The organism is Nesterenkonia sp. AY15 (genome assembly GCF_022565855.1).
GTDB lineage: Bacteria > Actinomycetota > Actinomycetes > Actinomycetales > Micrococcaceae > Nesterenkonia.
Genome location: NZ_JAJOYV010000001.1, coordinates 226076 through 339229, shown reverse-complemented (window position 1 = coordinate 339229; position 113154 = coordinate 226076). Strand labels below are relative to the sequence as shown.

Here is a 113154-nt window from a genome sequence, read left to right as displayed (position 1 = left end):
GGTTCGTTGAAGCGCAACAGCATTCGTACGACCGGCAATGGCGCACCTTCCTCGTTGGCCATGGTCGTTTCCTCCGCATCCTCGGACCGCGCTTGGCCAAGATAGAAGAAGTCGGTCCCATCGGCGTCGTCCCTCTTCACGAAGACGTGGAGATCCACGGAATTTTCCACGATCGCACGCACTTCTCTACTCGCCAATGAGCGTCGGCTCCGGGTGAACCATCGCATGACACTTGGGTCGAGCAACTCGTCCTCGTAGGCGACACTCGCCTCGACGTCATGGCCCTTGTGTAATGTCACAAAGATCGGGCACTGACCTGAGGTGACATCGGTGCGGTAGCCGTACATCGTTGATGCGTTGCTGCGATCCCAGCCCAGCAGTCTGGCCGCGTCTCGGCGGGAGTACCGCATTCCGGGCGTGAATGGGCGATCCGGCAAATATGCCTGATTAACGTGAGCGGCAGTCTTGAGAATGTCGTTCACTTTGTCCGCGAAGTTGGAATCGCGTTGGTATGCCTTGGCAACCGCAGGAACGAGTCGCAGGGCTCCAGCCGGCGTGCGCTCCGCGACGGGCGCCTCGTAGCGTGCTCGATCCCCCTGGTTGTAACCTTCTAGCATGAAGGTTGCCTGGGCACTCTGCAGCACGTCCGGCCCGGATGGGAGCTTCTGACCTTCCAGTACCTCGCGCAGTTCAGTGTCGGTTACATCAGTCCTCGACAAGAGCTCGCGCAGCAAGAGTGCCTCATGCGGCCGCTTAGCGGGCAAGACCTCATGGGATAGGAGACTTAGTGCACGCGACTGAGTTGAAGAAAGTCCAGATGGCATCTTGAGTGTCTTGGCCACGAGCGCCGGGAAGTGCTCTAGACGAGTGGCTAACACCAGGGGATCCACCGAGTCGTGTTCGACGAAGTCCCAAAGTCTAGGTACGCGACCTAGACGCTGCTGGAGCAGCTCAATTTCCCCCCGCAAATGACGCAGGTGATCCATCTTCGCGTCGGCGATTGCCCGAAGCACTCGCTCCCGAGCGATCTCATCGAACCGGACACTGGACATTCCGGGCAAGACGCCGTCTTCCTCCGCGGCGTTCAAGTTCTTGCGCAATGACTCCTTGTTCATCGACTTGTCCCCAAAAAGCGCGATGGGAATGAGGTAGTTGTTCGCGTAATTACCAATGAAATCAATGACCGTGAGATGGTCTTTTCCCGGCGCTTTGCGCAGCCCACGCCCGAGTTGCTGCACGAAAATGATGGCCGACTGCGTTTGACGCAACATGACGACTTGGTTGATTGACGGGATATCGACACCTTCGTTGAAGATGTCCACCGACAGCACGTAATCGAGCTCTCCGAGTTCCAACAGCTTCACTGTATTCTCGCGGTCTTCGACCGAGTCTTCCCCGGTCAATGCCGCTGTTCGCAAATTACGCCCATTGATGGATCGCTGGTTCAACTCAGCTGCTAGTGCATGTGCCTCATCCTTGCGACTACAGAACATGAGGCCTCGAGTCGGAACGCCTTGCTGGGAGTACTTGTTAATCGCGTCGACGATATGCGATGTCCGCACTGCTCCCGACAGGCGGTGGAGACCCGTCTCGTCAGAAATCGTCGAGCCGTCATCGAAGATCGCGTCCGCCACACCGAAGTAATGGAACGGGCTGAGCATGTCGGCCTCCAACGCATCATGGAGTCGAATCTCGTACGCAACCTTGTAATTGAAGAGCTCATATATATCCGCCCCGTCATTGCGTTCCGGTGTCGCTGTCATGCCCAACGCAAAATCAGGACTGAGGTAGTCGAGAACGCGTCGATAAGACGCCGCCCCGGCGCGATGAACTTCATCAATGAGCAGGTAGTCAAAGTCGGTGGGCGAGAGCTGTCCCAGGACGTCTTGTCTGGCGAGGGACTGGACGGTGGCGAACACGTAGCGTCGATCGAGTTGTTTAACGGACCCGGCGAGCTTTCCATAATCATCGCTAGGTCCACCCAGTACGCGTTTGAATTCAGACATCGCCTTGTCCAGAATTTGCTCACGGTGCGCGACAAATAGCAGGCGCCGGGGAGAAGCGGAACGCGCATCAAGTGCGGACAGAATGGTCTTTCCGGTCCCGGTGGCGGAAATGACGAGTGCTCGTTGGTGCCCCGCCACACGGATTGCTTCGATGGCCTCCAGCGCCTCGGATTGCATGGCGTTCGGCTGGATTTTCGCTCGGCCAACTTCGATGGGATCGCTATCTGTCGGTTCCTCGTCTGCAAGCGAGTCGATACGGGAGGTATACCGAGCTTGCACCTGAAGGGCGTCGAATTTCTGACGGTATGCCTCGATCCACCCGGAACTAAGGGGTCTCGTCGAAGCGAACTCATTGGCTACAAGGACAGAAAGCTGGGCGGCCAGCTCACTGTCCGGTCCTGCGGACACCTTCATGTTCCACTCGTGATTGCGGGTCAAGGCGGATTCCGTAAGGTTCGCGCTTCCCACGAGGGCTGTCACGCTCTTGTGGTGCTCGAAGACGTAACCCTTGGGATGGAAGGCCCGAGAACTGTGAAGTCCCACTTCAACATCGATTCCGAGCTCGCGCAGATGCAGGAGGTCCTCGAAAGTATTGGGTGCGTTGAAGTTAAGATAATTCGAGGTGACGATGCGCCCCTGCCCGTCAAAATCGAGCAAGTCTTGTTTGAGCATCGCCAACGCGCCGGGCGTGACGAAGGCGACTGAGAAAAAGAATGAGCGGCTCAGGCGAAGCTGCTCGCGAATGGTCCGCAGGACGGTGCTTCCCGTTTTGCGGTCATTCAGAACCAACTCAGGTGAGTATCTCCCCAGTCCGGTGCCCTCGGCGCAAATGAACCCCCGACTGACGTCGCGCGCTAGTTGATTCTCCGCGTAGAACAGATCGGGGCGAGCGCTCATGAGGTGAGGGTTCCTCGGATGATCTCGATCGCTGGGATGTCAGCGGGCGCCCACCTGAGGACTCCGAGGTCACTCGGGCTGAGCCAGATCACGTCAGCGTGTTCTGTCAGCCGCGGCGTGCCCGACGTGAGCTCGCAGAAGAAAGTGGTCAGAGTGACGACTCCGAAGTCGTACTCATATGTTGTCGTGGTGACCTTCTCCCCCACCTCAACAGTGCACTCAAGTTCTTCGGCAATCTCGCGCTGGAGGGCTCCGCGTGGGCTTTCGCCCGGCTCGATCTTCCCGCCGGGGAACTCCCACATGTCAGGCAAGCTGCCTTCGGGGCCTCGCTGAGCGCAGAGTATTTTTCCGCTATCGACGATCACTGCGCCTACAACGTTGATTTCCTTTTTCACGCGCCCCCTTAAGTAACATCTAGACAGTCAGTCTCCTGATCATCCTATTTAAGTCTCTCGGTTCATCCCCCGAAGTGTTGCCGAGCCGCGTAGATGTACTGCCTCAGCGCTTCCTCCTCCGGGAGATCCGTCCCTGGCACGGTGACCCCGTGCTCCACATAGAAGAACGACGCTTCGATCTGCTGCGGCGGCACCCCGTAGAGCCGGTGAAAGGCCAACCGGTAGACCGCCAGCTGGATCTGCTTCTCGCGAAGGTCTTTGCCGGTGGGCACCATGCCGGTCTTCCAGTCGACCAGGTCCCAGCTGCACTGCTGCATCTGAGCATTCCGGTCCTCCGCTGACTTCAGCTCCCAGCGCTCGAAGTCGGCAGCGGTGAGGTCCTGGCCGGCGTCATCCTTGCCGAAGATGGCGTCGATCCGACCGCGGACCACGACACCGTCCAGGGATGTCTCGACCGGGATCTCCGCTGCGTATAGGCGTCGCTGCGCCCATTCGGTCTGGGTGAAGCGTTCCTTGACAGTGGAGAGGTCGAAGGTGTCGTCCAAGTCCTCATCGCCGCGGTGCGGCTCTTCGATCCCGGGCAGCCGGCTGCGGGTCTCGTAGAATTCCTCGATCCATTCGTGCATCACGGTTCCACGGCGTGCCGCCTGGGAGGGCTTCACCGGCACGGGACGCCGGGCGAACTCGGCCATAGACTCGGCGTTGCGGGCCATGCCCACCACGCTGGAGACGCTGATGTGCGCCGGGAAATGAGGTTTTCCGGTGCCGCGCTGCTGCTCGCGCGCACGGTCCACGACCCATTCGGCCTCTTGTTCCCACGGAGTCAGCGGCAGCGCCGCCGCACCAGCTTCTGCCGACGTCGCGCGAGACTGCGCGCGGTCGGTGATGGCTTGTTCCACCAGTTGGGCGGCACGGGTCAGCGCGGCCCGGCGACCGAGCTGCACCTTCGGCGACTCCACCGTATTGATCTGGGGCAGCGTGCCCTGTTCTCCTTCTGACACCTGCCGGCGGTAGCGGCCGATCGGCAACGGCGCCAGCGGGTCGTAGGGCCACTTGGAACCGAACAGGTCGTTGCCCACCGGGTTGTCCTTCATATCGGCGATCTCCGCCCACTCCAACGCCGCCGAGGCGTCGCCGAAGCCATCGGCCACTTCGCGGATCTCCCCGAGGAACTCCGAGGGCTCCTTGCCGGCGGAGGTGCCGTAGAAGCAGGCGCCGGTGCACAGCAGCAGCTTCTTCGCCCGCGTCACCGCGACATAGGCCAGGCGTCGTTCCTCTTCCCGGCTGAAGTCCTTCACGTCCTCGGTGAAGACCCGGTTGTCTGAAGTGAACTGCTTCCAGCTGCCCACCCCGGCCGACACCGCCCAAGAACGCAGATCAGGCTGCTCGGACTCCCACTGCGGGATGCTGCGTCGATCTCCGCGCAGCCGGGCCGGCAGCATGCCGTTGCTGCCGGTCCAGCGGTCGGCCTTCGCGCTGGGGAATTTGTCTTCGCGCAGCCCGGCCACGGCGACCACGTCCCATTCGAGGCCCTTGGAAGCGTGGATGGTCATCAGCTGGATCGCGCCGGGGGTCGGTTCGACATCGGCCTGTTCCAGGCCGCGTTCCTTCTCCTCGGCGGCGTCCAGCCAGTCCAGGAAGCTGCGCAGGTCCGGAGTGGTCTCGGTGGCCGCGTAGCTCTCGGCCTGGTCGATCAGCGCGTCGAGCTGGCGGGCGGCGTAGTGCTGCTCCTCCCACGGCCGGGCCGCAACTTCGATGTCGAGGCCGGTGTCGCTGACGATGCGCTGGATCAGCACGCCCAGGTCCAGGGTGGCCCACTGGCGCAGCCGGCGGATCTGTTCCTTGGCCAGCAGCAGCCGGCGGTGCCCCTCGGCGGACAGGCCGAGTTGCTCGGCATGGTCCGGGGAGTCCTTGAGCCGTTCCAACGCTTCGACCAGTGAGGCGCGTTCGTCCATCTCGAGTTCGGTGGACTCGTACCGGTCCTCGGCGTCGGTCACCCCCTCCCCCGACTGTGCGCTGCCCTCGTGACGCTCGGAGATCGGCGCGCGCAGCCGCAGCCCCTCGAGGTCGCGGGCTGAGTGCTGCAGCTGCAGCAGGTCGCGGGGCCCGATCCGGTAGCGGGCTCCGGCGAGGATCCGGATCAGCGCGTCGGAGCGGCCGGGGTCGGCGATGACCCGCAGGTAGGCGAGTACTTCGGCCACCTCCGAGGTGCTCAGCAGCCCGGAGAGTCCGACCAGCTCGTAGTCCAGTCCTGCGAGGCGCAGCTGTTCGGCGATGGTCTCCAGCTGGGCCCGGGTCCGGGCCAGCACGGCACAGCTCGGGGCCTCCCGATGCGGGTCGCGCTGCGGGTCGGGCTGAAGCGCGGCGCTGAGCTGTTCGGTGATCGCCTGGGACTCCTCGATGTCTGAGGTGTACCAGCCGTAGCGCACGGTGGCTGTGTGGGCGCCGTCAGGTGGGCTCAGCGGTTTGAGCTGCCCGCGCAGGTGCGCGTTGTGCGCGCGCCATGGCTTGTCCAGGGAGTCTGCAGCGTCTGGGGCGAAGGGAGTCACCAGCCGGTTGGCGACATCGAGGATCCGCTCTCCGTTGCGCCAGGCGATGGTGAGCTGCAGCAGTGCTGCGGGCCGGCGCTGGCCTGAGGCAGGGTCCACCGCGGGGAAGGACTGGGGGAAGTCGAAGAGCTGCCCGGCGGAGGCGCCGCGGAACCCGTAGATGGACTGGTTGGGGTCTCCCACGGCGGTGACCGCGTGACCCATCCCGCCGCCGGAGCCGCTGGTGCCGTAGAGGCTGCTGAAGAGTGCGAGCTGCGCGTAAGAGGTGTCCTGGAACTCATCGAGGAGCACCACCTTGTACTTCTCCCGCTCTGCCTCCCCGGCGCTGGGGACGTCCTGGGCGATCTGCGCGGCGAAGCGCAGCAGGTCCCCGTAGTCCATGAGCCCCTCGGTGAGCTTCTTCTCCTGGTAGCGGCGGACCAGCTCGGCCATCTCGCGGCGCACCCGCAGTGCGCGGACCAATGAGGTCTGGTCCTTGCTCAAGGCCGCGCCGGCTTCCTGCCAGGCGTCCACCCGGGCCAGTTCGACGTCGAGGTGCGCTTCCACCGCGTCCGGGGACTGCAGATGCTCGGCGCAGTCCCCCGCCAGACGCATCACATATCCGGCGAGGCTCCCGGCCGACTGTTCGGCCTCCACCAGCACCTCGGCGCGGTCATAGGCGCTGACCAGCCGGTGCACCAGCTGCCAGGCCTTGGCCTCCCCGATGAGCTGGGTCTCCGGTTCCAGTCCGATCTGCAGACCGTATTCGGTCACCAGCGTGTTCGCATAGGAGTGATAGGTGGAGACCGCCGGGGCGAGCAGCTCGGAGATGTCCGCGTGTTCCACGGTGTCGGAGACCTCCACGGGCACCACATCGGCCGGGGAGATCAGCTCCGCCTCGAGCAGCTGCTCGAGCTTCCGGGTGATCCGCTCGCGCAGCTCCCCGGCGGCCTTCTTGGTGAAGGTCACGCCGAGGATCTGGTCCGGGCGCACGATACCGTTGGCGACCAGCCAGACGACCCGGTCCGCCATGGTGGCGGTCTTGCCAGAGCCGGCACCTGCGACGACGAGCATCGGGTCCAAACCGGATTCGATGACGGCCTGCTGTTCGGCGGTGGGGTAATGCCGGTCCTCGGCGGGGGTGTCTCGCTGGAGCGCGTCGGCGATGTCTCGGGCGCTGTAGCGCATGGTCTCCAGGGTCATCATGGCTGGGTCACCTGTTTCGTGTTCTCGCAGAGCGGGCAGAGCGATCCGACCAGGCAGCGCTGTTGATTCGGGGAGTGGTAGGCGGAGAACACGCGGCCGCTCATCACCTGGGCGGCCTGGGTCAGCTGTTCCAGCGGCCAGGTGTCCTCCGGTCCGAGCGGGGGCTGTTCTTGAAGGTCGGTCTTCGACACGGTGGTCCCGACATGCAGCAGCGCGGCACCTCTGCCCGGTGACGGCGCGGGGTTGGGCTGAACGGCTTCCACGTCGGCATCGGGGTCGGGGCGCTTCTCGTCGGCCGTCTCTGGAGTTGGCCCTTCCTCCGCGTCCTGCAGGGCGCGGTCCACCGCCCCAAGAGCGACCAGCAGCTGATAGGAACCGAGCTGCCCGTGGGTGGGGATCTCGATCTGAGCGGGTTTGTGCCGGCCGGTCTTGAGGTCGATGACGAAGAGCTCACCGGCCTCGGTGCGTTCCACGCGGTCGATCACGCCGCGGATCAGCACGGATCGAGTCTGCACCGGACCACCGGTTTCTTCCGTCGGCAGTGGGATCTCCAGGCTGGCTTCGACCTGCAGCTCGCGGGCGATGACCTGGCGGCCTTGGCCTTCGACGTGGCCGAAGTAGCCCGCGAGCTTCTTGAGCATGACCCGGGCGCGGGAGCGATCCTTCTCGGTCTCCCAGCCCTCCTCGCGTCCCAGGCTGTCCCAGCGTGCGTCGAGCTCGGCCGTGAGCACCTCGCGGTCGGTCTCGGCCGGGTGGTGCTCGGCGATCTCGTGGATCAGGGATCCGAGCATCCGGCTGAAATCGGTGGCCTCGACGCCTCCGGCGGCGCCGGTGAACCATTGCAGCGGTGAATCGATGGCGCTCTGCACCGAGGACGGGGAGACCCTCACGGTGTCCTCAGCCTCGAGCAGCGGTGCGGTGGTGCTGAGCTCGGGCAGCCCCCACCAGGTGTTCGGCTCCGCGCCGATGAGTCCGGCCTCAGCGAGGACCGCGAGCGCCCGGGCCGCTGCCCGGCGCTGAGTCTCAGTGGTCTCATCGATGCTGGGCTCGGTGAGAAGGGCGGCATCGTCACTGTGTTTGGGGGAATCCGCGGGGTCGTCGTCGAGCTCGGCCTGGATGCTGATCTCCAGGTGCCGGCGCAGCTCGGCGATCAGCCGGTGGGCGGTGATCGGGCGAGGGATGGCGCCGCTGCGGGCTTCGCGCTCCCCTGGAGGCACCACGAGGTCCAGGAGCATTGAGGGGCTCTCCTCCTGGGCGTGCACGGCCACCGCGTAGAGACGGTTCCTGGCTCGGGAGACCGCGGAGGCGAAGAGCCGGTACTCGTCCTGGAGCACGTTCATCCGTTTGACCAGCAGCGACTGGGCGGAGGCGTCGGCGCGACCTTCGACGACGTCCACCAGATGACCGCTGCCCAGCAGCTGTCCGCGTGGGTTGAGGTTCGGCCAGGCCCCTTCCTGGAGCCCGGTCAGGATGACGGTGTCGAACTCCCGACCTGCCGCGCTGGCCGGGGTCAGGACTTCGATCGCCGCATCGACGGCGGAGGTCTTGGCCAGGGTGTCCATGGGGAGTTCGAGGCGTTCGATGTGGTCCACGAACGCGATCGCGGAGGCCCCGGGGTTCTGGTCGGAGAAACGTTCGGCAGCCTGGAAGAGCGCCATGACCGCATCGAGATCATGGTCGGCGCGGCGTCCCTCGGCGCTGGACCAGCGGGTCAGCCCGGCCCAGTGGCGGCTGACGTCGGCGGCGTTCCAGATCTCCCAGAGCAGCTCCTCGGGTCCGCTGGAGGGCCCGGCGGCGGCGTGCCCGGCGGCGAGCATGACGGCCACCCGCTCCAGTCCGCGGGTCAGGTGTTGGAAGCGCGACTGAGCGCGGACCGCCTCAAAGACCGGGTCGGCCGCATTGTTCGCGGCGGCGACAAGCAGCTCGTCGGAGCTGCGCGGTTCGGCGGGGTCTGCGTCTGCACGCAGCCGGCGGCGCTCCTGGCTGCGCAGCACCTGGCGCAGGCTGCGCAGCGTCATCGAATCGGTCTCGCCATAGCGGCTGGTCAGCAGTGCGAGCACCTCGGGCAGCGCGACGGTGTCCGTCGGAACGGGCAGCGGGTCGGGAGCCTGCTCCGGACCTTGCGCAGGACTGGACTGCACGGTGACCAGGCGCAGCACCCGCAGCAGCGGGGCCACCGCGGACTCCTGGTTGAGGATGACATCGCTCATGGATTGGCGCACCGGGACGCCCTGGGTCTGGAACATCCGCACCAGCCGTTTCAGCAGCGCGCCGTTGCGCGCGATGACGGCGATCTGATCGAAGGGCACCCCATGTCGGTGGTGCCGGTCCAGGACCTCCTGCAGGACGAACTGCTCGGCCAGGTAGTCCCCGGGCACGATCTCCACCGCGCAGGATCCGGCGTCCGCCGGCGCGGGTGCGGGCTGTTCCGTCAGCGGCTGGTCGAGCGTCGGCTGTCCATTGGAGGTTTCCGCAGCGGAGGCCTGTGCAGCAGCACCCTGCGCCGCGTCGGCCCGTTCAGCGGTGGTCTCGCTGAGCAGCTGCAGCCAGCGCTGGCGAGGCTGTTGGGGTCCGGCCGGGGCGATCCGGCGCAGGGCGCGGGCGTAGGCCCGGCCCACCTCGGGGGTGATCCGGTGATTGCCCTCGAGCACCATGACGCTGGGCTCCACCCCTGGCAGACCGCCGTGGGGATCTGGGGTCATCGCCCCGGAGATGCTGCGCCGGACGATGCCCTCGATCTCGGCGTCGGTCTCGGGATTCAGGCTCAACACGCTCTGCGCGGTGACCCGGCGCGGGGCCACGGTCCAGCTGCGCAGCTTGTCCGGCCGTGCGCCGCGAAAGCCCTGGACCGCGGTCTCGGGGCTGGCGAAGGCGAGCACGTCGGCGCCGGCGCCGATCAGACGCAGCAGCCGATACACCGAGGGGGTGGCCTCCTGCAGATCATCGACGATGATGCGGCGCAGTCGCTCTCGTTCGGTCGCGAGGAACTCGGGGTTCTCCTCGAGCAGGTTGCAGGCCTCGTTGATCAATCCCGCGGGGTCGAACGCGTCGGCGTTGGCCCCGGCGTCGAGATCCTCACGGTAGCGCTGGTAGAGCTCCGCGGCGGCCGCCCACTCCGGGCGCCGGCACTGCTCGGCCAGGCCGCGAAGCTGATCGGGAGACACCCCGTACTCGGCGGCGCGGTCGAAGAGCTCACGGATCTCCTTACGGAAACCATCGGTGCCGGCGGCCTCCTCCAACGAGGTCGGCCAGCTGATCGGCGGCAGACCGCTGGCGGGATCCACGGCCAACAGCTCACGGATGATGCTGTCCTGCTCGGCTCCGGAGAGCAGCCGGGGCCGACGCGCGGTGAAGCTGAGGATCTCCCGGCGCCGAGCCTCCCCGAGCAGCCAGAAGGCGTAGGACGCGAAGGATCGGGAGGGCTGCTCCGAGATCGACCCACCCCGGGAACTGGCGTCCCGGGCGGCCCAGGCAGCTTCGACCTGGTCGCGCAGCACCGCAGAGGTGGCGCGGGTGGGTGAGAGCAGCAGCAGCCGGGAGGAGTCCTGTCCGGATTCGAGATGACGCAGCGCAAGCTCCGCCGCCAGCGTCGACTTGCCGCTGCCGGGACCACCGAAACTCAGGATCGGCCCATGTCCGGGGCGTTCGGCGGCGGCGAGCACCTGATGCTGGGACTGATCGAACTCCATGGGGATCATTCAATCAGAGCCCCCGGACATGACACGGCGCAACCCAGCGCGACCACGCACCGGCGGCGCACGGTGATGTCCGCGGTCATGTCCCACCCGCGCGCTACCGTAGTGCCATGGCCGAGACCCCCACCCTCTTCGAGATCACTCCCAGCAGCGAGTCCTGGCACACCCGCCGCCGGGTCGGCTTCGACCTGGAGACCACCTCCCGGGATCCACGTGTAGCGCGGATCGTCTCCGCGGCGCTGGTGATCTTCGACGAAGCAGAGGTCAGCGCCGACACGGCAGCCGGCAGCGGCGCTGAAGCCCGTGCGGTCGAGCCCGCCGGTCCGGGCGCGCAGCGCGTGCGCACTCGGGAATGGCTGGTGGATCCCGGGGTGGAGATCCCGGCCGAGACCACCGCCATCCACGGCATCTCCACCGAATACGCCCAGGCCAACGGGCAGCCGGCGGCTGAGGCGGTCGCCCAGATCACCACCGCGCTGGCGCAGGAGTTCGCCGCCGGCAGCGCCGTGGTGGTGATGAACGCTCCCTATGACTTCACTGTCTTGCAGCAGGAGGCGCTGCGCCATGGGGTGGAGTTCACCGAGCCGGTCGGGGTCATCGACCCGCTGGTGATCGACAAGCAGGTGGACAAGTACCGTCGCGGAAAACGCACGCTGAGCCAGATGTGCCTGCACTATGAGGTCGAGCTCGACGCCGCCCACTCGGCGATCCCGGACGCCTGGGCCGCGGTAGAGGTGGCCTGCGCGCAGGCGCAGCGCTTCCCGCAGCTGCAGATCCCGGCGCCCGAGCTGCACCGGCTCCAGGCCGGATGGAAGGTCGGGCAGTCGGCGGACCTGCAGGAGTATCTGCGCCGCACCCGTCCCGACGCCGTGGTCAGTCCGGCATGGCCGGTGTGAACGCCGAGGCGACCCCCTCCGACGTCACCGATGATGTTGTGGAGGGCGGACCTTCCTGACTCGAAGGGTGGAACGACCGGCGAAAGACTGTAGCGTTCCACCCGTCAGTGCCCAAACGGTGCAGGCACGTGACGGTGCCGGGCGCACAGGTAAGATCCATCCTCATGCGCGCAATGGTGATGGATGAGATCGCAGGGCCCCTGGACGTCCGGGACGTGCCCGACCCCGCCCCACCCGCAGGCGGGGTCGTCGTGGAGGTCCATGCGACCGGCCTGTGTGGCAGCGACTGGCATGCCTGGGTCGGACACGAGAAGCTCACCCTCCCCCATGTGCCCGGTCATGAGCTCGCCGGGGTCATCTCCGCGGTGGACCCTGGGGTGCGGAACTGGCACGTGGGCGACCGCGTGACGGTGCCCTTCGTGTGCGGCTGCGGGGCCTGCGACTGGTGCCGCTCCGGCAACGCCCAGGTGTGTCCCGATCAGCAGCAGCCCGGCTTCACCCACGCAGGCTCCTTTGCCGAACACGTCGCTCTCCACGCCGCCGACACGAACCTGGTGGCCATCCCCGAGGGTGTCTCCTTCGAGGCCGCGGCCGCGCTGGGCTGCCGGTTCGCCACCGCCTACCGGGCGCTGACCGCCCGAGCCGGTGTGCGCGCCGGGGAATGGGTCACCGTGGTGGGCGCCGGAGGTGTGGGGCTGAGCGCGGTGATGATCGCCAAGGCGATCGGCGCCCAGGTGATCGCGGTGGACCGCAGCCCCGAGGCCTTGCAGGCGGCCCGGGACCTTGGCGCCGATCATGGGATCCTCGCCGACGGGCGCGATGTCCCGGCAGCGGTTCGCGAGATCACCGGTGAGGGCAGCGATATCTCCGTGGACGCGGTCGGCAGCGAACAGACCTGCGCGGCGGCGATCCTGAGCCTGCGCCGCCGCGGCCGCCACGTCCAGATCGGTCTGCTGCCCACCGAGACCGGACTCTCCGCGGTCCCGATGGCCCGCGCCATCGCCTGGGAGCTCGACCTGCTGGGAAGCCACGGCATGGCCGCGACCGACTACCCCGGGATGCTGGCCCTGATCGCTGAGGGCACGCTGCGCCCGCAGGACCTCATCGAACGCGTGGTCGGGCTCGAGGAGGCGGCCACCCTGCTGCCCGCGATGCAGCGGTCCGCGACCCCGGGGATGACGATGATCAACCCCAGGCTCGCGTGATCAACGCTGGCCGCCGAGGGTCAAGGCTGACGTCTCACCCTGGGACTTTGAACCTTGAACCTTGAGGCTGACCCCTCAGTGCTTGGCCTGCGCGGCGGCCTTCGCGGCGGAAGGCAGCGCATCCAGGATCCGGCCGATGGCGGCGTCGTCGTGGGCTGAGGACAGGAACCACGCCTCGAACACGCTCGGCGGCAGGTAGACCCCGGCGTCGAGCATCGCGTGGAAGAACGGTCCGTAGCGGAAGGTCTCCTGTGCCTGGGCGTGGGCGTAGTTGTGCACCCCGGTGGCGGAGGTGCCGAAGGCCACCGAGAACAGCGAGCCGACCTTCTGCAGGGAGTGGTCCACCCCGGCGTCGTGCAGCGCAGCCGTGAGTGCGTCGGCCACGACCTGCGCCTTGGAATCCACGTGCGCGTAGACCCCTGCGGTGGCGTGCTCCAGGGTGGCCACCCCGGCGGCCATCGCGACAGGGTTCCCCGACAGCGTGCCGGCGTGATAGACCGGTCCGGTGGGCGCCAGGTGTTCCATGATCTCGCGGCGCCCGGCCAGCGCGGCGGTGGGCAGCCCGCCGCCGATGACCTTGCCGAAGGTGAACAGGTCCGGCTCCCAGCCTTCGGTCCGTCCGGAGGCTCCCCAGTAGCCGGCCTCGGTGATCCGGAATCCGGTCATCACCTCGTCGAAGATCATCAGCGCGCCGTGGCGCTCGGTGATCTCGCGGATGAACGCGTTGAAGCCCTCTTCAGGGACCACCACGCCCATGTTGGCGGGGGTGGCCTCGGTGATCACCGCGGCGATGCGCTCGCCATGTTCGGCGAAGACCGCCTCGAGTCCGGCGCGGTCGTTGTACTCCACCACGATGGTCTCCGAGGCCTGCGCCTCGGTGACCCCCGCGGATCCGGGCAGCCCGAGCGTGGCGACCCCGGAGCCGGCGGCGGCGAGCAGCCCGTCGGAGTGCCCGTGATAGCAGCCGGCGAACTTCACCACGATGTTGCGACCGGTGACCCCGCGGGCCAGCCGGATCGCGGTCATGGTGGCTTCGGTGCCGGTGGAGACCATCCGGATCATCTGCGCGCCGGGGACCCGGCCGCGGACCAGTTCGGCGAGCCGCGCCTCGGAGGGGTGGGAGGTGCCGAAGCCGAGTCCGGCGTCCACCGCGGCGTGCACGGCGGCGATCACCGCAGGATGCCTGTGCCCCAGCAGCGCCGGTCCCCAGGACCCGACGAGGTCCACGTACTCGGTGCCCTCGGCGTCGCGCAGGTAAGGCCCGTCGGCGGAGACCATGAACGCAGGGGTCCCTCCCACCGAGCCGAAGGCGCGGACCGGGGAGTTCACTCCCCCGGGCATGAGCTCGCGGGCGGTGTCGAAGAGTTCCTGGTTCGTGGTCATCGCGGAGGAGGGTCCTTTCAGCTGACCGGCGGGAAGCCGGCGTCGGTGCGGGGTTGGTCGGCAGGGCGGGTCGAGGCTGTGGGCCGACGGGGCTCGATCGGCGGGTGCGCGGGCGCGCTCGGCGGCGTCTGCGCACTGGACGCCGAGGCGCTCCCGCGTGACCCGGCCAGCTCCTCGCGCAGCCATCCGGCCACCTCGGCGGCGTAGTAGGTCAGCACGTTGGTGGCGCCCGCGCGGCGGATCGCGATCAGCGATTCGGTGACCACGGTGCGCCGGTTGATCCAGCCATTGGCGGCGGCGGCCTCGATCATCGCGTACTCCCCGGAGACCTGGTAGGCCGAGACCGGGACGTCGCTGATCGCGGCGGTGTCGGAGAGGATGTCGAGGTAGGCGCTGGCGGGCTTGACCATCACCATGTCCGCGCCTTCGGCGAGATCCAGCTCGACCTCGCGCAGCGCCTCGGTGCGGTTCGGGGCGTCCATCTGGTACTGCTTGCGGTCACCCTTCAGCTGGGAGTCCACGGCCTCGCGGAACGGGCCGTAGAAGCCGGAGGCGTACTTCGCGGCGTAGGCGAGGATCGGCACGTGCTGGTGTCCGGCCTCGTCCAGGGCCTGGCGGATCACCGCGACCTGGCCGTCCATCATGCCCGAGGGTGCGACGACGTCGGCGCCCGCCTCGGCCTGGGCCACGCCCATCTCGGCGTAGACCTCCAGGGTGGCGTCGTTGTCCACCTCACCGGCCTCGTCGACGAGCCCGCAGTGCCCGTGATCGGTGAACTCGTCCAGGCACAGGTCGCTCATCACGACCAGGTCCTCGCCGACCCGGTCCTTCACAGCGCGGATGGAGCGGTTGAGGATGCCTTGCGGGTCCAGGCCGGCGCTGCCCTGGGCGTCGCGGGTGGTGGGGATGCCGAAGAGCATGATCCCGGCCAGGCCGAGGTCGCGGGCCTCTTCGGCGGCGGTGAGCAGGGAGGCTTCGGTGTGCTGCACCACTCCGGGCATGGAGCTGATCGGCACCGGTTCGGTGAGGCCCTCGCGGACGAAGACCGGCAGGATCAGGTCGGCCGGGTGCAGCCGGGTCTCGGCCACCATCCGGCGCATGGCGGGGCTGCGGCGCAGCCGGCGGGGGCGCTGTTCGGGGAAACTCACGTTCGACTCCTGGTGATCAGGGGGATGACGGTCGGTGCGCTCGGGCTGGCGGCGCGTCACTGCGCAGCCGGTCCAGCTCAAGCGTGTCGCCGCCGGTCAGTCTAGTTCTCAGCGACCCAGGGCGGCCATCACAGCGTCGGCGCTCGGCTCAGAGAGAACACTGGCGGCGGGGATGCCGCGGCGAGAGAGGGTCTTGGCGGTGGGCCGGCCGATGGCCAGCAGCCGGACCCGCTCTGGGACCCCGAGGTCCGCGAGTCCGTCGGCGGCCGAGGAGCTGGTGACCAGCAGAACCGTGGGGTCCACGTGGGTCAGCCGGTCGCGGCGCAGGTCCGCGGCGAGCTGATCGAGGTCCAGGAGGTCTTCGCGGGCGGGCTGCGGGAGCAGCCGCCGGTCCGAGTCTCCGGGCGCGAGCGCTCCGTCGACCACCAGGCAGTCGGTCTCATAGGCGCTGACCTGGGTGACCTGCCAGCCGATGGCGCTGAGACCGTCGCGCAGCTGGGACCGGGCCTGGGCCGACTGCGGCAGCAGCAGCTCCGTGTTCGCACCCGGGGCGGGCTCGGGGATCTCCTGGATCATCCCGGCCGCACTCTTCTCCGCCTCAGGCATCCACGGGGAGGTGATGCCGGTCAGCGTGCGCAGCACCCGGGCAGTGCCGGGGCCGACGACGCCGACGCGTCCCTGTGCCGGAACGGTGCCGTCCCAGCCCAGCTTGACCAGGGCTCGGACGGTGTTGGCGCTGGTGAACAGCACCCACGCGAAGTCGCCGTGTGAGAGCCGCTCGAGCGCCGTCGTCAGCTCGGTGGTGTCGGCGGGCAGTCGCTGTTCGGTGACCGGCAGGAACTGGACCTGCAGTCCGGCGGCGCGCAGCCCTGCCTCCAGCGGGCCCGCCTGTGCGGGGTCTCGGGTCAGGGCGATGCGCATGGTGCCAGCTTCTAGGAATCCACGACGTGCTGCAACAGCCCGAAGTCCTCGGCGAGCAGCTGCTCGGCGACATGAGTGCCGAGCTGGATCGCCCGGTCCACCGAAACCCGGCGATCAGCCCCGGCCTCGATCGAGATCTCGGCCCCGGCGCGCTGCACCTTGGTGCCGTCGGGCGCGCAGATCACCGAATCCAGCCGCAGTGTGGCGCCGCCGTCGGGATTGTCGTCGTAGCGGGCGAGCCCGCCGATCGGCGCCGAGCAGCCGGCGTTGAGCTTCGCCAGCAGTCCCCGTTCGGCGGAGGTCTCCAGCCGGGCCGGGATGTCGTCATAGAGCGCCAGCGCCATGCCGAGCGGCGCCGTGGGCTCGGCATCCTCGGCGCGGACCTCCACGGCCAGGGCTCCCTGTCCGGGGGCGGGGAGCATGACCTCGGTGGGGATCAGCTCGGCGATGTGGTGCTCCAGGCCGAGCCGCTTCAGCCCCGCCCCGGCAAGCACGACGGCGTCCAGGTCACCCCGGGCGGCATTCGGTGCCTGCGGTGAGGCCTCGGCCGCAGACCCATGGCCGCGGACCCGGGCCAGCCGGGTGCCGACGTTGCCGCGGATGTCCACGATCTCCAGATCAGGTCGGGCGGCGCGCAGCTGTGCGGCCCGGCGCGGGGAGCCGGTGCCGACCTTCGCGCCCTGCGGCAGCTGGGCCAGCGGGACGTCATCGGCGGAGCACAGCGCATCGCGCACGTCTTCGCGAGAAGGCACCGAGGCGATCGCAAGCCCCTCGAGATCCTTGGCCGGCAGGTCCTTGAGCGAATGCACGGCCACATCACAGGTCTTGTCGAACAGCGCCTGGCGCAGCGCGGAGGCGAACACTCCGGTGCCGCCCATCTGCGCGAGCGGCCCGGTGAGGATGTCACCCTCGGTCTTGACCGTGATGAGCTCATATCCGGCGTCGGCGTGGGAGGCGAGCGCCTCGGCCGCCGTCGTCGTCTGGGTCAGTGCGAGCTTGCTGCCGCGGGTGCCTACGGTGAAGGTGGGCATCTAGCTCCTTGCGACATCTTTGCGGAAGCGGGTGCAGTTGCAGGGACCACAGATGCCGGACCACTTGCCGGGCACGACCTGCTCGCCGAAGCCGACGGGCTCACCGTTGACGCCCTGCAGGTACTCGCTGAGCACGTCGACAAGTCCGGAGACGAACTTCTCCTGAATGCCAGGGGTCGCGGCGCGGTGGTAGGCCAGGCCGAGCTCCGCGGCGGTGTCCTTGGCCTCGGTGTCGAGGTCCCAGAGCACCTCCATGTGATCGGAGACGAAGCCGATGGGCATCACCACCACACCGGCGACGCCGGCCTCGGCGTCTTCGGTGATGGCGTCGTTGATGTCGGGCTCCAGCCACGGGGTCTTCGGGCTGCCGGATCGAGACTGGAAGGTCAGTGAGTGCTCCAGGCCCTCGGCCTCTTCGACGCTGGCCATCAGGTGGCGCGCGACGGCGAGGTGCTCGGCCGAGTAGACGTCGGTGCCGTATTCCTCGATCACCCGGTCCGGGCCCATGGCCTCGGCGTTGCGGCTGGGGATGGAGTGGGTGACGAAGACGATCTTCGGCTTCGCCTCGGCCTTGCCGGCCTGCTCGAGCTGCGCCCGGACATCGGCGATGCCGGCGGCCAGGGCGTCCTTGAACGGGTCGATGAACGCCTTGTCCATGAAGAACTGACGAACCTTCACCACGCTCATCTCCTCGCGCAGCCCGGTCTCATCCAGGGTGAGTGAGAAGTCCTCGCGGTACTGCCCGCAGGAGGAATAGCCGTTGTACGCGGAGGTGACCAGCGCCAGGATCCGACGGTGTCCGGCCGCGTGCATCTCGCGGAAGGTCTCGGTGAAGAAGGGGTTCCAGTTGCGGTTGCCCCAGTAGATCGGGATGTTCAGCTGCCGGGCGGCGACCTCGGCCTCCAGCGCCCCCTTGAGGTCCCGGTTCTGCTGGTTGATCGGGCTGATCCCGCCGTTGGCGCGGTAGTGCGTGGCGACCTCTTCGAGCCGCTCATCCGGGATGCCGCGACCTCGGGTGACGTTGCGCAGGAATGGGAGCACGTCATCCTGACCCTCGGGGCCGCCGAAGGAGGCGAGCAGGATCGCGTCATAGTTGCCCGGCTGGTCCTTGGTGGAACCCTCGGCATAGTCCACCGGAAGCGGAGCCGGCGCCTCGGCGGCGTCGGGGCTGGTCTCGGTGCCCGGGGTGGGCGTGGCCTGGGAGGAGTCCGCCACTGCCGAGGCGGCCTGCGCCTCGGTGGGGTGATCGGAGGTCTCGGTCGGGTGCGCCGGTCCGGCGTTCCCGGCTGATCCGGCGTTCTCGGCCGATTCGGTGTCGTCGGGGGTGATCGTCACAGCAGAACCTCAGCGATCTCCGACGCGGCCTTCAGGCGGCGTCCGGTGTAGAAGGGAATCTCATCGCGTACGTGATAGCGGGTCTCGGACTCGCGCAGCTTGCGCATCATGTCGACCAGATCGGTGAGCTTCGGCGCCTCCAGCGCGAGCAGCCACTCCCAGTCGTTCAGCGCGAAGGCCGAGGTGGTGTTGGCCAGCACCGAGGGGAACTCCTGGCCGAGCATTCCGTGCTCGCGCAGCATCTTCCCGCGCTTGGCCGGGTCCAGCAGGTACCAGTCATAGGAGCGGTTGAACGGGTAGATGACCAGCCAGTCCTCCGGCGGCACCCCGAGGGCATAGGCCGGGACGTGGCTGCGGGCGAACTCGGCGGTGCGGTGCACGCCCATGGCGGAGAACGCGATCCGGGTCTGCGAGAACATCGCGGTGCGGCGGATGCGGCGCACCGCGGCCTGCAGGTCCTCGGCTGAGGGGCCGGTGACCCAGGTGAGGATGTCGGCCTCGTCGCGCATGGCGGAGACGTCGTAGGTGCCGCGGAAGCTGACCTCCTGCTCGGCGAACGCTCCGGCAAGCTGGTCGAACTCGACCTCCACGTCGGCGCCCTGCGGAGCGGGTCCGGTCCGCGCGAAGACGGTGTAGAGGGTGAACCAGTCTTTGCCCGAGGTGTTGACCTCTTCGGGCGTGCGCTGGGCGTTGCTGCCGTAGCTCACAGATGCCTCCATCAGCATTGATCGTCCGTGCGGGACCTCAGGTGACGATGTCCCGCATCCAGCTTATCGCCCGGACTTCCACGGTTTTCTACATGACGTCGAAAAAAGTGACGGACGGCTCAGGAGCGGACGCTGAGGATCGCTGCGGCCGCCGCGCGGGCGTCGGGCACCACCCGGGCCAGTCCGGTGCCGGCGAACCAGGCGCCGATCATGTGGAGCCCCGGCTGCTCCCCCGCTGCCGCCCCGCCGGAGGCATCAGCCAGCCGCTCGCGCAGCGCGGCGATCCGTTCGGCGTGCCCGGCGGAGCTCTGCGGAAGCGCCTTGCGCCAGCGGATCACGCTGGCCTCGAGGATCTGCTCGGGTTCGATCGGCAGCCCGAAGAGCGCACCGACGTCGACGGCGGCGGCCTGCAGCAGCGCCTCGTCGCTGGACTCAGCGCCGAGCGCGTCCTGGTGGGTCTGCCCCACCCGTCCATAGGAGAGGCGCACCACGTGGTGACCGGGTCCGTGGGCGTGGGTGACGGCGGTGTCCGCCCATTCCCATTTGGAGCTGATGTGCGTCATCGCCTTGGCGGCGATGTCCCTCACCTGCGGCGCCACCAGCACCCCGGTGCCGCGCGGGTGGTCGTCGAGCTCGGGGGCGTCGAGGATCATCGAGACCAGGGCGACGCCGCGGCCCGGGTCCGGCGCGCCGGCGGCCTGAGTGCCGTCATCTGGACCTCCGGCCGGGGTCAGTCCGGTCAGGTCCAGTCCACTCAGGTCCACCACTGAAGAGATCAGCTGCACAGCGGCAGGGGCGTCCAGGGCGAGGATCACGTGGTCCGGTCGTGTCCCTCCACTCGCTGCAGTCCCGGCGGCCAGGGCGGCCAGGTCGGTGACCTCCGTGTTGAGCCGGATCTCCGCGCCGAGCTGGAGCAGCTGCGCCTCGAGCGCGCCGACGAGGCGGTTGAGTCCCCCGTGCAGCGAGTTCACCGCCGAGCCGGGAGGGGCCTTGGACTTCACCAGCGCCACCGCGCGGGCCAGCGAGCCCTCGCGCAGCATCGCCTCGAAGAGTCCGGGGGCGGCGTTGTTCATGTCCAGGTCGTCGGGGTCAGCCGAATGCACCCCCGACACGATCGGGGTGACCAGCCGATCCAGCGCGGCCTGGCCCATCCGGTCCCGGACCACCTCGCCGAGGGTGATCTGCCCGGCCCGAGCCTCATGGGCCTCGGCCCAGTTCTCCATGGAAGCAGTGAGATCCTCGGCGGCGCGGCGAGCTTCGGCCTCTCCGAGGATGGCCACCACGTCCGGGGACAGCGGATCGGCCGGGATTCCGAGGATTCCGGTGGCCGGCAGCGGAGCGGCAAGATCAGGCAGCTGCAGCCACGCCGCGGAATGCTGCGGGGCGACCACCTGCTCGTCCAGGCCGAGCTCCTTGAGCAGCCGGGGCACCACGGGTGAGCGGGTCGCGAAGGCCTCAGCTCCGGCGTCGTAGGCGACGCCCCCCATGACGTGGGCGCCGATCGCCCCGCCCAGCCGGTCACCGGCCTCGAAGATCTCCACCGTGGCGCCGGCGCGGGCCAGATCCCAGGCGGCGATCAGCCCGGCGATGCCCCCGCCGACCACGGCGACATGCGGCGGCGAGGCCGAGGCGCTCGACCGTTCGCTCACCGGGGCGCTGACCTGTGCGTTGACGGGTTCACTCAACGAAGCGTTGATCTGGGCGTTCATTCAGGCGGAGCTCAGTCCTCGTAGCCGATCTCGTGGATCAGGCTGACCACGCGGGTGAGCACCTCCGGGTCGGTCTCCGGGGGCACCCCGTGACCCAGGTTGAGCACGTGCCCGGCGGCGCCGGAGCCGGCCGCGATGATCGCACGCACGTGCTTCTCCAGCACGGGCCAGTCGGCGGGCAGCAGCGCCGGGTCGATGTTGCCCTGCAGCGGCGTCTCCGCACCCACCCGACGGGTGGCCTCGGCGAGGTTCAGCCGGTAGTCGACTCCGACGACGTCGGCGCCGGCCACGCGCAGCAGGTCCAGGATCTCCCCGGTGCCGGTGCCGAAGTGGATCAGCGGGGCGGTGACCCGGTGACCCGCAGGCGTGGTGCCGCCGAGGTCCTGGACATGGGTGAAGGCTTCGGCGGAGTGGCTCAGCACGTGGCGGGCATAGTCCTCGCGGCCCAGTGATCCGGCCCAGGAGTCGAAGAGCTGCGCGGCGGAGGCGCCGGCCATCAGCTGGGCGCGCATGAACCGGCCGGAGACCTCTGCGGCCCAGGCGGCGAGGGCGTTCCAGGTGTCGGGGTCAGCGTGCATCATGGTGCGCGGTCCCAGGTGGTCCCGGGAGGGCTTGCCCTCCACCATGTAGGCGGCCAGGGTGAACGGGGCACCGGCGAAGCCGATCAGCGGGGTGGAGCCGAGCTCGGCCACGGTGCGCCTCACGGCCTCGGTGATCGGCGCGAAGGCGGCGTCGTCGAGCGTGGGCAGCGCCTCGACGTCGGCGCGGGTGCGCACCGGGGAGCCCAGCACCGGGCCCACACCGGGCTGGATCTCGACGTCGATCCCGGCCAGGCGCAGCGGGATGACGATGTCGGAGAAGAAGATCGCGGCGTCGACGTCGTGCCGACGCACCGGCTGCAGCGTGATCTCCGAGGCCAGCGCGGGGTCCAGGCAGCTGTCCAGCATCGTGGTGCCCTCGCGCAGCGCCCGGTATTCGGGCAGCGAACGGCCGGCCTGCCGCATGAACCACACCGGGCGGCGGTGCGGACGTGTGATCTCCCCCGCACTGTTACGCCCGCCGCGATACTGATTCAGCAGAGCGGAGTCGGCGGTGAGCCCGGTGAGCAGCGGGTGGTCCTGCGGCAGCTGCGCGGTGGAACCCTGAGAACGAACGGCCGCCCGCGGGATCGCGGTGACGGAGCCGGTGGCCGGGGAGGACGCGGCCATGCCGGCGAAAGATCCAGAAGTCATATGCCACATTCTCCACTTTTCCGCGCCACACTTCGACCCGCTGTAGAATCAATGACGTCGTGGTACTTATTTCACTCGTTGCCACCCACTCGGAGCTGGACCTCGAGACGGTGGGCACTCTCAGCTCAGGAGCGGCCGAACTGGCCGGTTCCGTACACATGCCTGCCGTGACGCTGGCGACGTGCAACCGCATGGAGATCTACGCCGAGTCCACCGGCGGCTCCCATGATGACGTGCAGACGACCCGCGAACAGCTGCTCGACGCTGTCGCCGAGACCTCCGGCCTGGACCGCGAGCTGGTCGGCCGCTCGTTCCGCACCCTGGTGGAGGACGACGCCGTCTCTCACCTCTTCGAGGTCGGCGCCGGTCTGGACTCCGCCGTGATCGGGGAGCGCGAGATCGCCGGCCAGGTGCGCAAGTCCCTGGCCGACGCCCAGCACGCCGGGACCATCTCCGGAAGCCTCACCAAGCTCTTCGAGACCGCGTCGCGGACCGCCAAGGATGTCGGCACCCGCACAGCGCTGGGCTCCCGCGGACGTTCCATCGTCTCGGTGGCCCTGGACATCGCCGGGGACATGCGCGGCGACGGCTCCACGTTCTACCCCGGTGCCAAGATCGTGCTGATCGGCACCGGCGCCTACTCCGGGACATCGCTGGCCCAGCTGGTCGAGCGCGGGGTCACCGACATCGGGGTCTTCTCCGGCTCCGGCCGCGCCGAGGACTTCGTGGCCGAGCGGGTCGGCGGCGCCCGGGCGCTGCAGATGCAGGAACTGCCCGGGGCCTTCCGCAACGCCGATGTGATCATCGGCTGCTCCGGCGGCAACCGGCGGATCACCGCCAAAGAGGTCGAGAACCTGGCCGGACTCTCCGGAGACACCCAGCGGGAGAAGCCGCTGACCGTCATCGATCTCGCACTGTCCCATGACTTCGATCCCGATGTCGCCGAGCTCGACGGAGTGGACCTGATCACCCTGGAATCGGTGAAGATGGCCGCCCCCGGGGAGACCGAGGACTCGGTTCAGGAGGCGCGCGACGTCGTGCGCTCGGCGGTGAACCAGTACCTCACCGAGCGTCGCGAACGCACCGCCGACGACGCCATCGTGGCGCTGCGCCGGCACACCCAGTCGCTGCTGGACGAAGAGATGGACAGAGTCCGCAAGCAGCACGGCTGCACCGGAGCCACCGAAGAGGTGGAGTTCGCGGTGCGCCGGATCGTGCGCAAGATGCTGCACGCACCCACCGTGCGAGCCCGCGAGATGGCCGCCGAGGGGCGCACCGAAGACTATGTGCGCGCGCTCCAGGACCTGCACGGCATCGAGGTCACGGTCCGCCAGGAGACCACGCGCGCCACCCCGGCGAAGCGCCGCCGGGCCGAGGACTTCTCCGCCGCGGAGCTCGCCCAGATGGCCAGCTACCTCACGAAGGTCCCCGTCGGCGGGTTCTGCCAGCACCATCGCCCCGGCGAGTTCGAGATCGAACGCATCGACGCCGTGCGCCACATCCACATCCGCCGCGCCAGCTGAGCCACCTCTCCCCCGCGGCGAAGCTTGACCTCGCTGAGGAACTGCGGGCAGAGCAGCTCGTCCACGCCGCGGAGGTCGACCCGGTCGCGGCGCTCCAGTCTGCAGACGGACTTGACGTGGAAGTGTTCTCACTCCGTGCAGCAGGTCGCATGCGCGTGGTGGTCGGGAGAAGAGATCGTAGACCTGAGGGTCTGTCGCAGGGCTTCAGCCCCACGGTTCGCCACAGGTCTACGATCTCTTCACCCCAGGGAGGGGCTTCCCGATGGTTCAGATCAGTCGAGACCCTGTTCGCTGAGCCAGTCGGCGGCGACGTCGGCGGGATCGGCCTGGTCATCGACGCTCTGGCTGTTCAGTGAGATCAGCTCCTCGCTGGTCAGCGCGGCGTTGACCTCGTCGAGCACCGCGGCGGCGGCCTCGTCGACCCGTTCGGAGACCACCGGGATCACGTTCTGCGGCAGCACCAGCTCCTCGGGGTCCTCGAGCACCACGAGGTTCTCCGACTCGATGATCGGATCGGCGCTGTAGATGTCGGCGACCTCCACGTCCCCGCTCAGCAGCGCGTCCACGGTCAGCGGCCCGCCGGAGTCCTGGACCGTGACCACGCTGATCTCCACGCCGTAGACGTCCTGGAGCCCCTCGGGTCCGTAGGGCCTGGTCTCGAACTCGGAGTTCGCCGCGATGCGCAGATCCTCAATCCCGGCCAGGTCGGACACCTCGGTGAGGTCATTCTCCTGCGCGAACTCGGAGGTGACCACGAAGCTGTCCTGGTCGGTGGCCTCGGCCGGCTCGAGCACGCGCAGACCCTCGGGCAGCGCCTCCCCGAGCGCGGCGGTGATCTCCTCGAGGGTCGCCGCTTCGGCTGCCTCGTCGTAGTACTGCAGGAAGTTGCCCGCATACTCGGGGAAGACGTCGATGGCGCCGGATTCGATCTCCGAGACATAGACCTCCCGCTGACCGATCTCGAACTCGCGCTCGACCTCGATCCCCTCGGCTTCCAGCGCCTGCGCGTAGAGCTCGGCGATGATGGTGTTGGAGTAGTACTGCTGGGATCCGATCACCAGGGCCTCGCCCTGTTCGGCCTCGCCCTCACCATCCTCGGCGAGCGGGTCTCCGCCGCCGCAGCCGGTCAGCGCCAGAGCGGCGATCGTTCCTGTGACCCAAAATCCGGTGGTCCTCATCTGTCGTCCTCTTTCTCTCGGCAGCTCCCACTTCAGCGGCAACTTGTCCTAGGCGAAATCTTCGCAGAAACACCAGCTCACCGGCAGAGGGTGCTCAGTGCGCAGTCACATTCGCGCGATTCTGGTGCGGTGCTTCAGGATTCGAGGCCTCCGGGCGCCCGTTTGCGCGCCGACTCCGGGGGTCTCGGCGGGAGCCGGAGACGCGCTGCGGTCCGGCGAGCCCCGGGACCCGGCGGAGCAGCCGCTGGGTGATACCGAAGGCCGCGTCCACCAGGATGGCGAGCAGGATCACCACCAGGGAGGCGCCGAGCATCACGGAGTAGTCGTAGGTCTGCAGCCCCAGGAACAGCTGACGTCCGAGCCCGCCGGCCCCGACATAGGCCGCGAGCGTCGCGGTGGCGATGATCTGCAGCGCGGCGAGCCGCAGCCCGCTCAGGATCAGCGGCAGGCCCAGCGGGATCTCCACCCGGGTGAGGATCTGCCAGCCGCTCATCCCCTGGGCGCGCGCGGCGTCCACCGTGGCCTGGTTCACCGATTCCACCCCGGCGTAGGCGCCGGCCAGCACCGAGGGCGCGGCGAGGATCACCAGCGCCACCATGGGGGCGGTCAGCCCGATCCCGGTGAACAGCGCCACCAGGGTGAGCAGGCCCAGCGTGGGCAGCGCGCGGGCGGCCCCCGTGGCCACGATCGCGAGTCCGCGACCCTTGCGGGTGTGTCCGATCGCCAGGCCCAGCGGCAGCGCGATCACCGCGGAGATTCCCAGCGCAAGCAGGGTGTAGCCGAGGTGCTCGAGGGAACGCGCCCAGAGCCCGCCGGGCCCGGCCCAGGCCTCGGCGGTGAGCAGCCAGTCCAGGGCCTCGAGGATGTTGGTCATGCGGAGACCTCACGAGCCCGGGCCGGCAGCGGACGACGACGGCGGCTCGGCTGCTGCCACGGCATAAGCATCCGCCCGGCCAGGACCAGCAGCAGGTCACAGATCAGCGCGAGCACCACGGTCATCAGGATCCCGGCCACGATCGAACCGATGATGTTGCGGGCGAATCCGTCGGTGAACAGCGAGCCCAGCGAGCTGACCCCGAGCACGGCGCTGACCGAGACCAGGCTGATCGAGCTCACGCAGACCACACGAACCCCGGCGAGCAGGGCGGGGCCGGCGAGCGGGAGCTCCACGGTGAAGAATCGTCCGACTCCGGAGAACCCGATGGCGGTGGCGGAGGTGCGCACGTCGTCGGTGACCGCGTCCAGCGCCTCCGCGGCGGAGCGCACCATCAGGGCCAGTCCGAAGATGGACAGGGCGATGACCACGTTGAGCGGGTCACGCACCGAGGTGCCGATCAGCGCGGGCAGCAGGATGAACAAGGGCAACGAGGGCACCGCGTAGAGCAGTCCGGTGCCGGTGAGCACCGGCTCGCGCAGCACCCGCACCCGGTTCGCACCCCAGGCCAGCGGGATCGAGAGCACGAAGGCGATGATCACGGCGGGCAGGCTCAGCGCCAGATGCGCCAGCGTGAGCTCCCCGATGCGGGGGAGGTTGTCCAGGACCCAGGTCATGGGTGCTGGACGGGATCGGCTCGGACACCGTCGGGCTGGGCGCCGTTGGGATGGGCGCCGTTGGACTGGCCGCCGCCGGGCTGGGCGCCCCCGGGCTGAACACCATCCGGCTGGGAGTCCACCACACCCAGGGGTCGGCCCTGGGCGTCGGAGATGAGCCAGCCGCCGTCGTCGGCCGTGGCGGCGGTCAGCGATCGCCGGCCCGAGTCCAGGCCCAGGAAGCGCGAGACGAAATCGTCCTGCTGGTTCTGCACCAGCTCCGCTGGGGTGCCTGCGGCGGCGACCTCGCCGCCGGCCTTGAGCACCACGATCTGGTCGCCGAGGGTCAGCGCCTCGTCGATGTCGTGGGTGACGAAGATGATGGTCTTCTTCAGGTCCGCCTGGACCCGGGAGAGCTCGCGCTGCAGCTCGACGCGCACCAGCGGGTCCACGGCGCCGAAGGGCTCGTCCATGAGCAGGATGTTGGGGTCGGCGGCGAGTCCGCGGGCCACCCCGACGCGCTGCTGCTGGCCGCCTGAGAGCTGGCCGGGGTAGCGGGTGCCCAGGGAGGCGTCGAGACCGACGATCTCCATCAGCTCGTAGCCGCGTGCCCGAGAATCGGCCCGGGAGGCGCCGTTGAGCCGCGGCACGGTGGCGATGTTGTCGATGACCCGGCGGTGCGGCAGCAGCCCGGAGTGCTGCATCACGTAGCCGATGCGGCGACGCAGGGCGACCGGCTCGGCGTCGGCCACATCTTCATCGTCGATGAGCACGGCCCCGGAGCTGGGGTCCACCATCCGGTTGACCATGCGCAGCAGCGTGGTCTTCCCGCAGCCGGAGGAGCCCAGCAGCACGGTGGTGGTGTGCGAGGGCACGATGAGGCTGAAGTCCTGGACCGCGGGGGTCCCGTCCGGGTAGGTCTTGGTGACCTGCCGAAATTCGATCATGACGCCTCCATCAATGCCTGTCGGTGGACCTGCGCATGCTCACCCAGACGATTCTCCATCACATCCAGGGCCTGCGGGGAGGAGTCGATGCAGATGAAGCGGCGCCCGGTCTCCACGGCCACCGCACCCAGGGTTCCGGAGCCGGCGAAGAAGTCGAGCACCCAGTCCCCCGGGTTCGAGGAGGCCTGGACCATCCTGCGGATGAGTCCGACCGGCTTCTGCGTGGGATACCCGGTCTTCTCCCTCCCGGTGGGCGAGACGATGGTGTGCCACCAGACGTCGGTGGGCAGCTTGCCCAGCGCGACCTTCTCCGCGGTGACCAGCCCAGGGGCCATATAGGGCTCGCGGTCCACGGCCTCGGCGTTGAAGATGTAGCCCGAGGGGTTCTTCACGTAGACCAGGATGGTGTCGTGCTTGGTGGGCCAGCGCTTCTTGGTCCGCCCACCGTAGTCATAGGCCCAGATGATCTCGTTGAGGAAGGACTCCCGCCCGAAGATCGCATCGCAGAGGACCTTCGCGTAGTGGACCTCGCGGTAGTCCAGGTGCAGGTAGAGCGTGCCCTCATCGGCGAGCAGCCGCCAGGCGTGGAGCAGCCGGGGCTCGAGGAACTCCCAGTAGTCGGTGAAGGAGTCGTCGTACTCGGCCAGCGCGCGGCGGACCGTGTCATAGCTGCGCCCGGCGAAGCCCACCCGGTTGCCCTCGCCGTCGGGGCGCCGGGTGTTGGTGGTCTTGGTGGCCCGCTGGGCCCGCCCCGTGTTGAAGGGCGGGTCCAGGTAGATCACCGTGAAGGCACCGTCAGGCAGGTCCGGCAGGAGCTCGAGGTTCTCGCCCTCGAGCACCTGGGATCCACCGCTGGGGTCGAAGCTGCCGCTGCTCGCCGCAGCCTTCTCCCCGGTACTCACATCGGGGCCGTTCAGCTCTCGCTGGAGGTGGTGTCGCCGCCTGAGCCGGAGCCACCACGACGACGCCGCCGACGCCTTGGCTGCGTGGCCGAGTCTGAGCCCTCAGCCGACGCCGCGGACTCAGCTGGCTGACCCTGCTGGGTCTGCGCGGCTGAGCCGGAGTCCTCGCCGCCGCGGGTGCGGCGACGGTTGCGGCTGCGCGGGGCAGCTGCGCCCTCGGCCGCCGGAGCGGAGTCCGTGGAGGAGCCCCGGTTCGAATCTTCCGTGCGGCTGCCACCGCGGCCGGAGTCCCGGCCGCCGGAGCGTCCGCCGCGTGAAGAGTCGCGATCACCGGAACGACCGCCGCGACCGCCGTCACGGTCGCCGGAGCGTCCGCCGCGACCGGCATCGCGGTCACCGCGTCCGCCGCTGGACCTGCGCTTCTCGGGGCCGCCGAGGTCTTCGAGCTCCTCGGCGTCCAGGCCGGCCTTGGAGCGCTTATGCCGCGGCAGGCGCCCCTTGGTGCCCTTGGGGATGTCGAGGTCCTCGTAGAGGTGCGGCGAGGAGGAGTAGGTCTCGATGGGTTCCGGGATGCCCAGGCCGAGGGCCTTGTCGATGAGCTTCCACTTGGGCATGTCCTCCCAGTCCACGAAGGTCACGGCGATGCCGGTCTTGCCGGCGCGGCCGGTGCGGCCCACGCGGTGCAGGTAGGCCTTCTCGTCATCGGGGGCGGTGAGGTTGATGACGTGGGTGATGTCGGTGACGTCGATGCCGCGGGCGGCGACGTCGGTGGCGACCAGCACGTCGATCTTCTCGTTGCGGAAGGCGCGCAGGGCCTGCTCGCGGGCGCCCTGGCCGAGGTCTCCGTGGATGGCGCCGGCGGCGAAGCCGCGGGACTGCAGCTCCGCGGAGAGCCGGTCGGCCTGGCGCTTGGTCCGGGTGAAGACGATGGTGCGGCCGCGGCCCTCAGCCTGGAGCAGACGGGCGATGACCTCGTCCTTGTCCAGGTGGTGCGCGCGGTAGACCAGCTGCCGGATGTCCTTCTTGGTGATGCCCTCATCCAGCGGATCTGCGGCCGAGATGTGGGTGGGCTTGGTCATGTAGCGGCGGGCCATGGCGACCACGGGGCCGGGCATGGTCGCGGAGAAGAGCATGGTCTGGCGACCGATCTCCGGGACGGCCGAGAGCAGGGTCTCCACGTCGGGGAGGAAGCCGAGGTCCAGCATCTCGTCGGCTTCGTCGAGGACCACGATGTTGACGTTCTTCAGCTTCAGGTGGCGCTGCCGGTGCAGGTCGATCAGTCGGCCGGGGGTGCCGACGACGATCTCGACGCCGCGATCCAGCTCTTCGATCTGCGGCTCGTAGGCGCGGCCGCCGTAGATGGTGGCCACGCGGATGCCGCGGCGGGCGGCGGCGACCTTGATGTCGGAGGCCACCTGCACGGCGAGCTCGCGCGTCGGGGCCACGATCAGCGCCTGGGGCGCTCCGGGGGCCGGAAGGTCGTCATAGCCGGCGTCGTCGGGGCTGGTCACGCGCTGGATGGCGGGGATGCCGAAGCCCAGCGTCTTGCCGGTGCCGGTCTTGGCCTGACCGATGATGTCATAGCCGCCCAGCGCGATCGGCAGGGTCTCCGCCTGGATCGGGAACGGGGTGGTGATCCCCTTGGCGGCGAGGGCCTCGACGATCTCGGGGCGCACATTGAAGTCTGCGAAGGTGAGGCTGGAGGCTTCGACGGCCTCGACGAGCTCGGGGTCAACGGCGGAGATGGTGGCGTCAATCTCGGCGGCTGAGGACTCGGTGGTCTGTTCAGTCATGGGTACTTTCATTAGGCGACTGCGGCTGCGAAGCCCACGGTCTGTTTGGTGTCGGAGCCGATCTCCACATAGCCGATGGACGCGACGGGCACGACGATCTTCTTGCCGCGGCGGTCCTCCAGGCTGAGCAGCGGCTGCGCGCCTTCGATGGCGGCGGCCACGGCCTGCTCGATCTCTTCGGGCTTGGCGTCGGTCTCGATGACGATCTCGCGAGAGACGTGCTGAATGCCGATACGTACTTCCATGCCAACTCCTTGAATCTATGGGCTGCGCCCACTTCGAAGAGTTCCGCAGGTGCCCGTATGCGGGCGCGTGCAGAGAAGCGGGCGGGTTTACCTGCCCCCGAGTCTACCTACCTTGTGCTTTCTGTGCTTTCAGACTCTTTCGGGAAGCCGGAGATTCCGCGCCAAGCCAAACGCGCGGTCAGCTCGGCCGAGACCTCGCGGTCCGGGCGCTCGGAGAGTCGGCTCCAGTGCCGGGCCGCGGAGAGGGCCATGCCGATCAGACCGTGACCGAGCATCGTGGCCTCGGCCATCGGCTGGCCGGTGTCATCGGCGATGACCTCGGCGATCGCGCCGGCCATGCCGTCGTGGAAGCGCTCGAGCCGGTCCTCGACCTCTTCGTCGTTGTCCATCCCCGAGGTGAAGACCAGCCGGTAGGCCTCGTCCTTGCGGGAGATGAACTCGTAGAAGGCCCCCATCGTGGCCTGCACCCGGTCCTTGTTGTTCTCAGCCGTCGACAGCGCCTGGGTGAGCTCATGCTCCAGGGCGCCCAGGTGGGTGTCCAGCAGCCCGAGGAACAGCTCGTGCTTGCCGGGGAAGTGCTGATAGAGCACCGGCTTGGAGACCTGGGCGCTCTCGGCGATGTCATCCATCGAAGCCCCGTGATATCCCTTGGCCACGAAGACCTGCAGCGCGCACTCCAGCAGCTGGGTGCGGCGCTGCTCCCGGGGCAGCCGCTTGGCCCGCACGATGCCGGCGGGGTCTCTGATGCTCTGGCTCATGGGGACAGTCTATTCAGGGGTCGCGCAGAGGCCACCGGCGCCCGGGCCGGGACCCGGGGCTTGCATGCCGTGGGGCGCTCAGCCCTTCTCCGCTCCCGCGTTCGCCCCCTGGGTGAAGTAGCGCTGGAACACGATGAACACCAGCGCCGTCGGGATCGTCATCAGCAGCGCCGCCGCCATGGCGACCGGATACTGGTTGCCGGAGCCCAGCCCACCGGTGGTGAAGCCTGCGACGCCGCGCGTCAGCGTGTACAGGTCCGGGTTGTTGGTGGCCACGATGAAATGCCCCAGCTCGTTCCACGATCCCTGGAAGGACAGGATCGTCAGCGTGATCAGCGCCGGCTTGGCCATCGGCAGCACCACCGACCAGAAGGTCCTGAATGTCCCTGCCCCGTCGATGCGGGCCGCCTCCTCCACCGACTCGGGGATGGTCTCGAAGAACTGCTTCATGATGAAGATGCCCGCCGCGTCGATCATCAGCGGCACGATCAGCGCAGGGTAGGTGTTGTAGATCCCGACATAGTTGAGGATCAGGAACTTCGGGATCAGCAGAACGATCCCGGGCACTGCCATGACCGCGAGCAGACCGGTGAACAGCGCGATCCGACCGGTGAACTTCAGCCGGGCCAGCGCGTAGCCCGCGAGGGAGCAGAAGAACACCCGCCCGACCGTGACGCAGAGCGTGACGATCACACTGTTGGTGAACCAGGTCGGATAGTTGGAGCTGAACAGCGTCTCCCACGCTCCGGTGGTGAAGGGGTCGGGAGTCAGCGACAGGGCGTTGCCGGTCGCATCGGGATCGGTCTTGAAAGAGGTGACCAGCTGGATGATGAAGGGGTAGATGTAGAGGAGTGCGAAGAAGAGCAGCATCCCGTAGAACCAGTACTTCTTCACCCGCGAGGGCCGAGACTCCCCCACCGCTGCGAGCTCGGGAGTGACCGGGACGCCGTCGTCTTTGGGGGGTGCGCTCATGAGCTCTGGGCCTTTCGCTGGGTCTCTTCGACGATTACTCGGGTCGGGCGCCGCCGCTGCCGCCGGACGCCGCGGTCGGCCCGCTTCTGCGCGGAGGCGTCCTTGTCCCGCATGAGCCAGCGCTGGGTCGTGGTCAGGATGAAGATGATCGCGAAGAGGATGAACGCGATGGCCGCGCCCTGGCCCCAGTCGCCATTGGTGAAGGCCGCCTGGTAGGACAGATACGCCGGGGTCAGCGTGGTCTTGGCGGGCCCGCCCTGGGTCATGACATACATCTGGTCGAAGACCTGCCAGGTCCCGATGAAGCCGAGCGTCACCACCAGCAGGATGGTCGGGCGCAGATGCGGCACCGTGACGTTCATGAATCGCTGCCACTTGTTGGCGCCGTCGACCATCGCCGCCTCTTCGACCTCGACGGGCAGGTCCTGCAGGCCGGCGAGGAAGAGCAGCATGAAGGTGCCGGCGGTCGTCCAGATGACCTGCATCATGATCGCGCTCAGCGCCACCGACGGCCCCGAGAACCACTCCCAGAAGGAGAGCCCCATCACAGACGGACTCGTCATCCACGACGGCGGACTCGCGATGCTCCACAGGCCGACCGCGTCACCGAAGATATGGATCAGACCGCGAGAATCCTGGAACCAGTTGGGGCCGTTGACACCGAACCAGCCGAGCACGTTGTTGATCGCCCCGCTGCCGGCGAACAGGAACAGGAACAGCAGCGAGATGGCGACCGAGGACACCACCGAGGGGAAGTAGAAGGCGGTGCGGAAGAACGTCCGGCCCCTGAGGAACCTGTTGTTCAGCAGCACCGCGAGGCTCAGCGCCAACATGGTCTGCAGCGGCACGACGCCCAGGACGTAGTAGAAGGTGTTGCGGAAGGAGATCATCAGGTCCTGGCGGGCCAGTCCCGGATCAGCCAGCAGGGCGTTGTAGTTCTCCGTGCCGATGAAGTTCACATCACCGGAGATCGGGCTGCCGCTGCCGCTCCAATCGCTGAGCGAGACCCACAGCGCCATACCGATCGGGGCGACCAGGAACACGCCCAGCACGATGATCGCCGGGCTGACGAAGAGCCACCCCGCGCCCTGTTGGCGCTGTGGGTCTCGAGACTTCACTGCTCCAGCACCGCCGACGCGTTGGAGTCGAAGCTCTCCATCATCTGCTGCAGGTCCGCGCTGCTGATGCCTTCAAGCTGAGAGTTCAGATCTGCCACCACCTGGGTCATGTCGGGGGCGTTGACCGGGCCGCGGCCGTAGTCGCCGCCGGCGATGAACGGTGCGTCCTCGGGGAACGCCGAGGAGTAGTCCTCGGTGGCCGCCTGGCGTGACGGCATCACGCCGAAGGCCTCGGCGAACTCCAGCTGCTGCTCAGGAGTGGAAAGGTGGTTCACCAGCTCGACCGCCTCGGCCTGCGCCTCGGAGTCGGATGCGACGCCCCAGCACTGGCTGAACAGCAGGGTTCCTGGTCCTTCTGAGCCCTCGGGGAGCTCGGCGACGGTGTAGTCGACGTCCGGGTAGTCATTGCTCATGGCGCCGCGGATCCAGTTTCCCTCGATGGTCATCGCCGCGCGCTCGGTGCCGAAGGCTTCGCCGCCCCAGCCGGCGTCGACGTCACCGGCATAGGCGAAGCTGCCCTCGGCCATGTTCTCCTTCACGTACTCCAGACCTGAGAGCACCTCTTCGCTGGCTCCGGTGGGTTCGGTGGCGTCCTCGTTGAGCCACCAACCGCCGTTGCCGACGACGAAGGCGCCGACCCGATCGACGCCGGGAGAGAAGACCAGACCGGTGGTGTCGCCTTCAGTCAGGGTCTCGGCGACCTCGGCGAGCTCCTCGTAGGTGGTGGGGATGTCCTCATCGGTCAGACCGGCGGCCTCCCACATCTCGGTGTTGATCTGCAGCCCCAGGGTGGAGAAGTCCTTGGGCGCGCACCACTGCGTGTCCTCGTAGGTGAACGCCTCCTGCAGGGCCGGGAAGTAGTCCTCGTTGTCCTCGGCCTCATAGGCGTGGAGGTTCCCGTCCGTGGCCTGCTGCGCGACCTGGGCCGCATCGAGGTAGAAGATGTCCGGCGGGTTGCCGCCGGCGAACCCCTGGGCCAGCTCCTGGTTCATGTCCGCGGCGACGCGGACCTCAACCTCGTTGCCGGACTCCTCGGCCCACTCTGCCGCCGCCTCTTCAACGGCTGCGGTCTCCGCTTCACCCGAGGAGGCGATGAGCATCACCAGGTCGGCTGAGCCCTCGGCGGAGGTGGCCTCCTCGGCGTCGCCACCGGTCTCCTGGTCCTCGAAGCCGTCGCCGCCGCACGCGGTGAGGGCGAGGGCGCTGGCAAGCCCGACGGCGAACGGGACGGCGAAGCGGTTCTTCTGGTTCTTCATGGCGTGCCTTTCGTTGATGTGGTGACGGTGCTGGCACCAACAGTGAGGGTCGGGAGGAACAGGGTGCCCTGGGTGGGAGCGGGAGCTCCGGCGAGCTGGTCGTGGACGATCGTGAGCAGGTGTTCGGCGATGTCGTCCAGCGGCTGGACGAGGGAGGTGATGCCGTGCAGATGGGCGGTCGCTGAGCCGTCGAAGCCGGTGATGCCGAGGTCGCGTCCGGGTTTCCACCCTCGGGCCAGGGCCGCCTGCTGCACCCCGAGGGCGAGGACGTCGGAGGCGCAGACCACTGCGTCCCCGATCGCAAGACCATCCAGCAGGACCTCCGCTGCGGTGATCGCCTCGGTCAGCGACTGCGGGGCAGCTGCCTCGGGGCCGAGGACGACGTCGTGGCGCTCGACGCCGTCGAGCCAGCCGAGCCTGCGGTCGTCGCCGACCGCGGAGCCTGCAGGCCAGCCGAGGAAGCCCACGGTGCGAAAGCCGCACTCGGCCAGGTGCGCCACGGCTGTTCTGGTGCCGGCGGAACCGTCGACGTCGGCCCACCACACCCGGGATGAATCGTCATAGATCCGCCCGAAGGAGGCGTACGGGATTCCTGCCTGCTCCAGCCAGTCGGGGCGCGGGTCCGCGGGGTGGGTGTCGGTGAGCACGAATGCGTCGACGAGGCGCCGCCGAACCATGTCCTGGTAGCCGTCGAGCATCGGAAACGCCTCGCGCGAGGCGAAGGGCACCATATGGCACGCGTGGCGCGGGGCTGAGAGGGTCAGCGCGGTGAGGAAGGGCAGGGCCACATCGCTCGGGATGTCCGTGACGGCGTTCAGCTCTGTGCCCACGGCACCTGCCCGTTGGTGCCGCAGCGTGCGAGCCGCGCTCGAGGGGCGGTAGTTCAGCTCATCGACGACCTTCAGCACCCTCGCAAGGGTGTCCGGACTCACCCGCTCGGGGCTGTTGATCGCATTGCTCACGGTCTGGCGAGAGACGGCGGCCGCGCGCGCCACATCAACGATCGTGGCCCGCGCCGGTTGGTGCGAATTCAGCATCAGCTCACCTTGATTCTTGATCTTCACGTCGATGTGGGTAGCATTAGATCGTTCATTTGAACGTTCATAATGTGTCCCAAGTCATAATGGACCGGCGACGTTCGCCTGTCAAGACGATGCAAAGATCTGGAGCTCTCATGTCCGAACAGCAACCTTGGCTGCACGATCTGGAGATCGCCGTGAACGGCCCGGCGACTGCCCTGAGCGCCGGATCCGGCCGGATGGGTGAGGGGGCCACCGGCTGGATCGTCGATGACCGGCGGATCCTGCGCAGCCTGTATGTCTGCCTCTCGGACGAAGACACGGTGCCGATCGCGGCGTCGAGCTCCGGGCCCACCTCTGACTTCTGGGGCGCAGCTCGGCATCTGGGAGACCCGGGAGCCGACCCGACCGTTGATGTGCATCAGTCGACGCAGGTCGGGCTGCATGAGCTGCTCATCGAGATCACGGTCAGCTCTCGAGCATCGAGCCCGGTGAACACCGGACTGCAGGTGTCGGTGGGTTCCGACGGCATCGACCTCTCAGAGGTCAAGGGCGGTCACACCGACGGCGCGGCACCCGAGATCGTCATGGATGAGCAGATCTGGTGGAGCGATGCGCGCCACCGCACCACCCTGCACCAGAGTCCTGCACCTGCCTCGGTGGAGCGACTGGACGCCAGTCGCTTCCGGCAGACCTGGCCGCTGCAGCTCGGCCCGGGTGAGAGCCGCACCGTGAGCCTGCGCTTCGAGGCGATCCGGACCAGCCGCAGCGCCCACGATGCAGACTCCGGGGTGATGGCCTGTGACTGGGATGATCTCGAGGTCACCGGGGACGACGCCTGGCGCGACCTGGTCCGCACCAACCTCACCGATCTGAAGCACCTGCTGCAGAAGGACCCAGAGGCTCCTGAGGACATCTACGCCGCCGCCGGGACCCCCTGGTACCTGACCCTCTTCGGGCGCGACTCGGTCTGGGCGGCCCGCATGATGCTGCCCTACAGCCCCCGGCTCGCGCGCGGCACGCTCCGGACCCTGGCACGTCGGCAGGCTCGATCAGCCGACCCGGTGACGGCCGCCGAGCCCGGCAAGATGCTGCATGAGGTGCGGCGGGAGATCTATGCCCAGGGCGAGATGGAGCTCCCGACGGTCTATTACGGCACCGTCGACGCGACGCCGCTGTGGATCGTGCTGCTGCACGAGTCCTGGCAGGCGGGACTCGACCTCGGTGAGGTCCGCGAGCTGCTGCCGAATCTGCTGGCGGCTCTGGACTGGCAGGCCGGCGCGGTGGACGCGTCACCTGACGGCTTTCTGCGCTACGTCGATCACAGCGGCAAGGGTCTGAGCAACCAGGGTTGGAAGGACTCCGGTGATTCGATGCGCCGGGCCGATGGATCTATCGCTCCGGCGCCCATCGCCCTGCTGGAGGCACAGGCCTACGCGGTGCAGGCCGCCTATGGAGCAGCCGAGCTTCTGGACGCCCTGGGCGAGCCGGGGGCGCAGGGCTGGCGCGCCTGGGGTGAGTCACTGGCGCAGCGCGTGCGCGAGAACTTCTGGGTCGACCACGACGGCGAGCGCTTCCTGGCGATGGGACTCGACGCGGAGGGAGCCCCCATCGATGGTGTGGGGAGCAACATGGGCCACGCGCTGGGCACCGGGCTTCTCACCAAGCAGGAGGAGGACCTGGTCGTCGAGCGGATCACCCGACCGGACATGCTGCGCCGCTTCGGCATCGGGACGCTCTCGGCCGAGAATCCCGCCTATAACCCGACCGGTTACCACACCGGCTCCGTGTGGGTCCACGACACCGCCATCATCCTGCGCGGAATGGCTCAGGGCGGCTACACCCAGCAGGCTGACCAGGTGTTCGACGCTCTGGTGCGGCTCAGTGCGCGCAGTCGGCATCGTTTCCCGGAGCTGATCGCCGGGGAGCCTGTGGGCCAGGAGCCGGTGCCCTACCCGGCCGCGTGCAGGCCGCAGGCGTGGTCGGCGGCCAGCGCCGCGGTGCTCATGCAGCACGCGCAACGGCGCTGAGACCGACGGGGCATGCGGCTGCCGGGCCGCGCTGACGCGACTGCCGCTCCAAAACCGTTGGGACCGCCTGGGTGCTAGGGGCGGATCGGCGCGATCCCGGTCGCGATCTCGCACAGCGCCTCGACCGTCCCCCAGGGGGTGGTGTTCTCCCCGATCAGATTGGCCTTGCCGGTGCCGTGATAGTCCGAGGAACCGGTGACGAGCAGGTCATGGCGCGCGGCCAGCTCGCGGAGCACCTCGCGGCCCGACTCGGCGTTGTCCCGGTGATAGACCTCCACGCCGGCGAGGCCTGCGGCCACCATCTCCTCGAGCTGCTCGGCGCTGACCGTGCGGCCGCGCGCCGAGGCCATGCCGTGGGCCAGGACCGGGACTCCCCCGGCCGCGCGCACCAGTCGGATCGCGGTCACCGGGTGCATGTTCTCCTGGCTGACGTAATAGGGGGACGCTGAGTGCAGCAGGTGATCGAAGGCCTCCTGCCGATCGGCCACGGCGCCGATCCCGACCAGGGCGTCGGCCAGGTGCGGCCGCCCGACGGTGGCGCCGGCACTGACATGCTGCTCCACCGTCTCCCAGGTCAGCGGGAAATCCACCGAAAGCCGGTCGGCGATCCGTCGAGCACGGTGCAGCCGGCCATCGCGGGCCTTCTCCACGGCAGTGGAGAGTCCCGGGTGCAGCGGGTCGTGGAGGTAGCTGAGCAGATGGACGCTGATCCCGTTCTCGGTCAGCGTGGTGATCTCCATGCCCGGCAGCAGGGTGATCCGGTGCTCGCGCGCAGCCGCGATCGCCTCGTCCCAGCCGGAGGTGGTGTCGTGATCGGTCAGCGCGAGCCCCTGCAGTCCGGCGGCCGCCGCCGCGGCGATCACCGCGGCAGGAGATTCGGTGCCGTCGGAGACATGTGAATGGGTGTGCAGGTCCACGCTCATGCGCTCCAGCCTACCGGCCAGCACCCGTGACGCCGGGCTCGGCGGGCCCACCCGAGAAGGGGTGCCCACCTAGACTGGATCTCATGACCAGTTCAGAGAAGCACGAAGAGTTCGACGTCGTCTCCCCCGCCTCCGCAGCGGGCTTCACCCCCGGGCAGGCGCAGGATCTCGGAGACCGGGTGAACAACCGCTCACAGCGGCCCACCTCCGAGGCTTTCAAGGATTTCATGGCCTCCAGCTGGGCGCCGGCCGAGCCGGTGCAGCACGAGCGTGATGAGGTCGCCACCCACGCCGCCGCACGGCGCAGCGCGGTCTCCGCCCAGTTCCCGAATGAGCGCCTCGTGATCCCCGCGGGCCCACACAAGGTGCGCTCCAATGACACCGACTACCGGTTCCGACCACATTCGGCCTTCGCCCACCTCTCGGGCCTCGGCGTGGACCACGAACCAGGTGCGGTGCTGGTCTTTGAACCTGTGGACGAGGGCACCGGCGATCACGGCTCCCGCCATGAGGTGACGCTCTACTTCAAGCCGATGGCCGGTCGAGACACCCAGGAGTTCTACGCCGACGCACGGCACGGCGAGTTCTGGATCGGTCCCCGGCCCGGATTGGAGGAGTTCTCCCAGCGGCTCGGGCTGCGCACCGCCGACTCCGGCGCCCTGGAGGTGGCCGTGACCAAGGACGCCGGGCCGGTGGAGTTCGGCGGCACTAGGATCCGGCTTCTGCGGGAGGTCGATCTGGACGTGGACGCCCTGGTGGACACCTCACGGATCAACACCACCGTGGACCTGGAGACCTCTGACGCCTACGACGGCGAGCTCGCCGAGGCGCTCTCCGAGCTGCGACTGGTCAAGGACGCCTGGGAGATCGCGCAGATGCGGGTCTCGGTGGAGGCCACGATCGCAGGCTTCCACGACGTCGTCGCCGCCCTGCCTCGTGCGGCCGACCATGCGCGCGGTGAGCGGATCGTGGAGGGAGCGTTCTTCGCCCGCGCTCGCCTGGAGGGCAACGATCTCGGTTACGACACGATCGCTGCCGCCGGAAACAACGCCACCGTGCTGCACTGGATCCGCAACCATGGTGCGGTGCGCCGTGGGGACCTGCTGCTGCTCGATGCCGGGGTGGAAGCGGACTCGCTCTACACCGCTGACATCACCCGCACGCTTCCGGTCACCGGTGAGTTCTCACCCACCCAGCGGAAGATCTATGACGCGGTCCTGGCCGCTGCCGATGCCGCCTTCGCGGTGGTCCGCCCCGGGATCAGGTTCCGTGACATCCACACCGCAGCGGTGCGCGTCCTCGCCGAACACCTCGACGACTGGGGGCTGCTGCCGGTCAGCCTGGAGGAGGCCCTGGACGAGTCGGGTCAGCATCACCGCAGGTGGATGCCGCACGGCACCAGCCACCACCTCGGCCTGGACGTCCATGACTGCGCGCAGGCCAAGCGTGAGCTCTACCTCGACGGAGTGCTGGAACCAGGAATGGTCTTCACCATCGAGCCCGGGCTCTACTTCAAGAATGAGGATCTGGCCGCGCCTGCGGAGTTCCGTGGAATCGGAATTCGGATCGAAGATGATGTGCTGGTCACCGAGGACGGCGCGGAGAGTCTCTCGGCATCACTGCCGCGCACGGCGCAGGAGATTGAAAGCTGGATGCGGGGCATCTGGAATTCGTGAAGACCGCGTTCCTGACGCATGAATAACTGTGATACAGAGGCTATAGAACTGTGATGTAGACGATCTCTGTCAGGCACAAATGAACGCAGAGTCCTGCGTTCCAGGGTTTACTCTGGAATAAGTCGAACCTGACAGGTTCAGAATCCATAGGAGGAACATCATGGGAATTATTGCTTGGCTCGTACTGGGCCTCATCGCCGGCGCCATCGCTCGGGCCATCCTGCCCGGCAGCCAGCCCGGCGGCTGGATCGCCGCACTCATCACGGGTGTGCTCGGCGCAATGCTCGGTGGCTTCATCGCCTCCGCCGTCTTCGACGTGAACGTCAATGACTCGTTCTTCGATCTGCCCACATGGCTCTTCGCCATCGGTGGCGGCATCCTCGTCGCCTTCATCTGGCAGGCCATCACCGGTCGCCGCGGTCGCAAGACCGTCTGAACCACTTCAGCGCGGGACGCGGTTCTTGACTGAACCGACACCGCACTGTCTTGGAGGCAGCTACAGAAGCGCCCCGCACGTCCGAGCTCCACTGGAGCGTCGGATGGACGGGGCGCTTCTGTGTGTCCCGGAGAGTTCCTGGGCGGACTGAGGCGCTGAGCTCAGCTGCGCGGCGAGTCCTCCGGGCGGGTCCGGGGCGTGTCTGTCCCAGCCTGTTCAGGTGTGTGGGGCGGCACGGGGGCATCAGTCTTCTCCGCGGAGTCTGCTGACTGCGGCTCAGCTGAGCCCGTGGGCTCCTCGGCAGGTTCTTCGGTCGCGGGCATGCGCACGCCGTAGCGGGGGCGGCCATCGGGAAGGTCGTTGTACCCGGCGACCGGCTGCTGGGGAGCCGATTCGGCCGCCGTCGTCGCCTGGCCTGGACCCTCCTGGCCTGAACCCGGTGCGTTCTGCCCTGGCTCGGGCTCTCCGGGCACCTGCCGCGCTGATCCCTGCTGCGCGAAGGCCTGCTGCGCCGGCGCCGGCGCCGGCCGGGCCGACGTGGAGGCCGACGGAGCAGGAGCCAGCCGCGCTGAGGACTGTGAGGTCGGATCGTTGTAGGCGTTGAGGCTCATCACCCCGGCCCCGGGGACCAGCTGCCGGGCCCGGTGGGCGGCAGAGAACTCGCAGACCACGTCGAAGGTGGTCGCCACCAGCTGGGAGGAGGAGGCATACTCGCGCTTGCCCTTGCGCATGGCGAAGCCGATGACCCCGATGATCATCCAGATCGCCGTGCCCAGCACCACCGCGAACGCCAGGTTGTAGATGCTGGCCTCCGGGCTGAACAGGTAGATCAGGAGTCCGATGAAGGCGCCGAACATCGCGCCCTGCGCGGCTCCCCCGAGCGCGACGCGCGGGTAGGTGAGCCGGGTGCGGATATGCTCCACCGAACGCAGGTCGTTGCCCACGATCGTCAGCGCCTTCACATCGAAGTCCTCGGCAGCGGTGAGATGATCCACGACCTTCTGCGCATCCTCGTAGGAGCGGTAGCGTCCCAGCAGCTCCCCACGAGGCAGCCCCCCGTTGTTCATTCCGCCTGCATTGGTCCCAGCATTCATCGACATTCCCCCATCATCTCAGGTCGGCCCCTGCGGCGGAGCCCTGAGGAGACCGGCGACGCCAGGGCCAGCCCTGGCTCGTAGACTGAGGCGGTGTCTGATCCCGCCATCACCGAACGCATCCGCCAGCGCCTCAACGAGGTCATTGATCCGGAGCTGCGCCTTCCCATCACCCAGCTGGGCATGGTGGGTGAGATCAGCGTCGACGACGCCGGCGCCGCCCAGGTGGGGGTCAAGCTGACCATCGCGGCCTGCCCGATGCGCAGCCGGATCGTCGAAGACGTCACCGCCGCCGCCGTGCGCGCCGAGGGGGTCTCCACGGCCTCGGTCCAGCTGGGCGTGATGACTCCCGAGGAGCGCGCCGCCCTGAAGGACCATCTTCGCGGCGGTGAGACCGGGAAGGTCAATCGCTTCGCGCAGCCCGAGAACCTGGCCCGGGTCTACGCCGTCGCCTCCGGCAAGGGCGGGGTGGGCAAATCCTCGGTCACGGTGAACCTGGCCTGCGCGATGGCCGCGCAGGGACTCAAGGTCGGCATCGTCGACGCGGACATCCATGGGTTCAGCGTCCCGGGCCTGATGGGCATCACCGACAAGCCCACCCGGTTGGATGAGATGATCCTGCCGCCGGTGGCCCATGGGGTGAAGACCATCTCGATCGGGATGTTCGTCGAGGGCAATCAGGCGGTGGCCTGGCGCGGCCCGATGCTGCACCGGGCGGTGGAGCAGTTCCTCACCGACGTGCACTTCGGCGATCTCGACGTGCTGCTGCTGGACCTGCCCCCGGGCACCGGCGACATCGCGATCTCGGTGGCGCAGCTGCTTCCCGGCTCCGAGCTGCTGGTGGTCACCACCCCCCAGGCCGCGGCGTCGAGCGTGGCCGAACGTGCCGGCGCGCTGAGCTCGCAGACCAAGCAGCGGGTGGCCGGGGTGATCGAGAACATGGGGCCGATGACCCTGCCCGACGGGTCCAGCTTCGAGCTCTTCGGCTCCGGCGGAGGTCAGCTGGTGGCCGACCGGCTCAGCGAATCCTTGGAGAGCACGGTTCCGCTGCTGGGCTCGGTCCCGCTGGACATGAATCTGCGCGAGGCCGGCGACGACGGCGAGCCGGTGGTGCTCTCGGCCCCTGACTCACCGGCCGGAGCCGCACTGCGCGCGATCGCCGCCCGGCTGGCAGTGCAGCCGCGCGGGATGAGCGGCCGCAAGCTGCCCGTCAGTCCCGCCTGATGCCTCCGCACGCGTCACCTGGGCTTAGGTGTGCTTCGGCAAGGAGGGTCGGGCCGGTCGATCGGGCAGTGCCCGGAGGAACGGAGCGGCCTCAGGTGGCTTCGGTGTCGAAGGGGGCGGCGGCGTCCAGCTGGTCTTCGGAGTCGGCATTCCGCACCGGAGGCTCGACGGCGGCCCCCCGCGTGGCCACGTCTGACGAGGGCCCCAGGTCCGACGAGGGATTCTGACTCGTCGCCGCCCCGGCCATGCCGGCGGCGATGGCGCCTGAGGCTCGCTTCGCAGCCGCGGGAGGGACTCCCCCGCTCGGCGCGCTGGGCGCCGCAGGGCTGGAGCCGTTCTTGCTGCGGAAGAGTTCGCGCGGGTCGGTGGCGGCTCGAGCCGAGTCCAGGGTCCCGGCCACCGCGGAGCGGGTCTCGCGGAAGTCCTCGCCGTATTCGTTGCTCAGCGCGTCGCGAATGATGCGGCGCGGATCGTATTGCCGGGGGTCGTAGCGCTTCCAGTCGACGTCGTCGAAGTCGGTGCCGGTCTCGTCCTTGAACCGGCCCTTGGCATCTTCGGCCATGTCCCGGGCCTGACGTGCCCAGCGGGCCAGGTTTCGGGCGTACTGCGGCAGCCGCTCGGGTCCGAGGATGACGAGCGCGAGAACGATCAGGATCACGAACTCGTAGGCGTTGATACCAGGCACAGCTCAACCCTACCGTCAGCGTCGACTCAGTCGGTGAGCCAGGCGAGCAGCTCCTCGAAGCCGCGTTCAAGCCGCTCGGAGCCGGTGGGGACGATCGGCAGCACCTGCACCCGAGAGCGGTCGGTGGCCATCACCCAGTTCGAGATCTGCTCAGCGGTATCCGCAGGAAGATCAGAGGTGACCACGTACTGCACCCGTCCGCTCTCCATGGCGGCGGTCCATTCCTCCGCCTCTTCGGAGACGTACAGCTCACAGGCATCTCCGGTGCGCAGGGTGAGGGTCTCCCGCAGGGTCGCCGAGGTGTCGACGACACCATCGAGCTTCGACTCCAGGGCGGCGAGCTCCACCCCGGTCTCCTCCGGGCGGGTCTCCGAGATGTCCAGCCGGTGCTCACCGTCGGTGAGCCTCAGCTGGACCGTGCGGATGCCCTCGACCACCCCGGTCTCCGCGTACTCGGTGGACAGCCCGAAACCAGACAGATGCGGGACGGACCAGCCCAGGCTCTTGAGCGAGTTCAGGCTGTCCAGCGGGATCTGCTGGATCTGAGTGCTCTCGGGGGCACCCGGCAGTGTCGCGTCGGAGGCGTCCACGGGAATCAGATTCAGGTCGGTGCTGGTCAGCGGGACGCTCGCGGCGCCGTCGCCGAGAGTCTCCTCGCCATGCTGCTGGCTGGACTGTGAGCCCTGCGGCAACAGCGACTGCACCGAATTGATCTGCGGCAGTGCGCGTCCGCCGATGACCCATGCGGTGACGAAGACTAGAACTCCGAGCAGCGCCAGCACGAACAGCGTCAGCGCCACAAGCCACCCGGCGCGCGGCCGAGTGGCTTCGTGGGCGGCCGCTCCGCGCTGCCAGCCGCGGTGTGAGCCACCGCTGCTGACTCCGCGAGCAGACGGAGTGCTGCTATCGTGCCTGGTCATCCTGACTATCATGAAGGGTAGAACTGGGCAGAAGCTGAAATTCTTCTGAACATCAATCGCCTCAGGGTGCCGAACCGCACCTCGAGATGCAGCCAACCCGCAGGTGCACGTGCACCTGAGCGCCCGGTTCACTCACTCGCACGCAGAGAAGGTCCCATGAAAGCTCAGCACCCCCAGCAGTCGGCCAAGCATTCAAGCTGGGCGTACGCGGAACAGCACGCCGAGGAGGAGCCTGCGCTGCTTCAGGCGCGACGTCGCGGCGAAAGCCTGGGCGTGCAGCCTGTCAGCCAGGGGGTGGCCTCTCTGCTGACCGTGCTCGCCGCGAGCACCAGGGCTCACGCCATGGTCGAAGTGGGCACCGGCGTCGGCGTCTCTTCACTCGCGCTGCTGCGGGGAGGAACCCCGGATGCGGTCCTGACCAGCATCGACTACGAAGCCGACCATATCCAGGCGGCCCGAGAGACCTTCCGAGACGCGCGGCTGCCCTCGGCGCGGACGCGGCTGATCACCGGAAGGGCGGAACAGGTGCTGGCACGACTGACCACTGGCGGCTATGACCTGGTGTTCGTCGATGCGGAGGCGACGCATGCCGCGGAGTATGCCGAACAAGGCGTCAGGCTTCTGCGCCCCTCGGGTCTGCTGATCATCAACGACGCGCTGGACCATGATCGCCTGGCCCGCCCTGCGGTGCGGGATGAGTCCACGCAGCGGATGCGGGAGCTGGAGCGTCGTCTGCTCGAGGACGATCGTCTGCGCACAGCGATGCTCGGGTCCGGGACAGGACTGCTGGTGGCGGCACGGCGCTGACCAGCGGCGAAAGCGCGGGGCTCAGCTGCGGCGCGGGACGGACGATACAGTTCGGGCCGGTCGCGCTGTGCACGACCGGCCCGAACCGAAGCTCATTCTCCGACGGCCTTGATGAGGCACTGCTTGAGTGCCTGGGCCTCTTCATTGTTGATCTCCAGCACCAGACGGCCCCCTCCGTCGATCGGCACCCGCATGATCAGGCTGCGGCCCTCCTGAGTGACCTCCATCGGACCGTCGCCAGTGCGCGGTTTCATTGCAGCCATCGAGTGCATCCCTTCCGAAGTTCTCTAGCGTGCGTGTCCATGCCTGATGCAAAGATCCAGCGCCTGAACTGAATCTATTATCTCGCATCTGCGAGGAATGTCACTCCACCCGCGGAAATTCAGGTTTCGGATCGGCCTGCGAGGGCAGCCTTAGATCCTTGTCAGGCACGCCATGAGCGCGATCCGAGGGACCCGTGTCAGGTTCTACAGTGACTTGATACCTGCTTTCCTGGGGCTCGGACGGGGCCTCGGCCGCGCTCTGCGCCTGGTGCGACTGACCTCCTTGAAGCTCCCGAAGCTGCTGCCCGAGCGCATCGAGGAGCCGGTCCACCTGATCCATCCGGTATCCACGCACCGCAGAGTCGAGACGGACCTCCTGCAGGTCATCCGCGGTGATGTGCTTCTCGACTCTGCGCCGCAGCAGATCATCCACATCGGACTCGCCCAGATCCGTCTCCTCTCTGGGCGCCGAAGCGCCGTCCCAGCGGCCCAGCAGGGCTGCCACCACCAGCGCGAGCAGGACCACGGCGAGCAGGTATAGCCAGAGCATGGGGTCAGCCTATCCCCCGCCCCCGGCGCGCAGCGCTGCGAGTTCGACGCTCGGAGCCCGGCCTCGAATCTCAGGGCTGCTGCAGGTTCAGCTGGTCCTGATCCAGGGGCAGCTCGTCCACCGGTGGGGCGTCGCTCATGTCGGGCTGGGTGATCAGCACGAACAGCGCCAGTCCCACCACGTAGACCGCGAAGACCTTGAAGTGCCCGCGGTAGAGCAGGCGCAGCACCATCCACAGGGCGCCGGCGCCGACGACGGCGGCCACCGCGAATCCCAGCGCGTAGTCCTGCCAGCTCAGGAACAGTCCACCTTCGAAGCTGCCCGGGTCGAGCAGGCTCAGCGACTGCAGCCCGGTGGCGGCGACGATCGTGGGAATCGCCACGAAGAAGCTGAACTGCGCCGCCAGGCGCCGGTGCATGCCCAGCGCCAGCGCCGCGGCGATGGTCAGCCCCGAGCGGCTCAGCCCTGGGAACAGCGCCGCCGCCTGGGCCAGGCCGATCACGACGGCGACCAGCACCGTCATCTGGGCGGCACCGCGCCAGGTGGTCTTCACCGAGTCCGACCACCACAGCACCGCGCCGGTGATCATCAGCATCACCGCCACCGCCCAGGGGGTGGCGAAGACGTCGGTGCCGTAGGCGCGGATGAGCAGTCCCAGGACCCCGGTGATGGCAGTGGTGAGCAGGCCCAGCAGCGCGAGCCGCAGGTGGATCAGGTGCCGCAGCGTCCGGCGTCGGCGCCAGAGCCCGAGCTCCCGCCAGATGCCTTTGACCAGCCGCTTGAGCGGTCGCCACATCACCACCGTGACGGAGACCATCGTGCCCAGGTGCACCACCAGGTTGTAGAGGATCATCTCCGGGGTGTCCGGGGAGGGCAGCGGCGACCCCTCGGCCGCCAACCATTGCTGCACCAGCACCAGGTGGCTGGAGGAGCTCACCGGAATGAACATGAACAGCCCCTGGATCGCTCCCAGGAGCACCGATTCCCACAGACTCATCGAGCGCGGCGCTCCACCGAGTCGTCGGTCCCATCCGATCCGTCCATCGCGTGCAGCGCCTCGCCGGTGACCGCCTGGACGAGGACCGGCAGAAGCTTCCCCGCCGGGCCGCGCAGCCGGTGGTGCATGGCGTCGCTGAGCTCGGTGGGCTCGGGATTGATCTCGATCAGCGGGGTCCCGCGCTCCATGCCGAGCAGCGGCAGCGAGGCCGCCGGCTGGACCAGCCCGGAGGTGCCCACGACCAGGATCAGGTCCGCGGCGCGCATCGCGTCCGCAGCGGCGTCGAACGCCTCCATCGGCAGCGGCTCGCCGAACCAGACCACTCCGGGCCGGATCAGCCCCTCCTCGCAGACCTCGCACAGCGGCGGATCCACTGGCTCTGCGGGCGCGGCGGCGCCGTCGTACTGGGGGGCCGCAAGTTCGGCGGGCGCATCGCATTCAGCGCAGCGGTGGGCCGTGATGCTTCCATGCAGATGCGCGAGGACCTCGGCGCCGGCACGTTCATGCAGGTCATCGACGTTCTGGGTCGCGATGCTCAGTCTGCCTCCGGCTCCGCCGAGCTGCCGCTGCCACTGCGCCAGGGCCTGATGTCCGGGGTTCGGCGAGACCTGTTGGATCAGCGCGGCGCGCCACCGGTACCAGGTGTGCACCAGGGCAGGGTCGCTCTCGAAGGCCTCCGGGGTGGCCAGGTCCTGGGCGGAGAAGCGTTCCCACAGGCCGGTCTGGACCTCGCGGAAGGTCGGCACGCCGGACTCGGCTGAGATCCCCGCGCCGCTGAAGACCGCCACGTGACGGGCGGCGCGTGCGAGGGTGAGGACATCATCGGGAATGGGCGGAGCATCGGACTGATCACACATGTCCTCCACCGTATCGATCACAGCCGGTGAAGACTACGCTGTTCATCACGTGAGCGTTCTCGGTGAACCCCATGGCCCGGCACGCCCCGCCGACTTCGGAGGAATGATGAGTCAGCCCACCCACCCCTCAGGTGCAGATGGTGAATGGCAGCAGGGCCCCGACGGACAATGGCGCAAGGCGCCGCCGGAGCAGGACGCAGCCGGAGGTCCGGTGCCGCCGGCCCAGGCGCCTCCCGGCCAGGCTCCACCGGCCCAGACCTCCCCGGGCCAGGTTCCTCCCGGCCAGGCGCCTCCTGGCAGCGGATCGGGTGCCGCGGGCGGTCCTGCAGCTCGACCCGCTGCTCAGCCCGGGGTGCCGGTGGGTGCGGGCGAGGAGCAGGGCTGGGGCGTGGCGATGCACCTGGGCGGGGTCTTTCTCTCCTGGCTGGTGCCCCTGGTGCTGTGGCTGGTGTTCCGCGAGCGCAGCCGGATGCTCGATGATCACGGCAAGGAGGCGCTGAACTTCCAGATCACCTTGTTCATCGCCTATATCGTCGGCGCGGCCACGACGATCATCCTGATCGGCTTCCTGATCCTGTTCCTGGCCTGGGTGCTCTCCGTGGTGTTCAGCATCTTGGCCGCGATCGCCGCCTACAATCGTCGGCCCTACCGCTACCCGCTGACGATCCGCTTCATCAAGTGAGCCTGCTCCAGGTGAGCTGACCCAGCCGGTCCCGCAGAAGCTCAGCCGGATCAGCTCTTGCGGTTGTAGAAGTACATCGAGAGCGGGCCGAAGACCCCGATCAGCACCGCGCAGTAGACCAGCACCAGGGTGACGCTGGAGAACTGTCCGACGCCGGCCATGAGCTCACGGATCGCGGTCACCACGACCGAGACCGGGTTGACCTCGACCGCACTCTGCAGCCAGCTCGGCATCGTGGCGGGGTCCACGAAGATGTTCGAGGCGAAGGTCAGCGGCATCATGATGAACATCGAGATGCCCATCGCGGCCTGTTCGGTGCGCACCAGCAGCGAGATCACCGTCCAGACCCAGGAGAGGCTGAAGCTGAAGACCAGCAGCAGCACGAAGGCCATCAGCACCCCGACCATGCCGCCCTCGGGCCGGAAGCCCATCAGGAAGCCCACGCCCAGGATGATGGTGCCGGCGAGGACATAGCGGACCTGGTCTCCCAGCAGCGCGCCCACCAGCTGAGCCGGGCGCCAGGTGGGCAGCGAGCGGAACCGGTCGAAGACACCTTTGGAGATGTCGCGGTTCAGCGTCAGGCCGGTGTACATGGTGATCATGATCATCGTCTGCACGAAGATCCCGGGGATCAGCCACTGCACGTAGCCGTCCACCGATCCGGCGATCGCTCCGCCGAAGATGTAGGTGAACATCACGGTCATCATGATCGGGAAGACGGTGACGTCGAAGAGCTGCTCGGGGATGTGTTTGATCTTCAGCAGCGCCCGCCACCCGTAGGTCAGCGAGGCGCTGACCGCGCCCGCCGGGGCTGGTCGTTGATCTGCCGGGACCAGGACGCTCCTGATCCGCTGGTTCTGGTCCTGCGCCGTGGTGGTCACGCCGCCTCCTCCTGTGCGTCTGCGGTCGCGCCGTCAGTCGCCTCGGGTGCTGTCTTGTGGCCGGTCAGGGCGAGGAACACCTCGTCCAGGCTGGGCTGGCCCAGCGCGAAGGTCTCCACCGCGAGCGCGGAGTCCTGCAGCGCGATGAGCGCGGCGGCCGCGCGGGACTCGTCTTCGAGTCGGACGGTGAGCGCCGCCGGGTCTGATTCGCGCAGGACCTCGGCCAGCAGGGTGCGGCCGAGGATCGCGGCGGCCTCTTCACGGCGGGCCGGGTCGGCCACCCGGACCTTCAGCGCGCCGGTGCCGACCTGGGCCTTGAGCTGCCCGGGGGTTCCTTCGGCGATCACCTTGCCGGTGTCGATGACCGCGATCCGATCAGCGAGCTGATCGGCCTCCTCCAGGTGCTGGGTGGTGAGCAGGATCGTGGTGCCGCCCGCCACCAGGGTTCGGATGATGTCCCAGACCTGGTTGCGGCTGCGCGGATCGATCCCGGTGGTGGGTTCGTCCAGGAACATCAGCTGCGGGGTCACGATGAGCGAGCCTGCGATGTCGAGGCGGCGGCGCATGCCTCCGGAGTACTTCTTGACCTGCCGGGCGGCCGCCTCGGTGAGGCCGAAGGCATCGAGCAGCGTCATTCCGCGGACCTTGGCCTGGCGGGCGTTGTAGCCGAGCAGCCGGCCCAGCAGCATCAGGTTCTCGATCCCGGTGAGATCCTCATCGAGGGAGGCGAACTGGCCGGTGAGCGCGATCTTCTCACGGATCGCCTTGGGCTCGGTGAAGACGTCGTGGCCCAGCACCCGGGCCTCCCCCGCGTCGGGGCGCAACAACGTGGCCAGCATCCGGATCGCCGTCGTCTTCCCGGCCCCGTTGGGGCCGAGCACGCCGTAGATGCCGCCCTGGGCGATGTCCAAGTCGATGCCGTCCACCGCGGCGGTGGAGCCGAACCGTTTGACCAGCCCGCGCGTTTCAATGGCTGGCACACTCATGCGCAGCGATCCCCCTGGAAATGGTGCTGAGAAGCTCGATGTGATCAGCTCGCCGCTGCACGCGGCGAAGCCCGATTTCACGGCTCCAGTCTAGTCCGCCGCCGGCGCAGGGGAACCCCTCTCAGCCCAGCTGCTGCCAGAGCCAGCGGTAGATCAGCGCATTCATCATCGCCTGCTGCGCGGGGTTCGCCGCGCCGCCGTGGCCGCCCTCGGTGTTCTCCCAATAGGTGACATCGGCGCCGAGCTCCTCCAGGGCCGCAGTCATCTTCCGGGCGTGCCCGGGGTGCACCCGGTCATCACGGGTGGAGGTGGTCAGCAGCACCGGCGGGTAGTCCACGCCCTCGCTGACCAGGTGGTAGGGCGAGAAGCTCTGCATGAACTCCCAGTCGGCGGTCTCCGGGTCGCCGTACTCCGCGCGCCAGGAGGCCCCGGCGAGCAGCTGGGCGAACCGGCGCATGTCCAGCAGCGGCACCTGGATTACCACCGCACCGAAGAGCTCGGGATACTTCGCGAGCATGTTGCCGGTGAGCAGTCCGCCGTTGGAGCCGCCGCGGCAGGCGAGCTTCTGAACCGTGGTCACCCCGGTGCGCACCAGGTCCCGCGCGACCGCGGCGAAGTCCTCGTAGGCGCGATGCCGGTTCTCCTTCAGCGCGGCGTGGTGCCAGCCGGGACCGTATTCACCGCCGCCGCGGATATTGGCCACCGCGAAGACTCCGCCGGCCTCCAGCCAGGCCTTGCCGGCCAGCCCGAGGTAGCTCGGGGTCTGTGAGATCTGGAACCCGCCGTAGCCGTAGAGGATCGTCGGGTGCGGCTCCGGTCCGGCGATCTGGGCGGCGCCAGGAACCGTCTCGGGGTCGGCGGCCTCCACCGCCTGGACGGCGTCGGCCCGGCCGATCAGGAAGTACGGGATGCGGGTGCCGTCGGCGCTGGTGGCGAAGCTCTGCACCGAGGCGAGACCGTCGGAGTCGAAGCGTTCGGGCGCCTGTTTGATCAGCTCCAGCGACGCCGGCGCGCCGGTGCGCAGACCCTCCAGGGTGCCGCGGTAGAGGCTGGTGGGGGTGACCCAGTCGTTGCTGGTGACCCAGACCTCCTCGGACTCCTCCTCGTCCACCGCTGCCACGCCGAGGGACCCGTGGAGCTCGCCGAAGACGGCGCTGGCCCGCCATCGGCCGGCCTCGCACCAATGCGCCTCGACCCGGTGGATCACGTCTTCCATGATCGTCACCAGGATGGTCTCACGGGTGACCGTCACGTCCAGCAGCGCGGCCGACTCGGTGGGTTCGAAGAGCACCCGCAGCTCGGGCTCCCCGGCGATGAACTGCTCGGCGTCGCCGACGATCAGGCTGCCGCCGCGGTAGGCCACGCCGTGGTGGGTGAAGTCGGTGCGCGGGCGCAGCACGATCAGGTCCCGGTGAAAGCCCACGGAGACGTCGGTGGGCACCTCGATCAGCGTCATCGCGTCCTGCGCGGAGGGATCGATCAAGTATGTCTCACGGTCGTAGAAGCCCAGCAGCCTCACCCCGAAGTGCCGCTCGAATCCGGGGGTGCTGTCGAAGCCTGCGACGGCGGTCATATGGTCCGTCTCGACGCTGAGCACCGCCTGAGCGTCGGCGAGCTTGGTGCCGCGATGCCAGCGGCGGGCCACCCGCGGGTAGCCGGAGCTGGTGACCGCATCGGCGCCGTCGTCGTGGGTGAGATAGACGGTGTCGGCGTCGATCCAGCTCAGCCCGCCCTTCCCCTGCGGACGGTGGAACCCGCCCTCGGACTCCGGGATGAAGCGCCGGGTCACCAGGTCGAATTCACGGGTCACGTCGGCGTCGGAGCCGCCCGGAGACAGCGAGATCAGGGTGTGCCGCCACGGGTTCGTGGCAGGCTGGCCGGCGGTGTCGGCTGGCGGGCTCTGCCCACCGGCGCCGCGCGGGCGCAGCACCTCGGCGCCGTGCCAGACCCAGGTGACGCCCTCCTCGGCGCTGAGCGCGTCCAGATCCAGCAGGACCTCCCAGTCGGGGGTCGAGCTGCGGTAGGAGTCCTCAGTGGTGCGCCGCCACAGGCCCTGCGGGTGCTCGGCGTCGGTCCAGAAGTTATAGAGGTGCTCTCCGCGCTTGGTCACCCCGGGGATCCGGTCCGAGGCGTCGAGGATCTCGCGAAGCTCGGTGCGCAGCGGATCGAACGCCTCGTCCTGGATGCGCTCCTCGGCCCGGGCGTTGCGCTGATGCACCCACGCAAGCGCCCGCTCCCCGGTGACCTCCTCGAGCCAGAGATGCGGATCGGCCTGCGCCGGATCGAGGTCGGGACTGATCAGGGGTTTCACCGAGGGGACTGTCATCCCCCAATCCTAGCCACCTGCGTCGTGCCGCGGCTCTGCCGAGATCAGCCGGTGTTCTGCAGGCCGGCGGCCACGCCCTTGAGCGTGATCAGCAGCAGGTTGCGCGGATCATCGATCTGATCATCGGCCAGCTTGCCCGAGCGCAGCACCCGCAGGGCGCGCAGCTGGATCAGCGAGAGCGCATCCACATAGGGGTTGCGCAGCTGCACCGCCCGGCCGAGGACCTGGTGTTTCTCCAGCAGCCGCCGCTGGTCGGTGATCGCGAGCACCCATTTGGAGGTCAGGTCGAACTCCTCGAGCACCACCGCGGTGAGGTCCTCGCGGTCCCCCAGCGCCAGGTACCGCTCGGCGATGCGCCGGTCGGTCTTGGCCAGGGACATCTCGATGTTGTCGATCAGCGCGCGGAACAGCGGCCATTCGGCGTAGGCCTGGCGCAGCTGCGCAAGGTCCTGCACCGATTCCAGCGCGCTGCCCAGCCCGTACCAGCCGGTGAGGTTGATCCGGGCCTGGCCCCAGGCGAAGTTCCACGGGATCGCGCGCAGGTCTTCGAGGGATTCCACCGAGAGTCCGCGCTTGGCCGGGCGGGAGCCGATGGCGAGCAGCCCGACCTCGTCCTGCGGGGTCACCTCGGCGAACCAGGGCGCGAAGCCCTCGGCGTTGACCAGGCCGTGGAAGCGTTCCCGGGAGACGGCGTCCATCTTCTCGGCGAGTCCGGCGTAGCGCCGGGCGGCCTCGGCGTTGCGGCGTTCGGTCGAGGGTGCCGAGGCCATCAGCGTGGCGGCGGCGACCTGCTCGATGTGGCGCAGCGCGATCTCCGGGTTGCCGTAGCGGGCGGAGATGACCTCCCCCTGTTCGGTGACCTTGAAGCGCAGATCCACCGAGTGCGGGGGCTGCGCGAGGATCGCCCGGTTCGCAGGTCCGCCGCCGCGGCCCAGCGCGCCGCCGCGACCGTGGAACTGGGTCAGCGTGATCTCGTGCTTGATCCCCCAGGCGGAGATCTTCTCCTGCGCCTCATAGAGCGCGAGGGTGGCGGAGACCGGGCCGACGTCCTTGGCGGAGTCGGAGTAGCCCAGCATGACCTCCATGCGCCGGCCGGTCTGCTCCAGCCGGGCCTGCACGGCCGGGTTGGTCAGCATCTCCTCGAGGATCTGCGGGGCGTTGCGCAGGTCCTCATAGGTCTCGAAGAGCGGGATGACGTCGAGCACCGGGGCGTTCTCGGGTCCGCCGAGCGCCTTCTCGGCGAGGGTGTAGACATCGGCGAGGTTCTGCGCGGACTGGGTGAAGGAGACGATGTAGCGCCGAGCGGCGTCGACTCCGTAGCGCTGCTGCACCGAGGCGATCGCGCGGAAGGTCTCCAGCACCTCCTCGCCCGGCACGGCCATCTTCTCCACCGAATCGGGGTCCTCGAGCCAGGCCAGGGTCTGGGCGTGCACCTTGGAGTGCTGGCGGACCTCGAGCTCGGCGAGGTGGAAGCCGAAGGTCTGGACCTGCCAGATCAGCTCCTGCAGGTCACCGTAGGCGGCCCGGTTCGCGCCGGCCTCCACGAGGGAGTCCTGCACCACCCGCAGGTCCGCGATCAGCTCTGCGGGCACGGCGTAGGCCAGATCGGCGTTGCGCTCCCGGGTGGCCTGGATCCGTCCGGTGATGGCGAGCAGCACCTGGCGGTGCGGCTCTCCCGGGGAATGCTGGGAGGCCTGCTCGGCGAGCTCCTCGGAGAGCTGGCGCTGCCGGTTCCACAGCGCATCGAGCTTGCGGCTCGGCGGGGTGTAGCGGTCATCGAGGGTCAGCGACATCCCGGTGCGGCGGGACCGATCTTCCAAGTCGGCCAGGACCCGGTCGGCGGCCTGGGCCACGGCCTTGCGGGTGATCGTGGCGGTGACGTTGGGGTTGCCGTCCCGGTCTCCGGCGATCCACGAGCCCAGCCGGATGAAGGCCGGCGCCTTGGGCGCCTGCGCGCCGGAGTCCTCGCCCTGGAGCCAGTCGTCCATCCGGCGGTAGGCCTGGATGAACACCGAGGAGAAGGAGGAGTCGAAGATCCCCAGCGCGGTGCGCACCTCGTCCAGCGGTGAGGGGCTGGAGACGCGCAGCTGCGCGGTGCGCCACATGTTGTCGATCTCTTCGAGGAGCTCGCGCCGGTTCTTGGCCAGCTCTGTGAAGCCGATCCGCGGATCATCGCGCACGTCGAGCAGCGCTCCGATGCGGCGCACCGAGGCGGTGATCGCGTTGCGGCGGGCCTCGGTGGGGTGGGCGGTGAGCACCGGGTGGAAGCGCAGCTCCTTGAGCCGGCGCTCAGCCTCGCGCTCGCCGACCTCTTCGGCGAGGTGGGTGAACGCGGCGGCCACCGAATCTGAGGGCTGCTGCTGGGCGAGCGGCAGCTCGCCGTCACGGGTGCGCAGGGTCCGCACGCGGTGCTGCTCCTCGGCGAGGTTCGCCAGCAGGAAGTAGGAGGTGAACGCGCGGGCGACCTCTTTGGCCCTCTCGGCGGAGAAGGAGGAGACCAGCTCCTCGGCGCGCTCCAGGATCTCGCCGCTGGAGTCCTCCAGTGCCGCGATGGTCAGTTCGCGCAGCGCCTCGACGTCGGCGAGCAGACCCTCGGAGCCGTATTCCTGGAGGACCTGGCCGAGCAGGCCGCCGAGCAGGCTGACGTCGCGGCGCATCGCCTCGGGCACCTCATGGGTGGCTTCGACGCGGGTGACGCTGCCGGTGGCCGGCGAGCTCGCCTGCGCGGGGACAGGTGTTTCCTGGGGCATGTGAATCTCCTTCTCGGATGCTTCACGTGACCCCATCGTCACGCTGATGAACTTGTCCTGCTGCTGCACTTCATCGAACTCTGAACCGCAGGGACTGCTGTGGCGCCCCGACGTGGCGGCGCTCACTGTGTCTGGGGCAACACGTTATCAAGACTGGTGGCGGCTTCGAAGTCCGGTGCTGCCGGGCCACGGTTCACAGAACGTCAGGCTCAGCCCCATTCGGCCTCCCGCAGCGAACGACGCCGACGCTCCAGCTCCATCAGCTCACGGTTCAGCGCCTGGTGCTCCTCTGGGTTGTGGGAGGCGTCCATGCGCTGGAGCCGGCCCAGCAGATTGGCCTTCTGGTGGGTGATCTTGAGCTCCACCAGCCGGTTGAGGATGGACTGGCAGTACTTCTCCAGATGCTCGTCGCTGTTGGTGGGCAGCGAGGTGACGGCCAGCTCGGAGACGAAGGACTTGATCGGTTCCGGCACCTCGTCGCGCACCGCCTGGACCCAGTTGCGCGGATCCGAGGCGGAGGCCGCGGCGATCCGCACGCCGTCGTGGATGGCCTGGTGCACCGGTGCGGTGAAGCGCACCGTGAAGATCTCCTCCCACTGCTCCGCGGTCAGATGGGTGGGGTGCTGCAGGATCACCTCCAGCGCCTGACGCTCCATGAGCACCGCCGGGTCGCGGGTGTCCGGGCGCGGATAGCCCGGCGCGCTGCGGCGCAGCTGCTCCCCGTCCGGTTCGCCCTGACGCTGATTCCCCTGCCGCTGACTGCCTGTGCCCTGGCTGTTCGCGGCGGCCTTCTCGGCCTCCTGATGGGGTGAGGGCTGGTGCTTCTGCGCGTAGGCCACCGCCCGGGCGACGTCGTCCATCTCGGCTCCCAGCCAGCCGGCCAGTTCGCGGGTGTAGGCCGGGCGCAGCGCCGGGTCCTTGATCGCGCCGACGATCGGGGCGGTGGCGCGCAGCGCGCCGACCCTGCCCTCGATGGTGTTCAGGTCGAATTCACGCAGCTTCGCCCGGATCGCAAACTCGAAGAGCGGGGTCTTGGAGCTGATCAGCTCGCGCACCGCCTCATCGCCGCGGTGCTGACGGATGTCACAGGGGTCCATGCCTTCGGGGCCCACGGCGATGAAGGTCTTGGCGAGGAACATGTGGTCCTCCTTGAACGCCTTCAGCGCGGCCTGCTGGCCGGCCGCATCACCGTCGAAGGTGAAGATCACCTCGCCCACGCCGCCCTCGTCGGAGATCAGCCGGCGCGCGATCCTGATGTGGCCCTCGCCGAAGGCGGTGCCGCAGGTCGCGACCGCGGTCTCCACCCCTGCCACGTGACAGGCCATGACGTCGGTGTAGCCCTCCACGACCACCAGCTGGCGCTGCTTGGCGACGTGACGCTTGGCGTGTTCGATCCCGTAGAGCACCTGCGACTTCTTATAGATCGCGGTCTCGGGCGAGTTCAGGTATTTCGGGCCCTTGTCGTCCTCGTAGAGGTGGCGGCCGCCGAAGCCCACAGTGTTGCCGGTCATATTGCGGATCGGCCACATCAGCCGGCCGCGGAAGCGGTCGTAGATCCCGCGTCCGCCGGAGGAGAACATCCCGGTCTCGGTGAGCTCCTCGTCGGAGAAGCCCTTGGAGCGCAGGTGTTTGAGCAGGTTGTCCCATCCTTTGGGGGCGTAGCCCACGGAGAACTGGGCGGCGTGTTCGCGGGTGAAGCCGCGCCCGGTGAGCATCTCGCGGGCGGTCTGCGCCTCGGGGCTCTGCAGCGCGGCCTGGAAGAACTCGTCCGCGATCTTGTGCGCGTCCAGCAGCCGCTGCCGGCGCCCGACCTCCGCCTTGTCCGGGCCCTTGCCGCCGTCCTCGTAGCGCAGCTCGATGCCCATTCGTCCGGCGAGCTTCTCCACGGTCTCCTGGAAGCTGGTGTGCTCCATGCCCATCAGGAACGCGATCACGTCACCGGACTCTCCGCAGCCGAAACAGTGGAAGGTGCCGACCTGCGGGCGGATGTGGAAGCTCGGTGAGCGCTCGTCGTGGAAGGGGCAGAGGCCCTTCCAGGAGCCGATGCCGGCACCCCTGAGCGTCACGTACTGCTCGACCACCTCGCGAAGGTCTGCGCGCTCACGGACGGCGTCGATGTCTTCGCGTTTGATCAGTCCGGCCATGGCTCTAATCTACTCGGCACGGCCAAATGCCGAGCGGGTGTTCCCGGCCCTGTGGAGGGTGCCGGGGACTGATGCTCGGGAGTGCGCAGGTGGTGGCGCGGCGGAGCGGACCAAGTCTGGCTAGGCTGGGATCATGACTGAGCTTTCCGGACGTGAGCGTGTGCAGGCCGACGCCGATTCCCGCGCGGTGACCCTTGAATTCGTCCAGCGCGGACCCTCCTCCTCGCTGGAGGAGGCCGCCGAGAACCTCGGGGTCGCGCCGCGGGAGATCGTGAAGACCCTCGTCGCCAAGGCCAAGCTCACCCAGTCCGCCACCGAGCACAGCTACGTGGTGGCGCTGATCCCCGGGGACAAGCAGGTGGACTGGGCGAAGCTGCGCAGGCTGGCCGGGATGAAGAAGATGTCGATGACCGCGCCGGACGAGGCCGTGGCGGCCACCGGGTATCACCCCGGCACCATCACCCCCTTCGGCGCCCGCACCCCCGAGGGACAGGTGTGGCCGGTCTACGCGGATGAATCGATCTCCGGGCGGATCGCCATGGGAGCCGGGGAACCAGATCTCAACCTCTTCGTGGAGGCCGCCGAGCTGTTCGAGGCCTTCGACGTCGTCGTCGGCGACATCGGGAAGTAACACCCCACCTCCCGCGTCGAGGGGCGGAGGATCAGGCGAAGAGGCGGTTGAAGACCGGGCGGCCGTGGACCAGGGTGGCGTACCACTCGAGCGCCGCACCGTCGGTGAGTGAGGCGATCTGGTCGATGATCGCGCGCTGCCGGGCAGCCTCATCGGAGGCGTCGTGGAAGTCGGCCTGGAAGGGCGGCTCGAGGAACTGGTCCCCGGTCTCGGTCAGCAGCCCGTGCAGGCCCTCGATGACCTCGCGCTGGCGGGCGTAGACCGGCTTCTGCTCGCGTGAGGCCATGATGTAGGTCGCGGCGATGCCCTTCATCAGCGAGACCTCCTCCAGCGTCTCCACCGGCACCACCAGGTCGGCCTCGTGGCGGACCAGCGGACGGTCCCCGTAGACCTCGCGGGTGGCGGTGAAGATGGCGTGGCAGAACCTGCCGATCAGCTCGCTGGTCATGTTCTTCAGCGCTGCCAGCGCCTGGCGGGAGCCGTCGGACTCCCCCACCCAGGCACCGGCGGAGGAGAGCCGCTCGAGCGCGGCCTCGATCCGCGCCGGGTCGGTCTCGGGCAGGTACCACTCGTGGGTGGTCTGGACCACGCGGCGGCGCTGCAGCGGGTCGGCGAGGAACTTCAGCTGGAACCGGCCGTTGACCACGCCGTCCTCGATGTCATGCACCGAGTAGGCGATGTCGTCCGCGGCGTCCATCACCTGGGCCTCCATGGACTGGCGTCGGCCCTCGACGCCCTGTCGGATCCAGTCGAAGACCTCGACGTCGTCCTCATAGGCGCCGAACTTCTGGCTGCGGCTGCCGTCGGGCAGGGCCGGAGCCTCATGGGCGCGCCAGGGGTATTTCACCGCGGCGTCGAGGGAGGCGCGGGTGAGATTGAGCCCGGCCGAGCGGCCGTCGGGGTGGAAGCGCTTCGTCTCCAGCCGGGTCAGCAGCCGCAGCGTCTGCGCGTTGCCCTCGAACCCGCCGTGGGGTGCGGCGAGGTCGTTGAGCACGGTCTCCCCGTTGTGCCCGAAGGGCGGGTGGCCCAGGTCGTGGGAGAGGCAGGCGGCGTCGACGACGTCGGGGTCACAGCCCAGCAGCCGGCCGAGGTCCCGGCCCACCTGGGCGACCTCCAGCGAGTGGGTCAGCCGGGTGCGGGAGAAGTCGTCGACGTCGGGCGAGACGACCTGGGTCTTCGCGCCGAGCCGGCGCAGCGCCGAGGAGTGCAGCAGCCTGGCCCGGTCGCGCTCGAAGCTGGAGCGGTAGACGGACTTGCCGTGTTCGGGCACCCAGCGGGCCTCGTCGGCCTCGGTGTATCCCGGTCGCAGGGCGGCGTATCCGCCCTCCACCCGCTCCACGTTCTGCGCAGTCATGGGGTCAACCCTAACCGCCGGAGATGTCGACCTCTGCGGCCTGGATCATCTCGCGCTGCGCCTCGTCGAGCTCCTGGGACTCCAGCCAGTCCTGCGGCAGGTGCACCTTCTTGGGCGAGCCGGCGCGGCCGCGCGGGCCCTCGGCGTCGGCGCCGGGGTAGCTCAGGGTCTGATCCAGCTGCCCGAGCAGGTCCTCGAGCTGGGCCATGGATTCCACCGCGACCAGCTGGGTGCGCAGGTGCGAGCCCACCGCGTAGCCCTTGAAGTACCAGGCCACATGCTTGCGGATGTCCTGCATGGCCTTGCGCTCGTCGCCGTCGAAATACGGGATCAGCATCTGCGCGTGGCGAAGCAGGGTGGCGGAGACCATGGGCAGGTCTGGGCGGTGCCGCTCCGTCCGGCCCTCGAAGGCGGCCTGGAGGTCACCGAAGAGCCAGGGCCGGCCCTGACAGCCGCGGCCGACGACGACGCCGTCCACCCCGGTCTGCTCCACCATCGCCACGGCATCCTCTGCGGACCAGATGTCACCGTTGCCGAGCACCGGGATGTCGGGCAGGGATTCGCGCAGCGCGGCGATCGCGGACCAGTCGGCCTGCCCGGAGTAGTGCTGCCGGGCGGTGCGTCCGTGCAGGGCGACCGCGGCCACCCCGGAGTCGCGGGCGATCTTGCCGGCCTCTATGTAGGTGAGGTGGTCCTCGTCGATGCCCTTGCGCATCTTCACGGTCACCGGGATGTTCGCCTTCGACGCCTCTCGCACGGCGGTGGCGACGATGGACTCGAAGAGCCGGATCTTCCAGGGCAGCGCGGATCCGCCGCCCTTGCGGGTGACCTTGGGGACCGGGCAGCCGAAGTTCATGTCGATGTGATCGGCGCGGCCTTCTTCGACCAGCATCCGCACCGCGTGGCCGGTGGTGACCGGGTCCACCGAGTACAGCTGCACCGAGCGCGGGACCTCGTCGGGCTCGTGCTTGATGATCCGCAGCGATTCGGGCCGGCGCTCCACCAGGGCGCGGGCGGTGACCATCTCGTTGACGAAGAGCCCGCCGCCGTAGTCGCGGCAGAGCCGACGGAAGGCGGTGTTGGTGATCCCAGCCATCGGGGCCAGCACCACCGGGGTCTTCACCGTGATGGGTCCCAGGGTCAGCGGCGGCAGCAGCGCGGTGCCCTGCCCGCCGGCCCTCGGCGCGCCGTTCTCGAGCGCGCCGGTGTCCAGCACGCCGGTGTCCAGCGCGCCGGTGTCGGTGGCCTCAGCGGTCATGGGCTGCCTGCTCAGGCTGCGTCTTTGGCGTAGATGAGCGCCTCGAAGTCGTACTCGGCCTCGCCGGCGGCGATGAGCTCATCGGTGACGGTCTTCAGCGGCACCATCGCATCGTCGACCTCGACCTTGACCGGGAAGTGCGCGGAGAGCAGCGCGAGCATGGCGCGGCAGGCGGTCTCGGCGTCGGAGTCTTCCAACCCGGTGTTCCAGCCCAGCAGCACATCGGCGGGCTCATCGGTGCGCTCGGAGGTGTAGCTGATCGCGAAGGCCAGGATGCCGTTGTTCCCGCCGGCGCTGGTGTCGCGCAGCACCACCGCACCCGAGGCGCCGGTCTCCGGTCCGAGCAGCATCTGCTGGGCCTTGCCGACGGTCATCTCGGCGCGATCCCAGGCGTGCACGGTGTTGTAGAAGTCCGCGACCAGCTGGGTCAGCTCCACCGATCCGGTGGCGAGGTCTTCGAGGTCCAGTCCCGCGCTGTCCAGGTCCGGCAGCGAGATGGCGCCCGGCTGGACGACCACCTGCCTGGAGGCCTGGATCTTGGTGAAGCCGTTGTCCTTGAGGAAGCACTGGGCGGCGGAGCGCTTGGCCACGCGGGCCTTCAGCGACTGGACCGCGCAGTTGGGGACCTCGGCCTCGAGGATCTGCAACATCTGCGCGGCGACGCCGCGGCGGCGGTGCTCCGGGGCGACCTCGGCGTAGAAGGAGAGCCGGTCCGGGTGCAGCGAGGAGCGGAAGATCGTCGCGGCGGCCACGGGCAGGCCCGCGGCCTCGGCCACGATGCAGCGGGACCAGGGCTCGTTCGAGGAGGGCCGCAGCAGGCTGCGGTCCTGGTGGTGCATCGAGTTCTCCGGGTCGCCCCAGACCTGGAGCAGCTTCAGGTCATCGCCGTCGGCCCAGGGGCGCACGGTGAGACCGGAGTCCAGGGTCAGCCGGGCCGGGTTCATCGGGCGAGCCGCGGCGTCGTGCTCAATACTCATCACATTTCCTTAGACGAGACGGTAAGTGTCGTTCAGACCAAACAAGCCATGGTAGTCCCGCACCCGCGCCCGGACAAAGCTCACCCCTCACCCGCCCGCCATACCGGCTGTTCAGCGCCCGGACGTTCAGCCCAGGGCTGAGCGCGGCATGGTCCCAGCCACCGGACCACGCCGCAGCCGACTCAGCCGAGCAGCTTCACCGCCAGGTAGGACTGGACCTTGTCCAGCGAGACCCGCTCCTGGGTCATCTCATCACGGTCGCGGATGGTGACCGCCTGATCCTCGAGGGTGTCGAAGTCCACCGTGATGCAGAACGGGGTGCCGATCTCGTCCTGGCGACGGTAGCGGCGTCCGATGGCGCCGGAGTCGTCGAAGTCGATGTTCCAGTGCTGGCGCAGCTGCTGGGCCAGGTCCTGGGAGACCCCGGCGAGCTCGGGCTTCTTCGACAGCGGCAGCACCGCGGCCTTCACCGGGGCCAGCTTCGGGTGCAGCTTGAGCACGGTGCGGGTGTCCACTCCGCCCTTGGTGTTCGGCGCCTCGTCCTCGGTGTAGGAGTCCACCAGGAAGGCCATCATCGCGCGGGTCAGGCCGAAGGACGGCTCGATCACGTACGGGGTGTAGCGGGTCCCGCTGGCCTGGTCGAAGTACTGCAGCTTCGCGCCGGAGGCCTCGGTGTGGGAGTTCAGGTCATAGTCGGTGCGGTTGGCCACGCCCATGAGCTCGCCCCAGGCAGAGCCGGCGAAGTCGAAGCGGTATTCCAGGTCGATGGTGCCGGCCGAGTAGTGCGCGCGCTCATCTTCGGGCACGTCGAACTTGCGCAGGTTCTCCGGGTTCAGACCGAGGTCGATGAACCAGTTGTAGCAGGCGTCCACCCAGTGCTTGAACCACTCATCGGCCTCATCCGGGTGGGTGAAGTACTCGATCTCCATCTGCTCGAACTCGCGGGTCCGGAAGATGAAGTTGCCCGGGGTGATCTCGTTGCGGAAGGCCTTGCCGATCTGGCCGATGCCGAAGGGCGGCTTCTTCCGGGCCGAGGTCACCACATTGTTGAAGTTCACGAAGATGCCCTGGGCGGTCTCGGGCCGCATGTAGTGCAGCCCCTCCTGGTCATCCACCGGGCCCAGGAAGGTCTTCATCAGGCCGGAGAACTGCTGCGGCTCGGTCCACTTGCCGGGCTGGCCGGTCTCGGGGTCGCGGATGTCGGCGAGGCCGTTCTCCGGCGGGTGTCCATGCTTGGCCTCATAGGCCTCGATCAGGTGATCGGCGCGGTAGCGGCGGTGCGTGTGCAGCGACTCGACCAGCGGGTCGGAGAACGTCTTGACGTGGCCCGAGGCGTGCCAGACGGCCTGCGGCAGGATGATCGCGGAGTCCAGGCCGACCATGTCGCCGCGGCCGCGGATGAAGGTCTGCCACCATTCGGCCTTGATGTTCTCCTTGAGCTCGGTGCCCAGGGGTCCGTAGTCCCAGGCAGAGCGGGTGCCGCCGTAGATCTCTCCCGACTGGAACACGAAGCCGCGGCGCTTCGCCAGGGAGATGACTTTGTCGAGTGCGGTCTCTTTGGCCATGTGGCAGATACACCTCAGGTAGAACGGGGATGAACACAGATTGCGTCAGCTTATCGCGCGCACGCACCGGGTCCGAAAGCGGGTCAGTCTCTGGACTTCGGCCGCGGGCGCCCGCGCAGGATGTCGGGCAGGGACGCGAGTATCACCGCGATCAGGGTCAGCCCGGTGCCCAGCACGGTGGCGGTGGTGACCAGCGAGCCGGGCGTGGGCAGCAGCACGTCGAGCAGCAGCGAGCCCAGCAGCTGACCGGCGATCATGCCCATCGCGGCGATCAGCACCCCGACGCGGGTGACCAGCAGCGCGCCCAGGGCGATGAAGATGATCCCCAGCGGCCCGCCCAGGTAGTGCCACCAGGTCAGCGACAGGGCCGGCTCCACCCCGCTGACCAGGGCCTTGCCCGCCCAGACCAGCAGCAGGAACAGCGTGCCGGCGAGGAAGTTGAACAGCGTCCCCGGCGCCGGGGACGCGTAGGCCGCAGAATGGCGACCGTTGATCGCCTGCTGGGCCGCCTGCAGGAAGCCGCCGGAGAGCGGCAGCAGCACCAGCGCCAGCCAGGCCGGCCCCTGCCCGGAGGCGGCCAGCTGCGGGGAGACCGCCCACAGCACGGCCAGCACGGTCAGCGCCGCGCCGCCGACCCGGAACGGGTTCAGCCGCATCCGCCCGGCAGGCCCCAGCCCGATCCGGTCCCAGAGCAGTCCGCCCAAGGTCTGTCCGGTGACCACGGCCACGGTGAACACGGCCACGCCGATCAGCCCGATGGTCAGCGTCTGGGTGAGCACGAAGTAGGCGCCCACGCAGCCGGCCAGGAAGTACCACCAGCGAATCCGCCCCTCCCGCACCGCCGGGGCCACCCGGGCGATGGCCCGTCGGCCGCGGCCTGTGCCGAAGGTCACCAGGACCAGGATGATGCTGCCCACACTGAAGCTGATGGTCGCCGCGAGCACCGGGTCCCCGATCTCGGTGGTCAGCGCGGCATTGACCCGCCCCTGGGCGGGGATCGCCGCACCCGAGGCGAGCATCAGCAGAAGCAGGAAGACCCAGACCAGCGGGGAGCGGGGGCCCGCTGCGGGCTCGGCAGAACTCATGGGCTCACCTTATCCAGACCACTCCCCCACGCTTCACCGGGCGCGCATGACAGACTTGGGCCATGAGCCGAGAAGTGTCTGAGATCCCGATCCGCGATGAGTCCATCCGTCTGGGTCAGCTGTTGAAGCTGGCCGGGGTGGTCGAGAACGGGGCGATCGCCCGCGAGGTGATCGACTCCTCCGGTGTCCGCGTCGACGGCGAGGTGGAGACCCGCCGCGGCGCTCAGATCAAGCGCGGACAGCTCGTGGAGTTCGACGGCGAGCCCTTCGGCCTGCCAGCCGCGCGACTCATGCCCGTTCAGGGCTGACGGGGCTGAATCCGCCTCCCTGAAACCGCGTGTACAGTGCCTCTATGGGCCGGGTGCGCGCGTGTGCGCCGGGCCTCACATGACATTTTCTGCGAGGTGCCTGCCGGTCTGAGATGACCGGCGCCGGGGGGCTGCGTCTCGCCCTGTGAACTAGGGGTGCGGTTGCGCATTTGCATCATCGCTTCGAGCCAGTTTCCCATTCGGGAACCCTTCGCCGGGGGGCTCGAGGCCTTTACACACACGGTGGCAAAGAAGCTCATCGGCAGAGGTCATTCGGTGACGCTGTTCGCCGCAGGCGGCAGCGACCCGGAGCTCGGCGCCCAGATGCTCCTCCCGGAGCGGCTGGAGCTGACCGCCGCTGCCCGCTCTGACGTGGGCGCGATGCCGGCGGACTGGATGCAGCAGCACCACGCCTATCTCGGCCTGATGCTGCGACTGGCGGAGTCCAAGGACTTCGACGTGGTCCACAACAACTCGCTGCACCACCTTCCGGTCGCGCTGTCATCGTTGATCCCGATGCCGGTGCTCACCACCTTGCACACTCCACCGACCCCATGGTTGGAATCCGCGATGAACTACGCCGCGCCCTCCTCGGTGTTCACCGCCGTGAGTTCCGCCACGGCCAAGGCCTGGGCGAGCTCAGTGGCGTCCAGCGTGATCCCCAACGGCGTCGACACCGACGTGTGGCATCCCGGCCCTGGCGGCGACGGATGCGTCTGGACCGGGCGCCTGGTGCCCGAGAAGGCCCCGCATCTGGCCATCGACGCGGCGCGCGCCGCCGGTCGCAGCATCACCCTGGCGGGCCCCATCATGGACCGCAGCTACTTCGAGGGTCAGGTCGAGCCCCGGCTCGGCGACGACGCGGTGCATGTGGGGCATCTGCGCCACGCTGAGCTGGTCGAGCTCGTGGGCTCCTCCGCAGTGGCCGTGGTCAGCTCCCAGTGGGATGAGCCCTACGGCCTGGTGGCGGCTGAAGCCATGTCCTGTGGGACGCCTGTCGCGGCCTTCCCGCGCGGCGGGCTGGTAGAGATCGTCACCGAATCCTCCGGGGCCCTCGCCGCGGACGGGTCGGTGGCCGCCCTCGCCGAGGCGATCACCCGGGCCGCACGCTGCGATCGCACCCAGGTCCGCCAGCGCGCCGAGGGAGATCTCTCGCTGGAGCGGATGGTCGACGAGTACGAGCAGCTCTACACCCAGATGGCTATGGAAGCCTCCCCGCAGCCCAGCGCATCAGCGCGATGATCGGCTGGTACATCCACCATCAGGGCCGCGGACACCTTCACCGCGCCAGCGCCGTGGCTCATGCCGCCGCCGCGCGCGGGGTCCGCATCACGGGGGTCTCCTCGCTGCCCCCGCCCGCCGACTGGCCGGCGGACTGGCTCCAGCTGGACCGCGATGACGCCCCAGAGCCGGACGACGGCGGCAGGTTCCGCGAACCCACCGCCGCCGGCGCGCTGCACTGGGCCCCCCTGCACCACTCCGGGCTGCGCCGGCGCAGCGCGCAGGTCTCGGCCTGGATCGATCACGCCGCACCTGAGCTGCTCGTGGCCGATGTCTCGGTGGAGATCGCACTGCTCGCCCGGCTCCACGGGATCCCGGTGGTCACCGTGGCGCTGCCCGGCGACCGCAGCGATCCTGCGCATCGGCTGGGCTATTCGATCTCCTCGGCCGTGGTGGGGATGTGGCCCGCGCAGGCCACCGAGATCCTCGCCGGGGCACCCGACGTCCAGGCGCTGGGCGGGCTCTCCCGCTTCACCCCGGACGGGACCCCGGTTGAGAACCAGCAGCTCGAGGTCCTGGTGCTCAGCGGAGGCGGCGGCGGCGCGGTGAGCGCCGCGGCGATCGCCCAGCTGCGCCGGACCCTGCCGCAGGCGCGACTGCGCATCCTGGGCGGCGAGTCCTCCTGGGAGGCCGACCCCTGGCCGCTGCTGAAGCGCGCCGACCTGGTGCTCACTGCGGCCGGGCAGAACTCCATCGCCGAGGTCGCCGCCAGCCGCACCCCCGCGCTGGTCACCGCGCTGGACCGTCCCCACCAGGAACAGGCCCATATGCTCGCCGCACTCGAACGCGGCCCCTGGCCGGCGGTCCGCGCCCCCGCGCCCGACGACGATGCCGGCTGGGACCGGGCCGTGGCGCATACGCTCAGCCTCGACGGTGCGGACTGGACCAGCTGGTGCGACGGCGCTGCCGCGGACCGGTTCGCAGCGCTGCTTCACTCGATGCTCGCCCCCACGCGCAGGACCTCGCCGACGGCACCGAGGTGACCCGATGAGCAGGCCCAGCCCCACAGGACCACCCAGCCCCACCGGACCATCCAGCTCCCCGGGACCTTCCAGCCGACCCAGGACGACACCGCGCGCCGTCGTGGTCACCGCCGTCCATTCCCGGCACACCCATCTGCGCCGTCAGCGCACCGCGCTGGCACTCAGCGATCAGTCCCCGGTGGCGCACGTGGTGGTGGCCATGGAGGACCCGCAGATCAGCGCGCAGCTGGCGGTGGATCAGCCGACCAGCAACAGTCGGGCCAGCGACAGCGCGGCCCGGGCCGACGCCGGGCTGTCCACCCAGGTGCTGGAGATTCCGCGCAGCTCAGGCCGGCTGCCGCTCGCCGCGGCCCGGAATCTGGGCGCCGCACGGGCCCTCGAGCAGCTCAGCGGACCCGATGACCTGCTGATCTTCCTGGATGTGGACTGCATCCCGGACCCCGGACTGATCAGCGCATACATCGAGGCCTCGCGGCTGCGGCCCGAGGATCTGCTCTGCGGACCGGTGGCGTATCTGCCCGAGCTCCCCGGGGAGGTGCTCGACGCGGCCACGGCAGATCAGCTCGCCGAGTGGGCCGCGCCGCATCCGGCACGGCCGGCACCGGCACCCGGGGAGATCCTCACCCATGGAGAGCATGCGCTCTTCTGGTCATTGTCCTTCGCGGTGCGCCGGATCGTCTGGGAACGGATCGGCGGATTCGACGAGGCCTATACCGGCTACGGCGCCGAGGACACCGACTTCTCCTGGCGGGCCAGAGCTCGCGGAGTCGAGCTGACCTGGGTGGGAGGGGCCTGCGCCTACCACCAGCACCATCCGGTCTCCCGGCCGCCGGTGGAGCATCTCACCGACATCCTGCGCAACGGTGCCATCTTCGCGGACCGGTGGGGACACTGGCCGATGGAGGGCTGGCTGCAGGAGTTCGAACGGCTGGGGCTGGTACGGCGCGACGGTGAGGACTGGGTGCTCAGCGAGAGTTGAGCACCGTGTGGGTCAGGAACTCCCCCACGTGACTGATCTCCTGCGGCACGACGCCGTGCCCGGCCCCGGCGTAGAGCACCTTGGTCAGCTTCACCGACTTGGTCGCCCAGCCGTGGGTGTACTCCACATGCTCCGCCGGAATGATCGGATCCTCCTGGTCGCGGCCCCAGAAGAACGGCACCTTCGCGGAGGCCAGCGCCTCGTCGTCGAAGTAGTCCTCGATCCCCTCTCCTCGGGTGGGGTCCACGGCGAAGCCGGAGAGCCCGACGACGGTGGCGAACTCCTCAGGCCGGCTGCGCAGCAGCGAGGTGGCGACCGCCATCCCCATGGAGAATCCGAGCAGGCTCACCGAGCTGTGCTGGTCCTTGACCGCGGCGATCCACTCCCAGAGATCCTCCACCGCCTCGCGTGCGGCCGATGACGAATAGGCCAGCCGCTCGACATCCAGGTCGAACCAGGTGTAGCCGCCGACCTCCATCTTCACCGGCGCGCGCACGGAGGCATAGGTGAAGCCGGCGGGCAGCCCGGGGACCAGTCCCATCAGGTCCTGCTCGTGGGAGCCGTAGCCGTGGAGCAGCACCACCAGCGGGGTGCCGGCGCGGTCCTCGGGTTCGCGGGACCAGGCGACGTGCGGTGAGGCAGACATGAAATGACCTTTGCGTGACGGGAAGGGTGACTGACCCACTCTAATCAGCCCATGGGTGGATGCATGAAGAGGGGGTGGTCAGCGACAATGTCCGGGTGAACGAAACTGATGAGACCCTCGAAACACCAGACCTGCCCGCCGACGCCGAGATCGCTGAGACTCCGCGGCACCCCTGGACCCGCTACGTGGCCCTGGGGGACTCCTTCACCGAAGGCATCGGGGATCCCGATCAGACCCGACCGGGCTACCACCGCGGCTGGGCGGACCGAGTGGCTGAGGAGCTGGCCCTCGGTGCCGCCGCCGTGGAAGGTTCTCCCAAGTTCTCCTACGCCAACCTGGCGGTGCGCGGAAAGCTCATCGGTCAGATCCGAGACGAACAGCTCGCCCCGGCCCTGGAGCTGCGCCCGGACCTGATCACCCTGTGCGCCGGCGGCAATGACGTGATCCGGCCCGGCGGGGACCCCGATGAGACCGCCCGGATCCTGGACACCCTGGTGCAGATCCTGACCACCACTGGGGCCACCATCGTGCTGTTCAACGGCCCCGATGTGCGCGAGACCCCGGTGGTCGGCTCGATCCGCGGGAAGGTGGCGATCTTCAACGAGAACGTGCGCACCATCGCGGCCCGGCATGACGCCGTGGTCGCCGATATGTGGTCCCTGCGCGAGCTGACCCGCCCGGAGATGTGGGACGACGACCGGCTGCACTTCTCCGCGCTGGGCCACCACACGATCGCCCGCATGGTGTTGGAGACGATGAACGTCGAGCACGATCTCAAGCCCTCGGAGCCGCGCCCGGTTCCGGTGCGGAGCTGGCGTGCGGCCCGGGTGGATGACGCCGTCTGGGCGCGCCACCACCTCTTCCCCTGGGTGGTCCGGCGGCTCCGCGGGAGGTCCTCCGGGGATGGGATCTACGCGAAGCGACCGACCTTCGAGCCGCTCTTCGGCGGGTCCATGCCCCCGGGTGGCGGCGTCGACGACGCCTGAGCCGCCGGAGGTTCAGAGCCGCCGGAGGTTCAGAGGCGCAGGGGCGCGCGGCTCCCCAGCTGGAGAGTCTCCCGCATGGCGTCGCCGAGCTGCTCCGCGCTGGTGAGGAATCCGTCGTGGCCGATCGGAGAGTCGATCATGTGCACCTGATGGTCCCCGGGGATCGCGTCGGCGATCTCCTGGGACTGTTTCGGGAAGTACAGCCGGTCCGTGGTCACGGCCGCCAAGAATGGCGCCGCGGTGACCCCGGCGAGCGCCTGGTCCACTCCCCCGCGTCCGCGGCCGACGTCGTGGCTCATCAAGGCCTCGGCGAGGACGATGTAGGCGTTGGGGTCGAAGCGCTGGAGCAGCTTCTCGGCCTGGTGGTCCAGGTAGGACTCCACCTGGTAGCGCCCGCGCCTGCGCTGGGACCAGCCGACGGGGTCTTCCATGCCCTGGGCGGAGCGGCCGAAGCGCACCGCCAGCTCGTACTCCGCGCGGTAGGTGATGTGCGCGATCCGGCGCGCCAGTCCCAGCCCGGCCTGCGGCGCCGGGCCGCCGTAATAGTCGCCGCCGGCGAAATGGGGATCGTTCTCCACAGCCAGCACCTGGGCCTGGCCGAAGGCGATCTGCTCCGCGGTGGAGGCCGCTCCGCAGGCGAAGACGGCCACGCCTTCGACCATCTCCGGGTAGGTCACGGCCCATTCCAGCGCCCGGGCGCCTCCCATGGAGCCGCCGATCACCGTGTGGAACTTCCGAATGCCCAGGGCATGAGCCAGCCGGGCTTCGAGATGCACGGAGTCGCGAATGGTCACGAAGGGGAATCGGGAGCCGTAGGGCTTCCCCTCGGGATCCAGGGAGGCGGGTCCGGTGGAGCCGTAGCAGCCACCCACCATGGCCGGGGCGATCACGAACCAGCGCTCGGTGTCGATCGGGCGGCCCGGTCCGAGCAGCCCTTCCCACCATCCGACGGAGGCATCCGCCGCGGTGGCGGCGACGTGGGAGTCACCGGTGAGGGCGTGGGCGACCAGGACGGCGTTGCTGCCGTCCTCGTTCAGCGTGCCCCAGGTCTCGTAGGCGAGGGTGACTTCGGGCAGCCGCCCGCCGGCCTCGAAGGTGTACGCGCCGACCTCAGCGGTCTTCAACGCACCGGCGGGCCTGTTCCCAAAGTCATTCAGCACCTGATCACCCTAACCTCAGACCGCCGCTGCGGTTTCTTGCTTCGTCACATTGTCCGCGCCGGCCTCCGCTGCCGCGTTCACAGCGCCCTGGGCGGCCTTCTCGAAGCCCTGGTCCAGATCGGCGATGATGTCGTCGATATGCTCCAGGCCCACCGAGAGCCGGACCAGTCCGGGCTTGACTCCGGCGGCGCGCTGCTCGGCGTCGCTGAGCTGGCTGTGCGTGGTCGAGGCGGGGTGGATCACCAGGGAGCGGACGTCGCCGACATTGGCCACCAGCGAGTGCAGCTCCAGCGCGTCCACGAAGGCCTGGCCCGCCCGGGCCTGACCTGAAGCGTCGTGGGCTGCTCCTCCGGCGAGCTCGAAGGACAGCACCGCCCCGGATCCGCGGGGCAGGTACTTCTGAGCGCGCTCGAAGCAGGGGCTCGAGGGCAGACCGGAGTAGTAGACCCGTCGCACGGCGTCATGGGCCTCCAGGTACTCGGCGACCTTCTGCGCGTTCTCGACATGGCGTTCGATCCGCAGCGAGAGGGTCTCCAGCCCCAGGTTGATCTCGAAGGCGTTGTGCGGGGACAGTGCCGGACCGAGGTCGCGCAGCAGCTGGACCCGGGCCTTGAGGATGAAGGAGAGGTTGACCCCGAAGATCCCGTCGGCGCCGAGATCCCGGCCGAAGACCAGCCCGTGGTAGCTCTCGTCCGGGGTGGAGAAGCCGGGGAAGCGCTCCGGGTGGGCGAAGTAGTCGAAGCGCCCGGAGTCCACGATCACCCCGGCGATGGCCGTGCCGTGGCCGCCGAGGAATTTGGTGGCTGAGTGCACGACGACGTCGGCGCCGAAGTCGATCGGCTTGATCAGGTATGGGGTGGTCAGCGTGGAGTCGATGATCAGCGGTGCCCCGAACTCATGCGCCACCGAGGCGACGCCTTCGATGTCCAGCACGTCCCCGCGCGGGTTCGCCACGGATTCGCCGAAGAAGGCGACCGTGTTCTCCCGGGTGGCGGCGCGCCAGGATTCCAGGTCATCGGGGTCCTCCACGAAGGAGACCTCGATGCCGAACTTCGGCAGGGTGTGCTTGAAGAGGTTCTGTGTGCCGCCGTAGAGGGTGGGTGAGGCGACGATGTGGCTGCCGGCCGAAGCGATGTTCAGCAGCGCCAGCGTGGTGGCAGCCTGTCCGGAGCCGACGGCGAGCGCCCCGACTCCGCCTTCGAGGGCGGCGATCTTATCCTCCACCGCCTGGACGGTGGGGTTGCCGATGCGCGAGTAGATCGGGGCGATCTCCTCGAGTCCGAAGCGGCGCGCGGCGGCGGCGGTGTCCGGGAAGACGAAGGAGGTGGTCTGCTGGATCGGCAGCGCCCGTGCTCCGGTGACCGGGTCGGGGGCGACTCCGGCATGGATCTGCTGGGTCTCGAACTGCCAGGTGTTCTCGTTGCTCAAAGGATTCTCCGTTCAATGCGGCCCAGGAACTGGGCCGGATGTGAACGTCGCTGCCGGTGGTCGAGCTTCCGGCGCTGAATCCTGTACGGCCCTGTCCTGAGGACTGGGGTGTTGGGCCCGCACTGGTGTGTGGCCCGCGCTTGCTGAGTGAGTCGGTGAATTGCTTCACTGACTGTTTCAGCCAGGTCGTCACCCGGGGCACCCCACCGCGAACTGGAGGGTTGCCGGCCAGCAAACCGGGGTTTTGCGCTGGCACTCTTGACCTAGGACCAAGTCTGCATCGCGGAATGCTTCCTTGCAAGTGCGGGCCAGGGGTCGGGTTCGCAGTTCGTCATGTTCGGCCACCCTGCCGCGAGTCACTCCGGCCCGAGGAACGCGAACGGCTCCGCGGACTCGAAGAGATCACTGACGTCGCCGGCGTGGCCGTCGGGCGGGCCATCAGCAAGATCCATGCGGCGGACACCTGAGCCTTCTCGCAGGTCGAGTCGGTCCAGGGACACCCAGATGACGCTGGGCCGCAGCGCGGAGTCGAAGAAGTAGCGACGGTCCTTGTGGTCCGCCACGGTGCGCCACTGGGTCGAGGAGATGTTCGGCTGCCCCGGAGTGCTGATCCCATAGGGGACCGACGCGTTGCGGATCACCCCGAACACCGCCGCGGTCGCGATGGTGCGGTCTTCCACCTGCGGCACCGCGTTGATGTAGAAGCTTGCCCGGACATAGCGGTCGGCGGCGCGATTGGTGCCCGGGAGCATGACGGTACCGCCGATGCCGCGCCAGTAGGTGTCGATCGCCAGCTGTTGAGCGAAGGGCGGTGAATTGGTCATGACCTGGTGGGCGCGGTCGTGGTGTATCTGCAGCGTCCCGTCCAGGTACTCACAGATGGCGCTGTCCCCGGAGGCATCCGAGATCGACAGGTGCATGGTCGCCTGGCGCGGCTGCCCTGGCACGCCGGCGGTGACCACGGCGAAGTCTTCACGGGCGAGTGATTCGACCGCCTCCGTCACGGTCGCGAAGCTGTCCAGCACGTACTGGGCCCAGGCGCCGAGGGAGAGCTTCGGCCGGGCATCGTCGAGCCCCGGGTAGCGCGACTCGACCAGCCACAGGGCATTGGCGACCAGCCCCCGCTCGTTCATCCCATCGGTGGTCGAGATGTCATAGCCGGAGGCGATCACGCTGCCATAGCGGGACGTCCAGGCCAGCGACTCCGACCCGGCTCCTCCCTCGCGCGGCAGCCCCCGGGGGAAGACCCACAGATTCGTCCCCAGGTCGGCGTTCCAGTCCATGGAACGGGCCGTCAGCACACGATCCTGCTCGCCCAGGTAGACCACACGTGTGCACATCAGACTGGCCTCTCACCGAACCTGGGCTCCAACTGGGCCTCAGTGTGTCGGAGGCCATATCCGGAGGTCAACCCTGACCTAGACTCACCTTTCATGAGTGCCTCCGACAATGACGTCCTGACAGCCCTGCGCAGCGCCTTCACGCCGGGCACCTTGACCACCGACGCCGCGGAGCTCGACGCCCACGCGGTCGACCAGGGGCCGCTGGAGCATTGGCAGGTGCACCCGCCGCTCGCCGTGGTCTTTGCTGAATCGACGCAGGACGTCCAACTGCTGGTGCGACTCTCCTGCGAGCATGGCTTCGCGCTGATCACCCGCGGGGCTGGGACTTCCGTCTCCGGCGGGGCGAACTCCACCGAGGGTTCGGTGGTGCTGAACCTGACCCGGATGAACCAGATCCTGGCGATGCGACCCGAGGATGAGGTCGCCGTCGTCGAACCGGGCGTGATCAACGCCGACCTCAACGCCGCCGCCGCGGAACACGGGCTGATGTACGCCCCGGATCCGGCGAGCTACCGCACCTCCACCATCGGCGGCAATGTCGCCACCAACGCCGGCGGGCTGCGCTGTGCGAAGTACGGGGTGACCCGTGATTCGGTGCTTGCCCTGGACGTGGTGCTCGCCGACGGCACGCTGATCCACACCGGACAGGCCACCTTCAAGGGCGTCGCCGGCTATGACCTGACCAGCCTGTTCGTCGGCTCCGAGGGGACCCTCGGCATCGTCGTCGGGGTCACCGTGCGGCTGCGCCACCTGAGTGCGCACACCGAGACCATCGCCGCGTTCTTCGACGAGCTGACCACCGCCGCCCAAGGGGTCCTGGACATCGGCAGGGCCCGGGTGCAGCCGGCGATCACGGAGCTGCTGGATCGCCGCACCATGCTCGCCCTGGATGAGGCGCAGGGCTCGGACCTGGCCCAGCGCGGAGACACGCTGCTGCTGATCCAGACCGACGGCCACGGTGCTGCCATCGAGGCCGAGATCATCCGTGAGGTGCTGCGAGCACTCGGCGCCCTGGTCAGCGACCCCGGCTCCACCGAGTCCGAGCGGCTGATCGAGCTGCGCCGGCACGCCCGCGGCGACGGAATCGTCAACGAGGTGCGCGTGGGCGAAGACGTCGCGGTCCCGCGGTCGCGGCTGGTGGACTACATCCGCGCCATCGAAGACCTCGCCGAGGAGCACCAGGTCCAGCTCAAGGTGGTCGCGCACGCCGGGGACGGCAACCTGCACCCCACCTTCAGCGTCCCCAGCTCAGAGCTCGGCCCCGACACCGGCACCGGCACCGAGACAAGACCCGACGACGACGCGGTCTCCCCCGCACAGCCCGAGGCCGCCCCCGTGACGATCGACGCCACCGAGGGCGGCCTCCCGACCTCGGCCGTCTCGCGGCTGCATGCTGCCCTGGACGGTTCGGTCCGGCTGGCACTGGAGATGGGCGGGACCATCACCGGGGAGCACGGGATCGGCACCTATAAGCTGCGCTGGCTGGACTGGGAGCAGTCCGCCGAGGTGATCGCGCTGCAGCGCCGGATCAAGGACGTGTTCGATCCGGAGCGCCGGCTCAATCCTGGGCGGGCGATCCTGTAGCCGCGCCGCCCGGACCGAAAAGGACCGCGCGGGCCGCGGCGTCGGCGTCGGCGAGGGATCGCGCGGAGGAATCGCCATCTCCGCCGGCCTCCGCGGCGATGGCGGTGCCCCATTGGACCGAGCTGAGCTGCAGGCCCAGCACGTAGATCTCTTCCGGCTCGGCGCGGTCCGCCGGGATCAGCCGATGTGGAAGTCGCGTGACGTCGAAGCCCTTGCCCGCCCGCGGCGCCCCGGAGGCGTCCACGAGTTCGCGCGGCCGGGCGAGGCCGCTGCGCAGCAGTCCCGCCACCAGGGGCGAGCGCGAGAGCTGGATCCGATTGGCGGGCATCATCGCCTCAAGCAGCCAGCGCGCCTGGTACGCCGGCGCGGCCACGGCCGGGGATTCGGCGGTGTAGAAGCCGGTCTCGCGGTCCACGTCGAAGATCGGGTCGGGTCCCAGGAACTCCACCACCCCGGCGCGGGTCAGGGCGGCGAGCTCCTCGATCCGCTGCAGCGGCGGGCCGCTGGCCAGGCCCTCCACCAGGGACTCGAACCAGCCCTCGATCTCGCTGATCTGGCTGGACTGGGAGACCCGGCCCTGGCTGATCAGCGCCTTGACCTCCATCCGGGCCAGGTGCAGCGCACCGATGGCCATCTTCACCGGGCTGCGCGCTCCGGCGGCGGAGGTGGCCGCGTCATCCTCGAGGTAGGCGCTCATGTGCTGCTGGTACTGCTCGGCGGACTCGAAGGTCAGCCCGCCGAAGGGCTTGCCCAGCGAGCGGATGTCGAACCAGAGGACATCCGGGGCGAGCTCGCGCAGCAGCCGCTGACCACGGGTCTGCAGCACCGCCTCGCCCAGGTGGGTGTCCGCGAGCAGCTCCTGAAGCGCGGCTTCGAAACCGGCGCGGAAGAGCTCCGGGGCGAGCTCCACCAGGGTCCGGTAGTAGGTGCGCAGCACGTCGCGCTGGATCAGCGGCCAGAGGTGGGCTGAGAAGTCGAGCAGGTCGTGGCGCCGTTCGGCCTCGGCCACCGCCTCGGGGCTGAGGTGGTGCAGCGTGATGCCGACGGGCGCGAACCCGGGCGCCTCGGTGAGCGCGGTGGACTTGGCTCGATATGGGGTGCCGCGCCGGGACCCGGCCACCAGGTGCGGCTCGTCGCCGGTGGCGAGGTATTCCAGGCGCTGCCCGGCGGGGTGGTCGGCGTGTTCGTGGAACACTCCGCCGCGGCCCACGCTGGCCTGGATCATCAGGTCGAAGAAGTTCAGCCCCATCCCGCGGACCAGCACGTTCTCCCCGGCGGGCAGCGAGTAGTAGTCCACCTCGGTGGGGATCGCCGGCGGCTGGTAGTGCAGCCCGAGCTGCTCGGCCACCTCGGTGAAGTGTTCGCCGGACTCGTTCAGCCCGGCAGGTATGTGACCCAGCGCCAGCACCACCTGGTCGGCGCGGAGCCGATCATCCCGGGGCGGATCGGCGTCGTCGTCGGGGCGCAGCCTCAGCTCATACCCGGAGTCGGCGCGGCGCAGCTCGGCGACCTCCGCGGAGATGTGCTCGACGCTGATCCCGGGATGGCGCGCAAGTGCCGCGCAGACCTCGGTGTGCAGCCAGGTGAGGTACTGCCCGTAGGCGGCGCGGGTGGGGTAGTCGGTGTCGGTCCCGCCATGGTCGATCCCCTTCAAGACGGGCGGCTCGAAGCCGTCGGCGCGCACCGAGGTGGCGGTCTCCTCGGCCTCATGCTCGTGCCGCCACTGGGCGAAGGAGCGGGAGACCGACGACGAGGCCAGCTGGGCCTGAGTCGCGCCGACGGGCGCCGCGGTGGGGAAGCTGGCGGGGGTGTTCATCAGGTACAACGGGGACTGCTGCGGGTTCCAGACGCGGCCGGGCCCGTGTGGGGCGGGGTCTATGACCAGGACGCGCAACCGGGATGCCTGGGCGTCGGGCGTGCCGCGCTCCACCGCCGCCAGCAGCCGTTCCAGGAAGGAGGTGCCGCGGGGCCCGGCACCGATCAGCGCGACTCTGCGTTCCTCGGTCTGGCGGGGCATGGGTGGCGTGTTCTCCTGGTGCATTCCTCGGCTGTCTCGTCCCGTCCAGAGTACTGCGAGCGCACGCTTTGTCAGTTTCCCAGCCGAACCGCTAGTCTAGACGGGCGCATGAGAACGGTTCGCCGAATTCGTGGGCACAGGAGGCGTGCCAGAGCGGCCGAATGGGCTTCACTGCTAATGAAGTGTCCGCCTCAAAGCGGACCGGGGGTTCAAATCCCCCCGCCTCCGCCATTGTGAGAAGAACCCCCGTCGGGAGAGATCCGGACGGGGGTTCTTCTGCGTCCGCCGCAGGTGCTCACTGACATCGAGACTTGTGGCCCGCGTCGATCACCGCATCCTGCGGGAAATCGCTAGGCTCGGACCATGACTGCCTCCGCCGCCCCGCTCCCCGCCGACTCACCAACTCCGCGCGCCGTGCTGGTGGGCTGCGGCGACGTCGGCACGCGGATCGGCCATCGACTTCTGGACCAGGGCTGGAACGTCTCGGGATGGCGCCGCAGCCCGGAGCGTCTGCCCGCCTCCTTCGACGGCACGGCCGTGGACCTCACCGAGGAATCCACGGTCCCGGCCCCGCCGGCAGACACCACGGCGGTGGTCTTCTCGCCCGCCGCCGGCAGCCGCGATCCGCAGCGCTATGAGCAGGTCTACCTGCGCGGGCTCGAAACGGTGCTGGACCGCATCACGCAGGCAAACCTCGCCGAGACTGTGCAGGTGCTGCTGGTGTCCTCCACCTCGGTCCTCGGCGACGCCTCGGGGCGACTGGACGAATCTGCGCCGCTGACCCCTGCCGGCCCGACGGGTGAGGTCCTTGCCCGCACCGAGCAGCTTCTGCAGAAGTGGCGGGACGCCGGCGCTGAGTCCTCGGCCCGCTCGCGCAGCGGGATCCTGCGACTCTCCGGCATCTATGGTCCGGGCCGAGATCGGCTCATCAAACAGCTGCGCTCCGGTTCCGTGGGTGAAGCCGCAGGTCAGGACGCCCATGAGGCCTGGAGAATCTCAAATCGGATCCATTCCGACGACGCCGCGCGGGCCGCCGTCGAGCTGTTGACCTCCGCGGCCCCGCCGGAACTGGTGCTGGGCGTGGACAAGCTCCCGGTGCCCCTGGGCGTGGTGCACAACTGGATGGCTGACCAGCTCGAGCTCCCCCGCCCGTGGAGCGATCCGAGGCTCGATCCCCAGGTGCTGGATTCGGTGCCGCTGAACTCGCCGGTCCGCCATCACGCGGACTCCCCGTCTGGCTCCGTCCTGACCGATTCCAGCCCGTCGGGGGAGGACCTGTTCGACTCAGCGCTGCTCGGCGCGGGCCATGGCAAGGCGCTGGACGGGTCGCTGCTGCACCGCCTGCTCGGCGAGCTGCTGCATCCCGATTTCCGTTCGGGCTACACCGCCGCGCTGCGCGAGTAGCGGACCCCGGGCGGGCGTCGAGCCGCACCCGGTCACCGGGGACCCTCCATCGCCCATGCCGGGCCAACAGGTGGACCGACCTGAGCAGTGCTTGACATCACATCCGTTCCGGTGCTTCAGTTGACTTACCGACCAATCGGTCTGGAAATGCGATGAGGAGCACCGATGACTGAGTCCACCCAACTCGCCCCCGAGGGCCTGAACTCGAGCACCGCAGGTCACCCTCGGCATCGGATGCTGGACAACGATCGAGCCTCCGAGGCTCTCGGCATCGTGGTCCTCACAGCTGACCCAGGCCACGCTCGGATCAGCATGGTGATCCGCGAAGACATGACCAACGGCTTCGACATCGCCCACGGGGGAATGCTCTTCGCCCTGGCCGACACCTGCTTCGCCATGGCCTGCAACCACCCGAGCCTCGATGAGGGCACCATCACCGTGGCCTCCGGCGTCGACATCAACTTCTTGAAACCAGCTCTGCTCGGCGAGACGATCATCGCCGAGGCGATCGGAGTGGCCAACACAGGACGCAGCGGCGTCTACGACGTGACCATCACCCGGGGAGAAGACCTCCTCGGCGTGTTCCGCGGCCGCTCGCGCACCATCGCCTCCCCCGGAAAGAAGTGACCCGATGAGCATCCTCAACACCGAAATCACCGCGATCCCCGCAACCGACCCCGGTCTGCCCGATACCGAGGAGCTGATGAGCCGCGAGGAGATCGAGGCGCTCCAGCTCACCCGGCTGCAGCAGACCCTGCGCCATGCCTACGACAACGTCGCGGCCTACCGCGAGCTCTACGACGCCCACGGCGTCGGCCCCGATGACCTGCAGACGCTCGAGGACCTGGCCAAGTTCCCCTTCACGGACAAGGAGTTCCTGCGCGCGGCCTACCCGTTCAAGGCCTTCGCCGTGCCGATGGAACAGGTCCGCCGGGTGCACGCCTCCTCCGGCACCACCGGGCGCCCGACGGTGGTCGGCTACACCGATGCGGACATCGACAGCTGGGCGACTCTGCTCGCCCGCTGCCTGCGCTACTCCGGGGTGCGCCCGGGAGACCTGGTGCACAACGCCTACGGCTACGGCCTGTTCACCGGCGGCCTGGGCGCCCACTATGGGATCGAGAAGCTCAAGGCGACCGTGATCCCGATGTCCGGGGGGCAGAGCGAGAAGCAGGTCCAGCTCATCCAGGACTTCAAGCCCCGGGTGATCCTATGCACTCCGACCTACCTGTTGGCGCTGGCAGATTCCTTCCGCGCCGCTGGCGTGGACCCCAAGGACACCTCGCTGGAGGTCGCCGTGCTCGGCGCCGAACCGTGGACGGACAGGATGCGCCACGAGATCGAGCAGACCTTCGCGTTGAAGGCCTGCGACATCTACGGACTCTCCGAGGTGATGGGCCCGGGCGTCGCCGGTGAATCAGTGGAGCGCCAGGACGGCTCGACCATCTGGGAGGACCATTTCCGCCCGGAGATCATCGATCCGATCAGCGAGGAGGTGCTGCGCACCGGCGAGCACGGCGAGCTGGTCTTCACCACGCTGACAAAGCAGGCGCTGCCGATGATCCGCTATCGCACCCACGACCTGACCCGGCTGCTGCCGGGCTCCGAACGTCCCGGGCACCGACGGATGGGCCGGATCACCGGACGCAGCGACGACATGATCATCCTGCGCGGGGTCAACCTCTTCCCGTCCCAGATAGAGGAGATCGCCCTGGAGATCAAGGAGCTCTCCCCGCACTTCCAGCTGCGTCTGGCCCGACCGGGAAAGATGGATGAGATGACCGTGCACATCGAGCGGCGCGCGGAGACCTCCGCCGAGGACGCCGAGACAGCAGGAGCTGTGCTGGCTCGGCAGATCAAGGTCAAGGTCGGCTCCAGCTGCAAGATCAGCGTGGAGGAGCCAGGGTCCCTGGGTCGCTCCTCGGGCAAGCTGCGCCGGATCTATGATCAGCGGCCCCAATAGTCACCCGACTAGGGTGGAGTCATGACCCCCACTTCGACGACGGCGTCCGCCTCCCGCCGGGGCCGCCCCGGCTATGACCGCGAGGGGCTCATCACCGTCTGTGTCGAGACCTTCAACCGCCATGGCTATGAGGCCACCTCGATGGGCGCGCTCTCCCGCGAGCTGGGCATCTCCAAGTCGGCGATCTACCACCACGTGAGTTCCAAAGAGGAGATCCTCGACATCGCGCTGAACCGATCACTCGCCGAGCTGGAGCGGGTGATCACCGAGGCTGAGGCGCTGGATGCCTCCGCCGTGGCCGAGCTGGAGATGATCCTGAGCGAATCGGTGAAGGTGCTGACCACTTCATTGCCCTATGTGACGCTGCTGCTGCGGCTGCGCGGGAACTCCGAGATGGAGGTCAAGGCGCTGCAGCGGCGCCGCGAGATCACCCTGCGCATCGCAGACCTGATCAGGCAGGCCCAGAACGACGGTGACCTGCGTCAGGACATCGACGCCCGCACCGCCTCGCGTCTGGCCATGGGCACGATCAACTCGATCGTGGACTGGTACCGCCCTGTCGGCGGCGCCCCGGACGCGGCCCTGGCCGAGACCGTGAAGCAGATAATCCTCGGGGGACTGCGCACGGCCGAGCGGCGCTGAGTCACACCAGGACATGGTGCCGCCGCCTGCGCGGCCATCGGTGAGGCGATCGCCGAGTCAAGTCACAAGGCGCCTGCCCAGAGTCAGTAGTCACAGAAGCGCGCAGCCCCGTCCATGCTTTTCGGAGCATCGACGGGGCTTTTCGCCGCCCGTCTGCGCCAGATCTCCCAGACGCCATGGATGCGGGAGACTGAGGCCATGGACGAGCCCCGCCCCGCGGCGTCAGACCGGGATATGGAGAACGCGATCCTCGACCTGCTCGCGAAGCGGGCCGAGACGGCGACGATCTGCCCCTCCGAGGCTGCGCGCGCAGTCGCCGGCGAGGACTGGCGAGACCAGATGGACGCCGCACGGGCAGCGGCTCGACGTCTCGAGGCCGCCGGCGTCGTGGAGATCACCCAACGAGGCACAGCGGTCGACCCCGCGACCGCACGTGGGCCTATCCGTATCCGCCGACGCCCGCCCGACACGGACACGCGTTGATCCAGAAGACCAGACGGCGTCGGCGCCGCGGTCCGGCGCACTCGCCCGGCTGCGGTGAGAACGCCTGTTCCAACCGCGCCGACCCCAGCCATCTCACCCTTCTCGCAGCCAAGTGTTGACCGTCACATCTCCAGTGCTATACTGAACGAACGGTCGGTAAATAATGCGACGGAATAGAGGATGACCATGTCACCCGAGAACCACCAGCACGCTCCCCTGCACCTCGCCGACGAGAGCGACGCCGCTGCGGCGCTCGCCGAGGCAGAGTCCGGGCAGAACCGCTTCGACGAGATCATCGCCGAGGACTCCCGCGTCGAACCGCGGGACTGGATGCCCGAGTCCTACCGGAAGTCACTGGTGCGCCAGGTCTCCCAGCACGCGCACTCCGAGATCATCGGCATGCAGCCTGAGGGCAACTGGATCTCCCGCGCCCCCAGCCTGAAGCGCAAGGCGATCCTGATCGCCAAGGTCCAGGACGAGGCAGGCCACGGGCTCTACCTCTACTCCGCCGCCGAGACCCTCGGCCGCCCCCGTGAAGAGATGTATGACCAGCTCTACAGCGGCAAGGCCAAGTACTCGTCGATCTTCAACTACCCGGCCCGCACCTGGGCGGACATCGGCGCGATCGGCTGGCTGGTCGACGGCGCAGCGATCGTCAACCAGGTGCCGCTCTGCCGCGCCTCCTATGGCCCCTATGGCCGCGCCATGGTGCGCATCTGCAAGGAGGAATCCTTCCATCAGCGCCAGGGCTGGGAGATCCTCTACTCGCTCTCCCACGGCACCGAGGCGCAGCACCAGATGGCCCAGGAGGCCGTGAACCGCTTCTACGGTCCGGCGCTGCAGATGTTCGGCCCCCCGGACGGGGACTCCCCGAACTCCCAGCAGTCCATGGCGTGGAAGATCAAGCGCTTCACCAACGATGAGCTGCGCCAGCGCTTCGTCGACATGCTGGTCCCCCAGGTCGAGGCACTCGGCCTGACCCTTCCGGATCCCGAGCTGAAGTGGAACGAGGAGCGCGGCCACTACGACTTCGGCGACCTGGACTGGGACGAGTTCTTCGCCGTCATCAAGGGCAACGGCCCGCTGAGCCGGCAGCGCCTGGAGCACTACCGCAAGGCCCGCGACGAAGGGGCATGGGTCCGCGAAGCCGCGACCGCCTACGCCAACCGTCAGTCCCAGGACCAGGCCGCCCTCATCGGCGCCTGAGTCCCACCCGTTGCACCCCCAAGACATCACCGCTAGAAAGGCGAGGCCATGACCTCCAGCGCAGATTCAAGCTCCTGGCCCCTCTGGGAGGTCTTCATCCGGTCCTCACGCGGGCTCTCCCATGTCCACGCAGGCTCGCTGCACGCACCTGATGCCACCATGGCGATCCGCAACGCCCGGGACCTCTACACCCGGCGCAATGAGGGCACCTCAGTGTGGGTCGTGCCGGCCGCGGCGATCATGGCCTCGGACCCCGACTCCAAGGGCGCATACTTCGAGTCCGCCCAGGGCAAGAGCTACCGCCATGCCACGTATTACACCCAGTCCGAAGGGGTGAAGCACCTGTGAGCTTCGCATCGCATGACTCCGCCACCCGCCAGTCCCAGGGCGAGGCGATCACCGCCGAGGAGATCGCCGCCTCCGACGCCAAGGCCGACGACGCCACCGCCAGGTACGCCCTGCTGCTGGGCGACGACGCGCTGATCCTCTCCCAGCGCCTGGGCGCCTGGGTCTCCCGGGCACCCGAGCTTGAGGAAGATGTCGCGCTGGCGAACATCGCCCTGGACCTGCTCGGCCACGCCCGGTTCCTGCTCACCTACGCCGGCACCGCCTGGGGCAAGTCCGAGGATGACCTCGCGTACTTCCGCAGCGAGGAGGAGTTCCGCTCCTGCCGGCTGGTGGAGCAGGAGAACGGCGACTTCGGCAAGACCATCGCCCGGCAGCTGATCTTCAGCTTCTACCAGCACGAGCTCTACAGCCGACTGGTGAACTCCACGGACACCACCCTCGCGGCGATCGCCGCGAAGGCGCTCAAGGAGGTCGACTACCACCAGGATCACGCCGCCCAGTGGATCCTGCGGCTGGGCCTCGGCACCGAGGAGTCCGCCCGGCGCGTCCAGGCAGGCCTGGACTCGGTCTGGTCCTATGTCGAGGAGCTCTTCACCGACGTCGAGCCGATCACCGAGCTCGGCGACATCGCCGTGCTGCCCTCCTCGTTGCGCGAGGCCACGCTGGCCCGGCTGCACCAGGTGATCGAGCAGGCCGGGCTGAGCATCCCCGACATGTCCGGCGCCCACGGCGCCGACCGCTCCGGGCGCCATTCCGAGCAGCGCGGACTGATCCTGGCCGAGATGCAGGTGCTGGCCCGCCAGCACCCCGGGGCCACCTGGTGAGAGGAGCACTCATGGCCGTCATGGGACCCGAATCCGTGACTCTGCCCGCCGATGCCACGGTCTGGGAGATCGCCGCCAGCGTCAATGATCCAGAGATCCCGGTGCTCAGCATCGCGGACCTGGGGATCCTGCGCGAGGCACGGGTGGACGAGGACGGCACCGCCGTCGTCGTCATCACTCCGACCTACTCCGGCTGCCCGGCAATGGACACGATCAACGCCGACGTGAGTGCCGCGCTGCGCCACGCCGGGCACCAGAAGGTGCGTATCGAGACCGTGCTCCATCCGGCGTGGACCACCGACTGGATGACCGAGGAGGGCAAGGTGAAGCTGCGCGAATACGGCATCGCCCCGCCCACCGGCAAGGCAGCCGTAGGACCCATCCGCGTCGGCCTGAGCGTGAAATGCCCCCGCTGTGACTCCCCCAATACTCGTGAGATGACCCGCTTCGGCTCCACCGCATGCAAGGCGCTGTACCAGTGCCGCGACTGCCTGGAGCCCTTCGACCACTTCAAGGTGCACTGATGTCGACGACCACACGCCGCCGCGCGACCTTCTCCACCCTCACCGTCTCCGAGGTGCGCCCGCTCACCGCAGACTCCGTGGAGGTCACCTTCGCCGTGCCCCCGGAGCTGCAGGAGGACTTCGACTACGCGCCGGGCCAGTACGTGGCGCTGCGCACCGAGCTCGAGGGCCAGGAGATCCGCCGCTCCTATTCGATCTGCACCGAGCCGACCCCCGGGGAGATCCGGGTGGCGATCAAGCGCGACATCGGTGGCCTGTTCTCCAACTGGGCCAATGAGTCGCTCAAGCCCGGGGACCAGATGGAGGTGATGAACCCCTCCGGGGCGTTCGTCTCCAAGACTGCGATCACTTCGATGAACAACCCGGCCAAGCTCGCCGAGGAGGCCGTGGCGCTGCGCTCGGATGTGCACCTGGTCGCCTTCGCCGCCGGCTCCGGGATCACCCCGATCATGGCCATCGCCCGTTCGGTGCTGGCCGCCTCGAAGGACTCCACCTTCGACCTGATCTACGCCAACCGCTCGGCCGGGGACGTGATGTTCGCCGAGGAGCTCGGCGATCTCAAGGACCGCTACCCCGCCCGGCTCGCGGTGCATCATGTGCTCAGCCGCGAGCAGCGGATCAACCCGCTGCTCACCGGCCGGATCGACGATGAGAAGCTCAGCGATCTCCTGGACAAGGTGCTGCGCGTGCAGGACACCGACGAATGGTTCCTCTGCGGACCCTTCGAGCTGGTCCAGATGGCGCGCGACTCCCTGGCCGCCCGCGGGGTCGACGAGGGCGACATCCGCTTCGAGCTCTTCACCACCGGACGCCCCGACCGCCCCGAGGGCCAGCAGGGCCGCAAGGTCGAAGCCGACCCGCAGGGTGACAACGTCCAGATCGAGTTCACCCTCGACGGGCTCACGGGCCAGATCGCGTCCCCCGCGGGCTCCGGGGAGACCGTGCTCAACGCCGCGCTGCGCGCCCGGCCCGATGTGCCCTTCGCCTGCGCCGGCGGAGTCTGCGGCACCTGCCGCGCGAAGGTCGTCTCCGGCGACTTCGAGATGGAGGAGAACTTCGCGCTGGAGTCCGACGAGGTCAAGGCCGGATACATCCTGACCTGCCAGACCCGGCCCACCTCCAAGCAGCTCGTCGTCGACTACGACGCCTGAGCGCGTCCCAACCCTGGAGACCCTATGATCAGCCTCACCATCACCGACGACATCGCCGAGATCGTCCTGGACGCCCCGAAGAAGCTCAACTCCCTGGATGAGCAGGCCCTCGATGACCTCGATGCCGCCTACCGGGAGGCTGAAGCTGCGGGCGTGCGCGCCCTGCTGCTGCGTGGCGAGGGCAAGGGGTTCTGCGCCGGCCGGGACATCTCCGACGTGGTGCCCGCCACCGACGACGCGCTCGGCTACCTGCAGGACAAGGTCACCCCGCTGATGCGCCGGATGGCGGCGTTCCCCGCGCCGACCTTCGCCGGCGTGCAGGGTGCCTGCCTCGGGGTGGGACTGGGCCTGGCCGTCGCCACCGACGTGGTCTACGTGGCCGAGAACGCCAAGATCGGCTCACCCTTCGCCGCGCTCGGAGCCACTCTGGACTCCGGCGGACATGCGCTCTTCGTGGAGCGCCTCGGCGCGCACCGGACCCTGGATCTGATCTACACCGCTGACCTGATGTCAGGCGCGGAGGCCGTGACCGCGGGACTCTTCTCCCGCGCGGTGCCGGCCGAGGAGCTCCTCGACTTCACCCGGGGGAAGGTCGCTGTGGCCGCGGCCGGCGCGACCCTGGCCTTCCGCGAATCCAAGGCCCTCGTGGCCGCGGTCCGGGACCAGCGGATCGGCCTCTGGGAATCTCTGAACGAGGAGAACCACGCCCAGGGCCGGCTGTGCGATTCCGCGGACTACACCGAGGGATTCGCCGCCTTCCAGCAGAAGCGGAAGCCGGTCTTCCACGGACGCTGAGTCTCCACAGCCGCTGTTCAGCCGCCGGCGACCTCACGTCGGAACGAACCGGGCGAGACTCCGTATTCCTGCTTGAATGCCCGGCTGAAGCTCGATGCCTCCGGATACCCCCAGCGGGCGGCCACCGCGCTGATCGACCGATGCGCCTGGGAGGGGTCCCCGAGTTCCATCCGGCACCGTTCCAACCTGCGCTGACGGACCCAGTCACTGATGGTGGTGCCCTCCTGGGCGAAGATCCCCTGCAGATAACGGACTGACACGTGCAGCGCGCGCGCCACGGCGCCGACGCCGAGTTCGGGGTCCCCCAGGTGGTCGTCGATATGCCTGACCGCCTCCAGATAGACCACATCGCGAGTCGGCACCTCGGCGGCGGGCCGGAACCGGGAGAGCAGCGTCGCCTGGACCAGCTGCAGCACCGCCGAAGCCGCCCGCGGGTCCGGAGCCATCTCACCCTTCTGCAGCTGATCATCAAGGCTGCCCAGCAGCGAGGACGTCAGCGCACCGAGACCGGCGGACCCGGGGATCCGCTGCGCCACCACGGCGCGGGCCTGCTCGGCCGAGAGCCCCAGGTGCTCCACCGCGATCTGCACCACGAACATCCGGTACGCCCCGCCGAAGACAAGGTCATAGGGACGCCGGGTGTCGTAGACGACCAGATCCCCCGGAGACAGCAGCGCCTCCCGGCCGTCCTGCCGGGTGAGCGAGCTGCCCTGAACCTGCAGCGCAAACTTGAAGACCCCGGGATCCCCCGCGGCGATCGCCTGCCGGCTGCGCCGCACGGTGACCGCATCACCACCCACCCCGGCGACGCTGAGCGACCCCAGCGCCAACCCCGTGAGCGCGCCGTTGAACCGGCTCGGCTCCTCGGTGCTGGCATCCAGCGGCACGAACGCGGTGTTCACCGCGTGTCTCCATGCCTCGAAGCGATCCTGAGGCGGCAGCTGGGTGGGATCGAAGGACACCTGTCCCGTCGTCGTGCTCACCGGATGGGCCTCTTGTTCCTCAGCATCGCTCCAGTCTCCCACCCTGTTGTGACGCGCGCCACAACATGTGCACCTGATGCACAGGTCTGTGCGCCTGCGATCAAGGCGGCGCCGTCGTCGGTGACGATGCTGGGAACACTGCCGAAAGAACTGCGCTCCGAGACGCACTGTGATCCAAGGAGAGATGAGCACCGTGAATGAAGCCATGACCACCGACTACGTCGTCATCGGCGCCGGGTCCGCCGGTTCCGTGATCACCCGCAGACTGCTCTACGCCGGACACAGCGTCCACCTGATCGAGGCCGGCGGCCGCGACGAGGACCCCAACATCCACAGTCCCCAGGGCTGGCCGATGCTGATGCAGGGGACCTCGGACTGGGCGCTGACCACGGTGCCGCAGATCCACGCGAACCACCGCAGCATCGCCTGGCCCCGAGGGAAGGTGCTCGGCGGCTCCGGGTCGCTGAACGGCATGATCTACATCCGCGGCCACCGCTCGGACTACGACAAGTGGGCCGCGGCCGGCTGTGAGGGCTGGGGCTGGGACGACGTGCTGCCGCTGTTCAAGCGTTCCGAGGACCATGAGGACGGAGAATCCGAGTTTCACGGCGCCGGCGGGCCGCTGCACGTGGAGAAGATCATGAATCGCCACGCCAGCTCAGAGGCCTTCGTCCAGGCCGCGGGCGCTGTGGGGATCTCCGAGACCCAGGACTTCAACGGCGCACAGATGTCCGGCGCCGGATTCAACCACACCACCACCAAGGACGGGAAGCGGCACAGCCCCTGGCGCGCCTTCATGCATCCGATCCTCGGCCACGAGCGGCTCACCCTCACCACCGATGCGCTGGTGCACCGGATCACCGTGGAAGCCGGTCGCGCCACCGGCGTGGAGTACAGCACCGGGACCGGGACGCACACCGCACATGCCTCGGCGGAGATCGTGCTCTGCGGAGGGGCGATCGGCTCCCCCAGCATCCTGCAGCGCTCCGGCATCGGTGATCCCACCGACCTGCGCCAGGCCGGGATCGACACGGTTCTTCAGCTTCCCGGAGTGGGCAAGAACCTGCACGACCATGTCCTGGCCAGCGTCATCTATGAGGCGCCGGAACCCCTGGCCGAGGGGCGGCACAATCTGCTCGAGGCCCAGCTCTTCGCACACAGTCGGCAGACCGAGGAGGAGGCGCCGGACATCCAGCCGCTCTTCATGCACTTCCCCTACCCCACCGACGGCGGTGCGGTCCCCGCCGCAGGGTTCACCGTCAACGCCGGAATCGTGCGCCCGCTCTCGCGCGGCACGCTGCGGGTGACCAGCACGGACCCTCGGCTCGCTCCGCTGCTGGACCCCAACCTGCTGGCCGAGGAGCATGACCTCGAGGCGCTCTGTGACGCCATCGAACTGTGCCGGGAGATCGGTGCCCAGGACGCGCTCGCCCCCTACCGCAGGGCGGAGTTCAATCCTTCGGCCCCGCTTGAGACCCGCGACCAGGTGCGCGCCCACGCCCGGGCGATGGCCGGCACCTATCACCACCAGGCGGGCACCTGCCGGATGGGCATCGATGACCACTCGGTGGTGGATCCGCAGCTTCGCGTGCGCGGCGTCGCCGGGCTGCGCGTGGCCGACGCCTCGATCATGCCGGCACTGCCCAGCGGCAACACCAACGCCCCCTCGATCATGATCGGCGAGAAGGCGGCTGACCTGCTGCTGGGCCGCAGAGCCGATCTGACCCCAGCACAGCTGACCACAGCCGACCACGGCTGACCTCGGCCACCCTGACGACCAGACGACCAGACGACCTGACGACCTGACGACACCACCAAGGAGAACATCATGACCACCACCACGCTGCTCGAGGAGATCACAACCTCCGAGGGCCAAGAGATCCACGACCCCGCCACCGGTGAGCTCATCGGCCATGCCCCGCTCACCTCCGCCGCAGACCTCGACGACGCCGTCGCCCGTGCCCTGCACGCCCAGGTCTCGTGGGCCGCGACCCCGGACGGGGAACGTCAGGCCGCGCTGCATGCCGCAGCGGACGCGGTGGAGGCCCACGCCGAGGAGCTCGCCCAGCTGCTCTCCCGGGAGCAGGGAAAGCCGCTGAACGGACCCAACGCCCGCTTCGAGGTCGGCGCCTGCGTGGCCTGGCTGCGCACCGCCGCGTCGATCCCGGTGGAGCCCGAGGTGCTCGTCGATGATGAGTCCGGCTATGCGGAGCTGCACTATCGTCCGCTCGGCGTCGTCGGGGCCATCGGTCCGTGGAACTGGCCGATGATGATCTCGATCTGGCAGATCGCGCCGAGCCTGCGAATGGGCAACACCGTGGTGATCAAACCCTCGGAGTACACTCCGCTGAGCGTGCTGGCCCTGGTCAAGGTGCTCAACTCCGCGCTGCCGGCCGATGTGCTGATCGCGGTCCCGGGTGACGGTTCGCTGGGCAGGCAGCTCACCGAGCATGCAGATATCGCGAAGATCATGTTCACCGGCTCGGCGACCACCGGCAAGGCGATCATCAAGACCGCCGCGGACACCATGAAGCGGATGACGATGGAGCTCGGCGGCAACGACGCAGGGATCGTGCTGGACGACGCCGACCCGCAGGCCATCGCCGAGGACCTCTTCTGGGGCGCATTCATCAACACCGGGCAGACCTGCGCGGCGCTGAAGCGGCTCTACGTGCCGGATTCCATCTACGACGAGGTCTGCCATGCGTTGACCGAGGTGGCCGCCAAGATGCCGATGGGCATCGGCCTCGAGGAGCAGAACGTGCTCGGACCGCTGCAGAACGCGAAGCAGCGCGACATCGTCGCCCGGTTGGTCGACGCTGCGAAGGACTCCGGCGCCCGCGTGCTGATCGGGGCAGATCCCAACGAAGACGCCCCGGGCTTCTTCTATCCCGCCACCCTGGTGGCCGACATCGATCCGCAGAACCCGCTGGTGATCGAGGAGCAGTTCGGTCCGGCGCTGCCGATCATCCGCTACACCGATCTGGAGCAGGCGATCGCGTGGGCGAACGGCCTCGAGGTCGGGCTGGGCTCCTCGGTCTGGTCCTCGAACCCCGAACGCGCCACCGAGGTGGCCGCCCGGATCGAGGCGGGCACCACCTGGATCAACAAGCACGGCGCCATCGATCCGCGGGTGCCCTTCGGCGGCGCCAAGCAGTCAGGCTTCGGCCTGGAGTTCGGCCTGCAGGGACTCAAGGAGGTCGCCCAGCCGCATGTGATCAGCCGCTGAGCGCACCGGCCGGGTCTTGCCGTTCGCAACCGTCACACCGGGACGCCGGGGATGCGGCCCCTGGCTGGCAGTTCCGCACCCCGAGCAAACCCGGCCCAGAGCGCCCGGACGGCCTTGCCTGCTTCATCGAGCTCCTCCCAGGACGCTCCCTGCAGCAGCTTCAGCCCTTCGGTGTTCGCCGGAGTTCCGAAGAGCAGCGCCACATCGATCCCGTGTGCCGAGCGATAGAAGTTGTCGGGCGCAGCCCAGTCGAAGATGAAGTAGTGCGATCGGCCTCCGGCACGACGGTGACGCCTGACGAAGGAGCGGATGCCCCTGACGTAGACCTGCCTGGTCGCAAGCCGGCTCAGCAGCGTCGTCGCGCCCGAACCGAGCAGCGGAATCCCGCGAAGCCATTTCACCGGATGCGCGACCGGTATGAACAGCCTCGTCTCGTCTGCGGTGTGCGTGATCATGATGTCGATGTGCGGTGCGACTGCGTCCCAGGCCTGATCGATCTGGGATTCCTCAGGCAGCGGCCAGACTCCGTACTGGGTCCCGAAGGGCATGAGTCCGCGCAGACCGAACGGGGCGGCCGCTGCCCGCGCCTTCTCCTGGACGCGCAGCACCTCCTTGACCGGGGCGTCTGCGGGCAGGGAGGAACCGGCAGCGGCCATGGCTGCCGTCATCTTGTGTCGTCCCCGTGAGATCCCCAGCGGCGGACTCTGCATGATGGCCCGGCGGAAGAGCTCTGAAGCTCTCGGTGTGGCCATCAGATGAGCGATGGCGTCGCCTCCGGCGGACTGGCCGAAGAGGGTGACCCCGTCCGGGTCGCCGCCGAAGGCGCCGATGTTGCGCTGCACCCATTCCAGCGCGCTGAGCTGATCCAGCAGACCGAGGTTGGCAGGCCGACCCTCGCCGCCGAGATATCCGAAGGCTCCGAGACGGTACGTCACGGAGACGACGACGACGCGCTGTTCACTCACCAGGGCACTCGGGTCGTAGATCGGCGCGTCTCCTGCACCTGAGATATAGGACCCGCCGTGGATCCACACCATGACCGGCAGGAGCTCTCCCTGCTGCCGGTTCTCCGGTGTCGTGACCGTGAGATTCTGGCAGTGCTCGTCCTGGGGAAGCCTTCCGGTCTGGCTCCCCATCACCGGTTCCAGTTCTCTGATCCGCCACTGCGGACAGGCCGGTGCTGGATCGAGTGCGGAGTACGGCTCAGACCAGTCATCTACGGGCTGCGGCGGCTGGAATCGCTGGGCCCGTGCGTAGGGAATGCCAGATGCCTTGAGGACCGGCCCGACGCGCTGTCCGATGACCGGGCCGCACGGAGGGGTGAAACGCTGCTCGGATCTCATGCACGGCCCATCTGCTCGACGATATGTCCTCCCAGTGAACCACTGCCTTCTCGCGCTGGGCGTCGGCCTCCGGCTGGGCAGCAGCTCGACGCGGCCGGACTCTCCTCGGTGACGACACGGACCTCATAGCTGATCTCGGTGAACTCAGGCGGGCTGTCCCGCCGGCGGGCCTGGCAGCCCGGACGGCTGTTCGGTGCCCCAGTGGGCGTCGATCGGGATCAGCCGGCCGGCGGTCCCTGAAGATACCGCGCGGCCCAAGGCTCAGGAACGTCTGCGGGAATGCTGGGGCTCGGGAGATCGGTCCGCTCTCCATAGGGACTGCGGAACCGCGAAGACGGCGGAACGTCTCGGTTCGCGACGTCGGTGCGGCGCGCTTCCAAGAGCGGAGCGGGAAGCGCGGCATCGCGGAGTCTACGAACCTTGTAGTGCTCGGACGGTCGACTGGGCAGCAGCGCGGTGCGCACCCAGTTCCATTGCACAGCTTCATTGACCGCCACAAGGTCCGCCTTCTCAGCAATGCTGAGTGTTCCATTCTCGGTGAGCGTGTCGTCGAGCAGGGCCGCTTCCCAATCTGCGATCAACGGCGGAAAGAAGCCGGGCTCCTCTTGCACTTCCCAGGCGTCACCGGTGGAGAGCTGCTTGACCACGAATCGCACCCCGAAGGAATCGTCGAGCAGATGCGTGCCGTACCTGACCCGACCACCGGTCAGGTACGCGGCGATGTCACCCAGGCATGGGCTGTTCTTCGAGACGACCAGAAGGTCGGTGCGGTCGATGACCCCTCCTGGGAATGCGTCGAGGACCAGTGCGGCGAAGGCGTATGCACCCCGAAGCAGCCCGTCACAGGCATGGCCGTGGAAGAGGATCAGATCTGCGAGGGTGACCTTCTTGGCGCGAGATTCGATCCGACCCTGCGCGGACCTGGTATCCAGAACCTGGAACCCCGGCAGCTCGGTCGCTTCTCGCAGCCACGACGGGACTTCCCAGTGCGATTCCTCTCGCTCTTCGTGGGACGCCTCCTCACCTGCGTCATCAATCGGTGTCGTCATGTCAGAAGCTGATCACCGCCGCACCTTCGAGGGCGTAGCGGACAAAGGCGTCGCGTGCGTATTCAAGAGTCACCCCGCGCGAGATGAGCGCCTCGGCCGTACCGACGGCGTTCGCCGCGTTCAGGCAGGCATGCACTTCGACGCCGTCTCGAGTGAGTGCCTCGATCTGGTGCCGGTAGCCTGCTCGGACCGGGTCGTCGCTCTCCTCGGTCAGGGCGGCCTGCGCGGGACCGAAGCAGAAGATCTCGAGCTCCACGCCCTGGCCTTCGGCGACCTGGCGGATCCTCTCCGCTACATGGGAACCAGCCTCGAGTGAACTGTTGTCGTCATGGAACAGGAAGATCACGGTCTTTGCCATGGGGCCATCATCCTCGATCTCACCCGTGATCGCGCCCCTTCCCGACCGGCACCCAGAAACACACCCAGACCTCATTACGCTCGACCGGCCGGGTCAGTCCCTTGCGCCGGGTCAGTCCAGTGTGCTGGGTGAGCCGGGTGTGGCGGCGTCGTCCCACGCCTCGGAGTAGAACTCCGAGGAACGCGACCTCAGCAGCTCGGAATACACCGCCGGGGACAGCGACTGCGCTGAATCCTCTGGCACCTGGGAGGAGAACGCGGACACCCCCACCCCGGCCTGACCATCGGAGAGGGTCAGGCCGGCGACCTCCAGAAGCGTGGGGTACATGCTCAGCTGGTCCACGCCCTTGCGCAGCGTGGCGTCCGCCCCTCCGCCTGGAATCCAGATCCGGTTGAAGATGCTGCGGTCCGGGTGGTCTTCGAGCTGCTCCTGGAAGGCGTCGCCGGTGTTGACCGGCTTGAGGTGGTCGCCCATGATCACCACGGCGGTGTCCTCGAGGTATCCCTGCTCCTCCATGTGTTCCACGAATCCCGCCACCTGCGCCATGGAGCAGGAGAACACTGAGGTGGCCTGGTCCTGCGTGTCCACGTCGCAGTAGTCGAACACGTGGACCGGTTCATGGGTGTCCAGGGTCAGCACTGAGAGGTTGAACGGCGCCCCGGTCCGCACGGAATCCGCATGGAGCTCATCGAGCTCGTCCTTGGCCCGGGCCATCAGGCGCTGGTCACTCAGGCCCCAGTCGCTGCGGAAGCTGCTCGCCGATTCGCCGGCGGCCCGCCAGTCGGCGAGACCCTTGATCTGCGTGTAGCCGTGGCTGGCCAGAAAGTTGTCCTTCTCGGCGAAGGAGGAGCTGGCGCCGCCCAGGAAGACATTGGTGTATCCGTGATCGTCCAAGACATCACCCAGGCAGGTCGTTCCACCCAGGTAGGCCTCATCGCCCTCGCGAAGCTCACCGAGCGCGCCGCTGCTCGCGGCAGAGGTGGCGCCCGCCAGCGGGATGCCGCACTGGGTCGAGGTGAGACCGGACATGGTCCAGCCGCCGCCCTCGTACTGCCGGAGATCTTCCACGCTCTGCCAGCCCGCGTCAGCCGTGGTCACGTCCTTGAGCGGGGCGAACGCATCCTTCTCGAAGAGCGCCTCATCTTCGAGCGTGGCCTCGCCGGCCTCAAGGTAGATCAGCACCACGTTGCGCTTCTGCTCGTCGCCGGTGATGCGCGGCTGAAGGTAGTGGTCGCTGAGGTCGTACTCGGAGTTCCCCGCATTGATGTGGTCAGCGAGGCCCACCGCTGTGGCGAAGGAGGCAGTCCCGAGGACCACTGTTGAAGCGGCCGCCGCACTCGCGACGGCGCGCATCAGCCACGGCGAGCGCCAGGCTCGGTCGTGATCCCCGCGCAACCGGCGTATGCGGCGTCGGAATCGCACCGACAGCGCGATGCCGGCGGTGATCACCAGCGGGAGGACTCCGATGCCCAGGACGCCGACCCAGACCAGGGCTCCACCTCCACCGTCGGTCTCCACGGAGACCAGGTTCAGCAGCACCTGGCCCACGGTGATCTCTCCCCAGAGGAGGCGGATCATGGCTGCGGCGATCAGCAGGGCGAGCCCGATCCAGACCAGCAGAAAGAGCGTGATTCGGCCGAGGATCGCGCCAGACCGCCGGGCCACGTGGGGAATCCGGGCGCGCGCAGGGTCATTTGGCATTGCCGCTGCCACCATGTGCGCCCCTTGCCTGACCTCGAGCCCACTCAGGGGCGATGAAAACTCAGCCCCTTACGCTACGCGCCGTTCCCGAGGAGAGCCTGGAGGTCGGACACGGCAGAGGGCGGAGCCGAGGTTCTCCCCCGGCCCCGCCCCTTCACTGCTCGAGCATGTGCCTGCGTGCGCCTGAGGTCTGCGGGCGTCAGGCGCGCGCAGCCGACGTCAGCTGACGTCAGCCGACGACGGCGTCACACCCACTCGGGCTTGTTCTGCTTCGCCACCCGGGTCAGCACGTCATAGGTCGCGACGATCTCATCGTGCTGGTTGTGCAGCACGGTGTCCCAGCGGACCTCGCCATAGTCGTCGGTCTCGCGCGGGATGATCTGCTTCGCGGTCAGCGTCACGCGGATCGAGTCGTCGTAGGTCACCGGGGTCTGGAAGGAGAGGTTCTCCAGGCCGGTGTTGGCCAGCACCGGCCCCGGAGCCGGCTCCACGAAGAGTCCGGCAGCCCAGGCCACCAGCAGGTACCCGTGGGCCACTCGGCGCGGGAAGAACGGGTTCGCCGTCGCCGCCTCCTCGTTGGTGTGGGCGTAGAAGGTGTCTCCAGTGGACTCGGCGAAGGAGGTGATGTCCTCCAACGCCACGGTGCGCAGCCCCGAGGCGAACTGGTCCCCGATGCGCAGCTCGGTCAGGGATTTGCGGAACGGGTGCACGGCGGTGCCGTCGGCCACCGTCTCAGGGGTCGCGGTGATGGCCTTGGCGCCACGGTGCCAGATCCCGGTCACCCCGGTGAGCAGGTCGGGGGAGCCCTGGACGGCGGTGCGCTGCATGTAGTGCTTGACCGCGCGGATCCCACCGAGCTCCTCGCCGCCGCCGGCCCGTCCGGGGCCGCCGTGGACCAGGTGGGGCAGCGGAGAGCCGTGACCGGTGGAGGTCTTGGCGTCGTCGCGGTCCAGGAAGAGCACGCGCCCATGGTGGGAGGCGATGCCGCGGGTGAACTCGGCGGCGATCTCCGGGTCATGGGTGCAGACGGTGGCGACGAGGGACCCGCCGCCGAGGGCGGCGAGGTCCACGGCGTCGTCGATGTCGGCGTAGCCCAGCACCGAGGTGACCGGACCGAAGGCCTCCACCGAGTGCACCTCAGGGGTGCGGGCCTCGGCGAAGGAGAGCACGGTGGCCGGGAAGTACGCGCCGAGCGCGGCATCGGCCGAGCCGGTGCCGGACTCCGGGCCCCCCACCCGCACTGCGCCGCCGGCGCTGACCAGTGTGTCCACCGCACGGGCGACCTCGTCGCGCTGATCGGTGGAGGCCAGCGGGCCCATCGTGGTGTCGGCGTCACGCGGGTCTCCCAGTACCACGCGGGAGTCCAGCCGCTTCCGCAGCGCCTCGACCACCGGGTCCACCTGGGCCGAGGGCACGATGACGCGGCGGATCGCGGTGCACTTCTGGCCGGTCTTCGCGGTCATCTCCAGGGCCACCGACTTGATGAAGGCGTCGAACTCGACCGTGTCCGGGCCGGCGTCGGGACCCAGGATGGCGGCGTTGAGCGAATCGGTCTCCGCGGTGAAGCGCACACCCTGGTTGGCCATGTTGTCATGGGAGCGCAGCAGCTGCGCGGTGTTCGCCGAGCCGGTGAAGGCCACGTGGTCGCGGTGATCCAGGTGGTCCAGCAGGTCCCGGGCGGAGCCGGAGATCAGCTGCAGCGCACCGGTGGGGATCAGCCCCGAGTCGATCATCAGCCGCACACAGGCCTGGGTGACGTAGGCGGTCTGCGAGGCGGGCTTCACGATGGTGGGCACCCCGGCGATGAAGCTCGGGGCGAACTTCTCCAGCATCCCCCAGACCGGGAAGTTGAAGGCGTTGATCTGCACGGCCACCCCGGTGAGCCGGGTGTAGATGTGCTCGCCGAGGAAGGAGCCGTCGCGGGAGAGCTGCTCCACCTGCCCGTCGACGATGACGTTGGCGTTGGGCAGCTCCTTCCGACCCTTCGAGGAGAAGGTGCGGATGGTGCCGATGCCGCCGTCCACGTCGATCAGGTGGTCACGCCGGGTGGAGCCGGTGCGGTCGGAGAGCTCGTAGAGCTCCTCGCGGTGCTCGTGGAGGTAGGCCGCCAGGTGCTTCAGCCGCAGTGCGCGCTGGTGGATGGTCAGCTGCCCCAGGCTCTCCTGGCCGACCGAGCGGGCGTGGGCGACGGCGGCGGAGGTGTCCAGTCCCTCGGTGGAGACCAGGCAGACCGGCTCAGAGGTGGAGGCGTCAAGGATCTCGCTGACCTTGCTCGGGGCCTCCGGGGTCCACCAGGAGTCCTGGATGTAGCTGGGCAGGAGACGGGGAGCCGCAGATGTGTCAGTGGCAGCCATGGGGTCCTCTCAACGACAGGTAGAACTGACCGAACGGTCGGTAATTGACCCCATCCTAGCCCGGGAGGCGAGAATGTGACACCCCGCACAGAATCCGCCGCGCCACGTCCGCTGCTCCAGCTCAGCTCGCCGACTCAGCTCCCCAGGTTCACCGCTGCAGCTTCATCCCTTCACCTTCACCACCGTGCGGCCGCGGACCTGGCCGGCGAGGATCTGCTCGGCCTGCTCGAAGACCCCGTCCAGCGGGATCTCCTGGGTCATCTCATCGAGCAGCTCCAGGGGCAGGTCGCTGGCCAGTCGGGCCCACGCCTGTGAACGCAGCTCAGGCGACGCGGTCACGGAGTTGATCCCGGCGAGGGTGACCCCGCGCAGGATGAAGGGCATCACGGTGGTGGGCAGGTCGACGCCCTGGGCCAGCCCGCAGCTGGCGACGGTCCCGTCGTCGTCGGTCTGCGAGAGGATGTTCGCCAGGGTGGCCGAGCCGGCGGAGTCGATCCCACCCGCCCAGCGGCGCTTCTGCAGCGCAGACCCTGCCTCGGCGAAGTCCTGGCGGTCCAGCAGCTCGGAGGCGCCGAGGTGGCGCAGATACTCACCCTGCTCATGGACCCGGCCGGTCACCGCGGTGACCTTATAGCCGAGCTGGTTGAGCACCGCGATCGCCACCGAGCCGACCCCTCCAGCCGCCCCGCTGACGACGACGGCGCCCGACTCGGGCCGCACTCCGCCGCGCTCCAGCGCGAGCACCGCGAGCATCGCGGTGAACCCTGCGGTTCCGATCGCCGCGGCCCGCCGTGGGCTCAGCCCCGCGGGGAGTTTGACCAGGTATTTCGCGGAGACCCGGGCTCGCTCGGCCAGGCCGCCGTGGGCCGCCTCGCCGATCCCGCCGCCGGTGAGCACCACGACGTCGCCCGGGCTGAACTGCGGATCGGCGGAGGCGGTGACCTCGCCGACCAGGTCGATGCCCGGGATCAGCGGGGAGGTCCGCGCCACCCCGGGCTTGCCGGCCAGGGCGAGGCCGTCCTTGTAGTTGATCCCGGAGTAGTGGACAGCGATGTCCACCGGGGCGTCTCCCCCGGCGCCGTCGAGGTAGTCCTCGGGAAGGTCCTGCAAGGTCGCCTGGTGATCCTGAACGCGTCCGCGCTCCAGTGTCTGTTCGATCAGGGCTGCTCGAAAGGTCATGAAGGTCTCCTTGGCATCGGGTGCTCGTATTGGGTGTGGTCGTCGAAGATCAGGGCGGTCTGGGAGGACTGTACGCAGGCCAGCGACTGGATCCGCTCGAAGACCACGCGGCGCAGCTCCTCCACGGTGCGGGTGCGCACCAGCAGCACCGCGTCGTACTGTCCGCCGACCAGCGCCAGATGCCGCACCGCGGGCTCATCGGCGAGCGCCCCGCGCAGCACCTCCCAGTCATCCTGCTTCAGGGTGAGAAAGACGTAGGCCGCCGTGGACATCCCGGCCGCCCGAGGATCGATCACCGCGGTATAGCCCTGCAGCACTCCGGCGGCGCGCAGCCGGGAGATCCGCTCATAGGCGTTGGCCCGGGACAGGTGCAGCCCGGAGGCCAGGGCGCTCACCGATTGGCGGGCATCCTGACTCAGCGCATGCAGGATCCGGTGGTCCACGGAGTCCAGCGAGATCTGACCTCTCGCCGCCTCGTCTCGTTCATCGCCCATAGCTCTGGACGATACCAGCCGTGGCGCACCCCACACGAGCAGTTCGTCCAGCCCCGGGGACCCCCGGGCGGACGCCGTCTTGGATGTGTCTGCGCAGTGGTCACGCGCGGGCGAGCTGGGTGACACTCGTACCGAGAGTGTGATGCACGACACCTGCACGAGAGACTTTTTAGGAGGACTCGCGATGACCAGCGAGACACGGGACGGGACCCCGATCCAGGGCTCCCACATCAAGGAGACGAGCAGCAGCTTCGGGATCACCCCGGAGCAGTACATGCTCCCGGCCGCCCAGCAGATCCGGATGCTCGGACCCGACGGGCAGCTGATCGCCGAGGAGGCCCAGGGCACCAGCCCCGGGCACGAATACCCGATCCCCGAGGACGACGCCCTGCTGGCCGCCTATGAGGCGCTGGTGGTGGGCCGCCGGGTCAATGACCAGAACTATGCCCTGGTCCGCCAGGGCCGGCTCGCGGTCTACCCCTCCTCCCACGGCCAGGAGGCATGCCAGGTCGGTGCCGCCCTTGCACTGGGCACCGGAGACTGGATGTTCCCCACCTACCGCGACACCGTCGCCACGATCACCCGCGGGGTGGACCCGCTGGAGGTCATGGTCTCCTTCCGCGGCGACTGGCACTGCGGCTATGACCCGCTGGACTACAAGATCTCGGCCATGTCGACGCCGCTGACCACCCAGCTGCTCCACGCCGTCGGCGTGGCCCACGCGGCGAAGCTGCGCGGCGAGGACACCGTGGTGCTCGCGATGTGCGGCGACGGCGCCACCAGCGAGGGCGACTTCCATGAGGCGCTGAACTTCGCCGCGGTCTTCGAGGTCCCGGTGGTGTTCTTCGTGCAGAACAACGGCTACGCCATCTCGGTGCCGCTCTCGGCGCAGACCGCTGCGCCTTCGCTGGCGCACAAGGCCATCGGCTACGGCATGGCCGGGGAGCAGGTGGACGGCAACGACATGGTGGCCGTGCTGGCCACGCTGCGCCGCGCCGTCGAGCTGGCCCGGAAGAACTCGATGCCGCTGCTGCTCGAAGCCATCACCTATCGGATGCAGGCCCACACCAACGCCGACGACGACTCCCGCTACCGCGAGTCCGCCGAGGTCGAGCAGTGGAAGCAGCGTGACCCGCTGCTGCGCATGCGCACCTTCCTCACCGAGCGCGGGGTCCTCGACTCCGACGCCGAGACCCGGATCAGCGGGAAGGCCGAGGAGGTCGCGGCCGCACTGCGTCTGGCCATGACCACCGAATCGGACATGGACCCGCTGGAGATCTTCGACCACGTCTATGCCGCCCCGACCGCCCAGCTGCGCGAACAGCGCGCCAAGCTGGCCGATGAGCTCGAGCGAAGCCAGGAGGGCTGACCCATGGCCACTGCCACCACCCCCGCGCCGGCCGGCGCCACCACCAAGCCCACCACCTTCGCCGCAGCGCTGAACACCGCGATGTCCGACGCCATGGAGGGCGACCGCTCGGTCTGCGTCTTCGGCGAGGACGTCGGCACACTCGGCGGAGTCTTCCGGATCACCGACGGGCTGACCCAGCGCTTCGGCGCGAACCGCTGCTTCGACACCCCGCTGGCCGAATCAGGCATCGCCGGCATGGCCATGGGCATGGCGATCAACGGGATGCGCCCGGTGATCGAGATGCAGTTCGACGCCTTCGCCTACCCGGCGCTGGAGCAGATCTTCAGCCACATCGCCAAGACCGCCAACCGGTCCCGCGGGCGGGTCCGCCTGCCCATGGTCATCCGGATCCCCTACGGCGGCGGAGTCGGCGGCGTGGAGCACCACTGCGACTCCTCCGAGGCCTACTACGCGCACACCCCGGGGCTGAAGATCTACACCCCGGCCACGGTCAGCGACGCCTACCTGATGCTGCGCGAGGCCATCGACTCCCCGGACCCGGTGATCTTCTTCGAGCCGAAGAAGCTCTACTGGACCAAGGAGGCCGTCGACCTCAGCGCACTGCGCACCCAGTACGAGGCCGCTGCGAACGATGAGTCCGCACCGGCGGCCGGGGTCGGGGCTGAAGGCCGCGCCGTCGTCGTCCGTGAGGGCACCGACGTCTCATTGATCAGCTACGGGCCCAGTGTGTCCACCGCGCTGAAGGCCGCCGCGGCCGCCGCCGAGGACGGGATCTCTGCGGAGGTCCTGGACCTGCGCAGCATCGTGCCCTTCGACGACGCCGCCTTGGAGGCCACGGTGACCAAGACCGGTCGCGCAGTGGTGATCGCCGAGGCGCAGGGCTTCGTCTCGGTGGCCGCCGAGATCGTGGCCCGGATCCAGGAGCGCAGCTTCCATTCACTGTCCTCCCCGGTCAAGCGGGTCACCGGGTTCGACATTCCATATCCATCGCCGAAGCTAGAGGAGCACCACCTGCCCAGCGTGGACCGCATCCTGGACGCGCTCGACGAGCTGCAGTGGGAGGACTGAGATGACCACTTTCAACCTGCCCGACCTGGGCGAAGGACTGACCGAGGCCACGCTGCTGAGCTGGCTGGTGGCCGAGGGCGAGACGATCGTGGTGGATCAGCCCATCGCCGAGGTCGAGACCGCCAAGTCCGCCATCGAGGTGCCCACCCCCTACGCCGGAGTGGTCACCAAGCTCCACGGCGCCGTGGGCGAGACCCTGATCGTGGACGAACCGCTGATCAGCGTGGGTGCCGAGGGTGAAGCCGGAAGCGGATCCGCCGCGGATGACTCCGCCGGCGCCGGAGCAGACGGCGCCGCCAACGGCTCCTCCGCGGGAGCACTGAGCTACCGCGAGGAGGAGCGCGCCGGCACGATGCCCGCCACCGGAGCGGCCACGGCCCCCGAATCCGCCGCTGACTCCGCGGAGGATGAAGGATCGGGCAATGTCCTGATCGGCTACGGCACCTCCACCTCGAAGAGCAGCGGGCGACGCCGCCGACGCAACGGCGCCTCCCGCCCGGCAGCCGCCGGCGGTGCCGCCTCCCCGGCGAGCGACGCTCCAGCCGTCACAGCTCCAGCGCAGAAGGCCCCTCGGGTGTCCTCGCCACTGGTGCGCCGACTGGCTCGCGAGCATGCCCTCACCCTGGGCGAGCTCACGGGCACCGGTCCGGAGGGGATGATCCTGCGCGCCGACGTGCTCGCCGCGATCGACTCCTCCGCCCAGGCAGCCCCTGCCTCCGCCGAGGCGGTCAGCTCTGCGCCTGCCTCGGCATCTGCGTCCGGTCCCACACAGCCCTCCGCGGGCTCGTCGAAGACCGGCGCACCCGCAGCGGCACCGGCACCGGGTGGCCTCGAGGTCCGCGAACGCGTCCCGATGTCGGGGATGCGCAAGGCTGTGGCCACCACTCTGACCCGTTCGCGCCGAGAGATCCCGGAGGCCACAGTCTGGCAGGACGTGGACATGACCGAGGTCCTCGCGCTGCGCTCCCGACTCAAGGCGCAGGCCGCCAAGGACGGCACCACCGCGCCGTCGCTGCTGGCGCTGCTCAGCCGGTTCGTGCTGGCCGGGCTCTCCCGCTATCCGGACCTGGCCACCAGGCTCGAGGACACGGCAGACGGCGCCCAGGAGATCGTGCACTACGACGGCGTGAACCTGGGCTTCGCGGCCCAGACACCGGCAGGGCTGGTGGTTCCGGTGATCCGGCACGCCGAGCGGCTCTCCGCCCGGGCGCTGCACGGGGAGATCTCACGGCTGGTCGGTGAGGCCCGCGAGGGCAAGATCTCGGGCAAGGAGCTCACCGGAGGCACCTTCACGGTGAACAACTACGGGGTCTTCGGCTCCGACGGCGCCACCCCGATCATCAACCACCCCGAGGTCGGAATCCTCGGCATCGGCCGGATCCTCGACCGCGCCTGGGCGGTGAACGGGGAGCTCGCAGTCCGCAAGGTCGCCACCTTGACCATCGCCTTCGATCACCGGGTGTGCGACGGCGGCACCGCCGGCGGGTTCCTGAACTTCGTGGCCACCTGCTTGGAGGACCCGTCCTCCGCGCTGGCGGATCTCTGAGGATCAATAGGCTGCACCATTGAGGGATGAGCAGAACGGGCCGGGGCCGACAACAGATGTCGGCCCCGGCCTCTTCCCTAGACTGGACCCTTCCCCGCGAGAAGGAGACAGCATGACCGGAGACCTCACCAGCGGAGAACCCGCGACCGCTGACCCCACCGTCCCAGACGCTGCGAGCGCACGGACAGCGAGGCCGCGCACCTACGATCAGCCCGCCGCGTATCAGTCGATCCCCTCAGGACCGCTGGACCCGGATCGCAGCTTCTATGACGCCGTGGCCTCCGCCGAGCGGACGCTGACCCGGGAGTTCGAGATCCCAGTCCGCTCCGGTCACGCCTGGGAGGTCAGTGCCGGGTCGATCGTGCGGATCAGCGCCATCGAGGGTCCGCAGGTCGGTGACCTGAACCTGTGGAACCTGCACAACCCGCGCGAACGGTTCTGGGCCGCCCGGACCCGGCAGCTGCAGCGCGCCTCGATGACCACCTATGACCGTTTCTGGTCCACACTCCCCCACCTGCGCCCGATGGCCACGGTGATCGGGGACTCCCTGGCCGAGCACCCCGACGCCGAGGTCATCCACGACCTGCTGGGCACCCGCTGTGACCCCTATGTCAATCGGATGCTCACCGGTGAGGACTTCGACTACCACTGCCACTCCAACCTCACCCGGGCCATCCACGGTCACGGCCTCACCGAGTACGACGTCCACGATGTGCTCAACGTGTTCCAGTTCGCAGGCCTCAATGAGAAGCGTGAGTACTTCATGGATGCCTGCCCCACCCAGCCCGGTGACTACTTCGAGTTCTTCGCCGAGATCGATCTGCTCTGCGCGCTCTCCACCTGCCCCGGAGGCGACCTCTCGGTGCACATGTGGGGACCCGATGCGGCGACCACCGAAGAGCAGCTCGAGCACTGTCACCCGCTGGGCGTGCAGGTCTTCGCCGTCGAGGAGGAGGCGCTCGGCGCCTGGAGGCCCCCGGAGACGGCGACGTACCGCGGCAGACGCGGGCGTCACGGGCTGGTGGCCACCCCACATCCCGGTCGAGGGTCCAGACTCCCCTGACACGTCGCCCTCGCTGCGGCGCCCCTCACCCGACGCACCTGACACGCAGACGGGCCCGCACCGATCTCAAGGGATCAGCACGGGCCCGTTCAGCTGCGCGCAGCTGTCTGCCGCTCGACGTCGGCTGCTTGAGTGCTACTTGACGTCCTCGTCCACCCAGTCGAACGTCCGGGTCACGGCCTTCTTCCAGAGACGCATCTGGCGATCACGCTCGGCGTCGTCCATCGACGGCAGCCAGCGCTTGTCCTCCGCCCAGTTGGTCGCCAGCTCATCGGTGTCGCTCCAGAAGCCCACCGCCAGGCCCGCCGCATAGGCCGCACCAAGCGCCGTGGTCTCGACCACCTTCGGCCGGATCACCGGGATCCCAAGGATGTCGGCCTGGAACTGCATCAGCGCATCGTTGGCCACCATCCCGCCGTCGACCCGCAGGTCCGCCATGTCGACCCCCGCGTCGGCGTTGGCCGCGTCGAGCACCTCGCGGGTCTGGAAGGCCGTGGCCTCCAGCGCGGCCCGGGCGATGTGGCCCTTGTTCACGAAGCGGGTGAGACCCACGATGACCCCGCGCGCCTCGCCCCGCCAGTAGGGAGCGAACAGCCCGGAGAAGGCGGGCACCACGTAGACCCCGCCGTTGTCCTCCACCGACTTGGCCAGCTCCTCCACCTCGGGTGCCGTCTTGATGAACCCCAGGTTGTCGCGCAGCCACTGGATCAGCGATCCGGTCACGGCGATCGCGCCCTCCAGGGCGTAGACCGGCTTGGCGTCGCCCAGCTTGTAGCAGACGGTGGTGAGCAGCCCGTTCTTCGAGTGGACGATCTCCTCACCGGTGTTGACGATCAGGAAGTTGCCGGTGCCATAGGTGTTCTTCGCCCCGCCCTTCTCGAACGCGGCCTGACCGAACGTCGCGGCCTGCTGGTCACCGAGGATCCCGGCCACCGGCGTCTCGCGCAGCAGCTGAGCGGTGTGGACCGTGCCGTAGACCTCCGAGGAGGACTTGATCTCCGGCAGCATCGAGCGGGGCACCCCGAAGGCCTTCAGGAGCTCGTCATCCCATGAGAGGGTCTCGAGGTCCATGAACATGGTCCGTGAGGCGTTGGTGACATCGGTGATGTGCACGCCGCCCTCGGTGCCGCCGGTGAGGTGCCAGGTGATCCAGGAGTCGGTGTTCCCGAAGTAGAGGTCCCCGGCCTCGGCCCTGGCGCGGGCACCTTCCACGTTGTCCAGGATCCACTTCACCTTGGTGCCGGAGAAGTAGGTCGCCAGCGGCAGACCGACCTTCGTCTTGAAGCGCTCCACCCCGCCGTCGGCGGCGAGCTCGTCCACGATCGACTGGGTGCGAGTGTCCTGCCAGACGATCGCGTTGTAGACGGGCTCTCCGGTGTGCTTGTCCCACACCACCGTGGTCTCACGCTGGTTGGTGATGCCCACCGCGGCGATGTCGTGCCGGGTCAGGTTCACCTTCGAGAGTGCGTTGCCGATGACTTCCCTGGTGTTGTTCCAGATCTCCATCGGGTCGTGCTCGACCCAGCCCGCCTTGGGGAAGATCTGCTCGTGCTCCTTCTGACCCGAGGACACGATGTTCCCGCTGTGGTCAAAGATGATGGCTCGACTCGAGGTGGTGCCCTGGTCGATCGCGATGACGTACTTCGACATGTTGTTCTCCTCGTTGAGTGTGCAGTCGGTGAAAGTTCCGATTACGGGCAGCAGCCGAGCCGCCCGCGATGCTTCTGCGCTATCCGTTCACGACGGGAAGGGTGACCATCATGGCCAGCAGACCGCCCAGAGCACCGCCGATCAGGGGGCCGAGAATCGGAACCCAGGCGTAGGACCAGTCGCTTCCGCCCTTGCCCTTGATGGGCAGCAGCGCATGGACGATTCTGGGCCCAAGGTCACGAGTCGGGTTGATGGCGTAGCCCGTGGGCCCACCGAGGGAGGCGCCGATGCCGACCACCAGCAGTGCCACCGCGAGGGGTCCGAGACCCGAAGGTGTACCCGCGAAGGCGATGATGACGAACACCAGCACGAAGGTGCCGATGATCTCAGTCATGAGGTTCCAGGGGGAGGACCTGATGGCTGGGCCGGTGGCGAAGACGGCCAGCTTGGCCCCTGGGTCAGGCTCCGCGTCGAAGTGCTTCTTATAAGAGAGGTAGCACAGGAAGGCTCCGATCATGGCGCCCAGCAGCTGCGCCGCGAAGTAGAGCACCACGTTGAGAGCCGACTTCTCGATGTCGGGGCCCAGCGTCTCGATGTCGCCGTTGACCAGCAGACCGACCGTGACGGCGGGGTTCAGATGCGCTCCGGAGAGCGCCGCGACGTAGACGCCGGCGAAGACGCCGAGCCCCCAGCCGAAGTTGATCATCAGAAATCCGCCGTTGTTGCCCTTGGTGCCTCGCAGGACGGCGTTGGCGACCACGCCACAACCGAGCAGCAGCAGCAGCATGGTGCCGAATGTCTCGGCGACGAAAGCTTCTAGAGACATCTTTGGCTCCTTTCGTTATTCATTTTTCAGGGGGTTCCCGTCGGGCTGCTGCCCGCCGGAGTCAGGCCACCAGATCCTTGAGCTCAACGGTGTGCCATTCACGCAGCACTCGTTGTGCGTCCTTGATCTCGGAGGCGATGGTCTCTGCGTCCCAGCCCAGCAGCGGAGCGAGGCTCTCACCCAGCTCGCTGAGCAGCTCGGCGGTGACGAGCCCGCGGAAGGCCAGGGAGGTGCGGCGGATCAGGACGTCGATCAGGTGGCCGATCTGCTCGTGCTCCACCATGTAGGCCAGCTCGCGCTGGCTCAGCTCAGGCGTCGAGTCGAGGTCCTTGTCCGCGCCGGCACGGAGGTGATCGATGACCTCCGCGGCACGGGTCCCGTACCGGGTCAGCAGCACTTCCACCCGCTCGGCGGAGAGGCCGTCTCGGGCGTGGGCCATGATCCAGGCCTTCTCTGCGGAGGGTGTCTTCGGGAAGTCGGCGCCGCCGCCGATGGCGAGCCCGGCGGTGCTGACCGTGCGGGGCTTGCCCAGGACTTCGAGCACATCATCGGTCAGGTGCTCGGAGAGCGCCCGGAAGGTGGTCCATTTCCCGCCGACCAGGCTGAGCGTGGTCACAGACTGTCCAGCGATCCGGTCCTCGCGCTTCTCGATGCGGTAGTCCCGCGAGACGAAGCCCGGCTGGGTCGCGTCGTGGCGGGGCAGCGGCCTGACGCCGGAGAAGCTGTAGACCACGTGCCCGGGCTCCACTGCGATCCGGGGGAACACCTGTCCGACCAGGTCGATGAAGTAGTCGACCTCCTCGGGGGTGCACACGGCGGGTTCGTTCACGTCGACGTCGATGTCAGTGGTGCCCACCAGCACTCGGTCCTCGATGGGGTAGATCAGCACGATGCGACCGTCGGTGTTCTCGAAGAACATCTCGCGACCCGCACAGGCGGCCAGCAGCTCGGGGTGATCGAGCACGATGTGGGAGCCCTTGGTGCCGCCCATGAAGGCGCTGGGCTCACCGAGGGACTCGTTGGTCCCATCGACCCAGGCCCCGGTGGCGTTGACGATCACGTCGGCGGTGAACGGGAACTCAGCTCCGGTGAGCTCGTCGCGGAGCATCACGGACTCCCCGCTGCGGCTCACCGCGCTGACGTAGTTCGTGGCCCGGACCTCCGGGTTGGCGTTGAGACCGTCACGCAGCACATCCAGGGTCATCCGCTCCGGGTTGTGCACCGAGGCGTCGAAGTAGGTGGCCGTGTAGCGCACGTCGGGACGCAGATCCGGGAGCTGCGCGAGGGATGCGCGGCGACCGGCGAAACGGTGCCGCGGGACCGCGCCGCCTGCGCGGGAGAACCAGTCATACATGGTCAGGCCCGCCTTGATCAGGAATGCTCCCCGTTCGCGAGGCTGCCCGTGCTGGCGGTGCGTGATGAACCGCAGCGGGGCGGCGAGGACCCCGGAAAAGGTGCTGAAGATGGGGATCGTGGTCTGAAGCGGCTTCACGTAGTGCGGGGCGGTCTTCAGCAGGCCATTGCGCTCGACCACCGATTCGCGAACCAGTCTGAACTCGCCGTTCTCCAGGTAGCGGATCCCACCGTGGATCATGTGCGAGGACGCCCCGGATGCTCCTTGGCAATAGTCGCCGCGCTCCACGAGCGCCACGTCCACGCCCTGCAGCGCCAGATCTCGGAAGGTGCCGACACCGTTGATTCCGCCGCCGATGATCAACACCGAAGCCCGCGGGGTCTCTCGGAGCTGCCGAACCTCTGCTCTCTCAGCGGGGATCCGGGTGTCGCCATTGGTCATCATTGTGTCGGCCATCACATTCTCCTCAGGGTGTCAGGTGCTACATCGGGGTCATCCGTGCGTATAGGTACACTCTTGAAACTTCGGGACAAATAGTCAATGGTGGTGCACAGACGTGCAGAATCTAGGGAAGGATTGATCATCAACACATCGCCAGGGGACGACAGATCTCAGCCCGCTGCACGTTCATCCACCGCGGAGTCCGCACGATCCAGGAGCGGCGATGCCCTGCGCGCGGCGCAGATGTACTACCTCCAGGACCTGACGATGAACGCCATCGCACGGGAGCTCATGACCTCGCGGTCCACGGTCTCCCGCCTGCTCTCGATGGCGCGTGACACCGGTCTGGTCGAGATTCAGGTCAATAATCCGGCGCACCGGGCACCGTCTCTGGAGAACGAGATCCGGCGACGCTTCGGAGTGGACGCCCATGTCGTGCCGGTCTCGGATCTGGTCAGTGATTCAGAGTCGCTGGACCGGGTGGCGATCCAGGCGGCCCGGACCATAGGCCCCCTGGTCGATTCCAATGCGATCATCGGCGTGGCCTGGGGCTCCACGCTCAGCGCCGTGAGCCAGCACCTGAGCCGGAGGATCACCCACGACAGCACGATCGTGCAGCTCAACGGGGCCGGGAACACCCAGACCACGGGGATCGCCTATGCCAGTGAGATCCTGCGCCGATTCGGTCACGCCTACGGCGCCCGCGTCGAGCAGTTTCCGGTCCCGGCCTTCTTCGATCACGCCGACACCAAGACCGCGATGTGGGCCGAACGCAGCGTGTTGAGGATCCTCGAGCTCCAGCGACGCATGACCATGGCGATCTTCGGGGTCGGCTCGACCAACTCCGGGATCCCCAGCCACGTGTACTCGGGCGGGTACCTCGATGAGGCGGACCTGCGCGCGCTGGACGCGGAGCGGGTGGTCGGAGACGTGGCGACGATGTTCTTCCGCGCCGACGGCAGCCACCGTGACCTGCTGATCAATCAGCGCAGCACGGGACCGGACCTGGAGCTGCTGCGACAGGTGCCGCGGCGGATCTGCATCGTCTCGGGTGAGGCGAAGATCAGCGGCCTGCGCGGGGCCCTGGCTGCCGGGCTGCCCACTGATCTCATCCTCGATGAGGCCACGGCGCGATGGCTGGTCCAGGATGCGTCGCGCTGATCCCGCCGCTCGCGATCTGGACCTGCAGGGTCAGGACCTGAGGATCAGGCCTCGGGATAGTCGTAGAAGCCCTTGCCGGACTTCTGTCCCAGCTCGCCTCGGGCCACCATCTCGCGCATCAGCTGCGGCGGAGCGAAACGCTCGCCCAGCTGGGACTCCAGGTATTCAGCGATCCCCAGCCGCACGTCGAGGCCGACGATGTCGGTCAGCGCCAGCGGCCCGATCGGGAACTTGTAGCCGAGCACCATCGCGTTGTCGATGTCGGCCGGAGCGGCCACGCCTTCTTCGACCATCCGGATGGCTTCGAGCCCGATCGCCACTCCCAGCCGGGAGGAGGCGAAGCCGGGTGCGTCCTTGACCACCACGGGCGTCTTGCCCAGGGCCTCGACCCATCGCGGGCTGAGCGCGGCGAGCTCTTCGCCGGTGCGCTCGGCGAGCACCACCTCCACCAGCTTCGAGGCCGGCACCGGATTGAAGAAGTGCAGCCCGCAGAACCTCTCGGGCCGCTGCAGGTGCTCCGCCAGCGCGGTGATGGACAGCGAGGAGGTGTTCGTGGCCAGCCAGGCCTCCGGGGTCAGCTGCGCCTCGGCCCGGCGCAGCGAATCGACCTTGAGCGCCATATCCTCGGGCACCGCTTCGACCACCAGGCCGCAGCGGGTGAACGCGGTGACATCGGCGGTGGCGGTGAGCCGGTCTGCCCAGCTCGCAAGCTCGCCGTCGATCTTCCCCCGGCTCAGCGAGGCCTGGAGATCCTTGGTGATCCGCGCGGCGGCGGTCTGGGCCGCTGCCTCTGAGACATCGACGACGACGACCTCTTCGGCTCCGGCGATGAGGAACGCATGGGCGATCCCAGCCCCCATCCGGCCTCCGCCGAGCACTCCGACGGTGGCGGGGAAAGGCTGTGTCGCTGCGGTCGAGGTGCTCATCCGTGGTCTCCTGATGTCTGTGCTGGCTTGGGATCGGCCTTCGCCGCGGTCTTCTCTGCGTCCTTCGCCGCGGTCTTGGCCTCGCGGCGGTCCAGGAAGGCCTGCATGCGTTCGAACTTGGCCTCGGACTCGAACAGGATCGCCTGGGCGAGGTTGTCGACCTGCGGGTGGGCCTCGCGCGGCATGGAGAAGACCTGCTTGCTGATTCGCACCGCAAGCGGGTCCTGTCTGCCGATCCGGTCCGCCAGGGCGTGGGCGGCGTCGAGCAGCTCTGCGGCGGGGTGCACCGCGTTGAGCAGCCCGTGGTCCAGGGACTCTTGGGCGTCGAGGATGCGCCCGGCGAGCAGGATCTCCTTGGCGACGCCCTCACCGGTGAGCTCACGCAGCCGCCAGAGCGCCCCGGCGGCCGGGATGATGCCCAGCCCGGTCTCGGGCTGGCCGATCTTCACCGCAGGGGTGCCGAGCCGAAAGTCGGCGGCCCAGGCCAGTTCCGCGCCACCGCCGAGGGCGTAGCCGTCCAGTGCGGCGATCACCGGCATGGGCAGCTTGGCCAGGCGTTCGAAGGCGGTGGAGTTGACTCCGCGCAGCGCGTCCGCGCGTCGTCGGTCTCTGAGCTGTCCGATGTCAGCCCCGGAGGCGAAGATGCCTTTGCCGCCGGACTCGGTGCCGGAGAGGATCAGCACCTTCGGGTGGTGCTCCAGGTGTGCGCAGACCGCGTGCAGCTCGGTGATCATGGTGGCGTCGATGGCGTTGCGGACCTCGGGGCGGTCCAGCTGGGCGTGCAGCCGGTCCGCGGACTCGGTGATCGTCAGCGTGCTGAAGTCCGCTGCGTCGAGCAGCGTGGGATCTGGTGCGCTCATGGGCTCAGGCCTTCTCCAGCAGCAGCGCGGCGCCCTGGCCGACGCCCACGCACATGGTGGCGAGCCCGCGGGCCACGCCTTCGTCCTCCATCCGCCGGGCCAGGGTCAGCACGATCCGGCAGCCGGAGGAGCCCAGCGGGTGGCCCAGCGCGATCGCTCCGCCGTCGGCGTTGACCATTCCGGGGTCCAGGCCGAGCCGGCGCATGCTGGCAAGGGACTGGGTGGCGAAGGCCTCGTTGAGCTCCACGGCGCCGAGGTCCGCGATCCCCCAGCCGGCGCGGTCCAGCGCCTTAGCCGTGGCCGGGACCGGGCCCATGCCCATGATCTCCGGCGCGAGTCCTGCGCTGGCACCGCCGGCGATGCGCGCCCGCGGGGTCAGCCCGTACTTCTGCACGGCGGCCTCGGAGGCGACGATCACCGCGGAGGCGCCGTCGTTGAGCGAGGAGGCGTTGCCCGCGGTGACCACGGAGCCGCCGGCGACCACGGGGCGAAGCCCGGCGAGGGTCTCGGCGGTGATCCCGCGTCGGGGGCCCTCGTCGGTGTCCACCACGGTGATCGCACCCTTGCGTCCGGGGACCTCGACCGGGGTGATCTCCCGGGCCAGCCGGCCGGCGTCGATCGCGGCGAGCGCGCGGCGCTGGGACTCGACGGCGAAGGCGTCGGCGTCTTCACGGGTGACGCCTTCGACCCGGGCGACCTCCTCGGCGGTCTCGGGCATGGAGAAGGTGCGCTTCTCGATGGCCTGGAACTTGGGGTTGGGGAACCGCCAGCCGATGGAGGTGTCGACCACCTCTCCGGGCTTGCCGAAGGCGGTGGTGGGCTTGGCCATCACCCAGGGGGCGCGGGACATGGATTCGACTCCCCCGGCGACGACGATGTCGGCGGCTCCGGCGGCGATCATGTGCTGGGCCTGGGAGATCGCGCTCATCCCGGAGGCGCAGAGCCGGTTCACGGTGATGCCCGGAACGCTGTCCGGGAAGCCGGCGAGCAGCCACGCCATCCGCGCGACGTTGCGGTTCTCCTCCCCGGCGCCGTTGGCGTTGCCGAGGATGACCTCGTCGACGTGGGCCGGGTCGATGCCGGATTCCTCGACCACCTGGCGCACCACCAGGGCGGCGAGGTCATCGGGACGTACCGAGGACAGAGCGCCGCCGTAGCGGCCGACGGGAGTGCGGGTGCCGGAGACAAGATATACAGGGCTGATCGCCACGTCATGCGCCTTTCACAGGAATAACTGACCGATCGTTCACCTGTCACTCTTCCATGAGTGCACTGTGTGGTCAATCACAGCATGATCCCCGGCCGACCCCCACCCTGGTCCACAATGGGGAACATGAGCGAAATCATTGCAGGCATCACCATTCCCGACTCCACGATGGCGCGCGAGGCGACCGAGCTGGTCCGCGACGTGGCCGCCCCGCTGGTCTTCCACCACTCTCGCCGGGTCTACCTCTTCGGGTCGCTGCGCGGCGAGGAGCTGGGCACCAGCGCAGACCCGGAGCTGCT

96 protein-coding genes, 1 tRNA gene and 1 riboswitch (2 of these 98 only partly in view) are annotated in these 113154 nt (G+C 68.6%); of the genes, 36 read left to right on the top strand and 61 right to left on the bottom strand.

From position 1 onward, the window contains the following. From LSI54_RS01515 to LSI54_RS01500, 4 genes are all read right to left on the bottom strand, one after another. Positions 1-2903 carry the 5' portion of a DUF3427 domain-containing protein gene (locus LSI54_RS01515; protein ID WP_241477589.1) on the bottom strand. The gene continues 49 nt to the left of window position 1, outside the view, so the window shows 2903 of its 2952 coding nt (coding positions 1-2903); the start codon lies at positions 2901-2903; the stop codon falls past the left edge of the window. Then, positions 2900-3298, bottom strand: a complete 399-nt coding sequence (locus LSI54_RS01510; RefSeq protein ID WP_241477588.1) for a (deoxy)nucleoside triphosphate pyrophosphohydrolase — start codon at positions 3296-3298, stop codon at positions 2900-2902. Before LSI54_RS01510 ends, LSI54_RS01515 begins: the two co-directional genes overlap by 4 nt. A gap of 62 nt (positions 3299-3360) precedes the next feature. Further along, complete coding sequence (locus LSI54_RS01505; RefSeq protein WP_241477587.1) at positions 3361-7032, bottom strand: ATP-dependent DNA helicase; 3672 nt, start codon at positions 7030-7032, stop codon at positions 3361-3363. After that, positions 7029-10721, bottom strand: coding sequence for an ATP-dependent DNA helicase (locus LSI54_RS01500; protein WP_241477586.1), 3693 nt, complete (start codon positions 10719-10721; stop codon positions 7029-7031). Before LSI54_RS01500 ends, LSI54_RS01505 begins: the two co-directional genes overlap by 4 nt. Positions 10722-10837: 116 nt before the next feature. Here LSI54_RS01500 and LSI54_RS01495 point away from each other — a divergent pair, with 116 nt between their 5' ends. Further along, positions 10838-11623: a 3'-5' exonuclease gene (locus LSI54_RS01495; protein ID WP_241477585.1), complete on the top strand. Its 786-nt coding sequence runs from the start codon at positions 10838-10840 to the stop codon at positions 11621-11623. Positions 11624-11787: 164 nt separating this feature from the next. After that, complete coding sequence (locus LSI54_RS01490) at positions 11788-12828, top strand: zinc-dependent alcohol dehydrogenase family protein (RefSeq protein WP_241477584.1); 1041 nt, start codon at positions 11788-11790, stop codon at positions 12826-12828. A gap of 75 nt (positions 12829-12903) precedes the next feature. Here LSI54_RS01490 and hemL read toward each other — a convergent pair whose 3' ends face one another. From hemL to hemE, 8 genes are all read right to left on the bottom strand, one after another. After that, positions 12904-14211 (bottom strand): glutamate-1-semialdehyde 2,1-aminomutase, encoded by a 1308-nt coding sequence (gene hemL / locus LSI54_RS01485; protein ID WP_241477583.1) that lies wholly within the window; start codon positions 14209-14211, stop codon positions 12904-12906. Positions 14212-14228: 17 nt separating this feature from the next. Continuing rightward, the gene (hemB, locus tag LSI54_RS01480) at positions 14229-15359 is read right to left on the bottom strand and encodes a porphobilinogen synthase (RefSeq protein ID WP_241475704.1); all 1131 of its coding nucleotides are present in this window, start codon (positions 15357-15359) and stop codon (positions 14229-14231) included. Positions 15360-15467: 108 nt separating this feature from the next. Beyond that, positions 15468-16280: a uroporphyrinogen-III synthase gene (locus tag LSI54_RS01475; RefSeq protein WP_241463863.1), complete on the bottom strand. Its 813-nt coding sequence runs from the start codon at positions 16278-16280 to the stop codon at positions 15468-15470. Positions 16281-16291: 11 nt separating this feature from the next. Then, the gene (gene hemC / locus LSI54_RS01470; RefSeq protein WP_241463861.1) at positions 16292-17311 is read right to left on the bottom strand and encodes a hydroxymethylbilane synthase; all 1020 of its coding nucleotides are present in this window, start codon (positions 17309-17311) and stop codon (positions 16292-16294) included. Continuing rightward, positions 17312-18646 carry a ferrochelatase gene (locus LSI54_RS01465; protein WP_446740407.1) on the bottom strand — a complete coding sequence of 445 codons (1335 nt, stop codon included), beginning with the start codon at positions 18644-18646 and terminating at the stop codon, positions 17312-17314. Next, positions 18643-19365 (bottom strand): hydrogen peroxide-dependent heme synthase, encoded by a 723-nt coding sequence (gene hemQ, locus LSI54_RS01460; RefSeq protein WP_241470164.1) that lies wholly within the window; start codon positions 19363-19365, stop codon positions 18643-18645. The genes LSI54_RS01465 and hemQ overlap by 4 nt, the downstream gene beginning before the upstream one ends. 107 nt (positions 19366-19472) lie before the next feature. Further along, positions 19473-21062: a protoporphyrinogen/coproporphyrinogen oxidase gene (locus LSI54_RS01455; RefSeq protein WP_241477582.1), complete on the bottom strand. Its 1590-nt coding sequence runs from the start codon at positions 21060-21062 to the stop codon at positions 19473-19475. Positions 21063-21073: 11 nt separating this feature from the next. Then, a complete protein-coding gene (gene hemE / locus LSI54_RS01450) occupies positions 21074-22294 on the bottom strand; it encodes a uroporphyrinogen decarboxylase (RefSeq protein ID WP_241463858.1) in 1221 nt (406 codons plus the stop codon). Between the two features lie 59 nt (positions 22295-22353). Between hemE and LSI54_RS01445 the strand changes: the two genes are divergently transcribed. Then, positions 22354-23817 (top strand): glutamyl-tRNA reductase, encoded by a 1464-nt coding sequence (locus LSI54_RS01445; protein ID WP_241477581.1) that lies wholly within the window; start codon positions 22354-22356, stop codon positions 23815-23817. 272 nt (positions 23818-24089) lie between these two features. On the opposite strand, the gene LSI54_RS01440 is transcribed toward LSI54_RS01445, so the two are convergent. The 12 genes from LSI54_RS01440 to LSI54_RS01385 all read right to left on the bottom strand — a co-directional run bounded on the left by LSI54_RS01440 (position 24090) and on the right by LSI54_RS01385 (position 35553). Continuing rightward, positions 24090-24995: an ABC transporter substrate-binding protein gene (locus LSI54_RS01440; protein ID WP_241463856.1), complete on the bottom strand. Its 906-nt coding sequence runs from the start codon at positions 24993-24995 to the stop codon at positions 24090-24092. A 94-nt stretch (positions 24996-25089) separates the two neighbouring features. After that, positions 25090-25869 (bottom strand): ABC transporter permease, encoded by a 780-nt coding sequence (locus LSI54_RS01435; protein ID WP_241477580.1) that lies wholly within the window; start codon positions 25867-25869, stop codon positions 25090-25092. Next, on the bottom strand, positions 25866-26546 hold the full coding sequence (locus LSI54_RS01430) for an ABC transporter permease (RefSeq protein ID WP_241463852.1): 681 nt from the start codon (positions 26544-26546) through the stop codon (positions 25866-25868). Before LSI54_RS01430 ends, LSI54_RS01435 begins: the two co-directional genes overlap by 4 nt. After that, a complete protein-coding gene (locus LSI54_RS01425; RefSeq protein WP_241477579.1) occupies positions 26543-27472 on the bottom strand; it encodes an ABC transporter ATP-binding protein in 930 nt (309 codons plus the stop codon). Before LSI54_RS01425 ends, LSI54_RS01430 begins: the two co-directional genes overlap by 4 nt. After that, positions 27469-28374, bottom strand: a complete 906-nt coding sequence (locus LSI54_RS01420; protein WP_241463848.1) for a DNA-methyltransferase — start codon at positions 28372-28374, stop codon at positions 27469-27471. The genes LSI54_RS01425 and LSI54_RS01420 overlap by 4 nt, the downstream gene beginning before the upstream one ends. A gap of 11 nt (positions 28375-28385) precedes the next feature. After that, complete coding sequence (locus tag LSI54_RS01415; protein ID WP_241475713.1) at positions 28386-30167, bottom strand: DEAD/DEAH box helicase; 1782 nt, start codon at positions 30165-30167, stop codon at positions 28386-28388. Positions 30168-30178: 11 nt separating this feature from the next. Further along, positions 30179-30412: a DUF3107 domain-containing protein gene (locus LSI54_RS01410; protein WP_241463845.1), complete on the bottom strand. Its 234-nt coding sequence runs from the start codon at positions 30410-30412 to the stop codon at positions 30179-30181. 107 nt (positions 30413-30519) lie between these two features. After that, positions 30520-31170 (bottom strand): TetR/AcrR family transcriptional regulator, encoded by a 651-nt coding sequence (locus tag LSI54_RS01405; RefSeq protein ID WP_241470172.1) that lies wholly within the window; start codon positions 31168-31170, stop codon positions 30520-30522. Positions 31171-31248: 78 nt separating this feature from the next. Next, the gene (locus LSI54_RS01400) at positions 31249-32040 is read right to left on the bottom strand and encodes a carbohydrate ABC transporter permease (RefSeq protein ID WP_241464426.1); all 792 of its coding nucleotides are present in this window, start codon (positions 32038-32040) and stop codon (positions 31249-31251) included. Between the two features lie 98 nt (positions 32041-32138). Beyond that, positions 32139-33260, bottom strand: coding sequence for a carbohydrate ABC transporter permease (locus LSI54_RS01395; RefSeq protein WP_241463841.1), 1122 nt, complete (start codon positions 33258-33260; stop codon positions 32139-32141). Then, entirely contained in the window at positions 33257-34516 is a 1260-nt protein-coding gene (locus LSI54_RS01390) for a sugar ABC transporter substrate-binding protein (protein WP_241470173.1), read from the bottom strand. The genes LSI54_RS01395 and LSI54_RS01390 overlap by 4 nt, the downstream gene beginning before the upstream one ends. Continuing rightward, positions 34513-35553: a LacI family DNA-binding transcriptional regulator gene (locus LSI54_RS01385; protein ID WP_241477578.1), complete on the bottom strand. Its 1041-nt coding sequence runs from the start codon at positions 35551-35553 to the stop codon at positions 34513-34515. The genes LSI54_RS01390 and LSI54_RS01385 overlap by 4 nt, the downstream gene beginning before the upstream one ends. Before the next feature lie 137 nt (positions 35554-35690). Between LSI54_RS01385 and LSI54_RS01380 the strand changes: the two genes are divergently transcribed. Beyond that, complete coding sequence (locus LSI54_RS01380; RefSeq protein WP_241477577.1) at positions 35691-37565, top strand: MGH1-like glycoside hydrolase domain-containing protein; 1875 nt, start codon at positions 35691-35693, stop codon at positions 37563-37565. A gap of 74 nt (positions 37566-37639) precedes the next feature. Here the strand turns inward: LSI54_RS01380 and LSI54_RS01375 are convergent, their stop codons facing one another. Then, positions 37640-38488 carry a PHP domain-containing protein gene (locus LSI54_RS01375; RefSeq protein ID WP_241463834.1) on the bottom strand — a complete coding sequence of 283 codons (849 nt, stop codon included), beginning with the start codon at positions 38486-38488 and terminating at the stop codon, positions 37640-37642. 83 nt (positions 38489-38571) lie between these two features. On the opposite strand from LSI54_RS01375, the gene LSI54_RS01370 reads away from it, so the two are divergent. Next, on the top strand, positions 38572-40164 hold the full coding sequence (locus LSI54_RS01370; protein ID WP_241477576.1) for an aminopeptidase P family protein: 1593 nt from the start codon (positions 38572-38574) through the stop codon (positions 40162-40164). A gap of 160 nt (positions 40165-40324) precedes the next feature. After that, on the top strand, positions 40325-40600 hold the full coding sequence (locus LSI54_RS01365) for a GlsB/YeaQ/YmgE family stress response membrane protein (RefSeq protein ID WP_241463831.1): 276 nt from the start codon (positions 40325-40327) through the stop codon (positions 40598-40600). Positions 40601-40761: 161 nt separating this feature from the next. Here LSI54_RS01365 and LSI54_RS01360 read toward each other — a convergent pair whose 3' ends face one another. Further along, complete coding sequence (locus LSI54_RS01360; RefSeq protein ID WP_241477575.1) at positions 40762-41700, bottom strand: general stress protein; 939 nt, start codon at positions 41698-41700, stop codon at positions 40762-40764. 87 nt (positions 41701-41787) lie between these two features. On the opposite strand from LSI54_RS01360, the gene LSI54_RS01355 reads away from it, so the two are divergent. Then, positions 41788-42918, top strand: coding sequence for an Mrp/NBP35 family ATP-binding protein (locus LSI54_RS01355; protein ID WP_241477574.1), 1131 nt, complete (start codon positions 41788-41790; stop codon positions 42916-42918). Between the two features lie 91 nt (positions 42919-43009). Here the strand turns inward: LSI54_RS01355 and LSI54_RS01350 are convergent, their stop codons facing one another. Then, positions 43010-43603, bottom strand: a complete 594-nt coding sequence (locus tag LSI54_RS01350) for a twin-arginine translocase TatA/TatE family subunit (RefSeq protein ID WP_241463825.1) — start codon at positions 43601-43603, stop codon at positions 43010-43012. 26 nt (positions 43604-43629) lie between these two features. Next, on the bottom strand, positions 43630-44523 hold the full coding sequence (locus LSI54_RS01345) for a hypothetical protein (RefSeq protein WP_241463823.1): 894 nt from the start codon (positions 44521-44523) through the stop codon (positions 43630-43632). Between the two features lie 156 nt (positions 44524-44679). On the opposite strand from LSI54_RS01345, the gene LSI54_RS01340 reads away from it, so the two are divergent. Next, positions 44680-45330: an O-methyltransferase gene (locus LSI54_RS01340; protein ID WP_241463821.1), complete on the top strand. Its 651-nt coding sequence runs from the start codon at positions 44680-44682 to the stop codon at positions 45328-45330. A 92-nt stretch (positions 45331-45422) separates the two neighbouring features. Here the strand turns inward: LSI54_RS01340 and LSI54_RS01335 are convergent, their stop codons facing one another. The 4 genes from LSI54_RS01335 to LSI54_RS01320 form a co-directional block, all read right to left on the bottom strand. Then, complete coding sequence (locus LSI54_RS01335) at positions 45423-45593, bottom strand: DUF3117 domain-containing protein (protein WP_084479395.1); 171 nt, start codon at positions 45591-45593, stop codon at positions 45423-45425. A gap of 100 nt (positions 45594-45693) precedes the next feature. Next, positions 45694-46143 carry a DivIVA domain-containing protein gene (locus LSI54_RS01330; protein WP_241477573.1) on the bottom strand — a complete coding sequence of 150 codons (450 nt, stop codon included), beginning with the start codon at positions 46141-46143 and terminating at the stop codon, positions 45694-45696. Positions 46144-46213: 70 nt separating this feature from the next. Continuing rightward, entirely contained in the window at positions 46214-47140 is a 927-nt protein-coding gene (locus tag LSI54_RS01325; RefSeq protein ID WP_241477572.1) for an undecaprenyl-diphosphate phosphatase, read from the bottom strand. Next, entirely contained in the window at positions 47137-47997 is an 861-nt protein-coding gene (locus LSI54_RS01320) for an SIR2 family NAD-dependent protein deacylase (protein WP_241477571.1), read from the bottom strand. The genes LSI54_RS01325 and LSI54_RS01320 overlap by 4 nt, the downstream gene beginning before the upstream one ends. A 49-nt stretch (positions 47998-48046) precedes the next feature. Between LSI54_RS01320 and LSI54_RS01315 the strand changes: the two genes are divergently transcribed. Then, positions 48047-48679 (top strand): DUF4870 domain-containing protein, encoded by a 633-nt coding sequence (locus LSI54_RS01315; protein WP_241463816.1) that lies wholly within the window; start codon positions 48047-48049, stop codon positions 48677-48679. A gap of 50 nt (positions 48680-48729) precedes the next feature. Here the strand turns inward: LSI54_RS01315 and LSI54_RS01310 are convergent, their stop codons facing one another. From LSI54_RS01310 to dnaG, 5 genes are all read right to left on the bottom strand, one after another. Continuing rightward, the gene (locus tag LSI54_RS01310; RefSeq protein ID WP_241475720.1) at positions 48730-49560 is read right to left on the bottom strand and encodes an ABC transporter permease; all 831 of its coding nucleotides are present in this window, start codon (positions 49558-49560) and stop codon (positions 48730-48732) included. Then, positions 49557-50546, bottom strand: coding sequence for an ATP-binding cassette domain-containing protein (locus LSI54_RS01305; RefSeq protein WP_241470185.1), 990 nt, complete (start codon positions 50544-50546; stop codon positions 49557-49559). Before LSI54_RS01305 ends, LSI54_RS01310 begins: the two co-directional genes overlap by 4 nt. Positions 50547-50667: 121 nt before the next feature. Then, positions 50668-52872 (bottom strand): prolyl oligopeptidase family serine peptidase, encoded by a 2205-nt coding sequence (locus tag LSI54_RS01300; RefSeq protein WP_241475721.1) that lies wholly within the window; start codon positions 52870-52872, stop codon positions 50668-50670. 44 nt (positions 52873-52916) lie between these two features. After that, positions 52917-55622: a phosphoenolpyruvate carboxylase gene (locus LSI54_RS01295; RefSeq protein WP_241463812.1), complete on the bottom strand. Its 2706-nt coding sequence runs from the start codon at positions 55620-55622 to the stop codon at positions 52917-52919. Between the two features lie 209 nt (positions 55623-55831). Next, positions 55832-57766, bottom strand: a complete 1935-nt coding sequence (gene dnaG, locus LSI54_RS01290; RefSeq protein WP_241470188.1) for a DNA primase — start codon at positions 57764-57766, stop codon at positions 55832-55834. Between the two features lie 133 nt (positions 57767-57899). On the opposite strand from dnaG, the gene LSI54_RS01285 reads away from it, so the two are divergent. Beyond that, entirely contained in the window at positions 57900-58397 is a 498-nt protein-coding gene (locus LSI54_RS01285) for an aminoacyl-tRNA deacylase (protein WP_241463809.1), read from the top strand. Positions 58398-58428: 31 nt separating this feature from the next. On the opposite strand, the gene LSI54_RS01280 is transcribed toward LSI54_RS01285, so the two are convergent. The 5 genes from LSI54_RS01280 to LSI54_RS01260 form a co-directional block, all read right to left on the bottom strand. Continuing rightward, positions 58429-59751, bottom strand: a complete 1323-nt coding sequence (locus LSI54_RS01280; RefSeq protein ID WP_241475722.1) for a deoxyguanosinetriphosphate triphosphohydrolase — start codon at positions 59749-59751, stop codon at positions 58429-58431. Positions 59752-59761: 10 nt separating this feature from the next. Then, entirely contained in the window at positions 59762-61009 is a 1248-nt protein-coding gene (gene dusB / locus LSI54_RS01275) for a tRNA dihydrouridine synthase DusB (RefSeq protein ID WP_241475723.1), read from the bottom strand. A gap of 11 nt (positions 61010-61020) precedes the next feature. Continuing rightward, positions 61021-61986 (bottom strand): GNAT family N-acetyltransferase, encoded by a 966-nt coding sequence (locus LSI54_RS01270; protein WP_241463804.1) that lies wholly within the window; start codon positions 61984-61986, stop codon positions 61021-61023. Positions 61987-62168: 182 nt separating this feature from the next. Next, positions 62169-63551: a glycine--tRNA ligase gene (locus LSI54_RS01265; protein WP_241463802.1), complete on the bottom strand. Its 1383-nt coding sequence runs from the start codon at positions 63549-63551 to the stop codon at positions 62169-62171. 83 nt (positions 63552-63634) lie between these two features. Continuing rightward, positions 63635-64636 carry a DMT family transporter gene (locus LSI54_RS01260; protein ID WP_241463800.1) on the bottom strand — a complete coding sequence of 334 codons (1002 nt, stop codon included), beginning with the start codon at positions 64634-64636 and terminating at the stop codon, positions 63635-63637. 62 nt (positions 64637-64698) lie between these two features. On the opposite strand from LSI54_RS01260, the gene LSI54_RS01255 reads away from it, so the two are divergent. The 4 genes from LSI54_RS01255 (at position 64699) to LSI54_RS01240 (ending at position 68187) form a co-directional block, all read left to right on the top strand. Beyond that, entirely contained in the window at positions 64699-64944 is a 246-nt protein-coding gene (locus LSI54_RS01255) for an RNA-binding S4 domain-containing protein (RefSeq protein ID WP_241463798.1), read from the top strand. Positions 64945-65100: 156 nt separating this feature from the next. Beyond that, positions 65101-66186, top strand: a complete 1086-nt coding sequence (locus LSI54_RS01250) for a glycosyltransferase family 4 protein (RefSeq protein ID WP_342357783.1) — start codon at positions 65101-65103, stop codon at positions 66184-66186. Continuing rightward, positions 66183-67208, top strand: a complete 1026-nt coding sequence (locus LSI54_RS01245) for a hypothetical protein (protein WP_241475725.1) — start codon at positions 66183-66185, stop codon at positions 67206-67208. Before LSI54_RS01250 ends, LSI54_RS01245 begins: the two co-directional genes overlap by 4 nt. A gap of 4 nt (positions 67209-67212) precedes the next feature. Next, positions 67213-68187, top strand: a complete 975-nt coding sequence (locus LSI54_RS01240) for a glycosyltransferase family 2 protein (protein ID WP_241463793.1) — start codon at positions 67213-67215, stop codon at positions 68185-68187. Here LSI54_RS01240 and LSI54_RS01235 read toward each other — a convergent pair. After that, positions 68174-68833, bottom strand: coding sequence for an alpha/beta hydrolase (locus LSI54_RS01235; protein ID WP_241463792.1), 660 nt, complete (start codon positions 68831-68833; stop codon positions 68174-68176). The two genes, LSI54_RS01240 and LSI54_RS01235, sit on opposite strands and share 14 nt — an antisense overlap. A 95-nt stretch (positions 68834-68928) precedes the next feature. Between LSI54_RS01235 and LSI54_RS01230 the strand changes: the two genes are divergently transcribed. Beyond that, complete coding sequence (locus LSI54_RS01230; protein WP_370642664.1) at positions 68929-69819, top strand: SGNH/GDSL hydrolase family protein; 891 nt, start codon at positions 68929-68931, stop codon at positions 69817-69819. Positions 69820-69848: 29 nt separating this feature from the next. Here LSI54_RS01230 and metX read toward each other — a convergent pair whose 3' ends face one another. The 3 genes from metX to LSI54_RS01215 all read right to left on the bottom strand — a co-directional run bounded on the left by metX (position 69849) and on the right by LSI54_RS01215 (position 73747). Further along, positions 69849-70979 (bottom strand): homoserine O-acetyltransferase MetX, encoded by a 1131-nt coding sequence (gene metX / locus LSI54_RS01225; protein ID WP_446740406.1) that lies wholly within the window; start codon positions 70977-70979, stop codon positions 69849-69851. Between the two features lie 15 nt (positions 70980-70994). Next, the gene (locus tag LSI54_RS01220) at positions 70995-72407 is read right to left on the bottom strand and encodes an O-acetylhomoserine aminocarboxypropyltransferase/cysteine synthase family protein (RefSeq protein ID WP_241470194.1); all 1413 of its coding nucleotides are present in this window, start codon (positions 72405-72407) and stop codon (positions 70995-70997) included. Positions 72408-72538: 131 nt separating this feature from the next. Then, positions 72539-72671: riboswitch (SAM riboswitch) on the bottom strand. A gap of 92 nt (positions 72672-72763) precedes the next feature. Continuing rightward, a complete protein-coding gene (locus LSI54_RS01215; protein WP_241477570.1) occupies positions 72764-73747 on the bottom strand; it encodes a linear amide C-N hydrolase in 984 nt (327 codons plus the stop codon). 93 nt (positions 73748-73840) lie between these two features. On the opposite strand from LSI54_RS01215, the gene LSI54_RS01210 reads away from it, so the two are divergent. After that, on the top strand, positions 73841-75334 hold the full coding sequence (locus tag LSI54_RS01210) for an FAD-binding oxidoreductase (protein ID WP_241477569.1): 1494 nt from the start codon (positions 73841-73843) through the stop codon (positions 75332-75334). Here LSI54_RS01210 and LSI54_RS01205 read toward each other — a convergent pair. Beyond that, positions 75309-77351, bottom strand: coding sequence for an FAD/NAD(P)-binding protein (locus LSI54_RS01205; RefSeq protein ID WP_241477568.1), 2043 nt, complete (start codon positions 77349-77351; stop codon positions 75309-75311). The genes LSI54_RS01210 and LSI54_RS01205 overlap by 26 nt on opposite strands. Positions 77352-77490: 139 nt before the next feature. Between LSI54_RS01205 and LSI54_RS01200 the strand changes: the two genes are divergently transcribed. From LSI54_RS01200 to LSI54_RS01145, 12 genes are all read left to right on the top strand, one after another. Continuing rightward, positions 77491-77582 (top strand) — tRNA-Ser (locus tag LSI54_RS01200). A gap of 132 nt (positions 77583-77714) precedes the next feature. Then, positions 77715-78755, top strand: coding sequence for an NAD-dependent epimerase/dehydratase family protein (locus LSI54_RS01195; protein WP_241477567.1), 1041 nt, complete (start codon positions 77715-77717; stop codon positions 78753-78755). Positions 78756-78920: 165 nt separating this feature from the next. Beyond that, positions 78921-79382, top strand: coding sequence for a hydroxyphenylacetyl-CoA thioesterase PaaI (gene paaI / locus LSI54_RS01190; protein ID WP_241477566.1), 462 nt, complete (start codon positions 78921-78923; stop codon positions 79380-79382). Between the two features lie 4 nt (positions 79383-79386). After that, on the top strand, positions 79387-80718 hold the full coding sequence (locus LSI54_RS01185; protein WP_241463785.1) for an AMP-binding protein: 1332 nt from the start codon (positions 79387-79389) through the stop codon (positions 80716-80718). 21 nt (positions 80719-80739) lie between these two features. After that, the gene (locus LSI54_RS01180; RefSeq protein WP_241470199.1) at positions 80740-81360 is read left to right on the top strand and encodes a TetR/AcrR family transcriptional regulator; all 621 of its coding nucleotides are present in this window, start codon (positions 80740-80742) and stop codon (positions 81358-81360) included. 198 nt (positions 81361-81558) lie between these two features. Next, entirely contained in the window at positions 81559-81843 is a 285-nt protein-coding gene (locus LSI54_RS01175) for a DUF3253 domain-containing protein (RefSeq protein WP_241463783.1), read from the top strand. Between the two features lie 186 nt (positions 81844-82029). Further along, the gene (gene paaA, locus LSI54_RS01170) at positions 82030-83049 is read left to right on the top strand and encodes a 1,2-phenylacetyl-CoA epoxidase subunit PaaA (RefSeq protein WP_241463782.1); all 1020 of its coding nucleotides are present in this window, start codon (positions 82030-82032) and stop codon (positions 83047-83049) included. Positions 83050-83097: 48 nt separating this feature from the next. Beyond that, on the top strand, positions 83098-83397 hold the full coding sequence (paaB, locus tag LSI54_RS01165; protein ID WP_036474355.1) for a 1,2-phenylacetyl-CoA epoxidase subunit PaaB: 300 nt from the start codon (positions 83098-83100) through the stop codon (positions 83395-83397). Then, positions 83394-84221 carry a 1,2-phenylacetyl-CoA epoxidase subunit PaaC gene (paaC, locus tag LSI54_RS01160; RefSeq protein ID WP_241463781.1) on the top strand — a complete coding sequence of 276 codons (828 nt, stop codon included), beginning with the start codon at positions 83394-83396 and terminating at the stop codon, positions 84219-84221. The genes paaB and paaC overlap by 4 nt, the downstream gene beginning before the upstream one ends. A gap of 11 nt (positions 84222-84232) precedes the next feature. Continuing rightward, positions 84233-84745: a 1,2-phenylacetyl-CoA epoxidase subunit PaaD gene (gene paaD, locus LSI54_RS01155; protein ID WP_241463780.1), complete on the top strand. Its 513-nt coding sequence runs from the start codon at positions 84233-84235 to the stop codon at positions 84743-84745. Beyond that, on the top strand, positions 84745-85896 hold the full coding sequence (paaE, locus tag LSI54_RS01150; protein ID WP_241463779.1) for a 1,2-phenylacetyl-CoA epoxidase subunit PaaE: 1152 nt from the start codon (positions 84745-84747) through the stop codon (positions 85894-85896). Before paaD ends, paaE begins: the two co-directional genes overlap by 1 nt. Positions 85897-85920: 24 nt before the next feature. Continuing rightward, the gene (locus LSI54_RS01145) at positions 85921-86691 is read left to right on the top strand and encodes an enoyl-CoA hydratase/isomerase family protein (protein WP_241477565.1); all 771 of its coding nucleotides are present in this window, start codon (positions 85921-85923) and stop codon (positions 86689-86691) included. A 17-nt stretch (positions 86692-86708) separates the two neighbouring features. Here the strand turns inward: LSI54_RS01145 and LSI54_RS01140 are convergent, their stop codons facing one another. Then, the gene (locus tag LSI54_RS01140; protein WP_241477564.1) at positions 86709-87674 is read right to left on the bottom strand and encodes an AraC-like ligand-binding domain-containing protein; all 966 of its coding nucleotides are present in this window, start codon (positions 87672-87674) and stop codon (positions 86709-86711) included. Positions 87675-87858: 184 nt separating this feature from the next. Here LSI54_RS01140 and LSI54_RS01135 point away from each other — a divergent pair, with 184 nt between their 5' ends. Then, entirely contained in the window at positions 87859-89433 is a 1575-nt protein-coding gene (locus tag LSI54_RS01135; protein WP_241477563.1) for a GMC family oxidoreductase, read from the top strand. Positions 89434-89499: 66 nt separating this feature from the next. Then, a complete protein-coding gene (locus LSI54_RS01130) occupies positions 89500-90903 on the top strand; it encodes an aldehyde dehydrogenase family protein (RefSeq protein ID WP_446740412.1) in 1404 nt (467 codons plus the stop codon). Between the two features lie 32 nt (positions 90904-90935). Here LSI54_RS01130 and LSI54_RS01125 read toward each other — a convergent pair whose 3' ends face one another. From LSI54_RS01125 to LSI54_RS01095, 7 genes are all read right to left on the bottom strand, one after another. Next, entirely contained in the window at positions 90936-92246 is a 1311-nt protein-coding gene (locus tag LSI54_RS01125; protein WP_241470205.1) for a carboxylesterase family protein, read from the bottom strand. A 218-nt stretch (positions 92247-92464) separates the two neighbouring features. Next, positions 92465-93295: a formylmethanofuran dehydrogenase subunit E family protein gene (locus LSI54_RS01120; protein WP_241463773.1), complete on the bottom strand. Its 831-nt coding sequence runs from the start codon at positions 93293-93295 to the stop codon at positions 92465-92467. Between the two features lies 1 nt (position 93296). Next, complete coding sequence (locus LSI54_RS01115; RefSeq protein WP_241477561.1) at positions 93297-93653, bottom strand: DsrE family protein; 357 nt, start codon at positions 93651-93653, stop codon at positions 93297-93299. A gap of 111 nt (positions 93654-93764) precedes the next feature. Next, on the bottom strand, positions 93765-95354 hold the full coding sequence (locus LSI54_RS01110; protein WP_241477560.1) for an LTA synthase family protein: 1590 nt from the start codon (positions 95352-95354) through the stop codon (positions 93765-93767). A 245-nt stretch (positions 95355-95599) separates the two neighbouring features. Further along, positions 95600-97708, bottom strand: a complete 2109-nt coding sequence (gene paaZ, locus LSI54_RS01105) for a phenylacetic acid degradation bifunctional protein PaaZ (protein WP_241477559.1) — start codon at positions 97706-97708, stop codon at positions 95600-95602. A gap of 162 nt (positions 97709-97870) precedes the next feature. Then, positions 97871-98887, bottom strand: a complete 1017-nt coding sequence (locus LSI54_RS01100) for an MDR family oxidoreductase (protein WP_241463769.1) — start codon at positions 98885-98887, stop codon at positions 97871-97873. Further along, positions 98884-99381: an Lrp/AsnC family transcriptional regulator gene (locus LSI54_RS01095; protein WP_241463768.1), complete on the bottom strand. Its 498-nt coding sequence runs from the start codon at positions 99379-99381 to the stop codon at positions 98884-98886. Before LSI54_RS01095 ends, LSI54_RS01100 begins: the two co-directional genes overlap by 4 nt. 184 nt (positions 99382-99565) lie before the next feature. On the opposite strand from LSI54_RS01095, the gene pdhA reads away from it, so the two are divergent. From pdhA to LSI54_RS01075, 4 genes are all read left to right on the top strand, one after another. Continuing rightward, a complete protein-coding gene (pdhA, locus tag LSI54_RS01090) occupies positions 99566-100750 on the top strand; it encodes a pyruvate dehydrogenase (acetyl-transferring) E1 component subunit alpha (RefSeq protein WP_241477558.1) in 1185 nt (394 codons plus the stop codon). Positions 100751-100753: 3 nt separating this feature from the next. Next, on the top strand, positions 100754-101821 hold the full coding sequence (locus tag LSI54_RS01085) for an alpha-ketoacid dehydrogenase subunit beta (protein WP_241463766.1): 1068 nt from the start codon (positions 100754-100756) through the stop codon (positions 101819-101821). 1 nt (position 101822) lies between these two features. Beyond that, positions 101823-103367 carry a dihydrolipoamide acetyltransferase family protein gene (locus LSI54_RS01080; RefSeq protein WP_241477557.1) on the top strand — a complete coding sequence of 515 codons (1545 nt, stop codon included), beginning with the start codon at positions 101823-101825 and terminating at the stop codon, positions 103365-103367. 112 nt (positions 103368-103479) lie between these two features. After that, a complete protein-coding gene (locus LSI54_RS01075) occupies positions 103480-104430 on the top strand; it encodes an urea carboxylase-associated family protein (RefSeq protein ID WP_241477556.1) in 951 nt (316 codons plus the stop codon). A 135-nt stretch (positions 104431-104565) separates the two neighbouring features. On the opposite strand, the gene glpK is transcribed toward LSI54_RS01075, so the two are convergent. The 3 genes from glpK to LSI54_RS01060 form a co-directional block, all read right to left on the bottom strand. After that, positions 104566-106080 carry a glycerol kinase GlpK gene (glpK, locus tag LSI54_RS01070; protein ID WP_241463763.1) on the bottom strand — a complete coding sequence of 505 codons (1515 nt, stop codon included), beginning with the start codon at positions 106078-106080 and terminating at the stop codon, positions 104566-104568. A 79-nt stretch (positions 106081-106159) separates the two neighbouring features. Further along, positions 106160-106906, bottom strand: a complete 747-nt coding sequence (locus tag LSI54_RS01065) for an MIP/aquaporin family protein (RefSeq protein WP_241463762.1) — start codon at positions 106904-106906, stop codon at positions 106160-106162. Between the two features lie 61 nt (positions 106907-106967). Then, positions 106968-108716, bottom strand: a complete 1749-nt coding sequence (locus tag LSI54_RS01060; protein ID WP_446740405.1) for a glycerol-3-phosphate dehydrogenase/oxidase — start codon at positions 108714-108716, stop codon at positions 106968-106970. 228 nt (positions 108717-108944) lie between these two features. On the opposite strand from LSI54_RS01060, the gene LSI54_RS01055 reads away from it, so the two are divergent. Continuing rightward, positions 108945-109862 (top strand): sugar-binding transcriptional regulator, encoded by a 918-nt coding sequence (locus LSI54_RS01055; RefSeq protein ID WP_241464422.1) that lies wholly within the window; start codon positions 108945-108947, stop codon positions 109860-109862. Positions 109863-109906: 44 nt separating this feature from the next. Here LSI54_RS01055 and LSI54_RS01050 read toward each other — a convergent pair whose 3' ends face one another. Genes LSI54_RS01050 through LSI54_RS01040 form a run of 3 tightly spaced genes read right to left on the bottom strand, consistent with a single transcriptional unit; the run spans position 109907 to position 112858 of the window. Then, positions 109907-110788 (bottom strand): 3-hydroxyacyl-CoA dehydrogenase family protein, encoded by an 882-nt coding sequence (locus tag LSI54_RS01050; RefSeq protein ID WP_241463761.1) that lies wholly within the window; start codon positions 110786-110788, stop codon positions 109907-109909. Then, on the bottom strand, positions 110785-111648 hold the full coding sequence (locus LSI54_RS01045; RefSeq protein ID WP_241463760.1) for an enoyl-CoA hydratase/isomerase family protein: 864 nt from the start codon (positions 111646-111648) through the stop codon (positions 110785-110787). The genes LSI54_RS01050 and LSI54_RS01045 overlap by 4 nt, the downstream gene beginning before the upstream one ends. A 4-nt stretch (positions 111649-111652) precedes the next feature. Continuing rightward, complete coding sequence (locus tag LSI54_RS01040; protein WP_446740404.1) at positions 111653-112858, bottom strand: thiolase family protein; 1206 nt, start codon at positions 112856-112858, stop codon at positions 111653-111655. Positions 112859-112981: 123 nt separating this feature from the next. On the opposite strand from LSI54_RS01040, the gene LSI54_RS01035 reads away from it, so the two are divergent. Then, positions 112982-113154, top strand: partial view of an HD domain-containing protein gene (locus LSI54_RS01035; RefSeq protein ID WP_241463759.1) — the 5' portion only. Its footprint extends 466 nt past the window's final position; 173 of the gene's 639 nt are visible here — the first part of the coding sequence; its start codon is at positions 112982-112984; the stop codon falls past the right edge of the window.

What these genes read in the sequence shown, in the direction of transcription:
- LSI54_RS01490 (WP_241477584.1), top strand. Translation starts at nt 11,788, where the DNA reads ATGCGCGCAATGGTGATGGATGAGATCGCAGGGCCCCTGGACGTCCGG.
- paaA (WP_241463782.1), top strand. Translation starts at nt 82,030, where the DNA reads ATGTCACCCGAGAACCACCAGCACGCTCCCCTGCACCTCGCCGACGAG.
- LSI54_RS01260 (WP_241463800.1), bottom strand. Translation starts at nt 64,636, where the DNA reads ATGAGTTCTGCCGAGCCCGCAGCGGGCCCCCGCTCCCCGCTGGTCTGG.
- LSI54_RS01080 (WP_241477557.1), top strand. Translation starts at nt 101,823, where the DNA reads ATGACCACTTTCAACCTGCCCGACCTGGGCGAAGGACTGACCGAGGCC.
- paaB (WP_036474355.1), top strand. Translation starts at nt 83,098, where the DNA reads ATGACCTCCAGCGCAGATTCAAGCTCCTGGCCCCTCTGGGAGGTCTTC.
- LSI54_RS01475 (WP_241463863.1), bottom strand. Translation starts at nt 16,280, where the DNA reads ATGCGCATCGCCCTGACCCGAGACCCCGCACAGGCGGGCCCGCTGGAG.
- LSI54_RS01180 (WP_241470199.1), top strand. Translation starts at nt 80,740, where the DNA reads ATGACCCCCACTTCGACGACGGCGTCCGCCTCCCGCCGGGGCCGCCCC.
- paaD (WP_241463780.1), top strand. Translation starts at nt 84,233, where the DNA reads ATGGCCGTCATGGGACCCGAATCCGTGACTCTGCCCGCCGATGCCACG.
- LSI54_RS01110 (WP_241477560.1), bottom strand. Translation starts at nt 95,354, where the DNA reads ATGCCAAATGACCCTGCGCGCGCCCGGATTCCCCACGTGGCCCGGCGG.
- LSI54_RS01360 (WP_241477575.1), bottom strand. Translation starts at nt 41,700, where the DNA reads ATGTCGATGAATGCTGGGACCAATGCAGGCGGAATGAACAACGGGGGG.
- LSI54_RS01385 (WP_241477578.1), bottom strand. Translation starts at nt 35,553, where the DNA reads ATGCTGAATTCGCACCAACCGGCGCGGGCCACGATCGTTGATGTGGCG.
- LSI54_RS01125 (WP_241470205.1), bottom strand. Translation starts at nt 92,246, where the DNA reads ATGAGATCCGAGCAGCGTTTCACCCCTCCGTGCGGCCCGGTCATCGGA.
- LSI54_RS01345 (WP_241463823.1), bottom strand. Translation starts at nt 44,523, where the DNA reads ATGACCAGGCACGATAGCAGCACTCCGTCTGCTCGCGGAGTCAGCAGC.
- LSI54_RS01340 (WP_241463821.1), top strand. Translation starts at nt 44,680, where the DNA reads ATGAAAGCTCAGCACCCCCAGCAGTCGGCCAAGCATTCAAGCTGGGCG.
- LSI54_RS01370 (WP_241477576.1), top strand. Translation starts at nt 38,572, where the DNA reads ATGACCAGTTCAGAGAAGCACGAAGAGTTCGACGTCGTCTCCCCCGCC.
- LSI54_RS01455 (WP_241477582.1), bottom strand. Translation starts at nt 21,062, where the DNA reads ATGAACGCCCAGATCAACGCTTCGTTGAGTGAACCCGTCAACGCACAG.
- LSI54_RS01075 (WP_241477556.1), top strand. Translation starts at nt 103,480, where the DNA reads ATGACCGGAGACCTCACCAGCGGAGAACCCGCGACCGCTGACCCCACC.
- LSI54_RS01210 (WP_241477569.1), top strand. Translation starts at nt 73,841, where the DNA reads ATGAGTGCCTCCGACAATGACGTCCTGACAGCCCTGCGCAGCGCCTTC.
- dusB (WP_241475723.1), bottom strand. Translation starts at nt 61,009, where the DNA reads ATGACCGCTGAGGCCACCGACACCGGCGCGCTGGACACCGGCGTGCTG.
- LSI54_RS01145 (WP_241477565.1), top strand. Translation starts at nt 85,921, where the DNA reads ATGATCAGCCTCACCATCACCGACGACATCGCCGAGATCGTCCTGGAC.
- LSI54_RS01295 (WP_241463812.1), bottom strand. Translation starts at nt 55,622, where the DNA reads ATGCCCCAGGAAACACCTGTCCCCGCGCAGGCGAGCTCGCCGGCCACC.
- LSI54_RS01175 (WP_241463783.1), top strand. Translation starts at nt 81,559, where the DNA reads ATGGACGAGCCCCGCCCCGCGGCGTCAGACCGGGATATGGAGAACGCG.
- LSI54_RS01085 (WP_241463766.1), top strand. Translation starts at nt 100,754, where the DNA reads ATGGCCACTGCCACCACCCCCGCGCCGGCCGGCGCCACCACCAAGCCC.
- LSI54_RS01415 (WP_241475713.1), bottom strand. Translation starts at nt 30,167, where the DNA reads ATGACTGAACAGACCACCGAGTCCTCAGCCGCCGAGATTGACGCCACC.
- LSI54_RS01400 (WP_241464426.1), bottom strand. Translation starts at nt 32,040, where the DNA reads ATGCTGCTCTTCTTCGCACTCCTCTACATCTACCCCTTCATCATCCAG.
- LSI54_RS01300 (WP_241475721.1), bottom strand. Translation starts at nt 52,872, where the DNA reads ATGACAGTCCCCTCGGTGAAACCCCTGATCAGTCCCGACCTCGATCCG.
- paaZ (WP_241477559.1), bottom strand. Translation starts at nt 97,708, where the DNA reads ATGGCTGCCACTGACACATCTGCGGCTCCCCGTCTCCTGCCCAGCTAC.
- LSI54_RS01430 (WP_241463852.1), bottom strand. Translation starts at nt 26,546, where the DNA reads ATGACCTGGGTCCTGGACAACCTCCCCCGCATCGGGGAGCTCACGCTG.
- dnaG (WP_241470188.1), bottom strand. Translation starts at nt 57,766, where the DNA reads ATGGCCGGACTGATCAAACGCGAAGACATCGACGCCGTCCGTGAGCGC.
- LSI54_RS01285 (WP_241463809.1), top strand. Translation starts at nt 57,900, where the DNA reads ATGACTGAGCTTTCCGGACGTGAGCGTGTGCAGGCCGACGCCGATTCC.
- LSI54_RS01185 (WP_241463785.1), top strand. Translation starts at nt 79,387, where the DNA reads ATGAGCATCCTCAACACCGAAATCACCGCGATCCCCGCAACCGACCCC.
- LSI54_RS01505 (WP_241477587.1), bottom strand. Translation starts at nt 7,032, where the DNA reads ATGATGACCCTGGAGACCATGCGCTACAGCGCCCGAGACATCGCCGAC.
- pdhA (WP_241477558.1), top strand. Translation starts at nt 99,566, where the DNA reads ATGACCAGCGAGACACGGGACGGGACCCCGATCCAGGGCTCCCACATC.
- paaI (WP_241477566.1), top strand. Translation starts at nt 78,921, where the DNA reads ATGACTGAGTCCACCCAACTCGCCCCCGAGGGCCTGAACTCGAGCACC.
- LSI54_RS01265 (WP_241463802.1), bottom strand. Translation starts at nt 63,551, where the DNA reads ATGGCCAAAGAGACCGCACTCGACAAAGTCATCTCCCTGGCGAAGCGC.
- LSI54_RS01500 (WP_241477586.1), bottom strand. Translation starts at nt 10,721, where the DNA reads ATGGAGTTCGATCAGTCCCAGCATCAGGTGCTCGCCGCCGCCGAACGC.
- hemE (WP_241463858.1), bottom strand. Translation starts at nt 22,294, where the DNA reads ATGACTTCTGGATCTTTCGCCGGCATGGCCGCGTCCTCCCCGGCCACC.
- LSI54_RS01195 (WP_241477567.1), top strand. Translation starts at nt 77,715, where the DNA reads ATGACTGCCTCCGCCGCCCCGCTCCCCGCCGACTCACCAACTCCGCGC.
- LSI54_RS01205 (WP_241477568.1), bottom strand. Translation starts at nt 77,351, where the DNA reads ATGCCCCGCCAGACCGAGGAACGCAGAGTCGCGCTGATCGGTGCCGGG.
- LSI54_RS01380 (WP_241477577.1), top strand. Translation starts at nt 35,691, where the DNA reads ATGTCCGAACAGCAACCTTGGCTGCACGATCTGGAGATCGCCGTGAAC.
- glpK (WP_241463763.1), bottom strand. Translation starts at nt 106,080, where the DNA reads ATGTCGAAGTACGTCATCGCGATCGACCAGGGCACCACCTCGAGTCGA.
- LSI54_RS01060 (WP_446740405.1), bottom strand. Translation starts at nt 108,716, where the DNA reads ATGGCCGACACAATGATGACCAATGGCGACACCCGGATCCCCGCTGAG.
- LSI54_RS01320 (WP_241477571.1), bottom strand. Translation starts at nt 47,997, where the DNA reads ATGTGTGATCAGTCCGATGCTCCGCCCATTCCCGATGATGTCCTCACC.
- LSI54_RS01240 (WP_241463793.1), top strand. Translation starts at nt 67,213, where the DNA reads ATGAGCAGGCCCAGCCCCACAGGACCACCCAGCCCCACCGGACCATCC.
- LSI54_RS01365 (WP_241463831.1), top strand. Translation starts at nt 40,325, where the DNA reads ATGGGAATTATTGCTTGGCTCGTACTGGGCCTCATCGCCGGCGCCATC.
- LSI54_RS01410 (WP_241463845.1), bottom strand. Translation starts at nt 30,412, where the DNA reads ATGGAAGTACGTATCGGCATTCAGCACGTCTCTCGCGAGATCGTCATC.
- LSI54_RS01255 (WP_241463798.1), top strand. Translation starts at nt 64,699, where the DNA reads ATGAGCCGAGAAGTGTCTGAGATCCCGATCCGCGATGAGTCCATCCGT.
- hemL (WP_241477583.1), bottom strand. Translation starts at nt 14,211, where the DNA reads ATGACCACGAACCAGGAACTCTTCGACACCGCCCGCGAGCTCATGCCC.
- LSI54_RS01120 (WP_241463773.1), bottom strand. Translation starts at nt 93,295, where the DNA reads ATGACGACACCGATTGATGACGCAGGTGAGGAGGCGTCCCACGAAGAG.
- LSI54_RS01375 (WP_241463834.1), bottom strand. Translation starts at nt 38,488, where the DNA reads ATGAGCGTGGACCTGCACACCCATTCACATGTCTCCGACGGCACCGAA.
- LSI54_RS01065 (WP_241463762.1), bottom strand. Translation starts at nt 106,906, where the DNA reads ATGTCTCTAGAAGCTTTCGTCGCCGAGACATTCGGCACCATGCTGCTG.
- LSI54_RS01135 (WP_241477563.1), top strand. Translation starts at nt 87,859, where the DNA reads ATGAGCACCGTGAATGAAGCCATGACCACCGACTACGTCGTCATCGGC.
- LSI54_RS01405 (WP_241470172.1), bottom strand. Translation starts at nt 31,170, where the DNA reads ATGAGCCAGAGCATCAGAGACCCCGCCGGCATCGTGCGGGCCAAGCGG.
- LSI54_RS01045 (WP_241463760.1), bottom strand. Translation starts at nt 111,648, where the DNA reads ATGAGCGCACCAGATCCCACGCTGCTCGACGCAGCGGACTTCAGCACG.
- LSI54_RS01435 (WP_241477580.1), bottom strand. Translation starts at nt 25,869, where the DNA reads ATGACCAACATCCTCGAGGCCCTGGACTGGCTGCTCACCGCCGAGGCC.
- LSI54_RS01390 (WP_241470173.1), bottom strand. Translation starts at nt 34,516, where the DNA reads ATGAAGAACCAGAAGAACCGCTTCGCCGTCCCGTTCGCCGTCGGGCTT.
- hemQ (WP_241470164.1), bottom strand. Translation starts at nt 19,365, where the DNA reads ATGGAGGCATCTGTGAGCTACGGCAGCAACGCCCAGCGCACGCCCGAA.
- LSI54_RS01235 (WP_241463792.1), bottom strand. Translation starts at nt 68,833, where the DNA reads ATGTCTGCCTCACCGCACGTCGCCTGGTCCCGCGAACCCGAGGACCGC.
- LSI54_RS01305 (WP_241470185.1), bottom strand. Translation starts at nt 50,546, where the DNA reads ATGAGTGTGCCAGCCATTGAAACGCGCGGGCTGGTCAAACGGTTCGGC.
- LSI54_RS01330 (WP_241477573.1), bottom strand. Translation starts at nt 46,143, where the DNA reads ATGCTCTGGCTATACCTGCTCGCCGTGGTCCTGCTCGCGCTGGTGGTG.
- LSI54_RS01095 (WP_241463768.1), bottom strand. Translation starts at nt 99,381, where the DNA reads ATGGGCGATGAACGAGACGAGGCGGCGAGAGGTCAGATCTCGCTGGAC.
- LSI54_RS01280 (WP_241475722.1), bottom strand. Translation starts at nt 59,751, where the DNA reads ATGACTGCGCAGAACGTGGAGCGGGTGGAGGGCGGATACGCCGCCCTG.
- LSI54_RS01245 (WP_241475725.1), top strand. Translation starts at nt 66,183, where the DNA reads ATGATCGGCTGGTACATCCACCATCAGGGCCGCGGACACCTTCACCGC.
- LSI54_RS01115 (WP_241477561.1), bottom strand. Translation starts at nt 93,653, where the DNA reads ATGGCAAAGACCGTGATCTTCCTGTTCCATGACGACAACAGTTCACTC.
- LSI54_RS01440 (WP_241463856.1), bottom strand. Translation starts at nt 24,995, where the DNA reads ATGAGGACCACCGGATTTTGGGTCACAGGAACGATCGCCGCTCTGGCG.
- paaE (WP_241463779.1), top strand. Translation starts at nt 84,745, where the DNA reads ATGTCGACGACCACACGCCGCCGCGCGACCTTCTCCACCCTCACCGTC.
- LSI54_RS01495 (WP_241477585.1), top strand. Translation starts at nt 10,838, where the DNA reads ATGGCCGAGACCCCCACCCTCTTCGAGATCACTCCCAGCAGCGAGTCC.
- LSI54_RS01335 (WP_084479395.1), bottom strand. Translation starts at nt 45,593, where the DNA reads ATGGCTGCAATGAAACCGCGCACTGGCGACGGTCCGATGGAGGTCACT.
- LSI54_RS01100 (WP_241463769.1), bottom strand. Translation starts at nt 98,887, where the DNA reads ATGACCTTTCGAGCAGCCCTGATCGAACAGACACTGGAGCGCGGACGC.
- LSI54_RS01050 (WP_241463761.1), bottom strand. Translation starts at nt 110,788, where the DNA reads ATGAGCACCTCGACCGCAGCGACACAGCCTTTCCCCGCCACCGTCGGA.
- LSI54_RS01325 (WP_241477572.1), bottom strand. Translation starts at nt 47,140, where the DNA reads ATGAGTCTGTGGGAATCGGTGCTCCTGGGAGCGATCCAGGGGCTGTTC.
- hemC (WP_241463861.1), bottom strand. Translation starts at nt 17,311, where the DNA reads ATGCCCACCTTCACCGTAGGCACCCGCGGCAGCAAGCTCGCACTGACC.
- LSI54_RS01215 (WP_241477570.1), bottom strand. Translation starts at nt 73,747, where the DNA reads ATGTGCACACGTGTGGTCTACCTGGGCGAGCAGGATCGTGTGCTGACG.
- LSI54_RS01425 (WP_241477579.1), bottom strand. Translation starts at nt 27,472, where the DNA reads ATGATCGAATTTCGGCAGGTCACCAAGACCTACCCGGACGGGACCCCC.
- LSI54_RS01055 (WP_241464422.1), top strand. Translation starts at nt 108,945, where the DNA reads ATGTACTACCTCCAGGACCTGACGATGAACGCCATCGCACGGGAGCTC.
- LSI54_RS01270 (WP_241463804.1), bottom strand. Translation starts at nt 61,986, where the DNA reads ATGAGTATTGAGCACGACGCCGCGGCTCGCCCGATGAACCCGGCCCGG.